Source organism: Stenotrophomonas maltophilia group sp. msm1 (assembly GCF_032025805.1).
Lineage (GTDB): Bacteria > Pseudomonadota > Gammaproteobacteria > Xanthomonadales > Xanthomonadaceae > Stenotrophomonas > Stenotrophomonas hibiscicola.
Window position 1 is genome coordinate 398,310 of sequence record NZ_JAVSKH010000002.1, and the last position, 113,949, is coordinate 512,258.

General features: G+C 67.3%; 98 protein-coding genes and 1 riboswitch (2 of these 99 running past the window's edge). Of the genes, 51 read left to right on the forward strand and 47 right to left on the reverse strand.

All coding sequences use genetic code 11. The features are described 5' to 3' along the window. Both leuS and ROV95_RS09455 read right to left on the reverse strand, forming a co-directional pair. Positions 1-644: the 5' end (the start) of a leucine--tRNA ligase gene (gene leuS, locus ROV95_RS09450; protein WP_026347280.1), read on the reverse strand. It extends 1,999 nt beyond the left edge of the window; only the first 644 of its 2,643 coding nucleotides appear in the window; its start codon is at positions 642-644; its stop codon lies off the left edge, out of view. Positions 645-749: 105 nt separating this feature from the next. Further along, on the reverse strand, positions 750-1,352 hold the full coding sequence (locus tag ROV95_RS09455; RefSeq protein ID WP_312544135.1) for a DUF998 domain-containing protein: 603 nt from the start codon (positions 1,350-1,352) through the stop codon (positions 750-752). Between the two features lie 124 nt (positions 1,353-1,476). Here ROV95_RS09455 and trxA point away from each other — a divergent pair, with 124 nt between their 5' ends. From trxA to ROV95_RS09475, 4 genes are all read left to right on the forward strand, one after another. Then, complete coding sequence (gene trxA / locus ROV95_RS09460) at positions 1,477-2,334, forward strand: thioredoxin (protein ID WP_019662117.1); 858 nt, start codon at positions 1,477-1,479, stop codon at positions 2,332-2,334. A 107-nt stretch (positions 2,335-2,441) separates the two neighbouring features. Next, entirely contained in the window at positions 2,442-4,142 is a 1,701-nt protein-coding gene (locus tag ROV95_RS09465) for a FecR domain-containing protein (protein ID WP_111104269.1), read from the forward strand. Then, positions 4,139-5,764, forward strand: coding sequence for a CHASE2 domain-containing protein (locus ROV95_RS09470; RefSeq protein ID WP_019662119.1), 1,626 nt, complete (start codon positions 4,139-4,141; stop codon positions 5,762-5,764). Before ROV95_RS09465 ends, ROV95_RS09470 begins: the two co-directional genes overlap by 4 nt. Before the next feature lie 83 nt (positions 5,765-5,847). After that, positions 5,848-6,300: a DUF4442 domain-containing protein gene (locus ROV95_RS09475; RefSeq protein ID WP_019662120.1), complete on the forward strand. Its 453-nt coding sequence runs from the start codon at positions 5,848-5,850 to the stop codon at positions 6,298-6,300. Positions 6,301-6,307: 7 nt separating this feature from the next. On the opposite strand, the gene ROV95_RS09480 is transcribed toward ROV95_RS09475, so the two are convergent. Next, entirely contained in the window at positions 6,308-7,624 is a 1,317-nt protein-coding gene (locus ROV95_RS09480; RefSeq protein WP_312544138.1) for a hypothetical protein, read from the reverse strand. Positions 7,625-7,700: 76 nt separating this feature from the next. On the opposite strand from ROV95_RS09480, the gene ROV95_RS09485 reads away from it, so the two are divergent. The 5 genes from ROV95_RS09485 to ROV95_RS09505 all read left to right on the forward strand — a co-directional run bounded on the left by ROV95_RS09485 (position 7,701) and on the right by ROV95_RS09505 (position 12,713). Continuing rightward, entirely contained in the window at positions 7,701-8,408 is a 708-nt protein-coding gene (locus ROV95_RS09485; protein WP_197651462.1) for a DUF502 domain-containing protein, read from the forward strand. Then, entirely contained in the window at positions 8,405-9,190 is a 786-nt protein-coding gene (locus ROV95_RS09490) for a queuosine precursor transporter (RefSeq protein WP_049437362.1), read from the forward strand. The genes ROV95_RS09485 and ROV95_RS09490 overlap by 4 nt, the downstream gene beginning before the upstream one ends. Positions 9,191-9,284: 94 nt before the next feature. Continuing rightward, a complete protein-coding gene (locus ROV95_RS09495) occupies positions 9,285-11,225 on the forward strand; it encodes a DUF885 family protein (RefSeq protein WP_312544139.1) in 1,941 nt (646 codons plus the stop codon). A gap of 16 nt (positions 11,226-11,241) precedes the next feature. After that, on the forward strand, positions 11,242-12,312 hold the full coding sequence (locus ROV95_RS09500; protein ID WP_312544140.1) for a serine hydrolase domain-containing protein: 1,071 nt from the start codon (positions 11,242-11,244) through the stop codon (positions 12,310-12,312). Further along, entirely contained in the window at positions 12,309-12,713 is a 405-nt protein-coding gene (locus ROV95_RS09505; protein ID WP_312544141.1) for a VOC family protein, read from the forward strand. Before ROV95_RS09500 ends, ROV95_RS09505 begins: the two co-directional genes overlap by 4 nt. Positions 12,714-13,016: 303 nt before the next feature. On the opposite strand, the gene ROV95_RS09510 is transcribed toward ROV95_RS09505, so the two are convergent. Both ROV95_RS09510 and ROV95_RS09515 read right to left on the reverse strand, forming a co-directional pair. Then, positions 13,017-13,841: an AraC family transcriptional regulator gene (locus tag ROV95_RS09510; protein ID WP_312544142.1), complete on the reverse strand. Its 825-nt coding sequence runs from the start codon at positions 13,839-13,841 to the stop codon at positions 13,017-13,019. Next, positions 13,838-14,542, reverse strand: coding sequence for a VIT family protein (locus ROV95_RS09515; RefSeq protein ID WP_134735874.1), 705 nt, complete (start codon positions 14,540-14,542; stop codon positions 13,838-13,840). Before ROV95_RS09515 ends, ROV95_RS09510 begins: the two co-directional genes overlap by 4 nt. Positions 14,543-14,694: 152 nt before the next feature. Between ROV95_RS09515 and ROV95_RS09520 the strand changes: the two genes are divergently transcribed. Beyond that, complete coding sequence (locus ROV95_RS09520) at positions 14,695-16,059, forward strand: glutamate--cysteine ligase (protein WP_019662096.1); 1,365 nt, start codon at positions 14,695-14,697, stop codon at positions 16,057-16,059. Between the two features lie 92 nt (positions 16,060-16,151). On the opposite strand, the gene ROV95_RS09525 is transcribed toward ROV95_RS09520, so the two are convergent. Next, complete coding sequence (locus tag ROV95_RS09525) at positions 16,152-17,210, reverse strand: NAD(P)-dependent alcohol dehydrogenase (protein ID WP_207049724.1); 1,059 nt, start codon at positions 17,208-17,210, stop codon at positions 16,152-16,154. 107 nt (positions 17,211-17,317) lie between these two features. Between ROV95_RS09525 and ROV95_RS09530 the strand changes: the two genes are divergently transcribed. After that, positions 17,318-18,202 (forward strand): LysR family transcriptional regulator, encoded by an 885-nt coding sequence (locus ROV95_RS09530; protein WP_164144669.1) that lies wholly within the window; start codon positions 17,318-17,320, stop codon positions 18,200-18,202. A 77-nt stretch (positions 18,203-18,279) separates the two neighbouring features. Here ROV95_RS09530 and ROV95_RS09535 read toward each other — a convergent pair whose 3' ends face one another. Next, positions 18,280-18,942 (reverse strand): TetR/AcrR family transcriptional regulator, encoded by a 663-nt coding sequence (locus ROV95_RS09535; protein WP_155030113.1) that lies wholly within the window; start codon positions 18,940-18,942, stop codon positions 18,280-18,282. Positions 18,943-19,018: 76 nt separating this feature from the next. Between ROV95_RS09535 and ROV95_RS09540 the strand changes: the two genes are divergently transcribed. Next, positions 19,019-19,714 carry a hypothetical protein gene (locus tag ROV95_RS09540; protein ID WP_021203939.1) on the forward strand — a complete coding sequence of 232 codons (696 nt, stop codon included), beginning with the start codon at positions 19,019-19,021 and terminating at the stop codon, positions 19,712-19,714. A 12-nt stretch (positions 19,715-19,726) separates the two neighbouring features. Here ROV95_RS09540 and ROV95_RS09545 read toward each other — a convergent pair whose 3' ends face one another. Continuing rightward, complete coding sequence (locus tag ROV95_RS09545) at positions 19,727-20,143, reverse strand: VOC family protein (protein ID WP_134735877.1); 417 nt, start codon at positions 20,141-20,143, stop codon at positions 19,727-19,729. A gap of 114 nt (positions 20,144-20,257) precedes the next feature. On the opposite strand from ROV95_RS09545, the gene ROV95_RS09550 reads away from it, so the two are divergent. Beyond that, the gene (locus ROV95_RS09550) at positions 20,258-20,935 is read left to right on the forward strand and encodes an SMI1/KNR4 family protein (protein WP_033835222.1); all 678 of its coding nucleotides are present in this window, start codon (positions 20,258-20,260) and stop codon (positions 20,933-20,935) included. Between the two features lie 50 nt (positions 20,936-20,985). Here the strand turns inward: ROV95_RS09550 and ROV95_RS09555 are convergent, their stop codons facing one another. After that, positions 20,986-22,089: an alkene reductase gene (locus ROV95_RS09555; RefSeq protein ID WP_312544150.1), complete on the reverse strand. Its 1,104-nt coding sequence runs from the start codon at positions 22,087-22,089 to the stop codon at positions 20,986-20,988. 130 nt (positions 22,090-22,219) lie between these two features. On the opposite strand from ROV95_RS09555, the gene ROV95_RS09560 reads away from it, so the two are divergent. Beyond that, complete coding sequence (locus ROV95_RS09560) at positions 22,220-23,125, forward strand: LysR family transcriptional regulator (protein ID WP_227844078.1); 906 nt, start codon at positions 22,220-22,222, stop codon at positions 23,123-23,125. 10 nt (positions 23,126-23,135) lie between these two features. Here ROV95_RS09560 and ROV95_RS09565 read toward each other — a convergent pair whose 3' ends face one another. Next, the gene (locus tag ROV95_RS09565) at positions 23,136-23,555 is read right to left on the reverse strand and encodes an Imm70 family immunity protein (protein WP_312544153.1); all 420 of its coding nucleotides are present in this window, start codon (positions 23,553-23,555) and stop codon (positions 23,136-23,138) included. A gap of 187 nt (positions 23,556-23,742) precedes the next feature. On the opposite strand from ROV95_RS09565, the gene frmR reads away from it, so the two are divergent. The 5 genes from frmR to ROV95_RS09590 all read left to right on the forward strand — a co-directional run bounded on the left by frmR (position 23,743) and on the right by ROV95_RS09590 (position 28,084). Beyond that, positions 23,743-24,018: a formaldehyde-responsive transcriptional repressor FrmR gene (gene frmR, locus ROV95_RS09570; RefSeq protein WP_005411009.1), complete on the forward strand. Its 276-nt coding sequence runs from the start codon at positions 23,743-23,745 to the stop codon at positions 24,016-24,018. A 59-nt stretch (positions 24,019-24,077) separates the two neighbouring features. Further along, the gene (locus ROV95_RS09575; RefSeq protein ID WP_134968875.1) at positions 24,078-25,187 is read left to right on the forward strand and encodes an S-(hydroxymethyl)glutathione dehydrogenase/class III alcohol dehydrogenase; all 1,110 of its coding nucleotides are present in this window, start codon (positions 24,078-24,080) and stop codon (positions 25,185-25,187) included. 8 nt (positions 25,188-25,195) lie between these two features. Then, on the forward strand, positions 25,196-25,555 hold the full coding sequence (locus ROV95_RS09580; protein WP_312544154.1) for a YqcC family protein: 360 nt from the start codon (positions 25,196-25,198) through the stop codon (positions 25,553-25,555). 63 nt (positions 25,556-25,618) lie between these two features. Beyond that, on the forward strand, positions 25,619-26,449 hold the full coding sequence (gene fghA, locus ROV95_RS09585; protein ID WP_312544156.1) for an S-formylglutathione hydrolase: 831 nt from the start codon (positions 25,619-25,621) through the stop codon (positions 26,447-26,449). A gap of 189 nt (positions 26,450-26,638) precedes the next feature. Further along, a complete protein-coding gene (locus tag ROV95_RS09590) occupies positions 26,639-28,084 on the forward strand; it encodes a GGDEF domain-containing protein (protein ID WP_312544157.1) in 1,446 nt (481 codons plus the stop codon). 54 nt (positions 28,085-28,138) lie between these two features. Here the strand turns inward: ROV95_RS09590 and ROV95_RS09595 are convergent, their stop codons facing one another. Beyond that, positions 28,139-28,609, reverse strand: a complete 471-nt coding sequence (locus ROV95_RS09595) for a hypothetical protein (protein WP_019336474.1) — start codon at positions 28,607-28,609, stop codon at positions 28,139-28,141. Between the two features lie 5 nt (positions 28,610-28,614). After that, positions 28,615-29,061 (reverse strand): universal stress protein, encoded by a 447-nt coding sequence (locus ROV95_RS09600; protein ID WP_134528342.1) that lies wholly within the window; start codon positions 29,059-29,061, stop codon positions 28,615-28,617. 141 nt (positions 29,062-29,202) lie between these two features. On the opposite strand from ROV95_RS09600, the gene ROV95_RS09605 reads away from it, so the two are divergent. From ROV95_RS09605 to ROV95_RS09620, 4 genes are all read left to right on the forward strand, one after another. After that, positions 29,203-30,120 (forward strand): LysR family transcriptional regulator, encoded by a 918-nt coding sequence (locus ROV95_RS09605; RefSeq protein ID WP_010480868.1) that lies wholly within the window; start codon positions 29,203-29,205, stop codon positions 30,118-30,120. 153 nt (positions 30,121-30,273) lie between these two features. Next, on the forward strand, positions 30,274-31,803 hold the full coding sequence (locus tag ROV95_RS09610; RefSeq protein WP_312544158.1) for an MFS transporter: 1,530 nt from the start codon (positions 30,274-30,276) through the stop codon (positions 31,801-31,803). A 20-nt stretch (positions 31,804-31,823) separates the two neighbouring features. Beyond that, complete coding sequence (locus tag ROV95_RS09615; protein WP_312544159.1) at positions 31,824-32,906, forward strand: HlyD family secretion protein; 1,083 nt, start codon at positions 31,824-31,826, stop codon at positions 32,904-32,906. Then, positions 32,903-34,318 carry an efflux transporter outer membrane subunit gene (locus tag ROV95_RS09620; protein WP_312544160.1) on the forward strand — a complete coding sequence of 472 codons (1,416 nt, stop codon included), beginning with the start codon at positions 32,903-32,905 and terminating at the stop codon, positions 34,316-34,318. The genes ROV95_RS09615 and ROV95_RS09620 overlap by 4 nt, the downstream gene beginning before the upstream one ends. A 51-nt stretch (positions 34,319-34,369) precedes the next feature. Here ROV95_RS09620 and ROV95_RS09625 read toward each other — a convergent pair whose 3' ends face one another. The 5 genes from ROV95_RS09625 to ROV95_RS09645 form a co-directional block, all read right to left on the reverse strand. After that, positions 34,370-34,708 carry a hypothetical protein gene (locus ROV95_RS09625; protein WP_005414449.1) on the reverse strand — a complete coding sequence of 113 codons (339 nt, stop codon included), beginning with the start codon at positions 34,706-34,708 and terminating at the stop codon, positions 34,370-34,372. Positions 34,709-34,785: 77 nt separating this feature from the next. Continuing rightward, positions 34,786-35,727, reverse strand: a complete 942-nt coding sequence (locus ROV95_RS09630) for a DegV family protein (RefSeq protein WP_021203930.1) — start codon at positions 35,725-35,727, stop codon at positions 34,786-34,788. 95 nt (positions 35,728-35,822) lie between these two features. Further along, the gene (locus ROV95_RS09635) at positions 35,823-36,455 is read right to left on the reverse strand and encodes a 2-hydroxychromene-2-carboxylate isomerase (protein WP_312544161.1); all 633 of its coding nucleotides are present in this window, start codon (positions 36,453-36,455) and stop codon (positions 35,823-35,825) included. Between the two features lie 25 nt (positions 36,456-36,480). Next, positions 36,481-37,743: an amidohydrolase family protein gene (locus tag ROV95_RS09640; protein WP_312544162.1), complete on the reverse strand. Its 1,263-nt coding sequence runs from the start codon at positions 37,741-37,743 to the stop codon at positions 36,481-36,483. After that, on the reverse strand, positions 37,743-39,152 hold the full coding sequence (locus ROV95_RS09645; protein WP_312544163.1) for an amidohydrolase: 1,410 nt from the start codon (positions 39,150-39,152) through the stop codon (positions 37,743-37,745). The genes ROV95_RS09640 and ROV95_RS09645 overlap by 1 nt, the downstream gene beginning before the upstream one ends. Before the next feature lie 158 nt (positions 39,153-39,310). Here ROV95_RS09645 and ROV95_RS09650 point away from each other — a divergent pair, with 158 nt between their 5' ends. Both ROV95_RS09650 and ROV95_RS09655 read left to right on the forward strand, forming a co-directional pair. Then, on the forward strand, positions 39,311-40,087 hold the full coding sequence (locus tag ROV95_RS09650; protein WP_058983588.1) for an AMP nucleosidase: 777 nt from the start codon (positions 39,311-39,313) through the stop codon (positions 40,085-40,087). Positions 40,088-40,130: 43 nt separating this feature from the next. Continuing rightward, a complete protein-coding gene (locus tag ROV95_RS09655) occupies positions 40,131-40,670 on the forward strand; it encodes a DUF924 family protein (RefSeq protein WP_049421811.1) in 540 nt (179 codons plus the stop codon). Positions 40,671-40,746: 76 nt separating this feature from the next. Here ROV95_RS09655 and grxD read toward each other — a convergent pair whose 3' ends face one another. Further along, complete coding sequence (grxD, locus tag ROV95_RS09660; RefSeq protein ID WP_312544165.1) at positions 40,747-41,673, reverse strand: Grx4 family monothiol glutaredoxin; 927 nt, start codon at positions 41,671-41,673, stop codon at positions 40,747-40,749. A gap of 59 nt (positions 41,674-41,732) precedes the next feature. On the opposite strand from grxD, the gene ROV95_RS09665 reads away from it, so the two are divergent. Next, a complete protein-coding gene (locus tag ROV95_RS09665) occupies positions 41,733-42,512 on the forward strand; it encodes a polysaccharide deacetylase family protein (RefSeq protein ID WP_111098054.1) in 780 nt (259 codons plus the stop codon). 75 nt (positions 42,513-42,587) lie between these two features. On the opposite strand, the gene ROV95_RS09670 is transcribed toward ROV95_RS09665, so the two are convergent. From ROV95_RS09670 to ROV95_RS09680, 3 genes are read right to left on the reverse strand one after another with little or no spacing between them, the layout of a single operon-like run. Next, positions 42,588-43,304 carry a class I SAM-dependent methyltransferase gene (locus ROV95_RS09670; RefSeq protein WP_111098055.1) on the reverse strand — a complete coding sequence of 239 codons (717 nt, stop codon included), beginning with the start codon at positions 43,302-43,304 and terminating at the stop codon, positions 42,588-42,590. A gap of 4 nt (positions 43,305-43,308) precedes the next feature. Next, positions 43,309-43,926 carry an SGNH/GDSL hydrolase family protein gene (locus tag ROV95_RS09675; RefSeq protein ID WP_019662073.1) on the reverse strand — a complete coding sequence of 206 codons (618 nt, stop codon included), beginning with the start codon at positions 43,924-43,926 and terminating at the stop codon, positions 43,309-43,311. 3 nt (positions 43,927-43,929) lie between these two features. Then, positions 43,930-45,204, reverse strand: coding sequence for a pyridoxal phosphate-dependent aminotransferase (locus ROV95_RS09680; protein ID WP_058983579.1), 1,275 nt, complete (start codon positions 45,202-45,204; stop codon positions 43,930-43,932). A 123-nt stretch (positions 45,205-45,327) separates the two neighbouring features. Between ROV95_RS09680 and rsgA the strand changes: the two genes are divergently transcribed. Both rsgA and ROV95_RS09690 read left to right on the forward strand, forming a co-directional pair. Beyond that, positions 45,328-46,428, forward strand: coding sequence for a ribosome small subunit-dependent GTPase A (gene rsgA / locus ROV95_RS09685; RefSeq protein ID WP_031270530.1), 1,101 nt, complete (start codon positions 45,328-45,330; stop codon positions 46,426-46,428). A gap of 120 nt (positions 46,429-46,548) precedes the next feature. Beyond that, entirely contained in the window at positions 46,549-47,802 is a 1,254-nt protein-coding gene (locus ROV95_RS09690; RefSeq protein WP_312544167.1) for a flavohemoglobin expression-modulating QEGLA motif protein, read from the forward strand. Between the two features lie 533 nt (positions 47,803-48,335). Here the strand turns inward: ROV95_RS09690 and ROV95_RS09695 are convergent. From ROV95_RS09695 to ROV95_RS09715, 5 genes are all read right to left on the reverse strand, one after another. Beyond that, positions 48,336-50,633 (reverse strand): TonB-dependent receptor, encoded by a 2,298-nt coding sequence (locus tag ROV95_RS09695; RefSeq protein ID WP_312544169.1) that lies wholly within the window; start codon positions 50,631-50,633, stop codon positions 48,336-48,338. A gap of 160 nt (positions 50,634-50,793) precedes the next feature. Continuing rightward, the gene (locus ROV95_RS09700; protein ID WP_251102331.1) at positions 50,794-51,318 is read right to left on the reverse strand and encodes a hypothetical protein; all 525 of its coding nucleotides are present in this window, start codon (positions 51,316-51,318) and stop codon (positions 50,794-50,796) included. Positions 51,319-51,525: 207 nt separating this feature from the next. Then, positions 51,526-52,266: an acetoacetyl-CoA reductase gene (gene phbB / locus ROV95_RS09705; protein WP_005414435.1), complete on the reverse strand. Its 741-nt coding sequence runs from the start codon at positions 52,264-52,266 to the stop codon at positions 51,526-51,528. Positions 52,267-52,290: 24 nt separating this feature from the next. Further along, positions 52,291-53,619 (reverse strand): CitMHS family transporter, encoded by a 1,329-nt coding sequence (locus ROV95_RS09710; protein ID WP_029550722.1) that lies wholly within the window; start codon positions 53,617-53,619, stop codon positions 52,291-52,293. Between the two features lie 74 nt (positions 53,620-53,693). After that, complete coding sequence (locus tag ROV95_RS09715) at positions 53,694-54,833, reverse strand: porin (RefSeq protein WP_312545106.1); 1,140 nt, start codon at positions 54,831-54,833, stop codon at positions 53,694-53,696. A 276-nt stretch (positions 54,834-55,109) separates the two neighbouring features. On the opposite strand from ROV95_RS09715, the gene ROV95_RS09720 reads away from it, so the two are divergent. From ROV95_RS09720 to ROV95_RS09740, 5 genes are all read left to right on the forward strand, one after another. Then, positions 55,110-55,799, forward strand: coding sequence for a response regulator transcription factor (locus tag ROV95_RS09720; RefSeq protein ID WP_019662067.1), 690 nt, complete (start codon positions 55,110-55,112; stop codon positions 55,797-55,799). Then, positions 55,792-57,183, forward strand: a complete 1,392-nt coding sequence (locus ROV95_RS09725; protein ID WP_031270791.1) for a sensor histidine kinase — start codon at positions 55,792-55,794, stop codon at positions 57,181-57,183. Before ROV95_RS09720 ends, ROV95_RS09725 begins: the two co-directional genes overlap by 8 nt. Beyond that, complete coding sequence (locus ROV95_RS09730; protein WP_111098060.1) at positions 57,180-58,235, forward strand: ABC transporter substrate-binding protein; 1,056 nt, start codon at positions 57,180-57,182, stop codon at positions 58,233-58,235. The genes ROV95_RS09725 and ROV95_RS09730 overlap by 4 nt, the downstream gene beginning before the upstream one ends. A gap of 81 nt (positions 58,236-58,316) precedes the next feature. Beyond that, on the forward strand, positions 58,317-59,000 hold the full coding sequence (locus ROV95_RS09735; RefSeq protein ID WP_312544172.1) for a hypothetical protein: 684 nt from the start codon (positions 58,317-58,319) through the stop codon (positions 58,998-59,000). Next, positions 58,969-59,619, forward strand: a complete 651-nt coding sequence (locus tag ROV95_RS09740) for a response regulator transcription factor (RefSeq protein WP_005414428.1) — start codon at positions 58,969-58,971, stop codon at positions 59,617-59,619. Before ROV95_RS09735 ends, ROV95_RS09740 begins: the two co-directional genes overlap by 32 nt. A 456-nt stretch (positions 59,620-60,075) precedes the next feature. Here the strand turns inward: ROV95_RS09740 and ROV95_RS09745 are convergent, their stop codons facing one another. Both ROV95_RS09745 and ROV95_RS09750 read right to left on the reverse strand, forming a co-directional pair. Continuing rightward, a complete protein-coding gene (locus ROV95_RS09745) occupies positions 60,076-62,718 on the reverse strand; it encodes a PAS-domain containing protein (protein ID WP_312544173.1) in 2,643 nt (880 codons plus the stop codon). Between the two features lie 66 nt (positions 62,719-62,784). Beyond that, complete coding sequence (locus ROV95_RS09750; protein ID WP_180877773.1) at positions 62,785-63,954, reverse strand: porin; 1,170 nt, start codon at positions 63,952-63,954, stop codon at positions 62,785-62,787. A 328-nt stretch (positions 63,955-64,282) separates the two neighbouring features. On the opposite strand from ROV95_RS09750, the gene ROV95_RS09755 reads away from it, so the two are divergent. Beyond that, positions 64,283-65,626: a dicarboxylate/amino acid:cation symporter gene (locus ROV95_RS09755; RefSeq protein WP_021204354.1), complete on the forward strand. Its 1,344-nt coding sequence runs from the start codon at positions 64,283-64,285 to the stop codon at positions 65,624-65,626. A 229-nt stretch (positions 65,627-65,855) separates the two neighbouring features. Next, on the forward strand, positions 65,856-68,147 hold the full coding sequence (locus ROV95_RS09760) for an NADP-dependent malic enzyme (RefSeq protein ID WP_058983560.1): 2,292 nt from the start codon (positions 65,856-65,858) through the stop codon (positions 68,145-68,147). Between the two features lie 424 nt (positions 68,148-68,571). Here the strand turns inward: ROV95_RS09760 and ROV95_RS09765 are convergent, their stop codons facing one another. Next, positions 68,572-69,315, reverse strand: a complete 744-nt coding sequence (locus ROV95_RS09765) for a basic secretory protein-like protein (RefSeq protein ID WP_058983558.1) — start codon at positions 69,313-69,315, stop codon at positions 68,572-68,574. Then, on the reverse strand, positions 69,312-72,656 hold the full coding sequence (locus ROV95_RS09770) for a GH92 family glycosyl hydrolase (protein WP_312544178.1): 3,345 nt from the start codon (positions 72,654-72,656) through the stop codon (positions 69,312-69,314). Before ROV95_RS09770 ends, ROV95_RS09765 begins: the two co-directional genes overlap by 4 nt. A gap of 418 nt (positions 72,657-73,074) precedes the next feature. Between ROV95_RS09770 and ROV95_RS09775 the strand changes: the two genes are divergently transcribed. The 4 genes from ROV95_RS09775 to ROV95_RS09790 all read left to right on the forward strand — a co-directional run bounded on the left by ROV95_RS09775 (position 73,075) and on the right by ROV95_RS09790 (position 76,367). After that, complete coding sequence (locus ROV95_RS09775; RefSeq protein WP_005410967.1) at positions 73,075-73,272, forward strand: zinc-finger domain-containing protein; 198 nt, start codon at positions 73,075-73,077, stop codon at positions 73,270-73,272. A gap of 15 nt (positions 73,273-73,287) precedes the next feature. Then, a complete protein-coding gene (locus tag ROV95_RS09780) occupies positions 73,288-74,403 on the forward strand; it encodes a glycosyltransferase (RefSeq protein WP_019662058.1) in 1,116 nt (371 codons plus the stop codon). After that, positions 74,384-75,715 carry an O-antigen ligase family protein gene (locus ROV95_RS09785; RefSeq protein WP_171952660.1) on the forward strand — a complete coding sequence of 444 codons (1,332 nt, stop codon included), beginning with the start codon at positions 74,384-74,386 and terminating at the stop codon, positions 75,713-75,715. Before ROV95_RS09780 ends, ROV95_RS09785 begins: the two co-directional genes overlap by 20 nt. Before the next feature lie 202 nt (positions 75,716-75,917). Then, positions 75,918-76,367 (forward strand): transposase, encoded by a 450-nt coding sequence (locus ROV95_RS09790; RefSeq protein ID WP_021204348.1) that lies wholly within the window; start codon positions 75,918-75,920, stop codon positions 76,365-76,367. A 108-nt stretch (positions 76,368-76,475) separates the two neighbouring features. On the opposite strand, the gene ROV95_RS09795 is transcribed toward ROV95_RS09790, so the two are convergent. After that, complete coding sequence (locus tag ROV95_RS09795; RefSeq protein ID WP_058983548.1) at positions 76,476-77,393, reverse strand: LpxL/LpxP family Kdo(2)-lipid IV(A) lauroyl/palmitoleoyl acyltransferase; 918 nt, start codon at positions 77,391-77,393, stop codon at positions 76,476-76,478. A gap of 60 nt (positions 77,394-77,453) precedes the next feature. Between ROV95_RS09795 and waaA the strand changes: the two genes are divergently transcribed. Further along, positions 77,454-78,752 carry a lipid IV(A) 3-deoxy-D-manno-octulosonic acid transferase gene (waaA, locus tag ROV95_RS09800; RefSeq protein ID WP_058983546.1) on the forward strand — a complete coding sequence of 433 codons (1,299 nt, stop codon included), beginning with the start codon at positions 77,454-77,456 and terminating at the stop codon, positions 78,750-78,752. A 225-nt stretch (positions 78,753-78,977) separates the two neighbouring features. Next, the gene (locus ROV95_RS09805) at positions 78,978-80,204 is read left to right on the forward strand and encodes a hypothetical protein (protein ID WP_058983544.1); all 1,227 of its coding nucleotides are present in this window, start codon (positions 78,978-78,980) and stop codon (positions 80,202-80,204) included. Between the two features lie 66 nt (positions 80,205-80,270). Here the strand turns inward: ROV95_RS09805 and ROV95_RS09810 are convergent, their stop codons facing one another. The 3 genes from ROV95_RS09810 to ROV95_RS09820 all read right to left on the reverse strand — a co-directional run bounded on the left by ROV95_RS09810 (position 80,271) and on the right by ROV95_RS09820 (position 83,109). Further along, positions 80,271-81,629 (reverse strand): TolC family outer membrane protein, encoded by a 1,359-nt coding sequence (locus ROV95_RS09810; RefSeq protein WP_005419128.1) that lies wholly within the window; start codon positions 81,627-81,629, stop codon positions 80,271-80,273. 16 nt (positions 81,630-81,645) lie between these two features. Further along, entirely contained in the window at positions 81,646-82,293 is a 648-nt protein-coding gene (locus ROV95_RS09815; RefSeq protein WP_019662052.1) for a protein-L-isoaspartate O-methyltransferase, read from the reverse strand. 135 nt (positions 82,294-82,428) lie between these two features. Beyond that, positions 82,429-83,109: a TetR/AcrR family transcriptional regulator gene (locus tag ROV95_RS09820; protein WP_019662051.1), complete on the reverse strand. Its 681-nt coding sequence runs from the start codon at positions 83,107-83,109 to the stop codon at positions 82,429-82,431. A 117-nt stretch (positions 83,110-83,226) separates the two neighbouring features. Here ROV95_RS09820 and ROV95_RS09825 point away from each other — a divergent pair, with 117 nt between their 5' ends. After that, the gene (locus tag ROV95_RS09825) at positions 83,227-84,357 is read left to right on the forward strand and encodes an efflux RND transporter periplasmic adaptor subunit (protein ID WP_312544181.1); all 1,131 of its coding nucleotides are present in this window, start codon (positions 83,227-83,229) and stop codon (positions 84,355-84,357) included. 4 nt (positions 84,358-84,361) lie between these two features. After that, on the forward strand, positions 84,362-87,523 hold the full coding sequence (locus ROV95_RS09830; protein WP_188250322.1) for an efflux RND transporter permease subunit: 3,162 nt from the start codon (positions 84,362-84,364) through the stop codon (positions 87,521-87,523). 127 nt (positions 87,524-87,650) lie between these two features. Here the strand turns inward: ROV95_RS09830 and ROV95_RS09835 are convergent, their stop codons facing one another. Then, positions 87,651-88,556 (reverse strand): LysR family transcriptional regulator, encoded by a 906-nt coding sequence (locus tag ROV95_RS09835; protein WP_134731357.1) that lies wholly within the window; start codon positions 88,554-88,556, stop codon positions 87,651-87,653. Between the two features lie 117 nt (positions 88,557-88,673). On the opposite strand from ROV95_RS09835, the gene ROV95_RS09840 reads away from it, so the two are divergent. After that, on the forward strand, positions 88,674-89,447 hold the full coding sequence (locus ROV95_RS09840; protein WP_019662047.1) for an SDR family oxidoreductase: 774 nt from the start codon (positions 88,674-88,676) through the stop codon (positions 89,445-89,447). A 107-nt stretch (positions 89,448-89,554) separates the two neighbouring features. Here ROV95_RS09840 and leuB read toward each other — a convergent pair whose 3' ends face one another. From leuB to ilvC, 9 genes are all read right to left on the reverse strand, one after another. Beyond that, positions 89,555-90,616, reverse strand: coding sequence for a 3-isopropylmalate dehydrogenase (leuB, locus tag ROV95_RS09845; RefSeq protein ID WP_021202145.1), 1,062 nt, complete (start codon positions 90,614-90,616; stop codon positions 89,555-89,557). Next, a complete protein-coding gene (leuD, locus tag ROV95_RS09850) occupies positions 90,606-91,184 on the reverse strand; it encodes a 3-isopropylmalate dehydratase small subunit (protein ID WP_058983536.1) in 579 nt (192 codons plus the stop codon). The genes leuB and leuD overlap by 11 nt, the downstream gene beginning before the upstream one ends. After that, entirely contained in the window at positions 91,184-92,602 is a 1,419-nt protein-coding gene (leuC, locus tag ROV95_RS09855) for a 3-isopropylmalate dehydratase large subunit (protein WP_312544185.1), read from the reverse strand. Before leuC ends, leuD begins: the two co-directional genes overlap by 1 nt. 60 nt (positions 92,603-92,662) lie before the next feature. Next, positions 92,663-93,442 (reverse strand): class I SAM-dependent methyltransferase, encoded by a 780-nt coding sequence (locus ROV95_RS09860; RefSeq protein ID WP_233653760.1) that lies wholly within the window; start codon positions 93,440-93,442, stop codon positions 92,663-92,665. A 10-nt stretch (positions 93,443-93,452) separates the two neighbouring features. Further along, positions 93,453-95,039 carry a 2-isopropylmalate synthase gene (locus tag ROV95_RS09865; RefSeq protein ID WP_305098810.1) on the reverse strand — a complete coding sequence of 529 codons (1,587 nt, stop codon included), beginning with the start codon at positions 95,037-95,039 and terminating at the stop codon, positions 93,453-93,455. After that, positions 95,036-96,127 carry a threonine dehydratase gene (locus ROV95_RS09870; RefSeq protein WP_021202140.1) on the reverse strand — a complete coding sequence of 364 codons (1,092 nt, stop codon included), beginning with the start codon at positions 96,125-96,127 and terminating at the stop codon, positions 95,036-95,038. Before ROV95_RS09870 ends, ROV95_RS09865 begins: the two co-directional genes overlap by 4 nt. 96 nt (positions 96,128-96,223) lie before the next feature. Then, positions 96,224-96,475 carry an ACT domain-containing protein gene (locus tag ROV95_RS09875; protein WP_005410947.1) on the reverse strand — a complete coding sequence of 84 codons (252 nt, stop codon included), beginning with the start codon at positions 96,473-96,475 and terminating at the stop codon, positions 96,224-96,226. Further along, a complete protein-coding gene (ilvG, locus tag ROV95_RS09880; protein WP_312544189.1) occupies positions 96,459-98,195 on the reverse strand; it encodes an acetolactate synthase 2 catalytic subunit in 1,737 nt (578 codons plus the stop codon). The genes ROV95_RS09875 and ilvG overlap by 17 nt, the downstream gene beginning before the upstream one ends. A 39-nt stretch (positions 98,196-98,234) precedes the next feature. Next, on the reverse strand, positions 98,235-99,209 hold the full coding sequence (gene ilvC, locus ROV95_RS09885) for a ketol-acid reductoisomerase (protein WP_164145202.1): 975 nt from the start codon (positions 99,207-99,209) through the stop codon (positions 98,235-98,237). Positions 99,210-99,869: 660 nt separating this feature from the next. On the opposite strand from ilvC, the gene ggt reads away from it, so the two are divergent. Continuing rightward, positions 99,870-101,588 carry a gamma-glutamyltransferase gene (gene ggt, locus ROV95_RS09890; protein ID WP_155030083.1) on the forward strand — a complete coding sequence of 573 codons (1,719 nt, stop codon included), beginning with the start codon at positions 99,870-99,872 and terminating at the stop codon, positions 101,586-101,588. Between the two features lie 646 nt (positions 101,589-102,234). Here ggt and ROV95_RS09895 read toward each other — a convergent pair. After that, positions 102,235-103,812, reverse strand: a complete 1,578-nt coding sequence (locus ROV95_RS09895) for a BCCT family transporter (RefSeq protein ID WP_155030082.1) — start codon at positions 103,810-103,812, stop codon at positions 102,235-102,237. A 246-nt stretch (positions 103,813-104,058) separates the two neighbouring features. After that, a riboswitch (TPP riboswitch) is annotated at positions 104,059-104,159 on the forward strand. 82 nt (positions 104,160-104,241) lie between these two features. Between ROV95_RS09895 and thiC the strand changes: the two genes are divergently transcribed. The 6 genes from thiC (at position 104,242) to ROV95_RS09925 (ending at position 112,058) form a co-directional block, all read left to right on the forward strand. Next, on the forward strand, positions 104,242-106,086 hold the full coding sequence (thiC, locus tag ROV95_RS09900; protein WP_312544194.1) for a phosphomethylpyrimidine synthase ThiC: 1,845 nt from the start codon (positions 104,242-104,244) through the stop codon (positions 106,084-106,086). 405 nt (positions 106,087-106,491) lie between these two features. Further along, positions 106,492-106,875, forward strand: coding sequence for a 30S ribosome-binding factor RbfA (rbfA, locus tag ROV95_RS09905; protein WP_312544196.1), 384 nt, complete (start codon positions 106,492-106,494; stop codon positions 106,873-106,875). Positions 106,876-106,983: 108 nt separating this feature from the next. Next, positions 106,984-107,892, forward strand: coding sequence for a tRNA pseudouridine(55) synthase TruB (gene truB / locus ROV95_RS09910; protein WP_251102655.1), 909 nt, complete (start codon positions 106,984-106,986; stop codon positions 107,890-107,892). Between the two features lie 174 nt (positions 107,893-108,066). After that, entirely contained in the window at positions 108,067-108,327 is a 261-nt protein-coding gene (rpsO, locus tag ROV95_RS09915; protein ID WP_005417886.1) for a 30S ribosomal protein S15, read from the forward strand. Positions 108,328-108,478: 151 nt separating this feature from the next. Next, complete coding sequence (pnp, locus tag ROV95_RS09920) at positions 108,479-110,587, forward strand: polyribonucleotide nucleotidyltransferase (RefSeq protein WP_005417884.1); 2,109 nt, start codon at positions 108,479-108,481, stop codon at positions 110,585-110,587. Between the two features lie 280 nt (positions 110,588-110,867). Continuing rightward, a complete protein-coding gene (locus tag ROV95_RS09925; RefSeq protein ID WP_262213239.1) occupies positions 110,868-112,058 on the forward strand; it encodes a glycoside hydrolase family 18 protein in 1,191 nt (396 codons plus the stop codon). A gap of 126 nt (positions 112,059-112,184) precedes the next feature. On the opposite strand, the gene ROV95_RS09930 is transcribed toward ROV95_RS09925, so the two are convergent. Together ROV95_RS09930 and ROV95_RS09935 are read right to left on the reverse strand one after the other, a co-directional pair. Beyond that, positions 112,185-113,744 (reverse strand): PepSY-associated TM helix domain-containing protein, encoded by a 1,560-nt coding sequence (locus ROV95_RS09930; RefSeq protein WP_171952892.1) that lies wholly within the window; start codon positions 113,742-113,744, stop codon positions 112,185-112,187. Between the two features lie 10 nt (positions 113,745-113,754). Next, on the reverse strand, positions 113,755-113,949 hold the 3' portion of the coding sequence (locus tag ROV95_RS09935; RefSeq protein ID WP_111097927.1) for a hypothetical protein. Its footprint extends 69 nt past the window's final position; the window shows 195 of its 264 coding nt (coding positions 70-264); its start codon lies beyond the right edge, outside the window; its stop codon occupies positions 113,755-113,757.

Sequence of the window (113,949 nt, forward strand, 5' to 3'; positions counted from 1 at the left end):
CCGTCCAGCTCGTCCAGGCCATCCAGCAGCTCCTGGGCATAGTCGGTGATGCGCAGGAACCACTGCGGGATCTCGCGCTTCTCGACCAGGGCACCCGAGCGCCAGCCGCGGCCGTCGATGACCTGCTCGTTGGCCAGCACGGTCTGGTCGACCGGGTCCCAGTTCACCACCGCATTGCGGCGATAGGCCAGGCCCTTGCGCATCAGGCGGGTGAACATGCGCTGCTCGTGGACGTAATAATCCGGGCGGCAGGTGGCGAACTCGCGCGACCAGTCGATGGCGTAGCCCAGCGACTTCAGCTGGCTGCGCATGTGGTCGATGTTCTTGTAGGTCCACGCCGCTGGCGCGGTCTTGTTCTTGATCGCGGCGTTTTCCGCCGGCAGGCCGAACGCGTCCCAGCCCATCGGCTGCAGCACGTTGTGGCCGGTCATGCGCTTGTAGCGGCTGATCACGTCGCCAATCGTGTAATTGCGCACGTGGCCCATGTGCAGCGCACCGGACGGGTACGGAAGCATCGACAGGCAGTAGTACTTCGGCTTGTCCGAAGTCTCGTCGACCTCGAAGGCACGGGTAGCGTCCCAGTATTGCTGGGCGGCGGATTCAACCTGCTGCGGGTCGTAGGCGTTGGTTTCAGCGCTGGTCATGGAACACGCGGATGCGGCGGCAAAGCGGTACAGCGTACCGCAGTGCGGCAAACGTCTCCAATCCTGCCCGCCGGAGGCAGGCGCCGCGACGCCCCGGGAGGCGTCTCAGCGTGGGCGCGACAGCGGCAGGGCCGCCCCCAGCCAGACTGCCCAGCACGCAAACGCCAGCCGTTGTGCCAGCGGCGCCGGCAGTACGCCCTGCGGGGCAAACGCGGCCAGCGCGGCCAGCATGCCGCAGCCCAGCGCCAGTACGCCCAGCGCGCGGCCATGCACCTGGCGCAGACCGGATACGGCCAGCAGCAGGGTTCCGGCGACAAAACCCAGCACCCAGATCATCCAGGCGCTGGCATGCAGTTGGCTGGCCGGCCCGTGCAGGTCATCCACATCCAGCGGCAGCAACCCCATCGCGGCGAAGGCCAACCCGGCCAGCAGCAGCATCTGGCTGCCCACCCGTGGCGCCCAGCCGGCGGTTGCCGGCAGCCCGCGGCGCAGGCACTCGGCCACGATCGCCGCCAGCAGGCCCGGCAGCACGAAGCCCAGCAGATTGAAGGCCAGCGCATGCGGCACCCCCTGCGCGCCCAGCAGTGCCACCGGATGACGGGCTTGTGCGTAGCCGTCCAGGCCGGCGCCGAAACCGATCACTGCCAGTACAAACAGCAGCGCGGCGACCAGGCCAGGCAGGCGCAGCAACGGGGACAGGGACGACATGCAGACTCCGGAAAGTACGGCGAGAGGAAGACTGCATTGTCAGGCATTTACCACAACCCGGGTTGAGACCGGCATCGATCGTCACCATAGAATCGGACTCCAGACGCCAAACGATGCCTCCCCCATGACCGAGACGACCTACGTATTCGACGCCACCACTGCGACCTTCGAGGCCGAAGTCCTGCAGAAGTCGCTGCAGACGCCGGTGCTGGTCGACTTCTGGGCCACCTGGTGCGGGCCGTGCAAGACCCTGGGCCCAATGCTGGAAAAACTGGCCGCCGAGTACAACGGCGCCTTCGAACTGGCCAAGGTCGATGTCGACAAGGAACAGCAGATCGCAGCGGCCTTCCAGATCCGCTCGGTGCCGACCGTGTTCCTGGTCAAGGGCGGCCAGCTGGTGGATGGCTTCCCGGGCGCGATTCCGGAAGGCCAGCTGCGTGAGTTCCTGGCCCAGCACGGCATCGTGCCGGCCGATGTCGGCGACGCCGCGCCCGAAGATGACGCCCCGCTGGACCCGCAGGCGCAGGTCGATGTGCTGCGTGCCCAGATCGCCGCCGAGCCGGACAAGGACGAGCTGAAGCTCGACCTGGCCCTGGCCCTGCTGCAGATCGGTGGCGTGGACGAAGCCGGCACCCTGATCGACGGCCTGCCCGCCAATCTGGCCACCGACGACCGCGCCGTGCGTGCCCGCGCCCGCCTGGCCTTCGCCGCCGCGCTGAAGGATGCCCCGGCCGCTGAAGTGCTGGACGCCCGCATCGCCGCCGATGGCAAGGACCTCAAGGCCCGCCATCTGCGCGGCGTGCAACTGTTGCTCGGGGGCCATGACGAAGCTGCGTTGGCCCAGTTCCTGGAAATGCTGCGGATCGACCGCACGTTCGAGGAAGGGCTGCCGCGCAAGGCCCTGATCGACGCCTTCAATGTGATCTCCGACGAGGACCTGGTCGGCCAGTACCGTCGCCGGATGGCCTCGCTGCTGTTCTGAACGGGAGCCGTCCTCGTTCAGAATCCCTGCACTGAACGCGGGCAATAATGCACTGGATGGCGGCCGTGCGGCCGCCACGATCCGTTCGGGGGGATGAGGTCGGGGCCATGGGGTCTTGCAGCTGCGCCCCCGCATTGCCGGGATTGCAAACTGTGACCTTCGTCCGCTCGCTGTCGTTCGCCATGCGCTTCCAGGGCGCGCTGCTCTGCGCTCTTCTCTTCCTGCCGGCCATTGCCGCGGCCCAGGACTGGAACTACCGGGTCCGTCCCGGCGATACCCTGTGGGACCTGGGTGGCCTGTATCTCAAGCCCTCGGTACGCTGGCAGCAGCTGCAACAGCACAACCGCATCGACAACCCCTACCAGCTGCCGCCGGGGCAGCTGCTGCGCTTCCCGATCAGCTGGCTGCGCATCGAACCAGCCCCCGCCCGCGTGCTGTCGGTAAGGGGCAAGGTCGAACTGTCCGGCGCCGATGGCAGCGCCACGCGCGCGCTACTGGCCGGGGAACAGCTTCGCATCGGTGACACGGTGCAGACCGAGGGCGACTCCAGCGTCACGCTTGAATTCGCCGACGCTTCCCGCCTGCAGCTGCGCGAGCATTCCCGGCTGCGCCTGGACCAGCTCAGCCGTTACGGCCACACCGGCATGGTCGATACCCGCGTGCGCCTCCAGCAGGGCCGCGCCAGCAACCGGGTGACGCCTGCCCGTGGCCCCGCCTCGCGCTACATCATCGATGCACCTACGGCGACCAGCAGCGTACGCGGTACCGTATTCCGGGTCAGCGCCGGTGACGCCGGCCATGTGGCTGCCACCGAAGTGCTGCAGGGCAAGGTGCAGGTCGGCAACATCCACGGCAAGCGCCTGGTCCAGCCTGGACAGGCCAGCCTCAGCAGCAGCGCCGATACGGCGCCGGATGCTGTCTCCGCCCTTCTTCCAGCACCGCAGCTGCGCAGCGACGGCATGCGCCTGGCGCCCTTGCCGGCCCTCCTCGCCTGGGACCCCGTCGACGGCGCCGCCCGCTACCGCGTTGAAGTGGTGCTGTCGGCAACGCCGGAAATCCTGCTGTTTGCCGCCACCACCACCGATACCCGGCTGGCGATCGGCGACCTGCCCCCCGGCCAGTTGCGCATCCTGTTGCGCGCCGTGGATGCGCAGGGTGTGGAAGGCCTCGACGCCAGCGCCGATTTCGAACTCGGCGACCAGCCCCCGCCGCCACTGACGGTGGCCCCGCTGCACGGGCAGACCATCAACAGCGACCGACCGCGCTTCCGTTGGAGCCAGGCGCCCGGTGCGCGCAGCAGCGTGCTGCAGATTGCCGCCGAGCCGAACTTCGAGCAACCGCTGCAGGAACAAAGCACCCCGGGCACCGACCTGCGCCTGGCGCAGCCGCTGCCGCCCGGCCAGTACTTCTGGCGGGTGGCCTCGCGCGATGGCAACGGCCACCAGGGCCGCTATGGCCAGGCCCTGCCCTTGCAACTGAGCAATGAACCGGTCGACCCGGCCCTGCAGCCGCCTGAGGCCACGCGTGGCGAACTGACCCTCCGCTGGCAGGCCGGCAGCGAAGGCCAGCGGTACCGGGTGCAGGTGGACCGTCGAGGCGACTTCCGGGCCCCCCTGGTCGACCAGACCGTAAGCGAGCCGCAGGTCAGCTTCAAGCAGCCGTGGAGCGGCACCCTGCATGTGCGCGTGCAGTACATCGACGACGACGGGCATGCGGGCGAGTACTCGCCGGCCCAGCAGATCAAGCTGCCTTGCCGTCTGTGCTACGGCGCTGGTGGCGGCGCCCTGCTGCTGTTGCTGTTGTTATGAGGCGCTCGCCGCTGCCGTGGTCGAAGCGGATTCTGCTGGCACTGCTGGCCGGCGTGCTGACGGTGATCGCCAGCCACGGCCAGTGGCTGTGGCGCCAGGACGAAGCCGCCTATGACGCCATGGTTGGAAATTGGGAGTACCGCCCCGACCCCAGCGTGCTGATCGTGGCCATCGACGAGGGCAGCCTGCAGCGCATCGGCCAATGGCCCTGGCCCCGTTCGGTCCATGCGCGCCTGCTGGACCGGCTGACCGACGCCGGTGCCGAGCGCATCGCACTGGACCTGATGCTGTCTGAGCCGGATCGACGCGACAGCCAGCAGGACGATGAACTGGCCACAGCGATCCGCCGCAGTGGCCGGGTGGTGCTGCCAGTGCTGGCGGCGCCGGCCGCCGGCGACCGCATGGCCGAGGAAATGCTGCCGATTCCGCAGATCGCGAGCAGTGCTGCGGCAATCGGCCATACCGATGTGGAAGTGGACGGCGATGGCGTCGCGCGCGGTGTGTATCTGCATGCGGGCATCGGCAAGGCCCATTGGCCGGCATTGGGCCTGGCGCTGGCCGACCTGCCGCCGGGCACGGTGCACGGCCTGCCCGATCCCGATCCGCAGATCGGTTCGCCCTATCAGTGGCGACGCGACGACTACGTGCGCGTGCGCTATGCGGGGCCGCCCGAGCGCCTGCCGCAGGTGTCCTATGCCGACGTACTTGATGGTCACGTGGACACGGCGATGCTGCATGGCCGCCGCATCGTGGTGGGCATGACGGCCAGCGGCATCGCACCGCGGCTGTTGACCCCGACCACCCGCGAGTACTGGATGAGCGGCAGCGAATACCAGGCCAACATCGCGTCGATGCTGCTGCAGCACAAGCAGATCGATCTGCTGCCACGCCTCTGGCAGCACGCCATCAGCGGCGTGCTGGCCGCGTTGTGCGTGCTCCTGCTCGGCCTGCGCCTGCCATGGCTTGCCGCACTGTGCTCGCTGCCGCTTCCACCGCTGCTGAGCTGGTTGCTGTTGCGTGCCGGTGACCTGTGGTGGGCACCGGCAAGCGCAATGCTGGGCATCCTGCTGGTGTTGCTGTCCTGGGCGATCTGGCGGATCTCGGCCTGGCACCGCCAGGCCAACCGTGATGCGCTGACCGGCCTCGGCAATCGCCTGCGTTTCGAGCAGTCACTGCAGCAGGAATGCGATGCCGCGCGCCGCAGTGGCAGGTCCTTGAGCCTGGCACTGATCGACGTCGACCATTTCAAGCGCCACAACGACCGCCACGGGCATCAGGTCGGCGACCGCGTGCTGCGCGATGTTGCACGGCTGATCGGTGCGCATGCACGGCGCCCACGCGACATGGCCGCGCGCTACGGTGGCGATGAGTTCGCACTGGTGCTTCCGGATACCCCGGCCGAAGGCGCACGCCAGGTCGTCGAGGACCTGATCGCCTGCGTGCGTGTACTGCCGGCCCCCGGTGATGGCAGCGACGGTGCCGTCACCCTCACCATCGGCGTGTTCACCCGCGTGCCTGACGGCACGCTGCAACCGCATCATTTCGTCGAAGGCGCCGACGCCGCGTTGTACCAGGCCAAGGCCAACGGCCGCGACGGGTATGTGATCGACGACAAGGCGTGACCCTCGCCGCCGCCGGGGTGCAACATACGCATGCGAATGGCTAGACTGGGCGCCTCGCCCTGCGTCCCCGCACCCGCACCCGCATGAACGCTCACCTGTTCCGCTTCGGTATCAATCTCTGGCCACCGTTCCTGTTCACCGGCATCCATGTCACCCGCATCACGCCGGACTACCGGCAGATAGATGTCGAGCTGCGCCTGCGGCCATGGAACCGCAACTACGTCGGCACGCACTTTGGCGGCAGCCTGTTCGCGATGACCGATCCATTCTGGATGCTGGGCCTGCTGCACATCCTCGGGCGCGACTACTACGTGTGGGACCGAGCAGGCGCCATCGACTTCCTCAAGCCCGGCCGCGGCACCGTACGCACGTCATTCCGCATCGACGACGCGCTGCTGGATGAACTGCGCACGGAAGCAGCCAGTGGTGAGAAGGTGCTGCGCTGGTTCAGCAACGACGTGGTCGATGAGAGCGGCGAAGTGGTCGCCCAGGTGCGCAAGCAGGTCTACCTGCGGTTGAAGCCACACGCACGCTGAGCGCGCCTCAATCGCGCGCCAAGGCAGCCGAAGCTGGCTCCGCCTGCAGCGGTACCGTCAGCCACGGGTTCTCATCAGCGCTGCGCGCTGGAGAGCGCCGCGGCACCTGCAGATGGTGGCCATCTGCGGACAGCTGCGGCGACCGCACCGGCGAGCGGAACTGCGCAGGCAACCGCTGCAGCGCCTCAGCCGGGTCTTGCGCCTGCTGCCGCAACCAGCGCTGGGCGCCAAGCAGGCGCAGCATCGCCGCCGCGTCCTGGGACCGTGACGAATACGCAGGATAGACGGGCGCGGCAATCTCGGTCAGCACGCACCCCATCACATTGGACAGGCAACCGAAATCCCGCTGCGGCGGCGCTTGTAACGGCAGCGGCCGATCGGCCTCCAGCGCGGCCGTGGCGGCTGCGCCACAGGCCCAGCCAAGATTGCCGGCCACGCGCGCCAACGTGCTGCTCCGATCCAGCACCAGGACGCCACCAAATTCCCGGGCCGAGGACTCGATCGCCGCCCGGCTCATCGCGTACTCGCCCTGCATCGCACGGCACAGGCTCTGTTCCTCGGCCCGCAACGGCTGCATGGCCTGTTCGCACTCGGCCGGCAGGGGGTGGTCGGCAGGCAGTTCAACCAGCATGTCGGCCAGCAGCTGGGCATTGGCCTGCACCAGGCTGGCACCGATGATGCTCTCGACCAGATAACTGCTGCCGGGCACCAGCCGCCGGCCCAGCTGCAGGCCACGGCAGGCACCACGCAGGGCACCGTCAATGTCACCCTGCACATAGGCCAGCGCGCGTGCACTGGTGGCGTCCATCACTACGCCATAGGCCGGCAACGGGACCAGAATGCCCTCGCCCTTCGGCGGGAACGGCGACGCGAAGTAGTCGGCGTCGGCCAGCTGATCCAGCCGCGCATGCAACTGCTGGTGCCCGGCGTGGGCCTCCACGAAGCGTTGCGGGTCCGCGCGGACCTGGGCGAGACAGCCGCTGGCGGCCGGCCCGCAACTGGCCCCGGGCCGCGAGTGCAGCTCGGCATGGTTGGCTACCAGGTGTGTCCGGCCGCTGCTTCCGCCATGTGCATCGGCTTCCCAGCGCCGTACATCCTCGGCCAGCGCCTGCTCGCGCTGCTGGGCATCCAGATCGTCGAACGGCAGCGTCCACAACAGTGCATATCCATTGCGGCCGCTCACCGGCAGGCGTGCTTCCAGTCGCTGCTGCGCCTGCAGGCGCGATTCGGGCACCGGCCACATGCGCGAGGCGCACCACACCACGATGGCCAGCACCAGCAGGCCTGCCAGGGTCCAGCCCAGTCCGCGCAGAATCTTCAACACAGCTTCCCTTCCATGTGCCGTTGCCGCAGTCGATTCCCCAGCGTAATCGACCGGCCGTGACCGCTACAATGCGCGCATGTCGCTCGAAGCCCCCGCCCTGGTCCCCCGCCCCTCCCTGCAGCGCCTGTTCCTGACCGGCCTGCTGACCCTGCTGCCGATCTGGCTGACCTGGGTCGTGGTCAAGTTCGTGTTCGTGCTGCTGTCGGGTATTTCCAGCCCGCTGGTGGTGCCGCTGTCCGAACAGATCGCAACCAGCTTCCCGCACTATCTGGGCTGGGTCCGCGCCGAGTGGATCCAGGACACCATCGCCCTGCTGGCGACCCTGCTGGTGATCCTGGCGGTGGGCGTGGCCAGCCGCCGCGTGCTTGGCCAGCGCCTGCTGCGCTGGGTCGGCGCGGTCATCAAGCGCATCCCCTTGGCCAGCATCATCTACGACAGTGCCAAGAAGCTGCTGGACATGCTGCAGACCGAGCCGGGCAGCACCCAGCGCGTGGTGCTGATCGACTTCCCGCACCGCGACATGAAATCGGTCGGCCTGGTCACCCGCGTGATCAAGGAACACGGCACCGACCGTGAGCTGGCCGCGGTGTACGTGCCCACCACGCCGAACCCGACCTCGGGCTACCTGGAAATCGTGCCGGTGGAACTGCTGACCCCGACCGACTGGACCGTCGACCAGGCCATGAGCTTCATCATTTCCGGCGGAGCCGTGGCGCCGTCCAGCGTGCCGTTCACCCGCGCCGGCGAACGCACCGGCGAACGCACCGGCGAACGCACCGAATGACCCCGGCGCCGATCGAGCGCCCGCTGCAGGACCGCGCGGTCCTGTTGTTCATCGTGCTGGCCGCGTTCTTCTGCGGCAATGCGGTGCTGGCCGAGCTGATCGGGGTGAAGATCTTCGCGCTGGAAGACACCCTCGGCATCGCTCCACTGAACTGGAACCTGTTCGGCCAGACCGGCTCGCTCAGCTTCACCGCCGGCACCCTGCTGTGGCCGGTGGTGTTCATCATGACCGACACCATCAACGAGTTCTTCGGCAAGCGCGGCGTGCGCTTCATCTCGTGGCTGGCGGTGGTGCTGATCGGCTACGGCTTCCTGTTCGCCTTCGCCGCCATTTCACTGGCGCCGGCCAGTTGGTGGGTCACGTCGATGGATGGCCACGGCGTGCCCGATTACCAGGCCGCGTTCGCAGCGGTGTTCGGCCAGGGCATGTGGACCATCGCCGGTTCGCTGGTGGCCTTCCTGCTGGGCCAGCTGATCGACGTGGCCGTGTTCCATCGCATCCGCCAGGCGACCGGTGAGCGCCACGTGTGGCTGCGTGCGACTGGATCGACCGCGATCTCGCAGGTGGTGGACAGCTTCGTGGTGATCTGGATCGCCTTCGTGCTGGGCCCGCAACACTGGCCGACCTCGCTGTTCCTGGCGGTCAGCAGCGTCAACTACATCTACAAGATGGGTTTTGCGATCGCACTGATTCCGTTGCTGTACCTGATGCGGCGTGCCATCACCCGCTATCTGGGGGCCGAGCGGGCCGCATCGTTGCGGGCTGCCGCTGCGGCTGACTGAAGCCCCAGCAGCGGAAAGCTGACTGCGCCCTCACGCTGGCCGTACGCGGCCGGATCGTGCAAGCTCCACGGTCTGTGTTCCACGGAAGCTCCTGATGCCGCATCCCACCCGCGTCCTGGCCGTCGCCATCGCCGCGTTGTTCCTGTTCAGCGCCGTGCCGTCGGCCGAAGCAGCGAAGAAGAAGGCCAGCCGCCCTGCCGCCGCGCAGACCCGCCAGGCTGCCAAGCCCAAGGCCAGGCCCGCCCGCGCCACCGCGCCGGCGCGTGGCAGCTCGGCGCGCCGCGCCGCGCCCCGCCCGGTCGCCCCGGCCCGGGCCGTACCCAAGCAGGTGCAGCTGGAGCGCCTGTACGATGAATACTGGGATGCCTCGATGCGGTTGAACCCGCTGCAGGCCACGTTCCAGGGGGAATCGCGCTACAACGACCAGCTGCCCAACATCCTGTCCGCCGCCTGGCGCCAGCAGTCGCACGACTTCACCACGCAGTGGCTGGGCAAGGTCGAAAAACTCGGCAGTGACGGCCTGCAGGGCCAGGACCTGCTCAGCTACGAGATCTTCGTGCGCGACGCGCGCGCCTCACTGGTCGCCGAACGCTACCCGAGCTGGATGATGCCGATCAGCCAGTACTACAACATCGGCAGCATCATGGCGATCCTCGGCTCCGGTGCGGGCGCGCAGCCATTCAACACCGTGCAGGACTACGACACCTGGTCACGCCGTTCGCTGGGCATTCCCGAGCTGTTCGACCAGGCCATCGACAACATGCGCCAGGGCATGAAGGCCGGCGTGGTGCAACCACGCGACCTGATGGAAAAAGTGCTGCCGCAGCTGGATGCGGTGATCAAGCCGACCGCCGAGGAGAGCATTTTCTGGTCGCCGATCCGCACCATGCCCAACACCATCGGGGCGGAGGACAAGGCGCGCATCAGCGCCGAGTACAAGCGCATGATCGAGCTGCGCATCATGCCGGCCTACCGCGCCCTGCGCGGCTTCATCGCCACCGAATACCTGCCGGCCACGCGCACCAGCAGCGGCCTGGGCGCGCTGCCCGATGGCCAGGCCTGGTACGCCAGCCTGATCGTGCAGACCACCGCCAGCGACCAGAACGCCGCGCAACTGCACGCGCTGGGCGAGCAACGCGTGCAGGAGCTGCAGGCGCAGATTGCCACCGTGATGAAGGATGCCAAGCTGCGCGGCACGCCGACCAAGCTGCTGCGCAGCATGCGCAACGACCGCCAGTTCCAGTACGGTGACGCCAACGCATTGATCAACCGCTACCGCCAGGTGCAGCAGCAGGTCAACGCACGCCTGCCGCAGGTGCTCGATACGCTGCCGAAGTCCGCACTGGACGTCCGTGCGGTGGAACCGGAGCGTGCGCTCACCGCCGCGGCAGCGGCCTATCAGCCGTCCGCAGCCGGACAACCGGCCGTGTTGTACGTGAACACCCGCGACCTGCCCAGCCGCAAGCGCTGGAACGTGCCGGTGCAGTACCTGCATGAAGCGATTCCCGGCCACCACGTGCAGCTGGGCCTGCAGCAGGAACTGGCCAAGCTGCCACGCTTCCGCCGCCTCGGTGGCGATCTCGCCTTCGTCGAAGGCTGGGGCCTGTATGCCGAAACGCTGGGTGAGAACCTGGGCATCTACACCGATCCCTACGACCGCATCGGCTACCTGTATTCGCGCCTGCTGCGCGCCGCCCGCGTAGTGGCCGACACCGGCGTGAACGCACAGGGTTGGAGCAAGCAGCAGGCCGTCACCTACCTGCAGAAGACCGTGGACATGAGCAGCGACGACGCCAACGCCGAAGTCGAGCGGATCATGGCCCAGCCCGGCCAGGCGCTGTCCAACGTGGCGGGCCTGACCACCATCGTCGCTCTGCGCGACAAGGCCAAGGAACGCCAGGGCGCCGCCTTTGACCTGCGCCGTTTCCACGCCGAACTGCTGAAGGACGGCTCCATGCCGCTGGACGTGCTGGGCCGCAAGATGGAACGCTGGATGGCGCAGCCCGCCAGCGCCACACCAGCCCCTTCACCCTGACCCCTCCGGAGCCGCCATGCGCCCTGCCGTCGCCCTGTTCGCCGTCGTGCTGGGCCTGCTGCCAGTGGCGGGCTCCGCCGCGCCGGTGCTGACCCCACCGGATGCGGGCATCGACGGCCTGATGCAGGCCTACGATGGCCGGGTGCCCGGCGCCGCCGTGCTGGTGCTGCATGACGGGCAGCCGGTGTTCCGCCGTGGCTACGGCCTGGCAGTGGTGGAGGACGGTACTGCGGTCACTGCCGCCAGCAACTTCCGGCTGGCCTCGGTCAGCAAGCAGTTCACCGCTGCGGCGGTGCTGCTGCTGGTGGAGGATGGACGGCTGCGGTTGAATCAGCCTGCACGACAGTGGCTGCCCGAACTGCCGCCGGCTGCAGCGGCCATCACGATCCGCCAACTGCTCTCGCACACCAGCGGCCTGCTCGATTACGAAGACCTGATGGACCCGGCTGACACGCGGCAGGTGCATGACGCCGACGTGCTGACCCTGCTGTCGCGCGAGGACCGCCTGAATTTCGCACCCGGCACGCAGTACCGCTACAGCAACAGCGGCTACGCGCTGCTGGCCCTGATCGTCGGCCGCGCGTCCGGCCAGGATTTCGCCGCCTTCCTGCAGCAGCGCATCTTCCGCCCACTGGGCATGGCGCATACCGTGGCCCACCAGGACGGCGTGGACACGGTCGCCGCGCGCGCCTATGGCTACAGCCGGATCGACGGCCGCTGGCAGCGCACCGACCAGAGCACCACCAGCGCCGTGCTCGGCGATGGCGGCATCTATTCCTCGCTGGACGATCTCGCCCGCTGGGACGCCGCGCTGCATGACGACCGGCTGCTGTCGAAGGCTTCGCGCCGCGCGATGTTCAGCCCGGCCACGGCCACATCGGAACCGGACGTGCCGCATTACGGTTTCGGCTGGCGCCTGAACGGCCCGGTGCAATGGCACAGCGGCGAGAGCATCGGCTTCCGCAACGTGATCGTGCGCCACCCGGAAAAGCACCTGACCGTGATCGTGCTGACCAACCGCAACGATCCCGAACCGTACCCGCTGGCGCAGAAGATCGCCCAGCGCTGGCTGGACACTCTGCAATGAACACCGGTTCCGACGCCCTGCTGGGCATCCACCACGCCGCACTGATCTGCAGCGACTACGCACGCTCGAAGGACTTCTACGTGCGCATCCTCGGCCTGCGCGTGCTGGCCGAGAACCACCGCGCCGCGCGCGACTCCTGGAAGCTGGACCTGGCCCTGCCCGACGGCGGCCAGCTGGAGCTGTTCTCCTTCCCCTCACCACCACCGCGCCCCAGCCGCCCCGAAGCCCAGGGCCTGCGCCACCTCGCGTTCCGGGTGGCTGCACTGGAACCCTTCATCCAGCGCCTGGCCGCGCATGGCGTCGCCTGCGAACCGATCCGCATGGACGAATACACCGGCCGCCGCTTCACCTTCTTCGCCGATCCGGATGGCCTGCCGCTGGAGCTGTACGAAGTCGGTTGAGCGTTTTTCAATCGTGATTCATCCATGCATGGCATGGATCTACGTGTCGACCAAGGTCGACGCCCACCAAGAGCAGGTCGTTCCATTCCGGCAGATCGCAGGAATCTGTCAGAGGTGGGGCGGTGTGGATGGGCAGGACCGTTGGCGCCATGGATGGCGCCATCGAGCCCCCATGGATGGGTTTACGGCGTGTCCTGCCCACCCACACCGCCCCGCCATCCCACGGATAGCCCGCTGTTGCTGTTGCTTTCGCTGTTGCCGTTGCCTCTGCAGGTGCAGGGCTGCAGGCCCTGCCGAACCCCCTCAAATGTCTGTGGGAGCCAGCCCGTACTGCTCGGCGAAGCGCTTGCTGAAACTCGCCGCAGACCGATAGCCCGCGCGTGCGGCCACGGTCTTCAACGGCAGGTCCGTGGTGTAGAGCAGCTGCATGCCATGCGCCAGCCGGGCCTCGGTGAGCAGCTGGCGCAGGCTGGTGTCCTCGGCCGCCAGGCGACGGCGCAGGGTCGCGCCGCTCAGCGCGAACAGCGCTTCCACATCACGCGATTGCCAGTCGCGGGCCGGTTCGGCGGCGATGCGGTCGCGGATCTGTTCGCCCAGGCTCGGCGCCTGCGGCAGCAGCAGGTTGCCGTGGCCCTGCCGGCACAGGGTCAGTACCAACGAGGCCAGGGCCAGCCGCGCTTCGCTGTAACGGCCGTCCTGCAGCGATTGCCGCCACTGGCGCAGCACCGCGCCATGATCGATCAACGGCAGTCGCGCCATCGCATGACCAACGGCGGGAAGCTCCCCGCTCCACAGCGTGCGTGCGGCCGCCAGCACTTCGGCACACAGCGGCACGATGGCGCTGAGGTAGCGGCCACTGCGTGGGTCGGGGGTGTTGACTACATCGATGCGGCATCGCTGGGTCAGCAGCAGGATGTCGCCGGGGATGAACTCCAGCGACTGGTGCGCGGTACGCACCTGCTTGCGGCCTTCCAGCAGGATCGCGAACTGGGGTTGCGGAATCTCCACCGAGCTGGCGCCATGTTCGCGCCGAGCGGTGATGCACGCATAACCTTCGGCGCGTGCGCAGCCGGCCAGACTGGCCATCTCGGCCAGCAGTGCGGTAACTGGCGGCAGCATGCCGGTCATGTCACCTGGGCGCCGAACAGGCGACCGACGCCTGCAGCGGCGGCCATTGCCAGTGCACCCCAGAACATCACACGCATTGCGCCGCGTACCGGCGGGGCGCCGCCGGCCTGGGCTGCCACCGCGCCGGTCAGGCACAGGCCGAGCAGGGTACTGGCCGTGGTCATCAGTGCGACCTTGTCGACCGGCGCCAGCAGGGCGGCCAGCACTGGCAGCGCCGCACCGCAGGCGAACGCACCGGCCGAGGCCAGCGCTGCCTGCAGCGGGCGGGCGCGCAGGGTATCGGTGATGCCCAGTTCGTCGCGCGCATGCGCGCCCAGCGCATCGTGGGCGGTGAGCTGTTCGGCTACCTGCCGGGCCAATGCAGGTTCCAAGCCACGGTGGCGGTAGATCGCGGCCAGCTCTTCCAGCTCGCTGTGCGGGTTGTCGCGCAGTTCGCGTTTCTCCATCGCCAGGTCGGCTGCTTCGGTGTCGGCCTGGGTCTGCACCGACACATACTCGCCGGCAGCCATGGACATCGCGCCGGCTACGGTGCCGGCCACGCCGGTGGCCAGAATGGTTGCAGCCGAGGCGCCGCTGGCCGCCACGCCAACCACCAGCCCGGCCACCGAGACGATGCCATCGTTGGCGCCCAGCACGGCGGCGCGCAGCCAGCCGACGCGTTCGGAGCGGTGCAGTTCGGGGTGTCGTGAATGGCGGCTCATGACGTTGAGTGTACGAGGGTCAAGAGGGCGTCGGTAGGATGCTGAAACCCGTCACCGTCGCATGACGCGACGGGGTGCCACGCTATAGTGCGCCCTTGCGATGGAAGGCCGCGAGCCCCACATCCCCCGCCACCGTCCAGCGAGCCTTTCCCTTGTCGAGCCCCAGCCACGTCGCCGATACCCCCATTACCGACCGCTCGCAGCTGGTGGAGGTGATCGCCTCCGGCGAGAAGCCCCGCGCGCAGTGGCGCATCGGCACCGAGCACGAGAAGTTCGGGTTCCGCCTGGATGACCTGCGCCCGCCGACCTTCGAGGGCGAGCGCGGCATCGAAGCGCTGCTCAACGGCCTGGTCCGCTTCGGCTGGGAGCCCGTGCAGGAGAACGGCAGCACGATTGCCCTGCTGCGCGATGGCGCCTCGGTGACGCTGGAACCGGCCGGCCAGCTGGAACTGTCCGGTGCGGCGCTGGAAACCATCCACCAGACCTGCGTGGAGACCGGCACCCACCTCAATGAAGTGGCGCAGGTGGCCGGCGAACTGCAGCTGGGTTTCCTCGGCATGGGCTTCCAGCCGAAGTGGAAGCGCGATGAAATGCCGTGGATGCCCAAGGGGCGCTACAAGATCATGCGCTCGTACATGCCCAAGGTCGGTTCGCTGGGCCTGGACATGATGACCCGCACCTGCACGGTGCAGGTGAACCTGGACTACGCCACCGAAGCGGACATGGTGAAGAAGTTCCGCGTGTCGCTGGCGCTGCAGCCGATCGCCACCGCGCTGTTCGCCGATTCGCCGTTCACCGAAGGCAAGCCGAACGGCTACCTGAGCTACCGCTCGCACATCTGGACCGACACCGACGCCGACCGCACCGGCATGCTCGACTTCGTGTTCGAGGATGGTTTTGGTTACGAGCGCTATGTCGACTACCTGCTCGACGTGCCGATGTATTTCTCCTACCGCGATGGCATCTACCACGACGCCAGCGGGCAGAGCTTCCGCGATTTCATGCAGGCCAGGCTGCCGGTGCTGCCGGGTGCGCTGCCGACGCTGCGCGACTGGTCGGACCACATGACCACCGCGTTCCCGGAAGTGCGCCTGAAGAAGTACCTGGAAATGCGTGGTGCCGATGGTGGCCCGTGGAGCCGCCTGTGTGCGCTGCCGGCATTCTGGGTGGGCCTGTTGTATGACGACACCGCATTGGATGCCGCCTGGGACCTGGTGCGTGACTTCACCCTGGCCGAGCGCCATGCGCTGCGTGACGGCGTGCCGAAGCATGCGATGAACCTGCCGTTCCGCAATGGCACCGTGCGTGACCTCGCCGGCGAGGCGGTCAAGATCTCGGTGGAAGGCCTCAAGCGTCGCGCCGCACGTAATGCCGATGGCCAGGACGAGAGCAAGTTCCTGGACGTGCTGCAGGAGATCGTCGAATCCGGCCTGACCCCGGCCGAGCGCAAGCTGGCGCTGTTCCATGGCCGCTGGCATGGTGACGTCGATCCGGTGTTCCGCGAGTTCGCGTACTGACCGTCATGCGGGGTTGCCGGCTAGCGGCCGGCACTACCCAAAAGAAAAACCCCGGCATTGCCGGGGTTTTTCATTTCCAGATCCGTCTTGGCTCAGGCCGCGTTCTTCAACGTCGCCATGTCGATCACGAAGCGGTAGCGCACATCGTTCTTTGCCATGCGCTCCCAGGCTTCGTTGACGTTCCTGATGTCGATCATCTCCACATCGCTGACGATGCCGTGCTCGGCACAGAAGTCCATCATTTCCTGGGTTTCGGCCATGCCGCCGATCGCCGAGCCGGTCAGGTGCTTGCGGCCGAAGATCACGCTGCCACCGGTCAACGGCGGGTCCAGTTCGGTCAGCACGCCGACCAGGCACATGGTGGCTTCGCGCTTGAGCAGGCCCATGTACGGATTGGTGTCATGGCTGACCGGGATGGTATTGAGCAGGAAGTCGAAGCTGCCGGCGTGCGCCTTCATCTGCGCCGCATCGCGCGAGACCAGCACCTCATCGGCGCCCAGGCGCTTGGCATCGGCGCCCTTTTCCGGGGTGGTGGTGATCATCACCACGTGCGCACCGAGCGCCTTGGCGAACTTCACACCCATGTGGCCGAGGCCGCCGAGGCCGATCACGCCGACCTTCTGGCCCGGGCCGACCTTCCAATGGCGCAGCGGCGACCACGTGGTGATGCCGGCGCACAGCAGCGGTGCGGCCGCCTTCAGGTCGAGGGTGTCGGAAACCTTCACCACGAAGCGCTGCTCGACCACCACGTGGTCGGAATAGCCGCCGTAGGTCGGTGCGCCGCTTTCGCGTTCACGGCCGTTGTAGGTCCAGGTCGCGCCCTCGGCGCAGTACTGCTCCAGGTCGTGCTGGCAGGCGTCGCAGTGGCGGCAGGAGTCGACCATGCAACCCACGCCGGCGTGGTCGCCGACCTTGAAGCGGGTGACGTTGCTGCCGACCTCGGTGACGCGGCCGATGATCTCGTGACCCGGCACCATCGGGTAGATCGAGCCACCCCAGTCGTCGCGGGCCTGGTGCAGGTCGGAGTGGCAGATGCCGCTGTAGAGGATCTCGATGCGTACATCGTCCGGGCCGACCGCGCGGCGTTCGAACTCGTACGGAATCAGCGGGTCGGTATGTGAATGGGCGGCGTAACCACGGGCGAGGGACATGGGGAATCCTTGGCAGGGTTTATCGAAAGGCGTTTTACAATACGCCCCGTTCCCAGCGGCAGGAATCGCGGATATCGGCATGATTCATCAAGTGGAACTGCACAATCATGGCCACTGACAACCTCACCCACCTGGCCGCGTTTGCCGCGGTCGCCCGCCACCGCAGCTTCCGCCGCGCCGGTGCCGAGCTGGCGCTGTCGACCTCGGCAGTGAGCTATGCGATCCGCGCGCTGGAAGAACGGTTGGGGGTGGGCCTGTTCCATCGCACCACCCGCAGCGTGGCCCTGACTGAGGCCGGGCAGCGCCTGCTGGAGCGCCTGCAGCCGGCGCTGGGCCAGGTGCATGACGCGCTGGAAGAGATGAACCAGTTCCGTGCCGCCCCGGCCGGCCTGCTGCGCATCAACGCCACCCGCGCGGCGGTACCGACCCAGTTGGGGCCGCGACTGGCGCGCTTCCTGCACGCTCACCCCGACGTGCGGGTGGAGCTGACCGAGAACGATGGCCTGGTCGACATCGTCGCCGAGGGCTACGACGCCGGCGTGCGCCTGCACGAGTTCGTGCCCGAGGACATGGTGGCGGTGCCGATGGGGCCACCGCTGCGCGGGCTGATTGTCGGCTCGCCGGACTACCTGCGGCGACACCCGGCACCACAGCATCCGCGGGACCTGGCGGCACACGAATGCATCCGCTTCCGCTTCGCCAGCGGGCATCTCTACAAGTGGCAGTTCGAGCGTAGCGGACAAGCGCTGGAGATCGATGTGCCGGGCCGGCTCACGTTGAGTGAGCAGGGCACCGTCGTGGGTGCAGTGCTTGATGGCATCGGCCTGGCCTACGTGCTGGAAGACACGGCGCGGCCGTATATCGAATCCGGCCAGATGGTGGCAGTGCTGGAAGAATGGAGCGAACCGTTCGCCGGCTTCGCGCTGTACTACCCGAAGCAGCGGCAGATGCCCGGTGCGCTGCGCGCGTTCGTGGATATGCTGCGCGAATGAGCTGCGATGGATGATGTGGTGCCGACCAACGGACGGCACCCACCACCCACTGTCGTCCATGCGCGGATGAGGCAACCCTACGGCACCCGCAACACCGGCGCCAACAACGCCATGCACTCACGCAGGTGCACCTCCACCGGCGCATCCTCGGCCACCACGCCGATCACGCGTTCGCGCAGCGGCTCGGCCACGGCCATTGCCAGGATCAGTCGCGCCATGCGTGCGGAATCCCCCTCACGCAGCAGCCCACGCTGCTGCTGCCGTTCCAGCCAGTCAGCCAGCAGCGCTCGGCCGCGTTCGATGCCATTGTCCAGATAGGCCTGCAGCAGCGCATCCTTGCCGGGGAAATCGGTAGCCAGCAGCCGGAACACCTGCACCGCCTGCGCCGACAGCGCCTGCGCGCAGACCGCCTGCAGGATGTCCTGCAACAGCGGCACGACCTCTTCGGCATTGCGCGCATCGCGCTGCAACTGTGGCGCGAAGCCGTCGGTCCATTCGCGCACCGCAAGCCCAACCAGTTCCTCGCGATTGCTGGCGTGGCGATACACCGTCTTCTTCGCCACCCCTGCGTGCGCCGCCACCGCTTCGATGGTGGTGGCCTCGTAACCCTGTGCCAGCAGCAGCTCCAGGGTGGCCTGCAGTACCGCGTGGCGGACTTCCGCCTCCGGGCGCGCAGGGCGGCCGCGGCGGCGGGTCGGCGTTGTGGACTCGGACAGGGTCGTGCTGTTCATTGTGCCCATCTTACCGCATCCGGCTAATTGAGAAACGCATAACGTTTCCGTACTGTCGGGTCTCCCAACACCGCAGGAGACCCCGATGGATACCGCTGTGAACGCACGCGCCTGGCTGGACCACCACGATCTGCTCGACCCGGCGCCGATGCACCTGGAGACCGGCATCCAGCGCCGCGAAGACGGCACCCTGCTGGTGGCGGTGCGTAGCGATCTGCACGGCTGCAAGGGCCGCATGCTGGACTGGTGGTTCACCTTCTTCGAGACCACCCAGCACATCCGCTGGTGGCATCCGGTCGATCATGTCGAGCATCGCGGCTGGGACGCGGCGTGGCAGCGCGGGCGCAGCTACCACGGTGCCAGCATCCATGCGGTGGAATCGCTGGCCGACATTCCGCCGGTGGCGGCACGCCTGAAGTTCCATGACCCGCGCACGCTGCTGGTGCCCCAGCGCCTGCAGGCGGCACAGGATGCAGGCGATGTATCGGCGGTGATTGCCGCGCGCATCGGCTTCGGCGACCACGTCCGCCTGGATGCAAACGGTGATCCCTGCGACGGGCAGATGCTGCACGTGGCGCGTGATACGCCGTTTGGCTGTGTGCTGCGCAGCCGCTTCGTGCTCGGCCTGGACAGCGCCGATCCGCACCGCGAGGCCGGCGATGCGGTCGGCCTGGGCCTGCTCAAGCACTGCTATACGGAGTTCAGTTTCCTCTCGCGCTTGCTGCCGTCGCTGTACTACGGCGAGCGTGCCAATGGCGAGGCAGTGCCATTGCCGTGGTGAGTGGTGCAACGGTCATTCGACCAGCGCGTCGTAGCCTTCAGCACTGAACTGGATCAGGCAGAAGCCGTGGCCGAACGGATCGGCCAGCACGGCGATGCGTCCCCAGCGACGCTCGCGCACGGACTGCTCGAGCGTCGCTCCGGCTGCGACTGCACGTACCAGCGCGGCGTCGATGTCATCCACTACCCAATCCAGGTGCAGCGGCGTCCAATGGCGCTCGTAGTCGCGCACGTCGCCGTCTTCGGTGGCGGCGCTGCCGGCGTCGTTGTGCAGCAGGTAGAGCGGCGTTGGCCCACCGAGCAGCTCCACGGCACCCGGGCCGAGACGGCGGCCGATGCGCAGGCCGAAGGCCCGGATGTAGAAGTCTTCGGCGGCGGCCAGGTCGGGGACGTCGAGGTTGACGATGAAGCTGTGGGCAGTGGCGTTCATGGCAGCGATGGGCGGCATCCGGTGGTCGCAGTCTAGTCCTGCCGCGTGCTGTGGCCGGTTCATCTCCTGCGCGGATTCGGGCAAGCTGGGCGGTCTCTATCGACAAGGACATCCATGAGCGCGTTATCCGGCATCGAACAGGCCACCGGCCAGTCCTTCCCGCCCCTGTTCAAGCAGTTGCATGCAGCGGGTCGGTTGAGTTGGGGTGCTCCCCATCCGGAATGGTCCGAGGTGGTATTCCCGACGCTGCAGGCGGATCCGCCGGTGCTGCTGTACGCCCAGGACTACGAGCCGTTGGAACACGACGAGCTGCTGGAGGCGTGGCAGGAGCTGACCGCCGAGGACCACTACAATCCCCTGCGCACAGACCTGCAACTGCTGCCTTTTGCGCGGACCGGCGCAGGTGACAGCTACTGCTTCTGGAGCAACGCGCCCGGCTTTGCCGAGCCCCCCGTCGTGCTGGTGTGGCATGACGATGATCGTGCCGATGTGCTGGCCGCCAACTACCAGGATTTCCTGTTCCGCAAGATGGTCGAAGCCGTTGCCGACTACCAAGCGCCGTATACGCTGCTGTCGCACGGCGAGCTGGCCGGCAATCTGCAGCGCTGGTTGCAGTCCCACCAATCCTTCCTTCGCGACGACCAGTACGCGGCGTTGCAGCAGCTGTTTGCCCGCGTTGACGATATTGAAGAAGGAAACATCAGCGAAGACGACGCACAGGCCATCGTCGTTGAAGTGATCGGCTGCGAGCGGTTGGACGAGTCGTTCGCGTATGTGCGCGAGGATGCCTGAGGACATGGGTCGGAGCCCCGCCGGCGGCGGGGATCCGACACCGTGCGGGATCAGCCTGCGGCCGGGTAATCGAGGTAGCCTGCCTCGCCGCCCCCGTAATAGGTGCTGCGGTCCGGCGTGGCCAGCGCGACGTTGCGCTGCAGGCGCTCGACCAGATCCGGGTTGGCGATGAACGGCTGGCCGAACGCGGCCAGGTCGATGGTGCCCGCTTCGACCAGCTGCAGGGCGCGTTCGCGGGTCATGCCACCTGCCAGGATGACGGTGCCGCCGTAGGCCTGCTTGAACTGCCGCAGGAACACCTCGCCCAGTACCGACTGGCCCGCCTGCAGGTTGTCGTTGAGATGCACATAGGCCAGGCCGCGCTTGCCCAGCTCCTCGGCCAGGTACAGGTAGGTGGCCTCGTTGTCGGGGTAGAACGGCATGTCGAAGGTGAGGTTGTTCGGCGCCAGGCGCACGCCGATCCGCTGCGCACCAATGCGCTGGGTCATCGCATCGACGGTCTCCAGGATCAAGCACGCACGATTGGGCAGCGAGCCGCCATAGCGGTCCTCGCGCTGGTTGATGAGCGGGTTGAGGAACTGTTCGAACAGGTAGCCGTTGGCGGCATGCAGTTCGATGCCATCGAAACCGGCGGCGATGGCGTTGTCGGCGCCGCGCGCGAAGTCGTCGACGATGCCGGGGATCTCTTCGGTGGCCAGCGCACGTGCCGGGGTGGGATCGGCGTGGCCGCGGCTGCCGTCGTCCAGATAGACGAACGAGGTGTTCTTCGGTGCGCTGGCGACCGGCCGGGTACCGGCGCTTACCGGTTGACCACCGTCGGGCTGCAGCGAGTAATGCGACATGCGGCCGACGTGCCAGAGCTGGGCGAAGATCGTGCCCTGTGCGGCATGCACCGCCTCGGTGACGAGCTTCCACCCGGCAACCTGCTCGGCCGACCAGATACCCGGCACGTCGATGTAACCCTGGCCCTGCGGCGAGACCGGGGTGCCCTCACTGATGATCAGGCCGGCGCTGGCGCGCTGCCGGTAGTACTGCGCGGTGAGTTCATTGGCCACCGCGCCGGGGTTGCGGGCGCGGGTCATCGGGGCCATCACGATGCGGTTGCGCAGGGCGATGCCTGCCAGATCGAAGGGGCGGAACAGGGCGGCGGTCATGTCGGTCATCTTGGTGCGGGGAGGAGGCGCCAGCGGCGCGATGCACACAGAATGGAGTTGACATGCAGGCGCATAAAGCGCTTCGATCTCCCTAGGTGCGGGACTATTTGTCCCCAATGGAGCGCGATAGATGCTGCCGCTGGAATCATTGAATGGCCTGGTCACGTTCGTTACCACGGCCCGCTCAGGCAGCTTCACCGAGGCTGCCGACGCGCTGGGCATCTCACGCTCGGCGGTGGGCAAGGCCATCGCCCGGCTGGAAGCGCGGCTGGGCGTGCGCCTGTTCCACCGCACCACCCGGCGCATCGCGCTGACCACCGACGGCGAAGCGTACTACGCATCGTGTGCGGCGGCGCTGGAAGAAATCTCCGCCGCCGAGGCCTGCCTGGGGTCGGCCGGCCTGCCCAGCGGACGGCTGCGCATCGACATGCCATCCTCGTTCGGGCGCCTGGTGGTGCTGCCGGTGCTGCTGCGCCTGTGCCGGCAATACCCGGACCTGCAACTGACGATGACCTTCACCGATCACTTCGTCGATCCGGTCGAAGAGGGCATCGACCTGCTGATCCGCTTCGGCGGATTGCACCAGGCCGAGCATCTGGTCGCGCGCCGGCTGGGTCGCCAACGACTGGTCACCTGCGCATCGCCGGAGTACCTGCAGGCGCATGGCGTGCCGGCCACCGTGGAGGATCTGGCGCAGCACCGCAGCGTCGTTGGTTTCCGCCACGGCCAGCCGGTGGCGTGGCGGATCGGCAGGGACGATGCCGAGGGAACGTTCATCCCGAATGCGACCTACCAGCTCAACGATGGTGACGCGGTGATCGATGCGGCCATCGCTGGGCTGGGCATCTGCCAGATGCCCGTTTCACTGGTACGCCGTCATCTGGAATCCGGGGCGCTGCAATCGGTGCTGGATGCGCACATGCAGCGGCATATCGACATCCATGCGCTGTGGCCACCGACCCGCCACCTGCGGCCCAAGGTGCGCTACGTGGTGGATGAGCTGGCGCGGTTGGCGGCTCAGGGCGTGTTTGATTGAGCGTAGGGCATCAGTAGTTGATGATCCGGGCGGACGTGTCTTCGCCTTCCTGAAGTGCTTCAAACACCTCGGCCAGAAGCGCGATCAGATCGTGCCCATGTGAGGTGACGAAGTAGGTCGCCAGGCTGTCGATGTCGCCAGCGATATCGCCTCCCCACGGTGGACGCTGGGTTCTATCCTCGAACGACCATATGACACGGGCTGGCGCAAGCTCGGCCAGCTCTCGGCGGACCCTATGTAGTTCGGCCAGCGCGGCGGCAGCATCTGATTGCTGCAGTCTGCCGGCGTATAGCTGATTCAAGAGGATTGGGAATCGACTTCCCCAGCCATTCGGCTCCAGGTTGCCGGATATGGTCGAGAAGAAGGCATGGAGAAACGCGCCACTGCCGATCTCATCGGTGATGCGCCCGAGTTGGATGCCAACACCCATTGTCTGGTTCCTGATTCTGCCGATCCTACAGCATGCCCCGATGCATTAACGGTAGAAGCGTAATTGCTGTAATTGATTGATATGAAAGGATTCAACGGCACTATTGCGGAGGCGGGAGATGCCATTTCCGTCACTTTGCCAATACGCATGTATACTATCCCCCAGTATAGTTCCGAGCTGGCCCGCCATGCCGCACTCCCCCGAAGAGAAGAAGAAGGTCCTGGCCCGCGTGCGCCGCATCCGCGGCCAGTGCGATGCGCTTGACCGCGCGCTGGAAGCCGGCGCCGACTGCGGGCCGGTGCTGCAGCAGATCGCCGCCATCCGTGGCGCGGTCAACGGCCTGATGTCCGAGGTGATGGAGGCCCATCTGCGCGAGGAATTCGGCCAGCCCGCCGCCTCCGACGAACAACGCGCCGAACGCGTGCGCGACATGAGCGCGTTGATCCGCTCGTACCTGAAGTAAACGACGGCGCAACATGGCGCCGCCCATCCTGTCATTGCCTGTCTCTGGAGAGTCCACCCATGAAATCCCGTGCCGCCGTCGCCTTTGGTCCCGGCCAGCCGCTGCAGATCGTCGAGATCGACGTCGCCCCGCCGAAGAAGGGCGAAGTGCTGGTGAAGATTACCCACACCGGTGTCTGCCACACCGATGCGTTCACCCTGTCCGGTGATGACCCGGAAGGCCTGTTCCCGGTGGTGCTGGGCCATGAAGGCGCCGGCATCGTGGTGGAAGTGGGCGAGGGCGTGACCAGCGTCAAGCCGGGCGACCATGTGATTCCGCTGTATACCGCCGAGTGTGGCGAATGCCTGTTCTGCAAGAGCGGCAAGACCAACCTGTGCGTGGCCGTGCGCGCCACCCAGGGCAAGGGCGTGATGCCCGACGGCACCAGCCGCTTCAGCTACAACGGCGAGCCGCTGTACCACTACATGGGCTGCTCGACCTTCAGCGAGTACACCGTTGTGGCCGAAGTCTCGCTGGCGAAGATCAACCCGGACGCCAACCCGGAACACGTCTGCCTGCTCGGCTGTGGCGTCACCACTGGCATCGGCGCGGTGCACAACACCGCCAAGGTGCAGGAAGGCGACAGCGTGGCGGTGTTCGGCCTGGGTGGCATCGGCCTGGCGGTGATCCAGGGTGCGCGCCAGGCCAAGGCCGGCCGCATCATCGCGGTGGACACCAATCCGTCCAAGTTCGAACTGGCGCGCGAATTCGGCGCCACCGACTGCATCAACCCGAAGGACTTCGACAAGCCGATCCAGCAGGTCATCGTGGAAATGACCACCTGGGGTGTGGACCACAGCTTCGAGTGCATCGGCAACGTCAACGTGATGCGCGCGGCGCTGGAATGCGCGCACCGTGGCTGGGGCCAGAGCGTGGTGATCGGCGTGGCCGGTGCCGGGCAGGAGATCTCCACCCGCCCGTTCCAGCTGGTAACCGGCCGCAAGTGGATGGGCACTGCCTTCGGTGGCGTGAAGGGCCGCAGCCAGCTGCCGGGCATGGTCGAGGACGCGATGAAGGGCGACATCGAACTGGCCCCGTTCGTCACTCACACCATGGACCTGGACAAGATCAACGACGCCTTCGACCTGATGCATGAAGGCAAGTCGATCCGTTCGGTGGTCCACTACTGAGGCGCGGCGTGGGCTGGTTCGATGCCTTGCGCAGGCCGCGTGCGGAAGATCCGCGCGCGGCGCTGGTCGACCCGATCGAGCAGGCGTTGCGTGCGCTGGGCTGGGTCGACGGCGAGGTGGGGCCACCGCGTGCGGTGACTTCGGCCTTCGGCAGCGACGATGGCATGCCGTTCGAGCAGTGGCTTGCGCAGGTATTTCTGCCGCGCCTCTACGAGGCCCGCGCCGACGGTCAGTGGCCACCGCGCAGCGACGTGGCGGTGGCGGCGTACCGCAATCTGGATGGCCAGCCTGGCGTCGAATCGTTGCTGCGCCTGCTGGCACAGCTGGATGAACTGATCAACCAAGGCATCCACGCCGGGCGTGGATAAGCCGACCAAGGTCGGCATCTACCAGAAGCACGCGTGCGCTGACGCGCCGCGCAGGAGAGCACCATGGAACGCATTGAACACCGCGCCTGTTTCGGCGGCTGGCAGGACGTCTACCGCCATCGTTCGACCACGCTGGGCTGCGACATGCAGTTCGCCGTGTACCTGCCGCCGCAGGCGGAAGTGCAGCCGCTCCCAGTGCTGTACTGGCTGAGCGGCCTGACCTGCACCGAGCAGAATTTCATCACCAAGGCCGGTGCGCAGCGCTATGCAGCCGAGCACGGCGTAATCATCGTCGCGCCAGATACCAGCCCGCGCGGCGATGATGTGGCCGATGCCGAAGGCTACGACCTCGGCAAGGGCGCAGGGTTCTACCTCAACGCCACCCGTGCACCGTGGGCGAAGCACTACCGCATGCACGACTACGTGGCGCAGGAGCTGCCGGCGCTGATCGAAGCGAATTTTCCGGTCACCGGCGCGCGTGCTGTCAGCGGCCATTCAATGGGCGGCCACGGTGCGCTGGTGATAGCGCTGCGCAACCCGGGGCGCTACCGCAGTGTGTCGGCGTTCTCGCCGATCGTCGCGCCCAGCCACGTACCGTGGGGGCAGAAGGCGTTCACGGCTTATCTGGGCGACAACCCGGCCGACTGGGCGCAGTGGGATACGTGCGCGCTGCTGGAGGCGGCCAGCGAGCACCTGCCATTGCTGGTCGACCAGGGCGAGGCGGACGAGTTCCTGCAGACCCAGCTGCAGCCGCAGCGCCTGCAGCAGGCCTGCGCGGCCGCCGGCCATCCGCTGACCCTGCGTCTGCAGCCGGGCTACGACCACAGCTACTACTTCATCGCCAGCTTCATCGGCGAGCACATCGCCCACCACGCCCGCGCCCTGCAGGGCTGAGCGCGTTCCGGTGGTGCCGGCCGCTGGCCGGCATCACCGGAACGCCGAGGATTCCCGGGATTGCCGGCCAGCGGCCGGCACTACCATGGCGGCGCACGCGGAGTGTCGTTTTGCCGCAGTGGATCACGCCGCTGTGGCGTGCTGGCGCGCTATCGTGCGCTCAGACGGCCTTGCGGATCGGGGGGATGCATGCCGGTAGTGCTGGCGCTGCTGTATGTGCTGTGCCATGGGCTGGTGCTGGCCCTGTGGCCCGGTCCCGCCGGGGCGGGCTCCTTCGTCTTTCTGACCGGCGCCCCGTTGCTGGCTGCGGTGGCCTGCCTGTGGCGGGCCCGCCGCGACCGCGCTGCACTGGGGTGGCGGGCCATGGCATTGGCGCTGCTGCTGTGGGCCGGCGGCATGGCGTTCAACATGATCGACGCGCTGGGCGCCGGGCGGGCCGATTTCACTCCCCACGCCAGCCTGCTGTTGTACGTACTGTACGGCGTGCCACTGGTGTTCATCCTGGCGCGCGCACGCCGCGAGCGGTCGGGCATCAGCCTGATCGATGCGGCAATGGCCGCGCTGCTGGGCGTGCTGTTCTTCGTGCATACCGAATCGTTTGCCGCCCGCATCGATGTCGATGCCCATGCGATGTCGAACATGCAGCGTATGTTCGACATCCAGAACCTGTGCATCGCTGGCTTTGCGGTGGTGCGCTGGCTGGCCGGTGACGTCCCCGAGCGGCGCGGTTTCTTCCGGGTGCTGGCGCTGTACGCACTGGCTTATCTGCTGGTGGCTTACTACATCAACCATTACACCTCGGAAGACGCATTCGGAGCCTTCAATGATCTGTTGATCGACCTGCCGTTCCTGCTGGCGGCGGTGCTGGCGTTGGACCGGGCGCCCGTCACGGGCGCAGTGCCGCATCCGCGGCTGTCGCGCACGGTGCAGTCTGCCGGGCCGATGATCCTGCCCTTGCTGCTGCTGGTGGTGGGTACTCTGGTGGTCGACCATGCCCGACCGCTGGCAGTGGCGGGTTTCGTGGTGGCCACGCTCGGCTTCGGCCTGCGCAGCGTCCTGCTGCAGACCGATCTTCTGGAACGCCAGGCAGCACTGGATCAACTGGCGCGGCAGGATGGCCTCACCGGCGTGGCCAATCGCCGCGAGTTCGACGCGCGGCTGACCTCCGAATGGAATCGCGCGCGGCGCAGCGGCACCGAGCTGGGCCTGCTGCTGGTGGATATCGACCACTTCAAGGCCTTCAACGACCAGCACGGCCATCCGGCCGGTGATCGTTGCCTGCAGGCGGTGGCCGGGGTGCTGAAGGCCATAGCCGGTCGCGGTGGTGACAGCGTTGCGCGTTATGGCGGTGAAGAATTCGCCGTCATCGTGCCTGGAAGCCCGTTGTCGGGGGTGCTGGCGCTGGCCGAACGGCTGCGCGAAGCGGTCGAAGCGCTGCCATTGCCGGAAGGCCCGGTCAGCATCAGCGTCGGCGTGGGTTACCTGCATCCGCCGGCGCTGGCCAGTGCCGATCAGTTGCTGGCAGACGCCGATGCCGGCCTGTATGCCGCCAAGCGGACTGGCCGCAACCAGGTGGTCCTGCATGCGCACGTGCTCGACGACGAAGGCAGTGCGCACGGCAGGATGGATTGCTGAGCGCGCCAGGTAGCCGCTCCCTGTGCGCGATTGCGCACGGTCGGCGCGGCCGGGTCATCGCTGCCGCAGCCAGCCGGTGGGATCGAGCAGCCTCAGCCCGACCGGTGACAACGAGCGCTGTCGCAACGGCAGTTTTGCCGCCTGCACGGCGATCGCACAGCGCGCCAGCTGCTGGCGCAACGGTGCCAGCGTGTCGTCTTCGCGTGGGCGCGCATGCCGCCATTGTGCGATGCGCAGCAGGCAGACCAGCAGGTCCAGTTCGCTGGCGGCAATGAACGGAGAGCCGGCGGGCAACAGGTCGATCGGTGCCGTCGGCGCGGCCAGCAGCGGCAGCAGGTTGATGAACGCGTCGCAGCCTTCAGGATCAAGGCCGAGGCCGCTCAGCTGTGCGAGTCCATCGGCTACGAGATCGGGGTCACGCAGCTGGCGTATCGCCGCCAGCAGCGCCTGCTCGCCACGGCCGAACTGGCGGCCGAAGGCACGGTAGCTGACCCGGGTGGGAAACAAGGGGGAACGGGAGGCCATGGCAGCTAGGGTTGTGGGGCGCGGGTTTCCACCAGCACGGGGCAGGGGGCGTGATCGATGGTCCATTGCCCGATCGAGGGTTCGAACAGGCGCTCCAGCCGGGACAGGTGGCGGTGGCCGATCACGATCAGGTCGCACTTCAGGCGCCTGGCCTGGTCGCTGATGACTTCGCCGGGGTCGCCGGAGGGGATCTGCGCGATGGCATCGACGCCGCGCTCGCGCAGCTCGGCCAGGGCTTCGGCCAGCACCGCCTCGGCGCGGGAGCGCTGGCGGGCGGCTTCCGGGTACTCGATACGGTCGGCTTCGCTGGCATCGGCCGCCAGCGCGAATTCGGGGTCGAGCACGCACAGCAGGTGCAGGCGGCTGCGGGGGCCGGCAATGGCCGCGGCCAGGTCCAGCACGCGCGCGTGCTGGGGGCCACCGTCCAGGGCGACCAGCAGGGTATTGAACATGGATGTCTCCTTGGCAGGCCGGGGATGGTCGCCGATGTCATCGCGCGCACCCATGCCGTGCGCGGCAGTCAATGAATGCGTAGAACGCAATCCATGGTGGTTGCAAGTGCCGTAGAGTCATCTGATTTACCGGAGACTGTCGTGCCCCTGCCGGACCTGAACCTGTTGCTGGCACTGGACGTGCTGATTGACGAATGCAGCGTGGCCGCCGCCGCGCGCCGGATGAACCTGAGCGCGCCGGCAATGAGCCGCACCCTGGGCCGGATCCGCACTGCGCTGGGCGACCCGGTGCTGGTGCGTGCAGGCCGCGGTCTGGCGCCCACGCCCCGCGCCCTGCAGCTGCGCGAGCAGGTCCGCGATGTGATCGAACAGGCCCACCGCGTCTTCAACGCCGGTCGCGAAGTAGACATGCGCGTGCTCGAGCGAACCTTCAGCGTGCGTGCCAATGATGTGTTCGTCGGTGGTTTCGGCGGACGCCTGCGCGAGCTGTTCCGCCAGCAGGCGCCGCGCGCAGTGCTGCGCTTCGTGCCCGAGGGCGATACCGACGACGATGCGATGGCACAGGGCCGGATCGACCTGTACATCAGCACGGCCGGCAAGCATGCGCCCGATACCAAGGTGCAGAACCTGTTCAGTACCTCGTTCATGGGCGCCGCGCGCGAAGACCATCCACTGTTCGACGAGGAGATCAGTGCCGAGCGCTTTGCCGCGTGCGACCACATCGCGGTGTCGCGCCGTGGCCTGCCACGTGGGCCGATCGATGATGACCTGGCCACGCTGGGCCTGCAGCGGCGGGTGGCGCTGATCAGCCCGACCTTCCACGGTGCGATCTTCGCGGCGGCCGAATCGGACCTGATCCTGCCGCAGATGCCGAGCGTGATGCTGGAGCGGATCGTCAACATGCGCCTGCCGTTGCGCCTGTTCCCGCTGCCGATTCCGGTGCGGACCGCGGCCATCGTGCAGGCCTGGCATCCGCGCCTGGACAACGACGCCGCGCACCAGTGGCTGCGGCGCTCGATCAAGACCATGTGCGAAAGCGCAGGGGAGGCCTCGCGCTGACATCTGCATGCGTGCGCCCGGCGCACGCCTGGGATGCCGGCGACGCCATTTTTCACAGGGTACCGGCTCCCTAGACTGCGCTCCCCGGAGTTTCACTGAGCGCATTCCAATGACCCCCAACATGCCGTGCACTGCACGGATCGGTGCCCGGCGATGAGTATGCCGGCTGCCGCTGTCCCGGCCGCCGCAGCGCCTCCTCCTGCCGCCGCCCCCGGGCTCGACCGCCGCGTCCTGGTCGGCCTGTGTGGCGTGCTGCTGGCGGTGCTGGTGTCGGGCTTCAACGAGAACATCACCAAGGTCGCATTGGCCGACATCCGTGGCGCGATGGGTTTCAGCGTCGATGACGGCAGCTGGATCGTCGCCCTCTACAGCGCGATGTCGGTCAGCGCGATGGCCTTCGCGCCGTGGTGTGCCGCCACCTTCTCGCTGCGTCGTTTCGCGCTGGCGATGATCGGTGGCTTCATGGTGCTGGGCGTGCTGTGCCCGCTCGCCCCGAACCTGCAGGTGTTCCTGCTGCTGCGTGCACTGCAGGGCCTGTGCGGTGGTGCACTGCCGCCGTTGCTGATGAGCGTGGCGCTGCGCTTCCTGCCCCCGGGCATCAAGCTGTACGGCCTGGCCGGCTACGCGCTGACGGCGACGTTCGGCCCGAGCATGGGCACGCCGCTGGCCGCGTTCTGGGTCGAGCAGGTGGGCTGGCACTGGGCGTTCTGGCAGATCGTGCCGTACTGCCTGGCCGCCATGGCGATGGTCAGCTGGGGTCTGCCACAGGACCCGCTGAGGCTGGAACGCTTCGCCCAGTTCGATACGGTCGGCCTGCTGCTCGGCCTGCCAGCGCTGGTGCTGCTGGTACTGGGCCTGGTGCAGGGCCCGCGCCTGAACTGGTTCGACTCGCCGATGATCACGCTGATGATCGGTGGCGGTGCCGGCCTGATGGTGCTGTTCATGATCAATGAATGGTTCCACCCCTTGCCGTTCTTCAAGCTGCAGCTGCTGGCCAACCGCAATCTCAGCTACTCGCTGGTGACGCTGGGCGGCGTGCTGTTCGTGCTGCTGGCGGTGATCTCCATCCCGTCCGGTTTCCTGGCCAGCGTGCAGGGCTACCGGCCGTTGCAGACCGCACCGATGCTGCTGTGGGTGGCGTTGCCGCAGGTGATCGCGCTGCCGCTGGTGGCGGCGCTGCTGAACATCCGCGCGGTGGACTGCCGCTGGGTGCAGGCCACAGGCCTGGCGATGCTGGCCCTGGCCTGCTGGCTGGGCTCGCACCTGGACGTGGCCTGGATCCGTGACAACTTCCTGTGGGTGCAGCTGCTGCAGGTGTTCGCACAACCCATGGCAGTGCTGCCGCTGCTGATGCTGGCCACCGGCGGCCTGGCGCCGCAGGACGGTCCGTTCGCCTCGGCCTGGTTCAACACGGTCAAGGGTTTCGCCGCGGTGCTTGCCAGCGGCGTACTGGATGCCGTCGCCCAGGGCCGCCGTCATTTCCATTCCACCGTGCTGGTCGACCGCCTGGGCGAGCAACCGTGGCTGGCCGATGGCCCGCAGCTCGGCGCGCGCCTGCATGCACAGGTGCAGGCGCTGACCTCGGCCGACCTGTACTGGGTGGTCGCACTGGTGGCGCTGGCCTTCATTCCCCTCATTGCCTGGATGCCCACCCGCATCCACCCGCCACGTGCCGTGGCCTGAACCTTTCGCAGGAACCCCTCATGACGATCAATCGAACCACTCTCCACACCGGCCTGGGCCTGGGCGTACTGGCCCTGGCCATCGGCGCCTGGCTGCTGCTGCGCGACTCTGGCCACCAGAGCACCAACAATGCGTACGTGGTGGCCGACTACACCCTGGTGGCTCCGAAAATTCCCGGCTTCGTCAGTGCCGTGGAGGTGGAGGACAACCAGTCGGTGAAGGCCGGCGACGTGCTTGCCCGCATCGACGACCGTGACTACCAGGTCGCCCTGCAGGCGGCCCGTGCCGACCTTGCCAATGCCCGCGCACAGCTCGCCAACGCACAGGCCGCACTGGCCCAGCAGGATTCGCTGATCGAGCAGGCCAGGGCCAGTGTCGATGTCAGCCGTTCCGAACTGACCCTGGCCAGTGCCGACCAGCAGCGCTACCGCGAACTGGCCCGTGACGGCGCCGGAACCGTGCAGAACGCGCAGCAGGCGCAGTCGAAGCAGGCCGTGGCCAGTGCCCACCTGCAGCAGGGCCAGGCGGCGCTGTCGAGCGCGCGCCAGCGCACCGACATCCTGACCGCCGGTGTGCAGGCTGCGCAGGCCGCGGTGCAACGCGCGGAAGCGGCGCAGGCCCGCGCCGAACTGGATCTGTCGCACACCGTGCTGCGTGCACCGATCGACGGCATGGTCGGTCGCCGCGCGGTGCGCGTAGGTGCCTACCTGACCCCGGGTACCCCGGTGGCCGCGGTGGTGCCGCTGAAGCATGCCTTCGTGGTCGCCAACTTCCAGGAAACACAGATGACCCGCATGCAGGCCGGCCAGCAGGTCGAACTGAAGGTGGACGTGTTCCCGGGCAAGCCGCTGCGCGGGCACATCGACAGCATCGCGCCGGCCACCGGCGTCACCTTCGCCGCTGTCGCACCGGAGAATGCCACCGGCAACTTCACCAAGGTGGTGCAGCGCATTCCGGTGAAGATCGTGCTGGAGCCGGGCCAGCCGCTGCTGGACCAGCTGCGTGCCGGCATGTCGGTGGAAGCCAGTGTCGACCTGGGCAGCCGCGCGCGCGCGCACAGCGTGAAGCACAGTCCGGGCCATGCGGCCGGGGAGGGCGCATGAGCGCAGTTGCCTTGTTCCGCAGCACCTTCGTTGCGGCCAGCCTGTGCACGGCCCTGGCTGCCTGCACGATGGGTCCGGACTTCGTACGTCCTCAGGCGGAATTGCCCAGTCACTGGCAGGGCGAGGCCGTCGCGGGCAACGCGATCGATCCGGACGCCGCCTGGTGGGCCGGCTTCGACGACCCGCTGCTGGGACAGCTGGCCAGCCAGGTGCTGGAGGCTAACCTGGACCTGCAGCTGGCGGCCAACCGCGTGCAGCAGAGCCGCGCCGCGCGTGGCATCAGCGCCGCCGACCGTCTGCCCAGCGTCAGCGCAACCGCCAGCGGCGCACGCGCACGCAACAGCGAGGTGGGCTTGAACGATCCGTTCGGCAACGGCGGTCGTGATGACTATGGGCTGTTCCAGGCCGGCATCGGCCTGAGCTGGGAACTGGATCTGTGGGGACGCGTGCGCCGCCAGGTGGAAGCCGCCGATGCACGCGTGCAGATGGCTGAGGAGGATGCACATGCAGTGCGCATCGCGCTGCTGGCGGAAACCGCGCGTGACTACCTGCAGCTGCGTGCAACGCGGCAGTTGCTCGCGATCACCGAGGACAACCTCAGCATCGCCCTCGACATCAAGCGCCTGACCGAGGCACGCCAGCAGCAGGGCGTGGCCAGCACGCTGCAGGTGTCCAGCGCGTCAGCGCAGGTAGCATCGCTGCAGGCACGCATCGCGCCGCTGCGGCATCGTGAATCGCAGCTGCGCAATGCACTGGCGTTCCTGCTGGCACAGCCTCCGCAGGCGCTGGATGCGCGGCTGCAGAATGCACGCCGTGACTGGCCCGCACTGCCGGCCGTGGCGGTGGGGCTGCCCAGCGAACTGGCCGAGCGTCGCCCGGACATCCGTCGTGCCGAAGCGGCGTTGCATGCCGCAACGGCCGGCATCGGCGTGGCCAAGGCCAGTTTCCTGCCGCGCATCACCTTGAATGGCGACGCTGGCTTCCAGGCCAAGCAGCTGGATGATCTGGATGGCTGGAACGCACACCGCTTCAGCATCGGGCCGTCGATCAGCCTGCCGATCTTCCAGGGCGGCCGGCTGAAGGCCAACCTCGCGTTGAGCAAGCTGCAGCAGCAACAGTCGTCGCTGCAGTTCCAGCGCACGGTGCTGCAGGCCTGGCATGAAGTGGACGACGCCATCGATGGCTACGCCGCCGAACAGCAGCGCACCGTGCAGCTGCACGTGGCGGTGGACGAAAGCGAGACCGCGCTCGGTGCGGCGCGCCGGCAGTACCAGGCCGGCGTGGTCGACATGCTGGACGTGCTGACCACCCAGCGCATCGCACTGGACAACCAGGCCGCACTGGCCAACAGCCAGGCTACGGCGGCAATCGCGCGGGTGGAGCTGTACCGCGCGCTGGGGGGTGGCTGGTAGGGCAATGGAAACGCCGGGCATGGCCCGGCGCTACCCATCGCGGCGGGCGCCTCAACGCACGTCGCGCAGTTCCCAGTGGCTGCCGGCCAGCAGGCGCAGGCGCTGCTTGAACACGTCGCTGTCGATGCGGGTGGTGGCGACCAGGTTGATGCGCAGGTCCTTCTGCTCGCCGGTCACGGTGGCGTCCGGATCGGTCACGCCCCACTGCGGTTCCACCGCGTCCGGGTCGGGCTGCTTGGCCTTCCAGCGCTCGAACAGCGTGCCGCTGCGCAGGGCATCCTGCAGCTCTTCGGCGAAACCGGCGGCGCCCTGCGAGTGGAAGGACAGGTCAGGGTCATTGCCACGGGCCTTGGACGGGTCGGGTAGGCTGATGTGGTACTGCGCAGGCATGAAGTTCTCCTTGAAGTGCGGCAAGACTGGCACAACCGCAGTGGAATCGATGTGCAGATTCCGGCCGTGGCCAGCGCTCATTCGAACCGATGCGGCCCATCGGCGAAGCCTACGGTGACCGCGCCCTTGCCGACGTTGACCATGCCGGTCAGGCTCATCACCGATTCGTACACGGTCACGCCATGGGTGGCGCAGACCTCTTTCAGCTGTGCGTAGCCGGGCAGCGTGCGCAGCTCGTCCAGTTCTCCGCCGTAGCTGACGCACACCGTCGGTGTCATCAGCCCGGCACGCACGCGCTGGCCGACCACCGCGAACAGCTTCTGCACGGCATTGTCGAAGCCCTTGATCTTGGCCACCGGCCCGGTCTCGCCGCGGTAGCCGTGCAGCACCGGCTTGATGTCCAGCGCGCTGCCCAGCGCCGCACTGAGCAGGCCGACACTGCGGTCGCCCTTGTGCCGTGCGCGCGCACGCATGTAGTACAGATCACGGGTGACCATATAGCCGTGCACGTTGCCGGACAGTTCCTCCAGCCGCTCGCGGATCTGCTGCACGCTGGCGTTGCTCTCGCGCAGGCGCACGGCTTCCACCGCCGTAACCGCCTGCGCGGCGAACAGGTTCTGGGTATCGAGCACGCGCAGCGCGAACGGTGAGTTGTAGCCTGCCGCCTGGCGCACCGGCTTGTAGTCGTTGAGGATGGCGAAGCTGGCCTGCAGCGCGTTGTCATGGATCGGGCTGCGGGTCTTGGTGATGGTCATGCAGAACACGTGGTCGTAATCGATCACCAGCTGCTGCAGGAACAGGTCGCGGATCTGGTTGACGCTGAAGGGAATGGTTTCCGCCTCGGCGCCGTGTTCGGCCACGTGCGCGTGCAGGAAGCTCAGCGTGGCCTGCTCATCGCGATGGTCGGCCAGCACGGCTTCGCCGATGCGGACGGTGATCGGCAGCAGCACGATGTTGTGCTCGGCAATGAAGTCCTGCGGCAGGTCGCAGGCCGAGTCGACGACGATTCCGATGCGCATCCGCGGCTCCCCCTCCAGGGCGGTTGTAGGTTCGGAAACGTGAAATCTATCTCAAATTCTGGCGTGGCGCGCGAGGGAAATGCGCCAGGCCCTGTTCAGCGACTGCGCCGCACGGCCACCGGAAGTTCGGCCAGGCGCTGCCACTCGGGCTGCTGCAGCAGGGCGGGATCGGCCAGCACGGCGGCCATCAACGGATGGGCGTCGTTGCCCCAGAACAGTTCGTCATCGATGGCCAGGGTTGGTACGCCGAACACGCCGGCAGCAATGGCGGCCTCGGTGTTCCTCCGCAGCTGCTCCTTGGCCGCGGGGGCCGCGATGGCGCTGGCGACATCCTCGATCCCCAGCCGCGCAGCCGGTTCGCGCAGGGCCTCGGCGCTATCGGCGGCATTGCCGTCGCGCCAGATCCAGTCAAACAGCACGTCCACCGCCTGCACGCTGCCACCGGCGGCCAGGCACAGCCGCAGGGCAGACAACGGGTTGAACGGGTGGCCCGGCGGGAACCGCAGCGGTGTTCCTTCGGCCTGCGCAGTCCACAGCAGCTGGCGGTACATGAAGCGGCGCTTGGCCGGAATCTCGGCCGGCCCGAGGTTGCCCAGGTGATGCAGCACGGCACCGAAGGCGATCGGCACGGTCTGGATCTGTGCGAACTGGGGTAGCTGCTTCAGCTTCTGCCAATGCAGGTAGGAATAGGGCGAGACGAAGTCGAAGTACCAGTGCAGGGTGGCCATGCAGGTTTCCTTGAATAACTGGAGGTCAGGGCTGCGCGTTGCGCTGCAGGTAGCGGTCGCGCAGTTCGGTCTGGCGCGAGCGCATCGGCATCGCCCGGCCGCCCAGCCAGACCTGTTCGGCATAGTGCGCCACGTCCAGCGGGTCGCCCTCCCACAGCACCAGGTCGGCACGCTTGCCCGGCTCGATGCTGCCGATCTGGTCGGCCACGCCGAACGCCTGCGCCGGCACCCGGGTCAGCCCGGCCAGACCGTCAGCCCAGGGCAGGCCGTTGGCCACTGCATTGCCAGCCAGTTGGCGCATCTTGCGCGCGTTGTGCGAAGCATCACCACGCTGCATGAACGACACGGCCACGCCCGCACGATGCAGGCGTGCCGCATTTTCCAGGGTTGCACCGATCTGATCGAAGCTGGCCGGCAGGTTGGACAGCACGTCGACAAACACCGGCACCTGGGCAGCGGCCAGCTCCGGCGCCACCTGCCACGCTTCGCTGGCACCGGCGATGGCGATCTTCACCTTCTCGCGGGCGGCCCAGCGCAGCAGCTGGCGGATGTCGGAGGCGCGATCGACCTCCACCACGATGCGGCCGTGCCCGGCCAGGTAGCGGCTGAGCGTGCGGCGCCCGGCCGGCGTCAGCAGCGCGTGCGGTGAGTCCGCGGCAACCTGGCCACGCGCCTCGTCCACCATCTGCTGCAGCAGCATCCATTGCGCTGCACGCGACTGCCCGGTCAGCTCCACTGCGGCCGACCCCAGGCGCAGGAACAGCGCGCGCGGCCCGAGGGGATCGGCGCTGCCGTCCAGCCGCATCACGCCACCCTGGCCTGCAACGAAGCCGCCGCCGGTGGCCGCCCCCAGGGCGGTGAAGCCGATGCCGTCCAGGCGTGCCACCGGGATCAGCACCGAGGCCGGGTTGTACGCCAGGGTGACATCGAACTCGGGGCGCAACGGTTGTTCGCCGATCTTCAACGTGCTGTCGACCGTGCTCGCTTCACCGGAGACCTCTTCGACGCCGATCTCGGTGATGCCCCCGAACAGCGCCGGTGTCAGCGGGCGGCCATCGGCCTCGACCACGCTGGCCCCGGCCGGGGCGGACAGTCCGCTGCCGACTGCGCGGATGATCCCGCCCTGCACCAGCACATCGGCGTGCTGCAGGCTGCCGCGCGTGCTGGCCGTATGCACGGTCGCGTTGCGCACCAGCAGGTCCTGCGCCTGCGCGGATGCGGAGAGGCAGGCCAGCACCATGACCGTAGCGCCGAGCCATGCCCGGCGACGCTTGTTCAACGCGCCCATCAGTGCACCTCCTGGCCAAGCTGGAAGTCGGAACGTGGCGTGGCCGCAGGTGCGCTGCGGTCGTACAGGCGGCGGCCGTCGATGAAGACCTGCTCGGCCAGCGCGTAGGAACTGAAGGGGTTGCCGTTCCAGACCACCACATCGGCCATTTTGCCCGCCTCCAGAGTGCCGGTCTGGCCTTCAATCCCCAGCGCCCTGGCGGCGTTGGCAGTCATCCAGGTGATGGCGTGCTCGGGGGTGATCTCCGGCATGTGGGCGCGGCGTGCGGCGGCGATCACCTTGGCTGCTTCCTGGTTCAGGCGCTGGATGCCTTCTGGTGAATCGGAATGGACGATGGCGCAGCTGTTCTTCGGCCGGTCGACCAGCGCGATGTTCTCGGGAATGCCGTCGAAGGCTTCCATCTTGAAGCCCCACCAATCGGCCCAGAGTGCACCGCAGACGCCGTCGGTGGCCAGCCGGTCGGCCAGCTTGTAGGCCTCCACGCCGTGGTGGAAAGCGGCCACCTTGAAGCCGAATTCCTTGGCCAGGTCGAGCATGGTGGCCATCTCGTCGGCGCGATAGCAGTGGATGTGCACGCGGATGTCGCCTTCGATCGCGCCGGCCAGCGTGTCCAGCTTGAGATCGCGCTTGCCGCCGGCATCACCGGCGCTGTCGCCCTTGTCGCTGCCGAACCAGCTCTTGCGCTTGGCCGGCTTGGGCTTGTTCCTGGCGATGTAGTCGGCGGCATCGATGAAGGCGGCACGATAGCCGGCCACGTTGCCCATGCGCGTGGCCGGGGTCACGCCCTTGCCCTCGCCATAGACCCGCTTGGGGTTCTCGCCGCACGCCATTTTCAGGCCCCAGGGCGCACCGGGAAACTTCATCGCCTGGTAGGTGATGGCGGGGACGTTCTTCAAGGTCACGCCGCGGCCACCGACCAGGTTGGCCGAGCCCGGCAGCACCTGCATGCTGGTCACGCCGCCGGCCAGCGCCGTGGCGAAGCCCGGGTCCTGCGGCCACACCGAATGTTCGGCCCAGACGTTGGCGGTGACCGGTGCGGTCATCTCGTTGCCGTCGCTGTGCGCACCGACACCCGGGCTGGGATACACGCCCAGGTGCGAATGCACGTCGATCAGGCCCGGAGTGACCCACTTGCCCTGTGCATCAATGCGGGTGACAGCGGCATCGGCCTGCAGCTGGCGGCCGACGGCAACGATGCGGCCGTCGCGCAGCAGCACGTCGGCGTTGTCCAGGCGCTGGCCGGTGCCGGTCAGCACGGTGGCGTTCTGGATCAGTACCGGCGCATCGGGATGGGCCTGGTAGGTGCTGGGGTAGGGATCGGTGACAAAGCGCGACGCCCCAACCGCAGGCGCCGTGCTCAATGAAAGCAGTGCCAGTGCCACTCCGGCGCGCAACAACGATGATGCCATGCAGTTCCCCTCGCAACGTGATCCAGTCGCCGACGCTAGCCGGGCGGTGGTGGGCTTGCCAAGTGACCTTCTTCACAGGTGCATCGGCAGTGCCTCGACGGGGCCGCCCGGCTGGCTGAAAATAGCCGGTTCCCACGTCGTGCACCGGACCACCGCCCATGAAGAGCAAGCAGGAAATCGTCGACAACTGGCTGCCCCGGTACACCGGCGTGCCCTTGGACCAGTTCGGACAGCACATCCTGCTGACCAATTTCGGCGGTTACCTGCACACCTTTTCCGAGTTGACCGGCGCGCCGGTCATCGGCCTGGACCGGCCGATGGCCAGTGCCACCATCGACGGCATCACCATGATCAACTTCGGCATGGGCAGCCCCAATGCCGCGATCATCATGGATCTGCTGTCGGCAGTGATGCCCAAGGCGGTGCTGTTTTTGGGCAAGTGCGGTGGCCTCAAGCGCAAGAACCAGCTGGGCGACCTGGTGCTGCCGATCGCAGCGATCCGTGGCGAGGGTACCTCGGGCGATTACCTGCCGCCGGAAGTCCCGGCGTTGCCGGCGTTCGCGCTGCAGCGTGCGGTGTCCACCATGATCCGCGACCGCGGCCACGACTACTGGACGGGCACTGTCTACACCACCAACCGCCGGGTGTGGGAACACGACGAAGGCTTCAAGGAGCGGCTGCGGGCGATGCGCTGCATGGCCATCGACATGGAAACGGCTACGGTATTCGCCGCCGGCTTTGCCAACCACATCCCCAGTGGCGCGCTGCTGCTGGTGTCGGACCAGCCGATGATCCCGGACGGGGTCAAGACCGAGGCCTCCGATGCCAAGGTCAGCTCCCAGTTCGTGGAAAACCATATCCAGATCGGTATCGAGGCGCTTAAGCTTATCCGGCGCAACGGCAAGTCGGTCCGCCACCTGCGCTTCGACGAATGATGATGAAGGCCGGACGCGGGGCGTCCGGGCCTGGGAGTAGGTAATGGACGTTGCCGCGCAAGTGGTGGAATTCTGGAAGGAGGCGGGCCCTGCGAAGTGGTTCGCCCGCGACGACGCGTTCGACGCGCAGTTCCGCCAGTTGTTTCTGGATGAGCATTTCGCCGCCGCCTCGCGCGCGCGCGAACATTGGCTGGGCAGTGCCGAAGGGGCGCTGGCCCTGATGCTGCTGCTCGACCAGTTCCCACGCAACTGCTTCCGCGGTACCGCCCATTCCTATGCCACCGATGGCCTGGCCCGGCACTACGCCATGCGCGCCATCGAGGAAGGCCTGGACCTGCAGCTGGTGCCGAAGCTGCGCGCCTTCATCTACCTGCCGTTCGAGCACTCCGAGGATCCGCTGGACCAGGACCGCTCGGTGGCGATGTTCGACGTGCTGGGTGACAAGGAATACCTGCAGTACGCCGAACTGCACCGCGACATCATCCGTCGCTTCGGGCGCTTTCCGCACCGCAATGCCGTGCTGGGCCGCATCCCCACCCCGGAAGAACTGGATTACCTGGCCGAAGGCGGGTTCGCCGGCTAAGAAAAGGGGACGGAGGGGATTAAGTCGTTTATGGCACAAACGACTTAATCCCCTCCGTCCCCTTTTTCAGTGCCGATCAGTACTTCGGCACGCCGTTGTCCACCTCTTCCGACCAGGCATTGATGCCGCCGGTGACGTTGAACACCTTGGTGAAGCCCAGCGCACGGAACTGTTCGGCGGCCTGCGCGCTGCGGCCACCGTGGTGGCACATGAAGGCCAGTGCGGTGTCCTTGGGCAGGGCTTCCAGCTCCGCACGGCCGTTGCCGTCGAAACTCTTGAACGGCACGCCCACCGCAGCGATCTCGCGCTCGTCGGCCGGGCGCACGTCCACCAGGGTGATGTTGCCGGCACGCACCAGGTCGTCGGCATCGCGCACGCTGATTTCCTGCACCGGCTTGGGCGCATTCGGGTTGTCGATGGCCAGGCCCTTGCCGCGGATGTCGTCCACCCAGTCGATGGTGATGCCGTTGGCGCGACGCGCGCTGGCCAGGTCGAACTGCACGCGCAGGCCGTTGGACTCGGCGGCGATGGCGCTTTCGTCGTGGGGGGCCAGCTGGAAGTTGGGCTGGAAGCGGGCGTCGATGGTCAGCTGCAGGGCCGCGCCCGGGGCATCGGCCAGCGCGCCCTTGAGCATTTCCACGGCCGCCGGTGTGACGGTGATGCTCGGCGGGGTACGGTCCGGTGCCGGCAGCCCCAGCACGCTGCTCAGCTCGCCGCTGGCGGCCATCTGCAGCACGATGTCGCTGCCGCCGACCAGTTCGCCGTCGATGTACAGCTGCGGAATGGTTGGCCAGTCGCCATAGGCCTTGATGCCTTCACGGATTTCCTGGTCGGCCAGCACGTTGACGTGGGCGAACTCGACGCCCAGGTCCTGCAGGGCGCCGACGGCCTTGGCCGAGAAACCACACTGCGGCATCGACGGCTGGCCCTTCATGAACAGCACGACGCGGTTGGCGTTGAGGATGGATTCGATGCGCGAACGCAGGGCGGGATCGAGGGACATGGACGTCGGGGTTCCGGGAATTCGAATCATCAATTCTACCCCTCATGGCATCATGGGGGATGAGCAACGCAGGAACATTGCATCGCATCCCGACCCGGCCCTGGCGCTGGCTGCCCTGGCTGGTGGCGTCGCAGCTGGCCGTGATCCTGGTCTGGTCGCTGGCGGGCTGGCGGTGGGGCCTGCCGCTGATGGTGACCAGCCACGCGCTCTTTCTGGTGCCGGTGTTCCTGCCCAACTGCCACTTCTACGCACCGGTGCTGAGCCGGGTACCGGAGGCCGGCAACAGCGTCTGGTTGACCATCGATGACGGTCCCGGCCCGGAGACCCGGGCCGTGCTCGATCTGCTGGATCGCCACCAGGCACGTGCCACGTTCTTCCTGGTCGGCGAGCGGGCGCTGGCGCAGCCGGAGCTGGTGCAGGAGATCCTGCGCCGGGGCCACGACCTGGGCAACCACAGCCACAGTCATCCACAGGCGCGCTTCTGGCGGCTGGGCCCGGCAGCGATGCGTGCCGAGATCGAGGGCTGCCAGCATGCGCTGCAGGCGGTGGGCGGTCGCCCGGTGCGCTGGTACCGCTCGGTGGTGGGCATGACCAATCCGTTCGTGGCGCCGGTGTTGAAGGCGCTGGGACTGGTGCGCGTGGGCTGGAGCGCCCGTGGCTACGACGGTGTCGGCTGCACGCCGGAGGGCGTGCTGTCGCGGCTGCTGCCGGACCTGCGCCCGGGCGCCATCGTGCTGCTGCATGAGGGGGCCGCCCACGGCCACAACCTGGCGATCATCGAACGCGTGCTGCAGGCGCTGGACGAGCGGGGGCTGAAGGCGCGGCTGCCTACCGGCTGATACGTATGCGGTAGCGCCGGGCCATGCCCGGCGGATGCCATAGGTGCCGCTGCGCTCGCCGGGCATGGCCCGGCGCTACAGGTTCCGGCGTGCCACCAGCAACCAGCTGTTGAACGGCGTGCGCCCATGCAGGGGACGCGGGGGGGTCACCTGTAATCCGGCTTCGACCAGCGTTGCCTGCAGCGCCTGCGGATCCGGGTAATGACGGGGGCGGGTGCCCATCCAGCCGATCAGCCAGGCCAGCCGGTCCGCCACCCGGGTAGTGCGGTCGCGGCCATCGCCGGTAGCGAGCGGCGTGCGCAGCAGCAGGCGGCCACCGCGGGCTACCCGTGCACTGGCCTCACGCAGCAGTGCCTGCTGTGGGCCCGCGTCCAGGTACTGCAGCACATCCAGCAGCAGCACATGCCCGGCCTGCGCCGGCAGCGGCGCCTGCACGTCCAGGCAGTCGAAGCGCACAGCGGGCAGGCCGGTGGCGGCACGCTGGGCGCGGGCGATCTTGCCGGCATCCACGTCCACGCCCAGGTAGGGCTGGGAGCCACCGCGCTGGCGCAGCACGTGGGCGAACAGGCCCAGCCCGCAGCCCAGGTCCAGCACCGGTTGCCCGTCGCCAGGCAGGTGCTGCAGCACGCCGTCATACAGCGGGTCGCTGCCCAGCTTGCTGCGGGTGTAGTAGTAGTCGCGGCGGCTGGCCCAGGCGTGCGCGGGGCGGAATGCCTCGGCGATCGCACGGGCCTGCGGTGCGGCCAGGGGAGTGCAGGGCAGGGGCGGGCCGTTCCGTGGCGTGCCGTCCATCGCCTCAGTCCGTTCCGCCGAGCAGGTGGGCGGCGACCGGCAGCGCGCGCGCGCTCCACAGCGCGTACATCCGTGCTGAAGGGTGCAGGCCGTCGTCGGCGATCATCGCCGGGTTGTCGCCCTGGTCACGGCTGATATCGGTGATGTCGACGAAGGCCACGCCCTGCTGGGTGCTGATCACTTCGGCAGCGGCATTGAACTCGTCGGTCTCGATCTCGATCGCGGCCAGGTCACGGCCGCTGCCGATACCAAACGGGGTTGCACCCCAGTCGGGGAAGGACAGCACCAGCACGCGCCCGGCATCACCGCCGGCGAAGCCGATCGCCCGCTCCAACAGGGCCCGGAACTGGCTGCGGTACTCGTCCAGAGGACGCCCGCGGTACTGGTTGTTGACGCCGATCAGCAGGCTGACGAAATCGAACGGCCCCTGCGGCGCGGCCGCATCGATGCCGGCATCGAGTTCGTCGGTGGTCCAGCCGGTGGTTGCAATGGTCTGCGGATCGGACAGCTCAATGCCCTGCGCACGCAGGGCGGCGGCAAGCTGGTGCGGCCAGCGGCCTTCGACGGCAACCGCTTCTCCGATGGTGTACGAGTCGCCCAGCGCCAGGTAGGACAACGCCACGGCTCAGGCCACCGAACGGCGCGGCTTCAGGGGCACGACCTTGGTGGCGTCCTCGGCACGGCGGGCCAGCACGCGGTCGATGCGTGCGAACACATCGCGCATGACCGAGGCTTCCGGCAGCAAGGTCACGCGGAAGTGATGGCGGTATGGCACGTTGAAGCTGGAGCCCGGTACGACCAGCACGCCTTCGTTGTTCATCAGGTCCAGGGCGAAGGTGTGGTCGTCGAAGCCCTTGGCGGCGGCACCGACCACGGCCGGGAACGCGTACAGCGCGCCGGCCGGGGCAACCAGCGACAGGTGTTCGCTGGCCTCGCAGGCCTCGATCACCGCGCGCCGGGTTTCATACAGACGGCCGCCGGGGGCGCACAGCTCGGAAATGGTGTCCGGGCCGTTCACTGCCGCGTCGATGGCGTACTGGCCCGGCACGTTGGCACACAGGCGCAGCGCGCTCAGCAGGTCCAGCGCGGCGCGGAAATCGCCCAGGCGTGCGTCGTCGCCACTGAGGTGCGCCCAGCCCACGCGCCAGCCGCAGGCGCGGTGCACCTTGCTCAGGCCGCTGAAGGTCAGGCACGGATGGTCGCCGGCCAGCGGCGCGACCGGCTGGAACACCGCGTCGTCGTACAGGATCTGGTCGTAGATCTCGTCGACCAGCAGCAACAGGTTGTGGCGGCGCGCGATCTCGACCACGCGCTCCAGCAGTTCGCGCGGGTAGCTGGCGCCGCTGGGGTTGTTCGGGTTGATCAGCACGATGGCGCGGGTGCGCGAGGACACCAGCGTCTCGATCTCGGTCGGGTCGGGCTGGAAGCCGTTTTCCGGCGCGCAGCGGTAGTACACCGGGCGGCCGTCGTTGAGGATGGCCGCGGCCGACCACAGCGGGTAGTCCGGCGAGGGCACCAGCACTTCATCGCCCGGGTTCAACAGCGCCCGCAGCGACAGATCGATCAGTTCGCTCACGCCGTTGCCGACGAACACCCGGTCCGGATGCGCATCGGGCGCACCGCGGCGCGCATAGGCGGCGGCAATGGCTTCGCGTGCGACCGGCAGGCCCTGCTGGTGGGTGTAAGGGTCGGTACGGCCCATGTCATCGGCAATCGCGCGCTGCAGGTGCTCGGGCGCACGGAAACCGAAGTTGCCCGGGTTGCCGATGTTGAGCTTGATCAGCTTGCGGCCCTGCGCCTCCAGTTCCCGGGCTCGCCGCGCCAGTTCTCCGCGGATTTCGTAGCGCACTTCGGAAAGGCGCTCGCGGATGGCCAGGGGCTTGGGCGAGGTGGTGGACATGGGAGCTGGGCCGTCAAAAGGCATGGGGCTTCCATCCTACCGGAATTGCTGCACTGCATGGCAAGGGCTCCGGGCCCGCCATTGCTGGGCTGGCAGGGCGTCGGCACAGGTAGAATGGCCGCGATGACCCAGACCCCCGATTTCATCGCCCTGCAGACCATTGGCTGGCCCTGGCCGGGCCCGGCGCAGCAGGCCGACTGGCAGGCCGCGATGGCCACGCATCCGCAGGCCCGCCCGGCGCGGGTGATCGAGCAGCACCGCACGCACTACGTGGTGGCCGATGGCCCGGATGCGTCGATCAAGGCCGAGTCGCTGCCGGAATGGCAGCGCCCGCGCTTCCCCAGCCATGAACGGCCGGCGGTGGGCGACTGGGTGCTGCTCGATGGCATCCGCATCGTCGCCCTGCTGCCACGGCGCACCGCGATCAAGCGTGGTGCCGCGGGTGAGCACTACCACCAGCAGGTGATCGCGGCCAACATCGATACGGTGTTCATCGTCTGTGGCCTGGACGCTGACTTCAATCCGCGCCGCATCGAGCGCTACCTGCTGCTGGTCGGCGGTGGCGGTGCCGAACCGGTGGTGGTGCTGACCAAGGCCGACCAGACCGAATACAGCGAGGACGCGCTGGCAGTGCTGGAAGAACTGGAGATGCAGGGCATCGCCTTGCATGCGATCAACGGCCTGGACGCCGACAGCGTGGCGGTGCTGCAACCGTGGCTGGGCCCCGGCCGCACGGTGGTGCTGGTCGGCTCCTCCGGTGCCGGCAAGTCCACGTTGACCAACACGTTGCTCGGCGAGCAGCGGATGAGGACCAACGCGGTGCGTGCCAACGATTCGCGCGGGCGCCACACCACCACGCACCGCGCGCTGATGCCGCTACCGACCGGTGCCTGCCTGATCGACACCCCCGGCATGCGCGAGCTGAAGCCGACCGGTGAAGAGACGCTGTCCGAAGGCGGCTTCGCCGATATCGAAGCGCTGGCCGCACAGTGCCGCTTCAACGACTGCAAGCACCAGCAGGAACCGGGTTGTGCTGTTCGCGCAGCGATCGACGCGGGCGAGATCGAAGAAAGCCGGCTGCTGAACTACTTCAAGCTGAAGGAAGAAGTGGCCGTGGCCGCAGCGAAGCTGGCCGTACGCCAGGCCGAGACCGCGCAGGAACGCGGCGGCAGGAAGGGCAAGGGCCAGCAGTTCCGGCCGGCGGGGAAGCCGCGTAGGCGCTGACAGTGCAGCCGAGCGTGGGCTCGGCTCTACAAGAGATGCATCCCGGGACACCCTGTAGCGCCCGAGCCAACGCGGCGGCGGCGCGCAGCGCCGGACATGGCAGGGCGCTATAGTCCGCCCATGGAACCGACCGCGACGCTGGACCGTGAGGTGGCCCACCATGCAGCGCTCGATGCGCGCCTGGTCGAGGCCGTGGGAGGCATCCGCCTGCTGGGCCTGACCAGCTGGCCGGCCACGGTGCAGGCCCCGTTCCTGGAAAGCGTGGCGCGCGGCCAGCCGGTGCTGCCGAAAGTGGATTACCCCCGGCTGGACTTCAGCGAGGAGCGCCGTGCGCTGGCCGCGATCGCCGGCAACTGCGATGACAGCCACCCGCTGGGCCACTATGTGCAGCAGTCGGCACAGAGCTGGGACCTGGCCGCGCAGCTGCTGGAAGGGTTGGGCACGGCGGCGGTCGATACCTGTTCGGTGCAGCTGTTCGGCGCACCCGAGCAGCCGCTGCCGGGCAATGGTCCGAGCACGCGCGACGCAGCGCGCCACTTCATCCAGATCGCTACCGAACTCGATCACGAACTGCTGGCGCCGGAAGAGCAGGTACCGGTCTCGGCCATTGCCCTGCAGCTGCAGCTGCAGAACGATCTGGATGCGTTCTTCGAATCGCGCATCATCCAGGTGCAGCTCGATCCAGAGCTGGTGTCCAAGGCCGCTGCCGGACCGACCCGCATCCGCCTGCGCACCAGTGCGCGCTTCAGTGCCTACGACCGCGCGCAGCTGTTCCACCACGAAGCGCTGGTGCATTCGCTCACCGCATTGAACGGTCGCGGCCAGCCGGTATTGCCCAGCCTGGCACTGTCCTCGCCACGGGTGACGGCGACCCAGGAAGGGTTGGCCACGTTCGCCGAGCAGATCACCGGCAGCATCGACATCGAGCGCCTGAAGCGCATCAGTCTGCGCACCGAAGCGATCGCGATGGCACGCGAAGGCGCCGACTTCATCGAAGTGTTCCGCTATTTCTGCGATGCCGGGCAGAACCCGGAGGAGAGTTTCGCCTCGGCACAGCGCGTGTTCCGTGGCGTGCCGCCCAATGGCGGCCTGGCGTTCACCAAGGACACGGTGTATCTGCGCGGGCTGGTGTCGGTGCATACCTTCTTCCGGCACATGCTGGCCGAGGACCGCCTGCAGGTCTGCCGCTGGTTGTTCGCCGGCAAGATGAGCCTGGCCGATGCGATCGCGTTCGCGCCGTTGTTCGAGGCTGGGGTGCTGAAGCCACCGCGCTGGCTGCCGCATTGGGTGAGCCGGGCGAACGGGCTGGCCGGGATGCTGGCGTTCTCGCTGTTCGCCAACCGGATACGGATGGACCAGCTGGCGCCGGAATGAAATGCGTTGGCGGATCCTCCAGCGCCTGCCTGCTATCGGTGGGGAGGAGGCGGGGCACCCTGGTCAGGACACGCAAAAGCCCATCCATGGTGCTCGATGGCGCCTTGCTCGTGTGCGCTGTCCTGCGCACACGGCAAGACCGGGGTTGGGCGTCCTGCCCAACCCGCCCGAGGCATGCCTCGGGCCCATGGCGCCAACGGTCCTGGCCATGGTGCCCCGCCTCCCCCAGATAGTTTTCTGCGGGTGCGGTAGCAGGTCCACCCGAGGGATTGCGCTTGAAAAGCAAAGAGCCGGGCATTGCCCTGCTCTTTGCTTTTGCTTTTGCTTTTGCTTTTGCTGTTGCTCTTGCTTTCCATTGCCTCCGCGCCGGCGCGGGGAACTGTCCAGCGGGGGGAGGCAGGCCCATGCAGGACCGTGAGGCGCATGGATGCGCCGATCGAGCCCCCATGGATGGGTTTACGGCGTGTCCTGCATGGGCCTGCCTACCCGCGCCATGCAGGAACAATCAACGCGCCGCAGCGCCCGCTTCTGACTTAGAACTCCGCCGCCACCGTCATGAACAGCTGCCGCGGCGCGCTCGCATGGATCGCATACCGCGTGCCCTTCGGATCGGTCGGCGCGAACGAACTCAGCTGGCCGGCATAGCGCTTGTTGGTCAGGTTGGTCGCGTTCAACGACACCCGCACGTTGCGCAGGCCAAGGCCCGGGCCGAAGTCGTAGCCCACACCGGCGTCGAAGGTGGTCACGCCCGGCACCGACTGGTCGTTGGTGTAGGTGTAGTAGCGCTTGCCGGTGTACTTGGCACGCAGGCTGGCGAAGAAGCCGTCGCGGTTCCAGCTGATCTCGCTGGAGGCCATGCGCTGCGGCGTATCCACCGTGATCTTGCCGGCCACCGGTACGATCGCGCCGCCCGAGGTGTAGTCATCCTCGTAGGTGGTCTTGTTCCAGGACAGCGCGTTGTACCACTGCAGGCCGTCGATCGGCTTGAGGATGAAGGTCAGTTCCGCGCCATGGCTCTTCACCGAACCGACGTTGATGAAGCGCGTCACGCACTCCGGACGCGTGCCGACTTCGATGCTCGAACACGGGTTCAGCGACAGCAGGCGGTTGTCGAACTTGACGTTGTATGCAGCGATCGAGGCCTGGTACTTCTCACCGAAAGTGCGGAAGCCGGCTTCCAGGCTCTTGGACTTCTCCGGCTCCAGCCCGGCGCTGGCTGCGAACGATTCCGGCGACACCTGCAACGGGCCACCGCTGCCGCCACCGACGAAGGCGGCGATGTTCTCTGCGTACGAAGCGAACAGCTCGTTGTTGGCGTTGAGCTTGAAGCCGAGGCCCACCTGCGGCAGCACCGACTTCTTGGCGGTCAGCGTGCCCGAGGCGATGCGGGTTTCAACGCCGGGCTGCGCGGTGGCGCGCATGCGGGTGTTGGGACTCTTGATGCCCACGTCTACGGTCAGCCGTTGGTCCAGGAAGCGCATGCGGTCCTGCACGTAGAACTGGCGCGTGCGGATGTCGAAGTCCTGGTTGAACAGCAGGCGGTCGGGGTTCTTCAGGTACAGGTCGTCCAGGAACGGGCCGCTGATGTAGTAGAAGTTGCGCGAGACGTTGTGGTCGTTCTGCTCGTACCACAGGCCGGCTTCCAGCTCGTGGATGCCCACCGTCCACGACAGCGCGGCGGTCAGGCCATCGCGGTTGATCGTGTAGTTGGTGCTGCGGATCGAGATCGGCAGCATCCTGTCGGTACCCGGGTAGGACGGCTGGCCCGGTGCCCACCAGTGGCCCTGGCCACGGTTGTCGTGGTGGTAGGCCAGCAGCTTCAGGCGGCCCTGCTCGCCCAGGCGCAGGTCGGCATCGACCGAGTACAGGTTGTCGTCGCGCAGCGCACGGCTCTGATAGTACGCATCGTCGATGCTGTTGACACCGCCGCTGAACTTGCAGCGCGCCTTGTTGTAGGTGCCAGGCGCGCAGTACGCGGCGGCGACGGCGCGATCCCAGTCCGGCGCGTAGATGTTCCAGTCATACCCCAGTCCGCGTGCCAGCATGTCCTTGGACAGGTAGGCATAGTTGGCCTGGCTGGCGCGCGAGGTCGCCACGAACGCACCGAAGCGGTGGTCGCCGACATTCCACACCGCCTTGGCATTGAACTGGCGGGTGGTCTGGTTCTGGTACGGCGCGGCCCACATGTCTTGGTCCTGGTGCACGCCGGACACATAGGCCGAGAAGCCGTTGAGGTCGCCGGTATCCACGCGCAGGTAGCCACGGCGCTGGTTGTCGTCGCCGACGGTGACGCTGGCGCGGCCACCGAATTCGGTGGACGGGTCCATCGAGAAGTACTGGATGGTGCCGCCCAGGTTGCTGGTCGAGGCCACGCCCAGCGAACCAATGCCCTGCGACAGTTCGGCACCGGCCAGATTCTCGGCGATGATCGCGCGGGCGATGCTCAGGCCGTTGTAGTTGCCGTAGCTGTTGTCGCCCAGCGGGATGCCGTCCAGCGTATAGCCGAGGCGGCTCTTGTCGAAGCCGCGCAGGCTGATGGTCTGCGATTCTTCGTTCGCGCCGAAGGCATCGTTGGACTGCACCGACACGCCCGGCAGGCGGTCGAGGATCTTCTGGCCACTGCTACCTGGAGGCAGCACCTGCTTGTCGACCGCGGTGATGCGCTGCACCTGGCGGGTCTCGCCCTGGCCGATCACGGAGACGGTATCCAGCGTCTGCGCGCTCAGTGCGGCATCGGTGCTGGCGCCGGTGTCGGCAGCGGTGGCGGCATGGGCGCTGGCGGCGGCGGAGAGCGCGATCGCCACGGCGATCGTCAGGTGTCGGGTCTGCATGGTGGTCCGTTGCATTGGGGGTGGTCACCGGCACGCGTGCGCGGTGCATGGCCACTATGCGAACGGAACATGAAACCTTCTTTACGAAAAACCAACGAACGATGCAGGGCAGTGGTGCGTGTCCTGCAACATGTTCGTCATGGTGGTAGGCCGGTGGGAATCAGAAGCGCTCCCCAGGCCAGCTCAATTTGAGCTGGTCCATGCAGTCACGGTCATGTTCGGAGAATGAGAACCCGATCTGGATGCCGTTCACTACTGTGCCGAACACCGTCGACTCGTCCAGGCTATGCCCTGACGGCACGGAAAGGACATTGAAGTCGGGGTAGCGACGACCCATCTGCTTTCGCGAGATGCAGGCGCCGCTCAGCCGCAGCGTAATGCCTTTGATGATTCGCCCCGACGCGTCGGTGTAGATCTGGCCAGAGGGCCCCTTGATCCTCCCAGCGACCGCGAATGGCGCCAGATCGATGGCGGCGCTGTCGCCCCGGCCCATTCTTGCTTCCGAACGCGAGCCGGCCGGAGCCAAGGGTGATAGCTGCGCGACAAGGTCAGAGCGTGACAGCTGCAAGGACCAGCGCTCCACGAGCCGCCAGGTTGCATCCGCCTCTTCCGCAGTGGCAGCAGGTGGGGTGGCCGCCAGTGGCGGGGTGGCGACCACGAGAAGCGCAATCAGCAATGCACGCATGTCAACCTCCTTGATCCGCGATTCCGGCCGTTCACCCATCGGGCTCAGCGAGCGTTGGCAGGTATAGCACCGGTTCTGCCGATGTATCGGGCAATGCGTCCCGAAAATGCGGAAACAAAAAGGGGCCGGATCCCCCTCGCAAGCGAAGGTTCACCGGCCCCGCGCACTCCGTGGGGGAGGCGTTCCACGCCTTGCGTGGAGACGGGCTCAACCCATGTACAACCCACCATTGACCGCGTAATCGGCGCCGGTCACGTACGAAGCTTCATCCGACGCCAACCACGCACACAGGCCAGCTACTTCCTCCGGCCGACCCAAGCGGCGCACCGGCACCGACGCGGCCAGCCGGTCCAGTACATCCGGCGGGAAGCTGCTGATCGCCTGGCTGGCGATGTAGCCGGGCGACAAGGTGTTCACGGTTACCCCGCGCGAGGCCACTTCGGCGGCCAACGCCCGGCTGAAACCGTGCATGGCGGCCTTGGCGGTGGCGTAGTTCACCTGGCCGATCTGCCCCTTGTGCGCGCTCACCGAACCGATGTTGATGATGCGGCCCCAGCCGCGCGTGGCCATGCCATCGACCACCTGCTTGGTCAGGTTGAACAGCGCGTTGAGGTTGGAAGCGATCACCGCGTTCCAGTCCTCCACGGTCATCTGCCGGAACAGCAGGTCACGGCTGCCGCCGGAGTTGTTCACCAGCACGTCGACCTCGCCCACTTCGGCGCGCACCTTGGCAAACGCGGCACTGGTCGAGGCCCAGTCGGTCGCGTTGCCTTCGGAGGCGATGAAGTCGAAGCCCTGTTCGCGCTGCTCGCGCAGCCAGTTGGCCTTGCGCGGCGAGTTCGGCGCGCAGCCGGCAACCACGGTGTGGCCGCTGCGGGCCAGGCTCTGGCAGATGGCAGTGCCGACACTGCCCATTCCACTGGTGACGTAAGCGATTCGAAGCGTCATTGCAGAAGGCTCCTTGGCAAAGGGTCAGGCGGCAAGGGGATACAGGCCGAACAGCAGGCTGCCGATCATCAGCAGCATCGAGATGGCGATGGCCCACTTCAGGGTGAACTTCTGGTGGTCGGCGAATTCGACCTTGGCCAGGCCCACCAGCAGGTAGGTGGACGGCACCAGCGGGCTGAGCAGGTGCACCGGCTGGCCGGCCAGCGAGGCGCGCGCCATTTCCACCGGGGTGATGCCGTAATTGCCGGCGGCCTCGGACAGGATTGGCAGCACGCCGAAGTAGAACGCGTCGTTGGACATGAAGAAGGTGAACGGCATCGACGCCACCGCCGTGATCACCGCCAGGTACGGGCCCCACGATTCCGGAATCACGGCCAGGAAGCTGTGCGACATCGCCTCCACCATGCCGGTGTTGTTGAGGATGCCGGTGAAAATGCCTGCGGCGAAGATCAGTGACACCACCGACAGCACGTTGCCGGCGTGGTTGACCACGCGGCGGCGCTGCTCGGCCAGGTTCGGATAGTTGATCACCAGGGCGATGGCGAAGCCGACCATGAACAGCACCGGCATCGGCAGCACGCCAATGATCAGCGCGGTCATCAGCGCCACGGTCAGTGCCAGGTTCACCCACAGCAGCTTCGGCCGCTTGATGTCTTCGGCATCTTCCACGGTCGGCAGCGCGTTGCTGTCGTCGGACACGCTGTTGTCCATCCAGCTGCCGCCCTTGGGCAGGGTCACAACACCCAGGCGACGGCGTTCCTTCAGGCCCAGGTACCAGGCCAGCAGCAGCACGCCGGCACAGGCGATCACCATCGACGGGATCAGCGGCACGAACACGTCGGCCGGGTCCACGTGCAGCGCGGTGGCCGCGCGTGCGGTCGGGCCGCCCCACGGGGTCAGGTTCATCACGCCGCCGGCAAGGATGGTCACGCAGGTCATGTTCAGCGCGTTCATGCCCAACCGCTGGTACAGCGGCAGCATCGCCGAGACGGTGATCATGTAGGTGGTCGAGCCATCGCCATCGAGCGAGATCAGCATCGCCAGCACCGCGGTGCCGAGCACGATCTTCATCGGATCGCCCTTGACGAAGCGCAGGATCACCCGCACCAGCGGATCGAACAGGCCCGCATCGATCATCACCCCGAAGTAGAGGATGGCGAACATCAGCATCACGCCGGTCGGCGCGATCTTCTTGATGCCCTCCAGCATCATCTCGTCGATGCCGGCACCGAAGCCACCGATCAGCGCGAACAGGATGGGGATGGTAATCAGGGCGACGAGCGGCGACAGGCGCTTGCTCATGATCAAGTACATGAACGTAATGACCATGCCAAAGCCGAGGATGCTCAGCATCATCTGCGGACTCCTTGCGAAAACAGGACGTGGGGAGTGGAAGGGGCCCGGGCGGAATGCCCGGAATGTCGGGCCTAGAAGTCGTACTGCAGGCGGCCGGTGACCGCGCGCGTGCGGTCCACCGTCACCCCGGCCAAGCGGTCGCGGTTGCGGCTTTCGATCACGTTGAGCATGAAGCGCAGGTTGTCGTGCAGGTACCAGTTGCCACCCAGCGTCCACGCCTCGGTGCTGCCGCGGCGCAGGTCCGGCGCACCATCGAGATGCTGCGCGCCCCACATCTGGTCGTAGCGCAGCGCCACTTCGAACGCGCCGGCCTTGTGGCGGATGTCCTTCACCCGCGCGAAGCGGCCGGTCTTGCGGTCGTAGGCGCGGCTTTCGCCGGTGACGAACCAGCTGACCATGCCGTAGGCGGCCATCACGTCGCCACGCTGCGCACCGTCATCGAAGGTGGCGCCACTGAACTCGCCCTGCCACGACAGCGGGCCGCGCACCTGGGCGTACTCCAGCGACCACTTGTTGACATCGGTATCGCGGCCGGCGGAGAAGTCCACCAGGGTCAGGCGGCTGTTGTCGGACAGGTGGCCGGCCGGGCGCGGACGGATCTTCAGGCCCGGAACGCCGTTCGCGCCCGGGTTGTCATAGGCCTCGCGGGCCAGCGACAGGCCCAGGTGCAGCACGTCGCCATCGGCGGGCGAGGGCGCCCAGGTGACACGGCCACCGGCAGCACGCCCCTTCACCTGCCAGGCGTCGATGCTCTCCAGGCTGTAGATGCTGGCGGCCCAGGTGAAGTCACCCGGATTGGCCTGCCACGACGCGCCCAGTCGGTACAGCGGCGCCAGCGTGGTGCCGGCATTGCCGCGCTCCAGGAAGCTGCCGTAGTTGGAGCTGGTGCGGTCATCCAGCGAGAAGTACTGCTTGAACTGGCCGACGGTCAGCTTGCCGGCCTTGCCGAAGCTGCGCGCCAGGTACACGTCCTTGGCCTCGACGCGGTCGCCGGAGAAATCGGCTTCCAGCTTGTAGTCGACCACGAAGAACTTGCCGGACACGTCAACCCACGCACGGCGGATTTCGGTGTCGTCCTTGTTCGGGGTGCCGCGTTTGTCGTTGTCGAAGGTGGCGAAGTCCAGGTGCAGGCGGCCACCGAGAGTGGCCGTGACCGGGCGGTCGTCTTCGGCAGCGAAGGCCGGCGCCGACAGGGCAGCCAGCGCCATCATGGCGGCAGGACGCCGCCAGGCAAACGTGAATTCCACAAACCCTCCCAGGTGCGCGCCAGGCGCGCGGCAATCGTGGGCACCGGACGGTGCGCGGCCGCAGTCTGGGTCGGGCAAGCTGTCATCGTCCTGTCAACGATTTGTGCGGTGCAGCGTAAAAGACCGCCGGGCACGACCCTGTGCTACCCATGCGGTGTATCCCGGTAGCGCCGGTCCATGACCGGCGGGCGGACCCGGCGGCATGCGGTAGCATTTGGTTCCGCTCCTACACGTGTGCCCATGCGCCTGCTGCTGGTCGAAGACAACCCGGATCTGGCCGATGCGATCATCCGTCGCATGCGTCGCAGTGGTCATGCCGTGGACTGGCAGGCCGACGGCCTGGCCGCTGCCAGCGTGCTGCGCTACCAGAGCTTCGACCTGGTGGTGCTGGATATCGGCCTGCCCAAGCTGGACGGCCTGCGCGTGCTGGCCGGCATGCGCGAGCGCGGTGACAGCACGCCGGTGCTGATGCTGACCGCGCGCGATGGCATCGAGGATCGCGTGCAGGCGCTGGATGTGGGCGCCGACGACTACCTGGGCAAGCCCTTTGACTTCCGCGAGTTCGAAGCACGCTGCCGCGTACTGCTGCGGCGCGCGCGTGGGCAGGCCAGCGAAGTGGTGCAGATTGGCGGCTTCCAGTTCGACAACGCTGCGCACCGGGTCAGCCTCGACGGGGAGCCGATCGAACTGCCCAATCGCGAGTACCGCCTGCTGGAGATCCTGGTCGGCCGTCTTGGCCAGGTGGTCGGCAAGGACGAGATCGGCAACGGCCTGTTTGGTTTCGATGACGAAGCGGGCCCGAACGCCATCGAGTTGTATGTTGGCCGCCTGCGGAAAAAGCTGGCCGGCGCACCGCTGCGCATCACCACGGTGCGCGGTGTCGGCTACCTGCTGGAAGCCAGCGATGGCAGCGCCGACGCCGATGGCTGACGCACGCGCTGCGAACGCCGCACCGGGTTCGCTGCGGCGCACGCTGCTGCTCTATCTCGGCGCGCTGCTGGCGGTATTCGCGGTGGCGCTGCTGTTCGCCGCGCGCGACTATGGCCAGCGTGCGGCAAACCGTTCCTACGATCACCTGCTGGTGTCTTCGGCGCTGTCCATCGCCGATTCGGTGGCGCTGGTCGACGGCCAGTGGCAGGTCGATCTTCCCTATGCGGCGCTGGACCTCCTGGCGATGGCCCCGGAAGACCGCGTGTTCTATCGGGTGGCCGACAGCCGCGGCAACCTGATCACAGGTTATGGCGATCTGCCGTCGCCGCCGCGCCGTCCGGGCACGCAGCCGCAACTGTTTGATGCGGCGTACAGCGGCGAGACCGTGCGCTTCGTGGTGGTCGGCCGCAGTTTCGCCGCGGCCTCGGCGCAGGGCGAGGTGCAGGTGCAGGTGGGCCAGACCCGGCGTGCGCGCGAAGCCGTCGCGCAGGACATGGTCAATCGCGCACTGCTGGCGATCGGCGTGCTGTCCGGCCTGCTGCTGGCGCTGGTGGCGTTTGGCGTGCACCGCGCGTTCCGCCCACTGGTGCGGGTGGAACGCGAGCTGTCGCGCCGCGAACCGTCCGACCTGAAGCCCCTCGACGCGCGCGTGCCCCGCGAGATGGACCAGATGGTGGCGGCGTTGAACCGCTTCATGGAACGCCTGTCCAGCAGCAACGAGACACTGCGCGCATTCATGGCCGAGGCCGCGCACCAGATGCGCACGCCGTTGGCTGCCCTGCGCGCGCAGGCACAGCTTGCGCTGGACGACGACGACCCCGAAGACATGCGGCGCAGCCTGCAGGCGATCGAGCGCAATGCCACCCACATGAGCCGGTTGCTGAACCAGCTGCTCAGCGATGCCAGCGTGATCCATCGTTCGCATCTGCAGCGCTTTGCAGCGGTGGACCTGGCCGAGACCGTGCACCAGGCCCTGCATGAAGCGCTGCCGCAGGCCGGTCCGGCGCCGCGCGTGCAGTTGGCGATGACCGCCGAACCGGCACTGGTGCACGGCGATGCGCTGCTGCTGCGCGAGGCGATCAAGAACCTGGTCGACAACGCACTGAAGTACGGCGGTGACGGCGACCTGCAGATTGCCCTTACCGTGGAAGGCGAGCAGGCCGTGCTGACCATCGCCGACCACGGCGCAGGCATCGCCCCGGCCGATGCCGAGCGCGTATTCGAGCGTTTCGCACGTGGCGAAGGCGCGCCCTCAGGTGGTGCCGGGCTGGGCCTGGCCATCGTCAAGCGCGTGGTCGACAGCCATGGCGGCCGCATTGACCTGAGCAACCGCCCGCAGGGCGGGCTGGTCGCCACCATCCGCCTGCCACGGAGCAGTCCATGATCCGCCTGTTCGCTGCTGCCGTTGCCTTGCTGCTGGCCCTGCCGGTACTGGCCGCGCCCGGCGACGTACGCCGTTTCCCGGCCCAGGCAAAGGCCACTGCGCAGCTGCGCATTCACGGCACCACCGACATCGAAGTGTTCGCGGTGGTGATCGCCGATTACCAGCGCCTGCATCCCGGCACCGAGGTGGTGTACGAGGACATCATCACCCAGGACCTGTACGCGCGTTACCTGCACGACCGCGCCGGACCGGCATCGCCGGACCTGCTGATCTCCAGCGGCATGGATCTGCAGACCAAGCTGGTCAACGATGGCCACGCGCTGCCACACCGTTCGGCGCAGACCGCCGCACTGCCGGCCTGGGCACAGTGGCGCAACGAGGCGTTCGGTATCAGCTACGAGCCGGTGGTGATGGTCTACAACACCCGCATGCTGCCGGCCGCGAAGGTGCCGCACACGCGTCGGCAGCTGCTGGACCGGCTGCGCGCCGAGGGAGCACCGCTGCGCGGCAGGGTCGGCACCTATGACATCGAGCGCAGCAGCGTCGGCTACCTGCTGTCTACCCAAGATGCGCAGCGTGGCAGCATCGCCGGTGCGTTGCTGGGCGCGCTGGGTGACAACGACGTGGTGCGCGAGGAGCGCACCGGCGTGCTGCTGGACAAGGTGGCCAGCGGACAGCTGTCGCTGGTCTACAACGTGCTCGGCTCCTACGCGCAGGCGCGCGTCGACGCGGGTGCCCCGCTCGGCATTGTGGAGCCCGAGGACTACACGCTGGTGGTGCTGCGTACCGCAGTGATCCCGCGTACCGGCCCACACCCGGAAGAAGCCCGGCGCTTCCTCGACTACCTGCTGTCGCCACGCGGCCAGCAGGTGCTGTCGCGCGAGGCACGGCTGATGCCGATCGTGACCGGCAACGCGCGCGGCGATGATGCGCCGGGCCGCAGCCGCCGCCCGATCCAGCTCGGCCCGGGCCTGCTGGTGTACCTGGACGCGCTCAAGCGTCGCCAGTTCCTCGATGCCTGGCGCAGCAGCGTGGAGCCGGCAGGGCGCTGACCTATCGCTTCATGAACGGAGCTGTTGGCCGATATCCATGATCCTTCCCTTTGAAACGGAACGAGGATGGATGCAAGCAGGTTGGCCACGATCGCCATCGAGTCCGGCAGAAAGTTCGATGTCCTTCTGCGCTGGGCAGCGCTTCATCGTTGGCGGCGTCTGTGCATTGTTTTCGCGTTCGCATCGCTGCTGGTATCCGGCTACTGCGTGATTCTTCTGGTGTCATTCCACCAATCGACTCAGGAAGGGGCTGAAGGGGTAGAGCGGTATGAGCGAGCCTTGCAGGAGGATCTTGTAAAGGCGGGTATGGAATCTGCAGAACAGTGTTCCATCGCACGTCAGTCAGGATCGACAGATGCTGAAATTCACTGCCCAGCTGCAGACCGTCTGTACGCGGAGGCGCGTCTGGGGATACTCGAAGAACGTCGCCAGGAAGTACTGGCTGCGAAGGCTTACTCGGCAATGGTGCTGGACTATCTGCAGCAGTTGCGGAGGATCGAGATGGCGTGGGACAGGGATCACATTTCAGGGGTTCATGGGAAGTGGATGAAAGCCTTGGTAAGTCCTCTCGGTGTGGCTCTGGCAATGGCAGTGCAGCTGCTGCTCTATGTCGCTGTGGTTGTCCGCATTGAGCAGTTGGCGCATGCCGCGAGCATGGCCATCTCTCGTCCTCCGGAACGTGATCAGCCGGTGGAGGACGACTTGGTGGTGGGAGACGTGCCAAACTTGCCTCATGAGCGAATACACCATCCTGATCGCCGATGACCACCCGCTGCTGCGTTCGGCGGTGGTGCAGTCGTTGCGGCAGAGCCTGCCGCTGGCGCAGGTGCGCGAAGTCGCCAGCGCCGAGGCATTGGCCGAAGCGCTGGATGCCCACCCGGATGTGGACCTGGTGCTGCTGGACCTGACCATGCCCGGCGCGCACGGTTTCTCCGCGCTGCTGCACGTGCGCGGCTCGCATCCGGACATTCCGGTGGTGATCCTCTCCTCCAACGACCATCCGCGGGTGATCCGCCGTGCCCAGCAGTTCGGCGCCGCCGGTTTCATCCCGAAGTCGGCCCCGGCTGAGACCATCGGCGAGGCCGTGCAGGCGGTGCTCGACGGCGGCCTGTGGTTCCCGGCGATGGCCGCCGAACGTTCCGAGGCAGACGCGTTGCTGGCCAGCCGCCTGGCCCAGCTGACCCCGCAGCAGTTCCGCGTGCTGCTGTGCCTGGCCGATGGCCTGCTCAACAAGCAGATCGCCTACACGCTGGGGTTGGCCGAGAACACGGTGAAGGTACATGTCACTGCGATCCTGAAGAAGCTCGAATGCCACAGCCGCACACAGGCAGCGGTACTGGTGAAGGCGCTGGAGCCTGAGGGCGACGCCGGCATCGGGTTGTAGTTTCCGGCCAACGGCGCAGCCCCTCGTGGGTGGGTTTGGGTTGGTCGCTGAAAGCAGAAGCTGCGACCGGCCTCTGACAGATTTCGGTGGCCTGCCACCCACGGAGAAGAAAAAAGATCAAAAGCAAAAGCAGGCTGTCAGGCCGCCTTTTGTAGAGCCGAGCCCACGCTCGGCTTCGCGGACCGGCCGGAAAGCAGCCGAGCATGGGCTCGGCTCTACACGAGCAAGCGCAGCGCGCGACCCGCTTTTGATCTTTTTTCTTCTCCGAGGGTGGACGCGCACGGAACGTGTCCGTGGCCGGGTAGATGGGCTGCACAGGGGCGTGAGCCGCATGGATGCGGCGACCGAGCTTACAGGGACGTACTTGCAGCGCCCCCTGTGCAGCCCATCTACCCGGCCCCACCGATGAACTGCTTTGCGCGACCACCCACGAGGGGCTGCGCCGTTGGCTGGAAACTACCCGCGATGCCGGATCAGCAACTGACTCATCAGCGCCCGCAGCGCCGGCGGCTTCACCGGCTTGGCCATCATTCCCCAACCGCGTTCGGCAGCCATCTCACGCAATCCCGCATCGCGCTCGGCGGTGACCAGCACCACCGGCGGACGGGCCTGCCACAGCTCTGCCAATGTCTCGTACAGCACCGGGCCATGGTGGTCACCCATGCGCACATCCAGCAGCACCAGCTCTGGCACCGCGCCTGTTGCCGCCAGCTGCAGCGCCGCCTGCGGGCCGTCGGCCAGCGCCACCTCGCAGCCCCAGCGCTCCAGCAGCGCGCGGCTGGCGGCGCAGACGTGCGGATCGTCGTCGATCACCCACACCCGGCGACCGCGAAGCGGGTTGTCCGCGGCCGGTTCCTGCATCAGCACCGGCACAGGAGCAGTAGCGGGAATCGCGCTGGCTTCGCCGAACGGCACGCCCACCGCGAACGCGCTGCCCTGGCCCAGCTGCGAGCGCAGGCGGATCGGGTGGCCGAGCAGCCGACCGATGCGGTCGACGATCGCCAGGCCAAGGCCGGCGCCGCGCTGCTGGCCGTCGTGCAGGCGGCGGAACTCCTCGAAGATCTCGCCCTGCAGCGCATCGGGAATGCCGGGGCCCTTGTCGTGAACTTCGATCCACAGCAGGCCTTCGCGGCGACGGCAGCCGAGCAGCACGCGGCCACGTTCGCTGTAGCGCAGTGCGTTGGACAGGAAGTTCTGCAGGATGCGGCGCAGCAGCGCTTCATCGCTGACCACCACCGCAGCGGTATCGACCCAGTCGACCACCAGCCCACGTGACTGCGCGGCGATGCCGAACTCGCGTGCCAGCGTCTGCAGCAAAGGCCCGAGCCGGAACGCCTGTACGCGCGTGGGCAGGCTGCCCGATTCCAGGCGCGCGATATCCAGCAGGCTGTTGAGGATCGCATCCTGCGCGGCCAATGCAGCATCGATGTGGTCGCTGGTCTGTTGCTGCGCCGGGTCACTCAGCTTGCCGCGCAGCACCGAGACGAACATGCGCGCCGCGTTGAGGGGCTGCAGCAGGTCGTGCACGGCCGAGGCAACGAAACGGGTCTTGTAGCGGTTGGCCTGCTCGGCTTCGCGGCGTGCTTCGTCCAGGTCGCGGGTGCGTTCGGCGATGCGGTGTTCCAGCGCATCGGCCAGGGAGCGCAGTTCGCGCGCGGCGTTCTTGTAGCTGGTGATGTCGGCATAGCTGGTGACGAAGCCGCCGTCAGGCAGCGGATTGCCACGGATCTCCAGCACCGTGCCGTCGTCCTTCTCGCTCTCGCGCATGTGCGGGCGGCCGCTGCGCAGGTGGTTCAGGCGACGCTCGATTGCTTCATCGACGGGGCCCGGACCGAGCAGGCCACGGCGTGCGTTGAAGCGGAACAACTCCTCGATCGGCCGGCCCACGCGGACCAGGTCTGCCGGGAACCGGAACAGTTCCAGATAGCGCGAATTCCACGCGACCAGGCGCAGTTCGCGGTCGATCACCACCACGCCCTGCGGCAGGTGTTCGAGGCTGCGGCTGAGTCCGCTGTCGGCGTCGGTGGCCGCCTGCAGCAGGCCATCCTGTGCGGTGCGCAGTTCCTGTGCGTGCTGCTTGAGCAGGGTTTCCAGTTCGCGGCGGCTGCGCAGGCGATGCTTGGCCAGGCGTCGGCGCTGCTGCACGAACAGCACCAGGAAGCCCAGCGCCAGCCACGCAGCACCGCCGGTGAGTGCGGCCGCGCGACCGGCGGCGGTGGCGGCGCTGGCGTCGTGCAGCAGATGCAGGTTCCAGCCTTCGGCGGGCAGCGGCAGGCTTTGCCACAGCATCGGCTGCGGCAGTACGGGATCGAGCAGGCGCACCATGCGGCCACCATCGGCAAGCACGTCTTCAGTACGCGCGCGCAATGGCTGCAACGCGCGGTCGGCGTATTGGCGGGCGTCCAGCATTTCGCGGCGCTCATCGGCGCCCAGCGGGCGCAGCAGGCGGTAGCGCCAGCTGTCACGGTTGGCCAGGAACACCACGTCATGGTCGTCGCTGGCCAGCACCACGTCCGGGCTGCTCAACCATTCCTGTTCCAGCGCCGACAGCTCGACCTTGATCACCACCACGCCGAGCCGCTTGCCACCTTCCTCGATGGCCTGCGACAGGTAGTAGCCGGGTACGCCGGTGGTCATGCCGATGCCGTAGAAGCGGCCGCGGCCCTGCGCCAGTGCCTGCCGGTAGTAGGGGCGGTAGCTGTAGTTCTCGCCGACGTTGCTGGTCGGCTGGTCCCAGTTGCTGGCCGCCACTGCCACGCCGTCGTGGCCGACCAGGGTCAGGGTCGAGGCACGGGTGACTTCATTGGCGCGTTGCAGCTTGAGGTTCAGCCGCTGCTGTTCGGTGGGCGAGGGCGGCACACGCAGGGCGTGCAGCAGATCCGGATCCAGCGCCAGTACCTGCGGCAACGTGCCGAAGCGGTCGATGCGCTGCTGCAGGCCCTGGCCGTACAGCTGCAGCTGGCGTTGCACCTGGCTGCTTTCCTCGCCGAGGGCGCGCCGCCAGGCGTAGTGGCCGGCGGCGACCGCACACAGCACGGTGCCACCGACCATCACCAGGAGGGTCAGCAACAGCATCCGGTGGCGGCTGAGCCGGTACATGGCGGCAGTCTACGCAGGGCCGGCGGGCGTGACGTGCACGCCCGCCGGGGTCTGACGTGGAAGGGGTCAGAAGTGCATCTGCGCGCGCAGTTCGAAGATCTCCGGCGTGCTGTGCACACCGCGACGGCTGGCGTCGACCTTCACATAGTTGGCCTGGAACTTGAAGTGGCTGGTCAGGTACCAGTTCGCGCCCAGGGTCAGGTCGTGCTGGCGGCCACCAAGGATGCTGCCATCGTCGAGGTCCAAGCGGCTGTAACGGGCCACCAGTTCCACCGCGCCGTAGTCGTGCGCCGGCTTGATGTTGGCCACGGCACCTGCGTTGTACGGGCGCGACTCGCCGGTCAGCACCCAGCTGGCCATCGCGTACTGGCCGCTGCCGGTGTAGTCGGGCTTGCCGTCATGGCGGGTGACCGTGGCGCGCAGGGCTTCGGCCTGTAGCGAGAACGGGCCGCGGATCCAGATGCCTTCCAGGCCGGTGCGGCGGATCTGGTCGGCGGTGACCAGCGCGCCGGAATCGACATAGCGGATGTCGGTCAGGCCGGCTTCCGGGCGTGCACGCAGGCGCGCGCTGGCCTCGTGGTGCACGTCACGGCCATCGCTGTAGCCGCGCGGATTCTCCTGCGAATAGGCCAGGCCCAGGTGAATCACGTCACCCGGCGCCTTCACCGGGGTCCACACCGCACGCACGGCCTGGGTGGTGCCGGGGTTGTCACCCTGCAGGTCCTTGCCGCCATAGGCGCCGGCCTGCAGCAGGTACTGCGGGCGCTCCAGCACCCATTCCACGCCGGTGCGGCGGCCGGCGTAGAAGGCCTGCACGGGCAGCGCGGTTTCCAGGAAGCTGCCGGCGCGCGAAGAGGTGTTCGCGTCCAGGCCGACCGGGGTCTTCATGTAGCCGAAGCGGAAGCGGCCGATGTCGCGGCCGAAGAAGGCCTTGCTTTCAAAGCGCACGAACACGTCCAGCCAGGTATCGGACTGGAAGTCGTAGTAGACCATCGCGTCGTAAACGCCCTTCTTCTTCAGCGTCGCACCGAACTCCTTGCGACGCACCGCGTCGTCATCCTCCAGGCCACTGCCCGAGGAGAAATCGTTGTAGTCGTAGGCGATGTTGGCGGTAGCGGCCAGTTCGGTGCCGTCGCCGAAGGCGTACCTGGTCGGCCAGTTGTCGAAATCGGCGGCCGAGGCGAAGGCGGGAAGGGCGGCCAGCGACAGGGCCAGCAAGGTGGGATTCGGGCGCATGTTGGGTGCGGCTCTCTCGGATTGCGTGTGGACAGGACAACAACGGCCGCAGGGGCCGAAACTTTCGCAAGGACGCGCCCGGCCGTTCAGCCCGGGCCACCGGCCTTCCCGTGTCTGGGCGGTGTGGCGCCAGTGTAGGCACCTGCGCCACCTGAACCGGGGGGCTAGTACCAATAGGTTATCTGCGCCGACGTGCCCAGCGCGTACAAAGGCGTCCATTGGTCGCACCTCCTGCGCGTGCAGCACAGGGCGATCAGTTTCCACGGTAGCGGTTCCCGTGCAGTCCCGGGGCCGTACGTGCCTGAAAACGCCCCTTCCGGAGTCCGCCATGCACATCCCGACCGCAGCCCCGGCGCCTGCAAAGCCGTTGCCGATCTATCGCCAGCTGTACTTCCAGGTGATCGTGGCGATCGTCCTCGGCGCCATCCTCGGCCACTACGAACCGTTGGTGGGCGAAAAGATGAAGCCGCTGGGCGATGCCTTCATCAACCTGGTGAAGATGATCATCGCACCGGTGATCTTCCTGACCATCGTCACCGGCATCGCCGGCATGACCCACCTGCGCACGGTGGGCCGGGTGTTTGCCAAGGCGATGGCGTACTTCCTGTTCTTCTCCACGCTGGCGCTGATCGTCGGCATGATCGTGGCGCACGTGGTGCAGCCCGGCGCCGGCATGAACATCAACCCGGCCGAGCTGGACCAGACCGCGGTGCACAGCTACGTCGAAAAGTCGCATGACCTGACCCTGGTCGGCTTCCTGATGGACATCATCCCGAAGACGCTGGTGAGCGCCTTCGTCGATGGCAACATCCTGCAGGTGTTGTTCATCGCGGTGCTGTTCGGCATCGCGCTGGCCTCGGTGGGCGAGAAAGGCAGGCCGATCGTGAACTTCCTGGAGGCGCTGGTCGCCCCGGTGTTCAAGCTGGTGCACATCCTGATGAAGGCCGCCCCGATCGGTGCCTTCGGCGCGATCGCCTTCACCATCGGCAAGTATGGCGTCGGCTCACTGATCAACCTGGCCTGGCTGGTGGGCTCGTTCTACCTCACCGCCTTCCTGTTCGTGGCGGTGATCCTGGGCCTGGTCTGCCGACTGTGTGGCTTCTCGGTGTTCAAGCTGGCGCGCTACCTGAAGGCCGAGCTGCTGCTGGTGCTGGGCACCTCTTCGTCGGAGTCGGCGCTGCCGTCGCTGATGGAGAAGATGGAACGCGCCGGCTGCAGCAAGTCGGTGGTGGGCCTGGTGGTCCCGACCGGCTACTCGTTCAACCTGGACGGCACCAACATCTACATGACCCTGGCGGCACTGTTCATCGCCCAGGCCACCAACACCGAACTGACCCTGGGCCACCAGATCGCCCTGCTGCTGGTCGCGATGCTCAGCTCCAAGGGCGCGGCCGGTGTCACCGGCGCCGGTTTCATCACCCTGGCCGCCACCCTGGCCGTGGTGCCGGAGGTGCCGGTGGCCGGCATGGCGCTGATCCTGGGCGTGGACCGCTTCATGAGCGAATGCCGCTCGCTGACCAATTTCATCGGCAATGCGGTGGCCACCGTGGTGGTCTCGCGCTGGGAAGGCGCGCTGGACCGCAACCGCCTGCAGCTGGCGCTGGACGGCCGCGAGAGCGAACTGCCGCCGCCGGTCGATGCGCTGCCCGAGGCGCTGCCGGCCAAGGGCTGATCCAGGTGTGTGGTACCGCGGGGCCGGCCACGACAGTGGTACGGCCCCGCGGCGTTTCAAGGCGTCCCATGACTGTCATGGGCAACGCCGATGCTGGTCTGGGGCCCCGCCGCATACGGCACGGAATTGTGCGGTCGCAGCATGGCTGCGACAGGGTAGCGACAGGTCCAGACGCTCCAACGGGGGTATGATCCCCTGTCCCTTCTGCCCATTCATGTAACCCACATCGATGTCCAACGAAGATTTCAAACAGGCCGCCCTCGATTACCACCGGATGTCCCCCCCGGGAAAGATCAAGGTTTCCGCTACCAAGCCCATGCTGACGCAGCGCGACCTGTCGCTGGCGTATTCGCCGGGCGTGGCGTATGCCTGTGAAGCGATCAAGGCCGACCCGCAGCAGGCCAGCGAGCTGACCGCCCGCGGCAACCTGGTGGCGGTGATCTCCAACGGCACCGCGGTGCTGGGCCTGGGCAACATCGGCGCGCTGGCCGGCAAGCCGGTGATGGAAGGCAAGGGCGTGCTGTTCCAGAAGTTCGCCGGCATCGATGTATTCGACATCGAAGTGGATGAAACCGACCCGGACAAGCTGGTCGACATCATCGCCTCGCTGGAGCCGACCTTCGGCGGCATCAACCTGGAAGACATCAAGGCGCCGGAGTGCTTCGTGGTCGAGCGCAAGCTGCGCGAGCGCATGAAGATCCCGGTGTTCCATGACGACCAGCACGGCACGGCGATCATCGTCGGCGCAGCGGTGCTCAACGCCATGGCGATCACCGGCAAGAAGATCGAGGACGTGAAGCTGGCGACCACGGGCATGGGCGCCGCCGGCATTTCCTGCGTGAACATGCTGGTGCAGCTGGGCCTGAAGCCGGAAAACATCCTGGCCTTCGACCGCGAGGGTGTGATCCACACCGGCCGTACCGACCTGGACCCGGAAAAGCAGCGCTATGCGCGCGATACCGACAAGCGCACCCTGGCCGAGATCGTCGACGGCGCGGACATCTTCCTGGGGCTGTCGGCACCGGGCATCCTGACCGCCGAGATGGTCAAGACCATGGCCCCGGATCCGGTGATCTTCGCGCTGGCCAACCCGACTCCGGAAATCATGCCGGAGGTGGCGCGCGCCGCCCGTCCGGACGCGATCATCGGCACCGGCCGCTCGGACTACCCGAACCAGGTCAACAACGTGCTGTGCTTCCCGTACCTGTTCCGTGGTGCGTTGGACGTGGGCGCGACTGCGATCAACGAGGAAATGAAGATCGCCTGCGTGCGTGCCATCGCCGCGCTGGCGCGCCGCGCGGCCACCGACATGGGCTCGGCCTATGGCGGCGAGACCCCGAGCTTCGGCCGTGAATACCTGATCCCGCGTCCGTTTGACCGCCGCCTGCTGGTGGAGCTGTCGGCCGCCGTGGCCCAGGCCGCGATGGACTCGGGCGTGGCTTCGCGCCCGATCGAGGACATGGGCGCCTACCGCGACAAGCTGGCCCAGTTCGTCTACCGCACCAGCCTGATGATGAAGCCGGTGTACGACCGCGCGCGCAGCGACAAGCAGCGCGTGGTGTACGCCGAGGGCGAAGAGGAAGTGGTGCTGCAGGCGGTGCAGAACGTGGTCGATGATGGCCTGGCGCATCCGATCCTGATCGGCCGCCCGGAAGTGATCGAGTCGCGCATCGAGCGCCTCGGCCTGCGCCTGAAGATCGGCGAGAACGTTGAAGTCACCAACATCAACGACGACCCGCGCTTCAACGAATACTGGCAGTACTACCACGGCCTGACCGGCCGCCGTGGCGTGACCGTGGCTGCGGCGAAGAACCTGATGCGTTCGCGCCCGACCCTGATTGCAGCGGTGATGGTGGCCCGTGGCGAAGCCGATGCGATGCTGACCGGCATCGTCGGCCGCTTCCACAAGAAGCTGGGCTACGTGCGCAGCGTGCTGCCGCTGGAGCCGAAGGTCACCTCGACCTCGGCAATGACCGGCGTGATCAACCAGCAGGGCGTGTTCTTCTTCGTCGACACCCACGTGCAGGAAGACCCGACCGCCGAGCAGCTGTGCGAAGCAACCCTGCAGGCGGCCTACCGCATGAAGCTGTTCGGCATCGAGCCGAAGGTGGCGCTGCTGTCGCACTCCAACTTCGGCAGCCACGATTCGAAGGATGCGCTGAAGATGCGCCAGGTGCGCGAGCTGCTGCTCAAGCGCAACCCGCGCCTGAACGTGGATGGCGAAATGCAGGGCGACACCGCATGGGATGAAGCGCTGCGCCAGAAGCTGCTGCCGGGCTCGACCCTGCAGGGCCGCGCCAATCTGTTCGTGCTGCCGAACCTGGAAGCGGCCAACATCGCCTACAACCTGGTGCGTGTGTTCACCGACGGCGTGGCGATCGGTCCGATCCTGATGGGCGTGAACAAGCCGGTGCACATCCTGACCACCAGCGCGACCTCGCGTCGGATCCTGAACATGACCGCGATTGCGGCGGTCGATGCGCAGATCAGGAAGCAGCTGGAAGCGGAAAAGAAGGCATAAGCCTTCGTTCCGGTTCGATCGCAGAAACGCGCCCTACGGGGCGCGTTTCTGTTTGCGCAAAGCGGACACGGGTAGTGCCGGCCGCTGGCCGGCAACCGCAATGATGTCCAGGCACGCGACGGCAGCCGGCCAGCGGCCGGCTCTACCCCGGTCTGTGCCACACGCGCTACGCCGCCCGGTCATTTCCCTGCAACGCCGCTGCGGCCCAATACGCCCACGCGGCCCGGCCGTGGGAAGGGACCGGACCGGCCTTCCCACCCTGGGCCCGACCAACTTTCCACGGGCGAGGGTGTCATGCGCAATCGAGTGACGCGGCGGTACTTCCAGCAGTTGTTCGCGCTGTACGCCGGCTTCGTGCAGTCGCGCTGAGGCCGCGATGCGGTAGCGCCGGGCAATGCCCGGCGAACGTAAAGTGCGTTGGGGCTCAGCGCCGCTTGCCGCGCCGCGCTGGTGCCGGCGGCGGTGCATCCGAACGCGGCTTGGCATACTGCGTCCACAGCGCAGGCAGTGCCTTGCCGGTGTGCTTCTGCCACAGCGCCGGTGCATAGCGGCCGTCGCGCAGGGCCTTGTCCAGTGCCAGCACCAGGCCCGGATGTTCGGCGTCGGCCCATTTCAGAAACGCACCGGTGACCCGGTAGCCGCTGTCGAAGTTCTGCCCCTTCTCGACCTTGCCCGGCAGTGCCCAGCCCGCAGCGGCATTGTCCATGCCGTAGCGGTCGCGTGCGTAGTCGGCGATGCCCTCCACCAGCCAACCCGGCACCCGTGCGTCGCCATAGCCCGGATAGCCCTGCACGATGTGCATGGCCTCATGGGTGACCAGGTCGATGTCGTTGGGGTGCTGCGCAAGCCAACCCGGGTTGATGGTGATCGTTGCGGCCTGGTCCTTGTCACCGACGAAGGCGATGCCGGTGTAGGCCGGATCGATCACGATGCGCACCATCGCCGGCGCGGCCGGGTGGAAGTCCGCACGTTCGCGCAGGTAGGCGAAGAAGAACGTATCGATCACCCGCTTGCGCTGCGGCGCGGCCAGGGCGCCACGGGCGTCCTGGTAGTTCAGCGTCACGCCGTCGCGGGTCAGCTGCGTATCGAACGCCTGGGTCTGGCCGAAACTGGAGAAGGACAGGGCAACAAGGGCCAAGGGCAGAAAACGGAAGCGCATGCCGCTCATTGTACGGTGCCGGCCGCCAGCAGTTCGATCTCCGCCAGCGGCAGTCGTCCCGGTGCCGCCAGGCGCAGGCGGTATTCGCTGTAGCGACCGGGTTTTGCAATGCGGAATGGACGGGTCTGGCGGGCGGATTCGAAGTCTTCGCCGCTGCGCTGGTCGAGCACGGCCCAGCTGCCGCTGCCGTTGCGCGCCTCCAGTGTCCACTCTCCGCCCTGGATACGGCTGTCACCGCTGGTCAGCGTGTACATCGTCGGGGTGCCCTCAGCCAGGCCGGCCAGCGCGATGGTTGCACCGCCGCCCAGGCCCACCGTCGTGCCGGCATCGTCATCGACCAGCGCGGGCAGGGCGCGGCCATCGGCCAACGTCGCCTTCGCGCCGCTGCCGAGCAGGTCGTGCAGCAGCTGCGGGCGCTGGCCGCGTGCGGTCAACGAGCGCGGCACATCATCCACGCCACTGCCCCAGCGCGAGGGACGGGGGCCCATCACGAAGTCGAGGGTCGCGCCCTTGGCGATCAGCTCGTGCGGCACCCAGGTCTTCGTCCATGGCTTGCCGTTGATCGTCAGCGACTGCACGTAGACGTTCTCACGCGAGTTGTTGGCCGCGTTCACGGTCAGCACGGCACCACCCTGCAGTTCCACGCGCGCATGTTCGAAGGCCGGCGAGCCGATCACGTACTCCGGTGCGCCGATGCGCAGCGGGTACAGGCCCAGCGACGCCAGCACGTACCAGGCCGAGGTCTCGCCGTTGTCCTCGTCACCGGGATAGCCCTGGCCGATCTCACTGCCCACATACAGCCGCGACAGGATCTCGCGCACATGCTGCTGGGTCTTCCACGGCTGCCCGGCGTACAGGTACATCCACGGGATGTGGTGCGCCGGCTGGTTGCTGTGCGCGTACATGCCCATGCGCACGTCGCGCGCTTCGGTCATCTCGTGGATGGTGCCGCCATAGGAGCCGGCCAGTGCCGGGTCGGCGGTTTCCGGCGTGGCGAAGAAGGCATCCAGCTTCGCCGCCAGCTTGTCGCGGCCACCGTGCAGCGCGGCCAGGCCTTCGCCATCGTGGGCGGCGGTGAAGGCGAAGGTCCAGCCATTGGATTCGGTGTAGTCGTGGCCCCATACGCGCGGGTCGTAATCCTTGGCGTCCACGCGCCAGCGGCCATCGGCCTTGCGGCCCTGGAAGAAGCCGGCGGCCGGGTCGAACATGGTCGCGTAGCTGGCGGCGCGATAGCGGAAGTACTCGGCCTCGGTGCTGTAGCGCTCGCGTGCAGCCGGCGTGGTGGCGCGCTTGGCCAGTGCATCGGCCATGTTGGCGATGCCGAAGTCATTGAGCGCGCCTTCCATCGTCCATGACATGCCTTCGTGCACGTCCGCGCTGGCGTAGCCACGGAAGGTCGAACGGTCCATGCCCTTGCGGCCGACATGACGGTCGGGCGGGACCACGGTCGCATTCTTCAGCGCGGCGGCGTAGGCCTCGGCCGGATCGAAGCCGCCGATGCCCTTCAGCCAGGCATCGGCGAAGGCCACGTCCGAGCTGGTGCCGACCATCAGGTCGGCGTAGCCCGGCGACGACCAGCGCGCGATCCAGCCACCGGCGCGGTACTGCTCGATGAAGCCTTGCACCAGCTGGCCGGCATCGTCGGGCGTAAACAGCGCATAGGCCGGCCAGGTGGTGCGGAAGGTATCCCAGAAGCCGTTGTTGACGAAGACCTTGCCGTCGCGCACGGCCGCATAGCTGCGGGTCGCGCTGCCATCGGTGTTGTCATCGCTGGCGCTGGCCTGGTTGGCGTAGCGCCAGTCGGGTAGGGCCGCGCTGCCCACGTTTTCATGGCCGGAGTTGGGGTACAGGTACAGCCGGTACAGGCTGGAGTACAGCGTGGTCTTCTGGTCGTCGCTGGCGTTGCCGATGTCGAAACGGGCCAGGCGCGCGTCCCATGCATCCTGCGCACGGCTGGCCACGCTCTCCAGCGTATCGGCAGCGCTGATTTCCAGTGCCAGGTTGTGCCGCGCCTGCTCGACCGAGATCAGCGAGGTGGCGATGCGCATCGTCACCCGCCGGTCACTGCCGGCGTCGAACTTGATGTAGCCGGTCGGGCGGCCGGTGTCGAGGCGGCCGCTGCTGCGCCACGGCTTGTCGAAGCTGGCCACCACGTACATGCGGCTGGCACCGTTGGACAGGCCGCTGCGCGTATCGGTGTAGCCGGACAGCGTCTGCGTGGCGGCGTCCAGGGTCAGGCCACCGCACGCATCGACATTGTCGAACAGCAGGTTGGCGTCGCCGCCCTCGGGGAACTCGAAGCGGAACAGCGCGGCATGGTCGGTCGGTGCGATGGCAGCAGCGATGTCATTGTCGAAGCGCACGTCGTAGCGGTAGGGGCGCGCGCTTTCATGACGGCGGTCGAACGACAGCGCGCGCTTGCGGCGGTCGGCGTCCGGCACGCCACGGCTGGCCGAGGGCATCACCTGGAAGGTCTGGCGGTCGCCCATCCACGGGCTGGGCTGGTGGCTCAGTGCCAGCGCCTGCAGCTGCGGGCGGTTCTGCGCATCGTTCTGTTCGTTCCAGCGGTACAGCCAGTTCAGTGCGCCGGCGTCGGTCACCGGGGTCCAGAAGTTGAACCCGTGCGGCACCGCCGTGGCCGGGAGGTTGTTGCCGCGCGAGAACGTTCCGTTGGCCTGGGTGCCGCGTGTGGTCAGCACCCAGTCCGAGACGCGCTGCGGCTGCTGGCGCGGTTGGGCATCCAAGCGCACGTCATCAATCCAGCCAGAGACCGGCGCGCCCTCGGCACTGGCTACCTCCAGCTCGATCGCCACCACGCGGCGGCCCTTCAGCGTGGGCACGTCGCCCAGCCGCACTGCCTTGCGGGCCCATTGTTGCGGGTACAGCGTCTTCGATTCGCCCTGCGCGCGTGCGCCGATCGCCACGCCATGCTGGTCGCGTGCCGCACCGGCCGAAACGCGGCTGCCATCGTCCAGCAGCAGGTCCAGCGATACATAGGTCGAGGCGACGGTGTCCTTGCCGACGATTTCCGGCAGCACCAGCCACGACAGCGTGGTATCGGCCTCGATGGGCAGGTCGGCCTTGAACAGTTCGCGCCGCGCGCTGCCGCCTTCGCTGCTGTAGCGCAGCGCATGCAGGCCGCTGTAGCCGGCGTTGCGCTTGGCGGCGTAGGGCGCGGCTGGTCCATTGCCGATCGTGACCTGTAGCGCACCGGTGGCCTGCGCCGGTACAGGTTCGCCCGGTTCGAACGAGGTCTGCAGCCCCTGCGCCCGCGCCGGCATCGCAGTGGTCGCACAGGCCAGGGCCAGGGCGAGCGGAAGCAGGGCGCGGCGCGGATCGGACAGGGTCATGCAAGGGTCTCCCGGAAGGGCTGGCGGCGGGCGAACCCGCATCGGCGGACACCACGGACAGCATCGCTCCGCCCGCCAGGCTGGCAGTGGAAGAGGCGATGCCGGTCCGGTGGGGGCGGGCCATGCGATCGGGTTGGATTGGGTGGGTCGGGGTGCGACCTGGCCCGATCCTGCAACAGCCGCCGCGCGCTGGCAAGTGCCATTTAGTTCGATCCAAATGCGGGAAATATCGCTGGAGTCGTTTCTGGCGAGCGAACCTGCCCGAACGACCGCGAAATCCCCGGAGTCGCCGCCGCCCGGCGTGCGGTGGGGAGATGCGAGGCATCGGCGGCGGCGTGCAAAGGCGCGTTGCGGGGCAATGTCGTTGCGGCCCAGATGCTAGAATCACGGGCCTCGCAACCCGTTCACCGAATCCGCCATGAGCCATACCGCCACCGCGCCCGCCAACGCCGAGAAGCGCTACACCGTGCACCGCAGCGATCTGCCGTTGAGCTGCCCGACCCCGGAAATGGCGCTGTGGAACTCGCATCCGCGCGTGTACCTGCCGATCGAAGACGAGCCCAACGGCGAAGCGCAGTGCCCGTACTGCGGTTCCGTGTTCGTGCTGGCCGACTAAACGGCGGCCCCTTCGATGCGCCGATTGACCGTGGTGCAGTTGCTGCCGGCGCTGCACTCCGGTGGTGTCGAGCGCTCGACCCTGGAAATCGCTGCGGCCCTGGTTGCCGCCGGCCATCGCGCGCTGGTGGTGTCTGCTGGTGGCCGCCTGGTGCAGCCGCTGCTGGACAGTGGTGCCGAGCACCTCACCCTGGATATCGGCCGCAAGTCGCTGCTGACCCTGCGCCATCTGCCGACCCTGCGCCGCCTGTTCGCTGAAGTCGGCGCGGACATCGTGCACGCCCGTTCGCGGCTGCCGGCATGGCTGGGCCTGTACGCGATCCGTGCCATGCCCGCCGCCCAGCGCCCGCACTGGGTAACCACCGTGCACGGGTTGAATTCGCCCAGTCGCTACAGCGCGGTGATGACCAGCGGTGAACGCGTGATCTGCGTGTCCAACACCGTGCGCGACTACGTGCAGCGGCACTATCCGACGGTACCCGAAGCGAAGCTGCAGGTGATTCCGCGCGGCGTCGATGTCACACAGTTTCCGCGCGTGGCCCGCGCCGACCGCCGGCCACGACTGGCGCTGGCAGCCGACTACCCGTGGCTGGCGCAGGTTGGGGGCCCGCTGCTGCTGCTGCCGGGGCGGGGCACCCGGCTGAAGGGACATGCCCATGCGCTGCAATTGCTCGCCGATGTACGTGCAGCTGGTGTGCCGGCACAGCTGTGGATGCTGGGCACCGATGAACCGGGCCGCGAAGCCTACGTGGCCGACCTGCGCCGGCAGGCCACTGCCTTGGGCGTGACCGACGCCGTGCAGATCAGCACGCCGACCGCGCGCATCGCCCAGGCCTATGCGGCCAGCGATCTGGTGCTGCAGCTGTCGGACAAACCGGAAGCGTTTGGCCGCACCGTGGTCGAGGCGCTGTCGGTCGGCCGTCCGGTGCTGGGCTGGGATCATGGTGGCGTCGGCGAACTGCTTCGGCAGCTGCAGCCCGCTGGCGCGGTGCCGCTGGGCGATGCACGCGCGTTGGGTGAACGTGCGCTGGCCCTGCTGGCGCAGCCGCCGTTCTTGCCGACCCGCATCCCGTTTACGCTGCAGGCCATGCAGCGCGATACCCTCCGCCTCTATGCCGACCTCGCTGGCTGACTCCGCCGTCACCGTGCGCGACGACCGCGCCGGGCGCTGGGCGCCGTGGTGGGTGCTGACGTACGTAGCGCTGTGGCCATTGCCGGGCATCGCGGAGACCGTGCTGGGCCTTGGCGCGGTCTACGCCGCCGCGCGCATGGTCATGCGCCGCCTGCAGCGCCGCCCGCATCTGTTGAGCACGGCAGCGTGGGCGCTGACCTCCATCCTGTTTCTCGGCTATTGGCTGCCGCAGGCGTTCTCGGCGTTTGATGCAATCGATCCGGCAGCGTCGTGGACGAAGGCGGCTGCCGGCCTGCGCTACCTGCCCTTCATGTGGCTGGTGGCGATCGCGGTGGCCACGCCGGAACGCAGGCGGCTGACCTTCGGCGGCCTGGCGCTGATCACCGGCGCATGGACGCTGGATGCGCTGGTGCAGGCGCTGGCCGGAACCAGCCCGTGGTTCTGGTCGCTTGAGCAGCTGAAGCTTGCGGTGAGTGGTCACGCGTTGTGCCCGGCCACTGAGGCGGCCGTGGTCGATCGCCTCAGTGGCGCACTCGGGCCGTGCAACCTGAAGTTCGGCCAGGTCCTGGCCAGTCTCTCACCGTTCCTGTTGTTGCCGCTGGCGCGTCGCTTTGGCAATCCGGGTTGGGTACTGGCCGCGGCGGCGCTGGGCTGCGTGCTGCTGCTGGCCGGCTCGCGCGCATCGTGGATCACCTTCGCGCTGGTGCTGGCCTACAGCGGCGTGCGCCAGTTCGGTGTGAAGCGGATGCTGCTGCTGGCGCTGCTCGGCGTGCTGGGCGCCGGCGTGCTCACCGCGGGCGTGCCGCAGCTGCGCGAACGCCTTGCGCGTACCGCGATGGCGTGGGATGGAAGCGAACGCGGTGTCGACGAGGCACTGTCGGGGCGCGCGCGTATCTGGGAAGCCGCCGTCTGCATGATCGAAGAACACCCGTTCAACGGCGTCGGCGCACGCGGTTTCCGCGATGCCTATCCCGCCTGCGTGGCCGAAGAGGGGCTGGCGGTATGGGGGGATGCTCCCGCCCTGCACGCGCATCAGATCGTACTGGAAATCCTGGCAGAAACCGGGGTGATCGGCCTGCTGCTGTGGCTGGCAGCCGTGGCCCAGGCCTGGCGGGCCTGGCGCTATGCACCGACGGCCGCGCGTGACCGGGCCCGCCCTGCGATGCTGGCGCTGGCGGTCACCGTGTTCCCGCTCAACACGCATCTGGCGTTCTATTCCGCGTTCTGGGGCGGCCTGACCGTGCTGCTCGCTGCCTTGTTCGCCGGCAGCCTGCTGGCGCGGGAATCGGACGACGCGCCGCCGCTGCTGTGATCGACCATCCACGCATGGCGTGGCCCTACTGCACGTACCGAACGAATGTCGCCGCGGTGGATCCACGCCATGGCGTGCATGGGACGATCATTGGGCGCATGTCGCCATAGTAGATCCACGCCATGCGTGGATGGGGCTTTCCCGACGCAAATGCGCGCCAACCTCCACTACCCGTGCCTCCCTGTGTATCGCACGCTGGGCCATGGCCAGCCCCAGACTCCGCTACGGTCGGTATTCCCGAACCGGCAACGTGTACTCATTGACCACGGCAACCCTTGGCCGTGAACCGTTGTTCGCCGATGCGGCGAACATGGCGATCCTGATCGACACCCTGCGCTTCGTCGAGCGTAGGGGCTTCAGCCACAGTCTCGCCTGGGTGGTGATGCCTGACCATCTGCACTGGTTGATGGAACTGCGCAGTGGAACCCTGGCCGAGTGCATGGCCCTGCTCAAATCACGCAGCAGCCGACTGCTGAACCGGCGATTGGAGCGACGAGGGGCGCTGTGGCAGCACGGTTACCACGATCATGCCGTACGCAGCGATGAATCCCTTCATGAGAAGGCGATGTACATCCTGGCCAATCCGGTCCGTGCGGGCCTGGCCGGCACGTTGGGTGAGTACCCGCACGCATGGTGCCGTTGGCCGTTGTAGGTGCCGGCACCCGGATGTAGAGCATCCACGCATGGCGTGGATCTACTTCAGAATGCTCCGCGTCATCAAATTCACGCCATGCGTGGACGAAACCCTCCCGCCCCACCGTTATTTGTAGAAATCACTCCGGCCGCCGGGCTGGCGCTTGAAGCGGCGGTGGATCCACAGGTACTGGTCGGGAGCCTCGCGCACCATCGCTTCGATGGCCTGGTTGACCCGCGTGGTATCGGCTTCCACATCCTCGCTGGGAAAGTTCTCCAGCGGCGCGCCGATCTTCAGGAAGTACTTTCCGCCCTCGCGGCGGTGGAAGTACGGAATCACCGCGCAGCCGGTCATGCGCGCCAGCTGGTGGGTGGCCGTAATAGTGGACGCGGTATGGCCGAAGAACGGGACGAACACGGTGTCCTTGCCACGCATGTCCTGGTCCGGCGCATACCAGAGAAAGCCGCCCTTCTTCAGGTGGCGCACGGTCGCGCGGATGTCCTCGTTGGCGAACATCGCCTTGGCATAGCGCAGGCGGCCGAACTTCACCGCCCACTCGTACACCGGGTTCTTGTGCTTGCGGTACATGCCTGAAAGATCGACGTAGTCGCACAGCAGGCGGCCGCACATCTCCAGGGTCATGAAATGGCCGGACACCAGCAGTACGCCGCGGCCTTCGGCCTGCATCCGCCGCAGATGTTCCAGGCCTTCGATCTGCACCTGTGGGCGGATGCGGTCGATGCTGCCCCACCACGCGCGGATGCACTCGAACACGCCCACACCCAGTGCGTCGAAGCTGTCGCGCACCAGGCGCTGGCGCCAGGCTTCGTCCTTTTCCGGGAAACACAGCCGCAGGTTGACTTCGGCGGCGCGACGGCGGCTGCCGAGCAGGCGCCAGCTGATCCAGCCCACGCCACGACCGAGCGCACGCTGCAGCATCCACGGCAGGCGGGCGATGGCGAAGGCGCCGAGCATGGCGGCGAACATCGGCCAGTTGCGGGGATCGCGCAGCGACGGACGGACGGCGGTGGTGGCATCGGACATGGCGCCATTCTACCAACCCGGCAGCGTGTCTTTCCCGGGGGGCTCCCGTATCCTTGCCGCATGCGCAAAGACCCTGCCGAATGGATCCTGCGCGGCCTGTACTCGGCCGTGCTCTACATCCTGCTGCCGATCACCGTGTACCACCTGGTCTGGCGCGGTTTCCGGGTCCGTGAATACTTCCGGCGCTGGGACGAGCGCTATGCCTCGTATCCGCAGCCGACCGGCCAGCCGCGGGTCTGGCTGCATGCGGTCTCGGTGGGCGAAGTCAATGCCGCCGCGCCGCTGGTGAATGCCCTGCGCCAACAGCGTCCGGACATCCGCTGGGTCATCACCACCATCACGCCGACCGGTTCGGAGCGCGTGCGTGCGCTGTGGGGGGACGCGCTGGACCACGTCTATCTGCCGTACGACGTGCCGGGCAGCGTCAACCGCTTCCTCGGCCACTTCCAGCCCAGCCTGGCGCTGATCCTGGAAACCGAGCTGTGGCCGAACATGCTGTTCGGCTGCCGCGACCGCCATATCCCGGTCTATATCCTCAACGCCCGCCTGTCTGCGCGTTCGCTGCGCGGTTACCGGGTGCTGGCGGCGCTGATCCGCCGTGCGCTGCGCACGGTCACCTGCGTGGCCGCGCAGTCGCAGGACGACGCCGCGCGCTTCGTGCAGCTGGGGGCGGCGCGGGAACAGGTGCAGGCCCTGGGCAACCTCAAGTTCGATATCGCCACGCCGGATGTGCAGGGCTTCGTCGAGCAGTTCCACGCCTGCGTGCCCGCCGGGCGCCCGGTGTGGATCGCGGCCAGTACCCATGATGGCGAGGAGCAGGCGGTGATCGACCTGCATCGGCGCCTGCGCCAGCAGCACCCCGACCTGTTGTTGCTGTGGGCGCCGCGGCACCCCGAGCGCTTCCCGAAGGTGGAGGCGCTGGCGCGCGAGCAGGGCTGGAGCGTGGCGACCCGTCGTGCGAAGCAATGGCCCGAGGCCGGCACGGATGTATTCGTCATCGACACCCTGGGCGAGCTGATGCCGTTCTATGCCTGCGCGCAGGTTGCCTTCGTCGGCGGCAGCCTGCAGCCGATCGGTGGCCACAACCTGCTGGAACCGGCGGCAATGGGTACTGCGGCTGTGACCGGCCCCCACCTGCACAACTTCGCCGAGATCTCCCGCCGCATGCGTGAGGCCGGTGCCTTGCTGATCGGCGATGACGTGCAAGCGGTGGGTGACCTGCTGCAGCACCTGCTCCAGGACCCGCAGGCGCGCGAGGACATGGCGCGGGCAGGCTGCACGTTGATCAGCAATGGCCGTGGCGCTTTGCAGCGCACGCTGGCCCTGGTCGCGCCACATCTGCCGCCACCGCGCGGCTGAGTCCACCGGCCGCACAGGCCTGCGCCCAGTCCGTCGACTGACGTGATCGACTGCATCAATTCTGCTTAGCGGGCGGAGTTCTGTCGCGACAGAACCGGGTGCGCGTCGCTGGGCGTGTCTGCGGTCACATCGCGGCGTGCACGGCAAGGATTCTGATACCGCCCTTCGGCGCAGGCTGCCAGCCTGCTGTCGACCGCGCTTGGACGGATATCAAGGGAGCTTGCGATGGATGGGGGCAGCAGGCCGGAGGGCATCGGTGATGCCCGGCCCGGCATGGAGCATCTTGCAGTGGTGGCGCTGACGCTGCTGCTGGGGGGCAATGTGGTCGCGCTGATCGGCCAGCACACGGCGGCCGAGGCTGGGCCGGCCATCGTGCTGAGCCTGTTGCTGGCCGCACTGGGTACGATGCCACTGCTGTATTGCCTGCACGCCCTCAACCAGCAGCTGCCGGCTGTCGATGGCCTGCAGGGAGTGTTGCGTGCGTGCTGGGGCCGGGCATCCGCCGGTGTGCTCGGCGGCGCGCTGTTGTTGGAACTGGTGGCGACCATGGGTGGCGTGGCGCAATCGCTGGCCCGTCATCTGCGTGCACTGCTGGCCTATTGTGGCGTCGAGGCCGACTACGCGGTGCCGGGTCCGCTGATGGCCAGCCTGGCGGTGCTTCTGATTGGTGTGGTCGGGTTGCTGCCGTGGCGACGAATGGTTCTGGTGGCGTGTGCGCTGTTGACGATGAAGATCGGGACCGGCCTGCTGCTGGTGGCGCTGGCAGCCCGTTACATGCACTACGCGCACTGGATTCCCTGGCTGCCGGAGGCGACGGCTCCCTATCGCTTTGGGCTTGGTGGTGTATTGGCGGCGAGCGTGCCGCTGCTGGGTGCGTTCGCCAGCGTGGGCCTGGCGGTTGGATTTCCCGGCTTGGGCGGGCAGGTGAAGGCGCGCCAGTCGCGGCTGCTGGCGGGCATGCTGCTGCTGGCCATGCTGTTGCTGATCGTGGTCGCTGCATTGCAGGCCGGGCTGGTCGAGTTCCCTGCATTGGACAGCACGCGACCGCTGGCGGTAGCCCTGCAACCGCACCCGCAGCTGCAGTGGCTGATGCCGTTGCTGCCGCTGGCCGGCGCGGCCGGATTGGCCGCGCTGCTGCTGGTGCTGCTGCGGGTGGGCCTGTGCTTGGCGATGCAGCTGTGGCCGGCACGGCATGACGAAGCAATCGGCATGCATGTGCGGGCGGTGCCGGTCGCGTTGATTCTGTCAGCGGCGGTGCTGGCTTTCGGCGTGCCCGCGGGCATCCTGCCGGTGCTGCCCGGCCCGGTCGTGCTGGTGGTGATGGCCGCCCTGTGCCTGGCCGTACTGCGCGGGCAGTCACCGTTGGCACGTGGCCTTGCGCTGCTGGCGCCTGTGGCCGCCGGACTGTGCATGCTGGCTGCCATCGGGTGGCTGCGGGCGTGGCCCGGCTGATGGCCGTGCATCGCGCACAAAAAAGCCACCCTCGCGGGTGGCTTTTCGTTGCCGGCAGGCGACGGCTCAGTGCGTCGTCGTTGCCGGATTGCCCGCGTCCTGGGTCAGCAGGCGGTTCACGTCCTGCAGCTCGGCCACGTCCAGTGCGCCCAGCGACTGGCTCAGCAGCAGGCGGTTCTGCAGGAAGGTGTAACGGGCCTGGGCGTAGTCCAGCTGCGCCGAGAACAGGATGCGCTGGTTCTGGATTACATCCAGCACGGTACGGGTGCCGACCTCCAGGCCGACCTGCGAAGCGTCGTACGCGCTCTGCGCCGAGACCACCGCCAAGCGGCGGGCTTCCACTTCGCTGATGCCCTGCACCAGGGTCTGGTAGGCATTGCGGGTATTGCGGTCCAGGGCACGCTTCTGCTGCTCGTAGCCGTCCTGGGCGATGTCACGCTGGGCCAGCGCCTGGCGCACGCCCGACTGGGTGGCACCACCGGAGAAGATCGGCACGCTCAGGGTCAGGCCGATGCTGTTGGTGCGTGCGTCCGGCGACAACGAGCCGGCGCCGGTGCTGTCGCCCCAGGTCGCGCTCTTGCCCCAGCTGCCGCCCAGCGACAGGGTCGGGTAATGGCCACCGCGGGCAGCCTGCACGCCAGCTTCGGCCGCACTGACCTTCAGCTCCTGCGCCTTCAGCGCCGGATTCTGGGTGGTGGCCTGCTGCACCAGCTCATCGATGTTGCCGCGGTTGGCCGGCACTTCCGGGCGGAAGTCCGCCGGCAGGCCACGCAGGTTGGTCACCGGCTGGCCGGTCAGTTCGGTCAGGGCCTGGTAGTTATCGGCCAGGGTGTTCTGCGCAATGATGGTGTTGGCACGCGCCTGGTCGTACTGGGCGCGTGCTTCGTGCACGTCGGTGATCGGCGCCAGGCCCACTTCCAGGCGCTTGTCGGCGAAGTCGAACTGCTTCTTCGCGGCCGCTTCGTTGGTCTGCGCGGCGTTCAGCGATTCGATCGCCACCAGCACGTTGAAGTAGGCCGCCGAGGTGCGCACGATCAGGTTGTCGTTGGCCGATTCGAGGGTGAAGTCCGCCGCCTTGCTCAGCTCACGCTGCGAGCGCAGGTTGTTGATCTGGGTCCAGTTGAACAGCGTCTGGCTGCCGTCGATCGTGTAGGTGCGGCGCTTGTTGGTGAACGAGCCGGAGTTGGCGTCGGCGTTCGGCTCGCTGCGCGTGCGGTTCAGCGCGGCCTGGCCGTTGATCTGCGGCAGCAGGGCGGCACGCGCCTGCACGGCGCCTTCCTTGTCGTACAGCCGGGTCGATTCGGCGGCCGACAGCTGCGGATCGCCGTTGCGGGCCATTTCGTAGACCTGCAGCAGGTCGGCGGCATGGGCGGACAACGGCAGCAGGGCAGTGGCCAGCGCAACAGCGAGGGATCGGCGGATCATTGCGGCTTCCTTGGACTCAGAGGTGGAACTGGGGGGCCGGGGCGGCACCACGCAGGTAATCGATATCGGTCTCGAACAGGGACTCGGAGCTGCCGTCGGCCTTGACCAGCAGGGCCTCCATCGCCGGCGAGCGGCCGTGGATCACGAACAGGCGGCCACCCGGACGCAGCCACGAGGCGAACTGTGACGGCACCACGTCGACCGCACCAGTGACACAGATCACGTCAAAGCGGCGTTCGGTCTGCCAGGACAGGGCATCGGCCACTTCCACGCGGACGTTGCTGCCCAGGCCGGAAGCGTCCAGGCGGGCACGCGCGGCGGCGGCCAGCTCCGGGTCGATTTCCAGGCTCAGCACATCGCGCGCCAGCGCGCCGATGCAGGCGGCCAGGAAGCCGCTGCCGGTGCCGATTTCCAGCACTTCGTCACCCGGCTGCAGGTCCAGCGCCTGCAGGGTACGGCCCTCGATGACCGGCTTCATCATCTTCTGGCCGTGGCCGATCGGCAGTTCGACATCGGCGTAGGCCAGTGCCCGGTGTGCATCGGCGACAAAAGCCTCGCGCGGCAGGCGGGCCAGGACGTCGAGCACCTTGATGTCCAGCACGTCCCAGGGACGGATCTGCTGTTCCACCATCAGTTCGCGGGCGTGGGCGTAATCAATCGTCATGAGGTTCAAATCCAGCGCAGTGGGCCGGCCATTTTACCGGTGCCGGAGGCCGGCGGCGCGCCCAGAGCATCAGCTGCCGGGGGCCGGGGTCGCAGTGCCGGAAGTCATCGCGACCTCCGGTTCGTTCAGTTTTGGTTATTCAGCTGTTCCGGCCCCTCGCGGCGCGTAGGCGCGCAGGAAGAAGTCGATGCTGGCGGTCACGTGGGCAAGAGGGTCGCATTCCACCGGTGACAGTGGCATGCCGCACATCATATGCATGTGCACTTCGCCCTTGACCAGGGTCAGGAACTGCTCGCCAGCCAGCGAATAGTCGGTGATTTCCAGCTCGCCGCGCTCGGCGCGTGCCCGCAGGAAGTCAGCCAGGGCCTCGCAGGTACGTTCCGGTCCTGCCTTCCAGAACAGCTCGCGCAGGCGTTCGTCGGTCTCCGGCGCCATCATCATGCGCTGGATCGAGATCGCCGCGTCGGAGGTGATCAGTTCGAAGAAGGCCAGACCGATGCCGATCAGCTGGTCGCGCAGCGGGCCGTCCGTGTCGGCCACGAACAGGGCATCGGGCAGCATTTCAATGCACTTTGACTGCACGGCCTCGGAGAACAGGGTCTCCTTGTCGCCGAAGTGGCTGTACACGGTCAGCTTCGAGACGCCGGCCTGGGCGGCGATGGTGTCCATGCTCACGCCGGTATACCCCTGTTCGATGAACAGTACCTTGGCTGCTTCAAGGATCGCCGCGCGCTTGCCCAGATCCTTGGGGCGCCCGGGTCCGGCGGCCTTGGCAGCAGGCTTGGCCGACGGCTTGCGGGAAGTGGAAGAACTCATCGCAACAATACTAGACCAAGCGGTTCGATATTTATACTATACCGGCCGGTTTATTAAATTGGGCCGGCAGTCGCGGCTCCCCCTTGTTGCAACCCTGTGTTTTCAGGACGTTGACCGATGAAGATCGTGCGCTGGATGGGCGGTATGGTGTGGGTGGCTGCGCTGGCAGCCTGTTCGGGACAGGAACAGGCGCCGCAGGCGGCCGTGCCGGTACTGGTGGTTCACCCCGGCGAACAGGCCGGACAGGCGCCGGCGGCATTCCCGGGCACGGTGCGTGCCCGCCAGGAAAGCCCGCTGTCGTTCCGCGTCGGAGGCAACCTGGTCAAGCGCCACGTCGATGCCGGCCAGCGGGTGAAGAAGGGCGACGTGCTGGCCGAACTGGACGTGGCTGACTTCGCGCTGCAGGCCCGTGCCTCACAGGCGCAGCTGGCTGCGGCCGAGGCCGACCTGGTGCGTGCCCGCGATGACCTCAAGCGCTACCAGGTGCTGGCCGACCAGCAACTGGTCAGCCGCTCGCAGCTGGACCAGCAGTCCGCGGCGTTCAAGGCCGCGCAGGGCCAGGCCAATGCGGCCCGCGCCAACCTCGATGTGCTGCGCAACCAGGCTGACTACGCGCAGCTGCGCGCGCCGGCCGATGGCGTGATCGCCAGCCGCGAGGCCGAAGCCGGGCAGGTGGTGTCCGCCGGCCAGACCATCTTCAACCTGGCCGCCGATGGCGGCCGCGAAGTGCTGATCGACCTGCCTGAAGCCACCATCCGCGACTACGCGGTCGGCCAGCCGGTCGAGGTGGAACTGTGGAACCGCCCGGGCCAGCGCCTGCCCGGTACGATCCGCGAGATCGCCGCCGCCGCCGATCCGCAGGCACGCACCTATGCCACCCGCGTCAGCCTGGCCGCCGATGCGCTGGCCGATGTCGAACTGGGCCAGAGCGCGCGCGTCTACAGCAGCGCCGGTCGCCACGGTACCCTGCAGCTGCCGCTGGGCGCGCTGCAGCGCGGTGCCAATGGTGCTGCCAGCGTGTGGGTGGTCGATCCGGCCAACAGCACGCTGAAGGCCGCCTCGGTCACCACCGGTGCGTTTGGGAGCGAGACGGTGCCGGTGCTGTCCGGCGTGAACTCGGGTGACTGGGTGGTTGCCGCCGGTGGCCACCTGCTGCGAGCGGGCCAGCCGGTGATCGCCGTGGACCGGCAGAACCGCCCGGTGCTGAAGCCGGCCGCGCCGGCCGCTGCCGCCAAGGCCAGGGAGTAAGCCGGTGCGCCGCTTCAATCTTTCCGAGTGGGCGCTGGCCAACCGCCCGCTGGTGCTGTTCGCGATGCTGGCCTTCGCGCTGATCGGCGCGTGGTCGTACAAGCACCTGGGCCAGTCCGAGGATCCACCATTCACCTTCAAGGCGATGGTGGTGCGCACGCTGTGGCCGGGCGCCACCGCCGAGCAGGTCTCGCGCCAGGTGACCGAGCCGATCGAGAAGGCGCTGATGAACACCGGCGAGTACGAGTTCATCCGCTCCTATTCGCGCCCCGGCGAATCGCAGGTCATCTTCATGGCCCGCGACAGCCTGCGTTCCAGGCAGATCCCGGACCTGTGGTACCAGGTGCGCAAGCGCGTGGGCGACATCCGTGCGACGCTGCCGCGCGAGATCGTCGGCCCGTTCTTCAACGATGAGTTCGGCGACACCTACGGCAACATCTATGCGTTGACCGGCAAGGGCTTCGACTACGCGGTGATGCGCGACTACGCCGACCGCATCCAGCTGGAACTGCAGCGCGTGCCCGATGTCGGCAAGATCGACCTGGTCGGCCTGCAGGACGAGAAGGTCTGGATCGAGCTGTCCAACACCCGCCTGGCCACGCTGGGTGTGTCGATGCAGCAGGTACAGCAGGCGCTGGCCGACCAGAATGCGGTCACCGGCACCAGCTTCTTCGAGACCGCCACCGATCGCGTGCAGCTGCGCGTGACCGGCCAGTTCAACGACATCGAAGCAATCCGCCAGTTCCCGATCCGTGCTGGCGACCGCACCGTGCACCTGGGTGACATCGCCGAGGTCAAGCGCGGCTTCGCCGATCCGGCGTCGCCGAAGATGCGCTTCATGGGCGAAGAGGCGATCGGCCTGGCGGTGGCGATGAAGGATGGCGGTGACATCCTCAAGCTCGGTGCCAACCTTGATGCCGAGTTCCAACGGCTGCAGAAGACCCTGCCGGCCGGCATGCAGCTGCGCAAGGTGTCCGACCAGCCGCAATCGGTGGAAGAGTCGGTCGGCGAGTTCGTGCAGGTGCTGACCGAGGCGGTGGTGATCGTGCTGCTGGTCAGCTTCTTCTCGCTGGGCCTGCGCACCGGCCTGGTGGTGGGCGTCACCATTCCGCTGGTGCTGGCGATGACCTTCTTCGTCATGCACTACTTCGACATCGGCCTGCACAAGATCTCGCTGGGCGCGCTGGTGCTGGCGCTGGGCCTGCTGGTGGACGATGCGATCATCGCGGTGGAGATGATGGCCACCAAGATGGAGCAGGGCTACGACCGCCTGCGCGCGGCCAGTTTCGCCTGGGAATCGACTGCGTTCCCGATGCTGACCGGTACGTTGATCACCGCAGCCGGCTTCCTGCCGATCGCCACGGCGGCATCGAGCACCGGTGAATATACGCGTTCGCTGTTCCAGGTGGTGACCATCGCGCTGGTGGTGTCGTGGATCGCGGCCGTACTGTTCATTCCCTACCTGGGTGACAAGATGCTGCCGGACCTGTTCAATCCGCAGCCGCCCAAGCCGGGCAGCCTGTCCGCGCGCTGGCATGCCAAGCGCCAGCAGTGGGCCGACCGCTACCCGGCGCTGGCCAACCTGATTGCGCCGCCGCAGCATGGGCACGACCATGATCCGTACCAGCGCCCGTTCTATCGCAGCTTCCGCCGCTTCCTCGATACCTGCCTGCGCCATCGCTGGTGGGTGATCGCCGCGACCATCGCCCTGTTCGTGTTCTCGCTGATGATGTTCCGCTTCGTGCCCCAGCAGTTCTTCCCGGACTCGACCCGGCCGGAGCTGATGGTGGACATCGAGCTGGCCGAGGGCGCCTCGCTGCGCTCGACCCAGGCCCAGGCCGAGAAGCTGGAAAAGCTGCTGTCCCACCGCGAGGGCATTGCCAACTACGTGTCCTATGTGGGCACCGGTTCGCCGCGCTTCTATCTGCCGCTGGACCAGCAGCTGCCGGCGACCAACTTCGCCCAGTTCGTGGTGTTGGCCAAGGACATCAAGGCGCGCGAGAGCACCCGCGACTGGCTGCTGCACGAGGTGATCCCGAAGTTCCCGGACGTGCAGATGCGCGTGACCCGCCTGGAGAACGGACCGCCGGTCGGCTATCCGGTGCAGATGCGCATCTCCGGCGAGCACATCGAGAAGGTGCAGGCGATCGCGCGCCAGGTCGAGGCCAAGGTGCGGGAGAACCCGCACGTGATGAACGTCAACCTGGACTGGAGCGAACCGAGCAAGGTGGTGCGCCTGGTGGTCGACCAGGAGCGCGCCCGTGCGCTGGGCGTTAGCAGCGCCCAGGTCAGCCAGTTCCTGTCCAGTTCGTTGGCCGGGCAGTCGGTGAGCGTGTATCGCGAAGGCAATCGCCAGATCGAGATGCTGCTGCGCGGGCCGGCCGATGAGCGCAACCAGCTGGAGCTGCTGTCCAGCCTGTCGATGCCCACCGCCAACGGTGGCAGCATCACGCTGTCGCAGGTGGCGACGATGGAGTACGGCTTCGAGGACGGCATCATCTGGCACCGCAACCGGTTGCCGACGGTGACCGTGCGCGCCGACATCAGTGATGGCATGCAGGCGCTGGACGTGGTTCATCAGATCCTGCCCACACTGGATGGCATCCGTGCCGAGCTGCCCAGTGGTTACCTGCTGGAAACCGGCGGTACCGTGGAGGATTCGGCACGTGGCCAGAACTCGATCAAGGCCGGCATGCCGCTGTTCCTGGTGGTGGTGGCCACGCTGCTGATGCTGCAGCTGCGCAGCTTCTCGCGTGCAGCGATGGTGCTGGTGACCGCGCCGCTGGGCATCATCGGCGCGACCCTGTTCCTGCTGCTGTTCCGGGCGCCGTTCGGCTTCGTCGCGCTGCTGGGCACGATCGCGCTGGCCGGCATGATCATGCGCAACTCGGTGATCCTGATCGACCAGATCCAGCAGGACATCGATGCCGGGCATGACCGCTGGCATTCGATCATCGATGCCACGGTGCGCCGTTTCCGCCCGATCGTGCTGACCGCGCTGGCGGCGGTGCTGGCGATGATTCCGCTGTCGCGCAGCGCGTTCTACGGCTCGATGGCGATCTCGATCATGGGCGGCCTGATCGTCGGTACGGTGCTGACGCTGGTGTTCCTGCCGGCGCTGTATGCGGCGTGGTTCCGGGTGAAGCCGGACGAATCCGGGGCGTAACGCCGACCGGGGTCGGATCCCTTTTCCTCCGGGAAAAGGGTCTGGCCCCACCCATGCCGGTTGGTCCCTTCCCAGGTGGGGGCCAACCTTGGTTGGCACGGATGCCCCATCCACGCATGGCGTGGATCTACTGCAGCTGCAGGCCGGCCCTCAAGACCGGCAGCAGCCATTCGATGAACACCTGAACACGCTGCGCGCGGTGTTGCCGATGCGGTTGCAACAGCGTCACCGGCAAGGGCTGCGCCACGTGCTGTGGCATCACCTCCACCAACGCGCCGGATTGCAGTTCGGCCTGCACGTCGTAGCGCGGAATCTGCAGCAACCCCAACCCCGCCACACAGCATGCAATCGATGCCTCGGCGCTGTTCACACGCACCCAGCCGGGCATCGGCAGCGTGCGCAGTTGGCCGCCGTCCTGCCACTCCCACGATTCCACCCGTGCCGTGGTCGGCGACGCGTAGTTCACCGCGCGGTGCTGCGGCAGGTCGGCAGGATGCTGCGGCACGCCGTGTTCGCGCAGGTAAGCGGGCGCGGCGACGTTGACGAAGTCGAGCTGGCCCAGCGTGCGCGCCACCAGGCTGGAATCGCCCAGTTGACCGACCCGCAGCACCGCATCGCAACCGTCCTCGATCAGGTTTACCGCGCGGTCGGTCATGCCCAGGTCCACTTCCACCTGCGGATACTGCGCGAAGAATTCGGGCAGCGCCGGTGCGATGATGCGGCGGCCGATGCGGCTGGGCACGTCGATCTTCAGCAGACCGACCGGTTGCGCATCGTCTTGACGGAACAGCGATTCGGCGTCCTCGACCTCGGCGATCAGGCGCAGGCAGCGGGCATGGAACACGTCGCCATCATGGGTGGTGGACACCCGGCGGGTCGAGCGCTGCAGCAGGCGGGTGCCAAGCCGCTGTTCGAGCTCGGCCACCGCCGCCGAAACGGTCGAGCGGGGCAGGCCGAGCTGGTCGGCGGCGCGGGTGAAGCTGGCGCACTCCACGACCCGGGTGAAGATGCGGAAGCGATCGATCCGGTCCATTGTTCGCTGGCTCTGGAAAGTTAAGTCAATGTGGCGGGCTTTATCCGCTTTTTCTGCACGATATCGTCGTCAGGGCAGGGTTGCCACCCCGGGTAGCCCCCTCCCGAGACCGAAGCCATGACCGAGCATTCCCTCAAGGGCAAGACCGTGCTGATCGCCGGTGGCGCCAAGAACCTCGGCGGCCTGATCGCCCGCGACTTCGCCGCACAGGGCGCCAAAGCCATCGTCATCCACTACAACAGTGCCGCTACCCAGGCCGATGCAGAAGCGACTGTAGCCGCAGTGCAGGCCGCCGGCAGCAAGGCGGTGGCCCTGCAGGGCGACCTGACCTCGGCGGCAGCGATGGAGCGCTTGTTCGCCGATGCCGTGGCCGCAGTCGGCCGTCCCGACATCGCCATCAATACGGTCGGCAAGGTATTGAAGAAACCGCTGCTGGACATCAGCGAAGCGGAGTACGACGAGATGAGCGCGGTCAACGCCAAGGCGGCGTTCTTCTTCCTCAAGGAAGCCGGCCGCCACGTCAACGACGGTGGTCGCATCTGCACCCTGGTCACCTCATTGCTGGGTGCCTACACGCCGTTCTATTCCAGCTACGCCGGTACCAAGGCGCCAGTCGAGCACTTCACCCGTGCGGCGTCGAAGGAGTTCGGTGAGCGCGGCATCTCGGTGACTGCGATCGGGCCCGGCCCGATGGACACGCCGTTCTTCTACCCGGCCGAGAGTGCCGATGCGCAGGCGTACCACAAGACCGCGGCCGCGCTCTCGGCGTTCACCCGCACCGGGCTGACCGACATCGCCGATATCGTGCCGTGGATCCGCTTCCTGGTCACTGATGGCTGGTGGATGACGGGGCAGACCATCCTGGTCAATGGTGGGTACACCACCAAATAATGCAGCCACGCCTGGCGTGGCTGCCTGCTACCTGTAGAGTCGAGCCATGCTCGACTGCTGTTGCATGAGCCGAGCATGGCTCGGCTCTACAGGTGTTGCCCGATGGGTCAGCGCAGCTTGGCGAGCACGGCGTCGGTGGCAGCGGCGGTACTCACCGCCTGGCCCTTGGCGGCCAGATCGGCGGTGAACACGCCATCGTCCAGCACGGCGTGCACTGCAGCTTCCACCGCCGCAGCCTCGGCTTCCAGCCCCAGCGAATGGCGCAGCAGCATCGCGGCGCTGAAGATCGTCGCGTACGGATTGGCGATGCCCTTGCCGGCGATGTCCGGGGCCGAACCGTGGATCGGTTCGTAGATGCCGACCGCACCCGGCTCACCCAGCGAGGCCGACGGCAGTAGGCCGAGCGAGCCGGCCAGCATCGAGGCTTCGTCGGTGAGGATGTCGCCGAACATGTTCTCGGTGACGATCACGTCGTACTCGCGCGGCTTGGCCAGCAGGTGCATGGCCATCGAATCGACCAGCTGGTGCTCCAGCGCCACCTCCGGGAACTCCTCGCGGCCGATGCGAGCGGCCACGTCACGCCACAGGCGCGAGGTCTCCAGCACGTTGGCCTTGTCCACCGAGGTGACCTTGCCGCGACGCTGCTGCGCCAGGCGGAAGGCACTGCGCAGCACGCGTTCGATCTCGGCCACGGTGTAGCGGCACAGGTCGCTGGCGCTGTCGGCGTCGCGGGTCTTGTCGCCGAAGTAGATGCCACCGGTCAGCTCGCGCACCACCACGAAGTCCACGCCCTGCAGCAGCTCGGCCTTGATCGGCGAGGCGTGCAGCGCGGCTTCATGGGTACGCACCGGGCGCAGGTTGGCATACAGGCCCAGTGCCTTGCGGATTGCCAGCAGGCCCTGTTCCGGACGCACCTTGGCGTTCGGGTCGGACCACTTCGGGCCGCCGACCGCGCCCAGCAGCACCGCGTTGGCGGCCTGGCAGGCTTCCAGGGTCGACGCCGGCAGCGGTTCACCGTGGCGGTCGATGGCAACGCCACCGATGTCGTGCTCGCTGAAGGTGAAGGTGTGGTTGAAGCGCTCGGCGACGGCCTTCAGGACGGCCACTGCCGCGGCGGCCACTTCCGGGCCGATGCCATCACCGGGCAGGACAACAATTTCAGCGTGCATGCTCACTCTCGTAACGTTCGATTTCAGGGACACGGCCCAACAGATACCCCAACTGGTCGACGCCTTCCAGCAGGCAGGTCTGCGAGAAGCCATCCAGCGGGAAGGAATAGACGCGGCCATCGGGCGTGCGCAGTTCGCGCGCAGCCACGTCGATGGTCAGCTCATCGTCCGGGCGCTGCATCAGCGCCTGCACGTCGGCCTCGTCCAGCACGATCGGCAGCAGGCCGTTCTTCAGCGCGTTGCCGCGGAAGATATCGGCGATCTCGCTGCTGACGATGGCACGCAGGCCCAGGTCGGTCAGCGCCCACGGCGCATGTTCGCGCGAAGAACCGCAGCCGAAGTTGCGGCCCGCCAGCAGGATGCTGCGGCCGGCGTTGTGCGGCTGGTTGAAGGCGAAGTCGGCCACCGGCGAACCATCAGCCTGCCAGCGCCAGTCATTGAACGCGTTGCGGCCCAGGCCGGCACGCTCGGTGGTGGACAGGAACCGTGCCGGGATGATCTGGTCGGTGTCAATGTTGGTCTGGCGCAGCACCACGCTGGCCGAGGTCAGGGTACGGAAACCGGCCATCACGCCACCTCCTGTGCGAACAGTTCGCGGGTATCGGCCACGTGCCCGTTGACCGCGGCCCACGCCGCGCTCATCGGCGAAGCCAGCAGGGTGCGCGAACCGGGGCCTTGGCGGCCCTCGAAATTGCGGTTGCTGGTGCTCACGGCCAGCTGGCCGGGCGCGACCAGATCGCCGTTCATGGCGATGCACATCGAACAGCCCGGCTCGCGCCACTCGGCTCCGGCAGCGCGCACGATCTCGTGGATGCCCTCGGCCTCGGCCTCGCGCTTGACGATCTCCGAACCTGGCACCACCAGCATGCGCACCCGCTCAGCGACACGGCGGCCGCGCAGCACCTGCGCGACCTCGCGCATGTCACTCAGGCGGCCGTTGGTGCACGAACCGACGAACACCACGTCCACCGGCGTGCCGGCCAGTGCCTTGCCGGCCTGGAAGTGCATGTAGTCCAGGCCTTTCTGTGCGGCGGCATCGTTGGCGGCGGGAATCGGCGCATCCACCGCGATGGCGGTGCCCGGATGCGTGCCCCAGGTCAGGGTCGGGCGGATGTCGGTGGCGTCGATGTGCACTTCGCTGTCGAAGCGTGCACCCTCATCACTGCGCAGCTGCTGCCAGCGCGCCACCGCGGCCTCGAAGTCGGCGCCCTTGGGGCCGCGCGGCGTGTTGGCGACGAAGTCGAAGGTGACCTGGTCCGGCGCCACCATGCCGGCGCGTGCACCGGCCTCGATCGACATGTTGCACAGGGTCATGCGCTGTTCCATGTCCATCGCTTCGATGGTGCTGCCACGGAACTCGATCACATGGCCGGTGCCGCCGTTGACGCCGATCACGCCGATGATGTGCAGCACCACGTCCTTGGCGCCGACGCCGGGCGCCAGCGGGCCATCGACGGTGATCGCAAAGGTCTTCGCCTTGCGCTGAAGCAGGCACTGCGTGGCCAGCACATGGCCGACTTCGCTGGTGCCGATGCCGAACGCCAGCGAACCGAAGGCCCCGTGGGTGGATGTGTGGCTGTCACCGCAGACGATGGTCATGCCCGGCTGGGTGAAGCCCTGTTCCGGCGCGATCACGTGGACGATGCCGCGATTGTCCGAGGCCATGTCGAACAGCTCGATGCCGTGCTCGGCGCAGTTGCGTGCCAGCGTGGCGACCTGTGCCTCGGAGGCGGCGCTGGCATAGGGTAGCGTGCCGTCCGCGGCGGCCGGCAGGGTCGGCGTGGAGTGGTCCATCGTCGCCTTGGTGCGGTCCGGGCGGCGCGGCGACAGGCCGCGCTCGCGCAGCTCGGTGAACGCCTGCGGCGAGGTCACCTCGTGGATCAGGTGCAGGTCGATGTACAGCACGGCGGGCGCGCTGTCGGATTCGGGAACCACCACGTGGGCGTCCCACAGTTTGTCGTACAGGGTGCGGGGAGCGGAAGTCATGCGTATGCCTGGCAGAAGTACGAAATAGCGAACATCAGTAAAGAAGGCGGAACGGTCAAGTCAGCGACGGCGGGCGAGCACGCGCAGCCGCACATAGTCCGCCAGCGGCTGGCCGGCGGCGTTGCGCGGCAGCTCGGCCAGCAGCGCGCTCGCGGCCTCGCGCACCGTAGCGCGTGCCTCGGCTGGCAGGTCGTCCAGCAGCGGCGCGGCGAACACGCGCAGCCAGCCGGCCACGCCGGTCGGCAATGCCGTTGGGCGCGGCGTGCACTCGATCAGTTGCACCTGGAAGCCATGCTGGCGCAGGCGGTCGGCGTAGGTATCGGCCGTCGGGAAATACCACTGGAAGGTGCTGGCGCCATGGCCGTGGGCCACGCGCGAGGCCTGTACCGCCGCGATGATCGTGGCCACGTTGCCATGGCCACCGAATTCGGCGACAAAGCGGCCGCCGGGGCGCAGGGCGCGGCGCACGCCTTCCAGCACGCGGTCGGGAGTGCCCATCCAATGCAGTGCCGCGTTGCTGAACACTGCATCGAACTCGCTGTCGAACGACAGTGCGTGGCCGTCCATCACCTGGGCATCGACACCGCGCGCGCGGGCGGCGATCACCAGTTCCGGCGAGGCATCCACGCCGTGGATGCGCGCACCGCTCAGCGCCAGTTCGGTGCTGAGCACACCATCGCCACAGCCCAGGTCGAGGATGCGTTCACCCGCGCGCGGGTCGAGCAGGCGCGAGACCGCGCCGCCGAGCAGAGGCACGAAGCCGGCATCGATCGCATAGTCCTGGGCATTCCACTGCTGGCCAGCGGCGCTGGCCGGGGTGGGGGTGTCGAAGGCGCTCATGGCGGGTTCCTCAGGCGGTGGCGGGGGTGGGAACGTCGGTGCTGCTGTGGGCGGCGGCCTGGCGCTGGCGCAGCAGACGATTGGCAACATCCAGCCAGGCCAGCGCGGAGGCTTCGATGATGTCCTTGCTGGTGCCGGTGCCGTCGTACTCCACGCCCTCGTGGCGCACGCTCAGGTTGGCTTCGCCACGCGCATCCGCGCCGATGCCGACGCTGTGCACGTGGTAGCTGTCCAGCATCAGCTGCACGCCGGTGGCGGCCGACAGCGCGCCGAACAGCGCATCGACCGGGCCGTCGCCCTGTGCGGTTTCGGCCACGCGGTTGCCGTCCGGGTCGGACAGTTCGACCAGCGCGTTGGCGCGGCTGCCCACATCGCTGATGGTCATCGAGGCCAAGCGGTAGCCCTGTGCATTGGAGCCGCCCTGCATCAGCGTCTGCAGGTCGGCATCGGTGACCACGCGCTGCTGCTCGCACAGGCCCTTGAACTGCTCGAATACCAGCTTCAGTTCGTCTTCGTCCAGCCAGAAACCCAGCGCGCGCAGGCGCGCTTCAACAGCGGCGCGACCGCTGTGGCGGCCCAGCACCATCTGCGAATCCTCCCAGCCCACGTCTTCCGGACGCATGATTTCGTAGGTGCCGCGATGGCGCAGCATGCCGTGCTGGTGGATGCCCGATTCGTGGGCGAACGCGTTGGCGCCGACGATGGCCTTGTTGCGCTGTACCGGCATGCCGACCAGGCGCTGCAGCAACTGCGAGGTGCCGACGATGCGCGGGGTGTTGATCGAACTGTCCTGCTCGTAGAAGGCCTGGCGCACCTTCAGCACCATCGCGATCTCTTCCAGCGAGCAGTTGCCGGCGCGCTCGCCGATGCCGTTGACGGTGCACTCGACCTGGCGCGCGCCACCTTCGATGGCGGCCAGCGAGTTGGCCACGGCCAGGCCCAGGTCGTTGTGGCAGTGCGCGCTGAAGATCACATTGGCGGCGTTCGGAACGTCGGCCACGCCGGCGATGACCTGCTGGAACATCGCGCGGATTTCTTCCGGCGTGGTGAAGCCGACGGTGTCGGGCAGGTTGATGGTGGTGGCGCCGGCGGCAATGGCCACGCGCGAGACTTCGATCAGGTAGTCCAGCTCGGTGCGGGTGGCATCCTCGGCCGAGAATTCGACATCGTCGATGTACGAGCGTGCCAGCGATACATGCTTGCGTACCGATTCCAGTACCTGCTCGCGGGTCATCCGCAGCTTGTGTTCGCGGTGCAGCGGGCTGGTCGACAGGAACACGTGCAGGCGCGGGTTGGCCGCGGCTTCCAGTGCACGTGCCGAGGTCTCGATATCGGCCTGCAGGCAGCGCGACAGCACCGCCAGGCTCAGGCTCGGTCGGCGCAGTTCGCGGCCGATCAGTGCCATCGCCTCGCGGTCGGACTGCGAGCTGGCCGGGAAGCCGGTTTCGATGATGTCCACACCCAGTTCGTCCAGCGCACGCGCCATCACCAGCTTCTGCGGCGGGCTCATGCTGCAGCCGGGGGACTGCTCGCCGTCACGCAGGGTGGTGTCGAAGATGCGGATGCGCGGGGTGGTAATTCGTTCGATGGTGGTCACAGGGAAATCTCCTCGACAGCGGGCGTTGCGGCTTGCAGGTGGGAAGGGGAAGAGGTGGGGGAGGACGGCGCGCTGGCCCTGGCGGGCGAGCGGGGTGTTTCGCTGCGCCGTCGCCGCGGTTTGCGCGGCGGGCGCGGCCGGATGTCGGTGAGCAGGCCGGCCAGCACGCCGGCATCGATGTTGCCGCCGGACACCACCGCGCACTTGCGGCGGCCGGCGACGCGGCGGCCGGCAGCCAGCGCCAGCGCGCCGGCGCCCTCGGCGATGATGTGTTCTTCCAGCGCCAGCCGCACCAGGGTTTCGCGCAGCTCGGCTTCGCGCACGATCACCACGTCGTCCAGCAGCGAGGTGCACAGGCGGCGGGTCAGGAAGCCGGGGATCTTCACTCGCACGCCATCGGCCAGCGAGGCGACGGGGGCGATCTCTCGGACATCGCCACGGATCGCGCGCGCCATCGAATCAACGCCTTCTACCTGTGCACCAACCACGCGCACGCCCTGTGATTTCAGCGCCAGGGCTACGCCGGAGGCCAGTCCACCGCCGCCGATCGGCACGATCACCACGTCAGGGGCATGCGCGGCCAGTTCGATGCCGACCGTGCCCTGGCCGGCGATCACGTCGGCATCATCGAACGCGGACAGGAAGCGGTAGCCGTGGCGCCGCGCCAGTTCGACCGCGAAGGCGTAGGCCTCGTCGTAGCTGTTGCCGTGCTGGCGCACGGTGGCGCCCCAATGGGCGACGCCGGCGATCTTGGTCGCCGGCGCGCCATGCGGCATCACCGTGATCGCCGGCACGTCCAACCGATAGGCCGCCCACGCAACGCCCTGGGCGTGGTTGCCGGCCGAAGCGCAGATCACCGGGCGGGTGTCGCCGCGCTCGCGACCGGCCAGCAGCGCGTTCAACGCGCCGCGCACCTTGTAGGAACCGGTGCGCTGCAGGTTCTCCAGCTTCAGCCAGGTACCGAAGCGCTCGGCATGGTGCAGCGGGGTGGGCGGCAGGAAGCGGCGCAGGCGGGCCTGCGCTGCCAGAACGTCGGCAACGCTTACGTCGCCGACATCGCTTTCCTGGCTGGCATCAGCGGCCGGCATGGGCCACCAGCGCGGTGCCGAAGACCGCCGCATGCGGGCACGGGCGGCGAAGAAGACGCCTCCGTACCGGCACCGTGGTCGCTACGGTACGGGTGTTCATGGCGATACTCCTTCCACGGCGGTGACCTGTACGGACACGCAGTCGTAGATCTTCTCGATCTGCCGGCACAGCGTTTCCGCCGGGCGCTGGCCATCCACGACCAGCTGCAGGTGCCAGCGGCCATCGTCGGCAGCTACCGGCGCGCCGCTGATCGCACGCGGCGCGAAGCCGCGACGTTCGGCCATGCCGATCACGCGCAGCAGCGCGCCTTCGGCCGGGTGCAGCACCAGGTCAAGCCGGTATTGCATTGGGGGTCTCCTGGCGGGCATGGGCGGGGTTGCTTTCCAGCATCGTGCTGTTGGCGGTGTTCGGCGGCACCAGCGGCCACACGTTGGCGCGTGCATCGATGGCCACGTGCAGCAGGGCCGGGCCCGGCTCGGCCAGCAGCGCGGCCAGGCCGCCTTCCACGTCGTCGCGGTTGTCGATGCGGGTGGCGGCGATGCCGAACACCTGCGCCAGTGCCACGAAGTCCGGGTTGTCGGACAGGTCGATCTCGCTGTAACGCTCGGCGAAAAACAGCTCCTGCCACTGCCGCACCATGCCCAGCGAACTGTTGTCCAGCAGCACGATCTTCACCGGCAGGCGGCAGCGGGCGATGGTCGCCAGCTCCTGCACGTTCATCATGAAGCTGCCATCGCCGGACACCAGCACCACGGTGCGGTCGGGGCAGGCAAACTGCGCACCCATCGCCGCCGGCAGGCCGAAGCCCATGGTGCCCAGCGCGCCGCTGGTCAGGTGGTTGCGCGGGTGGTTGAAGCGGCAGTGCTGGGCCACCCACATCTGGTGCTGGCCGACATCGCAGGCGATCACCGCATCGGCCGGGGCCAGCTCGCTCAGGCGCTTCAGCAACGCCGGTGCGTAGATGTGCTGGCCCGGTGCGTCGTAGCGTGCGGCGAAGCGATCGCGATGCTGCGCACAGCGCTTGCGCCACGCCTCCTGGTGGGCCTTGGGGGAGGGGAAGGCCGCACGCAGGGCGCGGATGGCGTGACCGACGTTGCCAGGCACGGCGACATCGGCGCTGCGCAGCTTGGAGATCTCGTAGGCGTCCGCATCGATGTGGACCACACGGGCGAACGGGGCGAACTCGGCCAGCTTGCCGGTGGCACGGTCGTCGAAACGCGCCCCCAGCACCAGCAGCAGGTCGCTTTCCTGCACCGCCATGTTGGCCGCGCGAGTGCCGTGCATGCCCAGCATGCCCAGCGACTGCGGATGGCTGGCCGGCAGGGCACCCAGGCCGCGCAGGGTCATCACGGTGGGGATGGCACTGGCCTCGACGAAGTCGCGCAGGTCCTGCACGGCATCGCCCAGCGCGATGCCGCCACCGGCGTAGACCACCGGCTTCTCGGCTGCGGCCAGCGCGGCGATGGCCTCGGCGATGGCGGCCTCGGCCGGCGCCGGCGGCGGTTCGACGCTGCTGGGCACATGCGCCGGCAGATGGCTGGCATCGGCCAACTGCACATCCTTGGGCAGGTCGATCAGCACCGGGCCGGGGCGACCCTCACGGGCAATGCGGAACGCATCGGCCACCACGCGCGGCAGGTCATCGACGCTGCGCACCAGCCAGCTGTGCTTGACGATCGGCATCGTCAGGCCGAACACATCCAGTTCCTGGAAGGCGTCGGTGCCCAGCAGCGGCGTGCCGACCTGGCCGGTGATGCAGACCATCGGTACCGAATCGAGCATCGCATCGGCAATGCCGGTGACCAGGTTCGAGGCGCCCGGGCCGGATGTGGCCACGCAGACGCCGACCTGGTTGCTGGCGCGGGCGAAGCCGTTGGCGGCCAGCGCCGCGCCCTGCTCATGGCGTACCAGGATGTGCTTCAGCGACGAATCCACCAGCGCGTCGTAGAACGGCATGATGGTGCCACCTGGATAGCCGAACAGCGTGCGGACGCCTTCGGCCTCCAGCGCCTGGGTCAGCCAGCGCGCGCCGTTGGGCGGCACGCTGCGATGTGTCGAAGAGTTCATGGGGGAACCTTGCAAAGCGGGTGGGGGAGGGCCGCGCGTTTACGCGGCCTGTCCTTGCAACCAGACCATCTTGGCGCGCAGTTCCTTGCCCACCTTCTCGATCGGGTGCTCCAGGTCGGCCTGCTTGAACCTGTTGTAGTTCGGCAGGCCCGCTTCGTACTCGGCCACCCAGTTCTTGGTGAAGGTGCCGTCCTGGATGTCCTTCAGTACTTCCTTCATGCGTTCCTTGGTGCCGGCATCGATCACACGCGGGCCGCTGACGTAGTCGCCGTACTGCGCGGTCTCGGAGATGAATTCCAGCATGCGCGAGATGCCACCTTCGTAGAACAGGTCCACGATCAGCTTCAGTTCGTGCAGCACTTCGTAATAGGCGATTTCCGGCTGGTAACCGGCTTCCACCAGGGTCTCGAAGCCCGCCTGCACCAGCGCCGAAGCGCCACCGCACAGCACCGCCTGCTCGCCGAACAGATCAGTTTCGGTCTCTTCCTTGAAGGTGGTCTGGATCAGGTTGGCGCGGGCGCCACCCAGGCCGGCTGCATAGGCGAGTGCGTACTCGGCGGCCTTGCCGCTTTTGTCCTGGTAGACCGCCCAGATGCACGGCACGCCGCGGCCGATTTCATATTCACGACGGACCAGCGCGCCCGGGCCCTTCGGTGCGACCAGCACCACGTCGAGGTCGTCGCGCGGCTTGATCATGTCGAAATGAACGTTCAGGCCGTGCGCGAACAACAGCACCGCACCCTGCTTCATGTTCGGTGCCAGCACGTCGTCGTACAGCTTCTTCTGCACCATGTCCGGGGTCAGCACGGCGACCAGGTCGGCGTCCTTCACTGCATCGGCAGGCGCCTTGACGGCGAAGCCATCGGCCTGCGCCTTCACCTCGGTCGGGCCGCCCGGACGCAGGCCTACCACCACGTCGAAGCCGGATTCGCGCAGGTTCAGTGCGTGGGCGCGGCCCTGGCTGCCGTAGCCGATGACGGCGATCTTGGTCTGGGGCAGGTCGTTGGTGCTCATGGGGGAGGTTCCTTGCGGTGGGAAGAAAAAAGAACGGCCGGTCGTCGAAGGTGACGTGCCGGCCGGTCAGGGGAAAGCGGTGGAGGAGGCGCTGCGCATCGCACAGCCACAGCCACCACGAGGCGTGGTGGTGGTCTGGGGCCGGGCGTTGCACTGAGCGTTGGTCATGGTGGTTGCGTCTGAAACCAGGTCCTGAAATGAAAAAACCCGCACCGGGGCGGGTGCGGGTTTTGATGAGTTCCGGTGTGTTTGTTGCTTACACGCTGGCTCGTCCCGCACCTGGTGGCTGGGTAATAAGTACGAGCACAAGAATCGAACGCAGCGAGGCGGCGCCGGTGTCGGCGGCTTCAATGTGGGATCGCAGTGGCGTGTTGTGATGCAACATGTGATCGAGAGAAACACAGCCGTTTTGGCGGTGTCAACCCTCGCGACGGTTTTTTTATCGCTTTCCAGTGAATCCAGCGCAATCGCTTGCGGCACAAGGATGGTTGCTGCTGAAAGTGTTTCGGTGAACCCGAATTCACTCCTTTCTGGGCGGTTTTTGCGCGGAATCCGTTGGATTCTTCCACCCCAGGATCAACGTCCATGACGTCTGTCCGATACCGCGTGAAGGCCGCAGCGGCGAAGATCGGGGAACCACCCGTCCATCGGAACCCGACCGTGTCCCGACGCCTTGCCCGTTCCCTGATCGCCGCCGCCGTGCTGGCTGCCGTGCCCGCGCTGTCCTTTGCCGCCGACCGCATTACCGGCCACACCTTCGCCACCCGTTCGGAGGTGATCGCCCCCCATGCGATGGCCGCCACCTCGCAGCCGCTGGCCACCCAGATCGCGCTGGACGTGATGAAGGGCGGTGGCTCGGCGGTGGATGCCGCCATCGCGGCCAACGCAGCGCTGGGCCTGATGGAGCCCACCGGCAACGGCATCGGCGGCGACCTGTTCGCCATCGTCTGGGACCCGAAGACGCAGAAGCTCTATGGCTACAACGGCTCGGGGCGCTCGCCGAAATCGCTCACCCTGGCCGAGTTCCAGCGCCGTGGCCTGAAGGACATCCCGGCCACCGGCCCGCTGCCGGTGTCGGTACCTGGCGCGGTCGACGGCTGGTTCGCACTGCACGACCGCTTCGGTCGCAAGCCGATGGCCGACAACCTGGCGCCGGCCATCCGCTACGCCCGCGAGGGCCACCCGGTGGCCGAAGTGATCGCCTACTACTGGGACCGCTCGGTACCCAAGCTGTCGCAGTACCCGGGCTTCAAGGAGCAGTTCACGATCAACGGCCACGCCCCGCGCAAGGGCGAGATGTGGAAGAACCCGAATCTGGCCAGCACGCTGCAGAAGATCGCCGATGGCGGCCGCGACGCCTTCTACAAGGGTGACATCGCCCGCACCATCGGCGCCTATTTCAAGGCCAACGGTGGCTATCTGAGCTATCAGGACTTGGCCGAGCACCACGGTGAATGGGTCGAGCCGGTCAGCAGCAACTACCGTGGCTACGACGTGTGGGAACTGCCGCCGAACAGCCAGGGCATTGCCGCGCTGCAGATCCTCAACGTGCTGGAAGGCTACGATTTCTCGAAGATCCCGTTTGGTTCACCGGAGCATGTGCACCTGTTCGTTGAAGCGAAGAAGCTGGCCTTCGCCGACCGTGCACGCTTCTACGCCGACATGGCGTTCCAGCCGGCGCCGGTGCAGAAGCTGATCTCCAAGGAGTACGCCGCGCAGCGTCGTGCGCTGATCTCGATGGACAAGGCGTTGAAGGAAGTGCAGCCGGGCACACCGAAGCAGCTGGAGGAGGGCGACACGATCTACATGACCGTGGCCGACGCCGACGGCATGATGGTCTCGCTGATCCAGTCCAACTACCGCGGCATGGGCAGCGGCATGGCGCCGCCGGGGCTGGGCTTCATCCTGCAGGATCGTGGCGAGATGTTCGTGCTGCAGAAGAACCATCCCAACGGCTACGCGCCGGGCAAGCGCCCCTTCCAGACCATCATTCCGGCGTTCATCACCAAGGGCGGCAAGCCGTATGCCAGCTTCGGCGTGATGGGCGGCGCGATGCAGCCGCAGGGCCACGCGCAGATCGTGATGAACCTGGTGGACTTCGGCATGAACCTGCAGGAAGCCGGTGATGCGCCGCGCATCCAGCACGAAGGCTCGACTGAACCGACGGGTCAGGCCACGGCGATGACCGACGGTGGTGAAGTGAATCTGGAAACCGGCTTCCCGTACGAGACGGTGCGCGCGCTGATGCGCAAGGGGCATCGCATCGTGTTCGCCGATGGCCCGTATGGCGGGTACCAAGCGATCATGCGTGATCCCGAGACCGGGGTTTACTACGGTGCTTCGGAGAGCCGCAAGGATGGGCAGGCGGCGGGGTATTGAGGTTTTCCGGCCACCGGGCTGAGCCCCCTCTGCGGTGGTGAGGGTTTCAGTGATGCTTGGTTTGGCCGGGCGGGTGGATTGTCTGGGGGCCGCTGCTAGTACGTCCATGTAAGCTCGGTCGCCGCTTGCTCGTGTGCACTGTCCTGCGCACACGGCAAGACCGGGGTTGGGCATCCGGCCCAACCCGCCCGAGGCATGCCTCGGGCCCATGCGGCTCACGCCCCCAGCCAACCCACCCGCCCGGCCACGGACAGTTTCCTGCGGCCGCCACCGCAGGAAGAGAAAGAAGAAGATCAAGAGCAAAGGCAACAGCAACAGCAACAGCAACAGCCGCGCGCTGTGGGTTGGGGTCGGACCCGTTTTCCGAAGGAAAACGGATCCGACCCCTTCTTGTTTTCCGATACACCTGATCCACGCATGGCGTGGATCTACTGCCGTCACCGGGAAATTGTCGGAGGCGGGGAGGGGCCGATGGCGGGACCGTCCACGGCATGGATGCCGTGGCCGAGCCTACAGGGACCGTACTTGCGGCGTGTCCCGCCATCGGCCCCCTCACCGCCAGACCAGCAGAAATCCAGAGCCGCTTTTGAAGTTGTTGTTGCCGTTGCTTGAAAAAAGCGGTGCAGCCGCAGGCTGCAAAACCCCCTCAATCCTGATCGTGCGCGCGCGCTGCCTCCGCCTGGGTTTCCTCCTGCGCCGCCATCTCGCGTGCAATCCACGCATCGATCATGTGCCGCTGGCGCTGCGCCTGCCGCCGCTCCCGGGTGTATTCCTGGTCCAGCACCCGGTACAGGGACACCATCACAAGAAGCATCAGCAGCGCGAACGGCAGCGCAGCGATGGTGATCATGCCCTGCAGCGCCTCCAGTCCCCCTGCCAACAGCAAGGAACCCGCCACGAGCGCAATGCCGACACCCCACGCCACTTTGTGCTTGCGCAATGGCTCGCCCGCGTCGTCCGTGGACATGCTGGCCAGCACAAGTACCGCAGAATCAGCCGAGGTCACGAAGAAGATCATCAGTAGCACCAGCGCAATGCACGACAGCAGCAACGGCAGCGGCATGCTGTCGAACATGGTGAACAGCACCGTTTCATAGCCGTTGCCCAGTGCCTGCAGCAGGTCGGCCTGGCCGAAGATCTGCATCCAGATCGCGGTGCCACCGAACACCGAGAACCAGAAGAAGCCCAGCAGCGTCGGTGCCAGCACCACGCCGATCACGAACTCGCGCACGCTGCGCCCGCGCGAGATGCGCGCGATGAACGAACCCACGAACGGTGCCCAGGAGATCCACCAGGCCCAGTAGAAGATCGTCCAGTCCGCGACCCAGGTGCTGGACGAGAACGGTGACATGCGCAGGCTCATCGTCACCAGCTGATTGAGATAGGAGCCCAACGTCGTCGTGAAGGTGTTGAAGATCGCGCCAGTCGGGCCGAGTACCAGCACCAGCGCGAGCAGCAGTGCAGCCAATGCAAGGTTGAAGTTGGACAGCCATTTCATGCCGCGGCCGACGCCGCTGAGCGTGGACGCCATGTACAGCACGAAAGCCACTGCGATGATGGTCAGCTGCAGCGGCACGCCCGCCTGCACGCCGAACACGCGTTCCACGCCGGCCGCGATCTGTATCGTGCCGAAGCCCAGTGCTGTAGCCACGCCAACCGCGGTGGCGACGACCGCGGAGATGTTGACCATATGCCCGATCCAGCCACGATGGTGACGGCCGATGATCGGTTGCAACATATCGCTGATCTGGCCACGGCCGTTGCGGTTGAACTGGAACCAGGCCATTGCCAGGCCGATCAGCGCATAGATGGCCCAGGGGTGCAGGCCCCAATGGAAGAACACGTAGCGCATGGCAGCACGCGCGGCGTCCATGCTTTCAGGTGCCAGCCCTTCCGGTGGCTTGCTGAAGTGCGAAATGGGCTCGGCGGCGCCCCAGAACACCAGACCGATGCCCATGCCAGCGGCGAACAGCATCGACATCCAGCTGGCCCGCGAGAACTCCGGTTCGGCGTCCTCTCCGCCGATGCGCAGGTTGCCGAAGCGGCCGAAGGCCAGGTACATCAGGAATACCAGGGCCAGGAACACGACCAGCAGGTAGAGCCAGCCGATGCCGCGGATGAGTTCGCCGAGGATGCTCTGCACCACGGTATTGAAGGGACCGGGTGCAACACCGGCGAGCAGCACCAGCAGCAGAACCAGTGCAATGGAAACGCGAAACACCATGAAGGGGCTTCTCCGATCAAGGGATTGAGGGGAGCGAGCAGAGCTTGCTGCGAGGGGCCGGCGACATGCAGCACAGACCGGGCAGGGGGCCGCGAAGGCGGCGAGGAAACACCGGCCGCAGCGGCAGGATGCGCGTGCACGTTACTGAATGCGATGTCACGGTTCTGTTAATACAGAGACAGCGGATCCACACCGTGCGTGGATGGAACAGCCATGGGCTGCAGCACGTTCTATGCTCTAATGCACACCAAGAAGCGGGGGTACCGGGCCATGTGGCCACGGTTGAGACAGTCCCTTGGAACCTGATCCGGCTCATACCGGCGTAGGGAAGCTTTGCAGTGCAGCCATGCCCGGATTCCGCCCAAGGACCGTCCGGGAGCGGCAGCAGTGCGCCGCCGCTTCGTCCCTGACCTTCCTGGACGATGCCCGATGAACGCACAGCTCTCCGCCCTGCAGCAACAGGCCCAGCAACTCTCCGAATCCGTGACCCGGCCCATTCCCGGATCGCGCAAGATACACGTGGCCGGCTCGCGCCCGGATCTGCTGGTGCCGATGCGCGAGATCGCGCTGACCCGCACGCCGACCCTGTTCGGCGGCGAAGAGAACGCACCGGTCACGGTCTACGACACGTCCGGTCCGTACACCGATCCGGAGGTGCGCATCGATCTGTCGGCCGGTTTGCCGGAACTGCGCCGCAGCTGGGTGGAAGAGCGCGGTGATACCGAACAGCTCGAAGGACTGAGTTCTTCGTTCGGCCGCGACCGCGAGCATGACCCGAAACTCGATGCCGTGCGGTTCCCTGCGCGCAGCCTGCCACGCCGTGCGCGAGCCGGCGCGAACGTCACCCAGATGCACTATGCGCGGCGCGGCATCATCACGCCGGAAATGGAGTTCGTCGCCATCCGCGAGAACCAGCGGCTCGACGCGGTCCGCGATGCCGGCCTGCTGCAGCAGCACCCGGGCGAGTCGTTCGGTGCTTCAATCCAGAAGGTGATCACACCCGAATTCGTGCGCGACGAGATCGCACGCGGCCGCGCGGTACTGCCCAACAACATCAACCACCCGGAAAGCGAGCCGATGATCATCGGCCGCAACTTCCTGACCAAGATCAACGCCAACATCGGCAACAGCGCAGTGTCCTCGGGCATTGCCGAGGAAGTGGAGAAACTGGTGTGGGCGATCCGCTGGGGCGGTGACACGGTGATGGACCTGTCCACCGGCAAGCACATCCATGAGACCCGCGAGTGGATCATCCGCAACTCGCCGGTGGCGATCGGTACCGTGCCGATCTACCAGGCGCTGGAGAAGGTCGACGGCCGTGCCGAAGCACTTACCTGGGAAATCTTCCGTGACACGCTGATCGAGCAGGCCGAGCAGGGCGTGGACTACTTCACCATCCACGCTGGCGTGCTGCTGCGCTACGTGCCACTCACCGCCAGGCGCGTGACCGGCATTGTCAGCCGTGGTGGCTCGATCATGGCCAAGTGGTGCCTGGCGCACCACAAGGAGAATTTCCTCTACACGCATTTCGAAGACATCTGCGAGATCATGAAGGCCTATGACGTGACCTTCTCGCTGGGTGACGGCCTGCGCCCGGGCTGCATCGCCGATGCCAACGACGCCGCGCAGTTCGGTGAGCTGGAAACGCTGGGTGAGCTGACGAAGATCGCCTGGAAGCATGATGTGCAGACCATGATCGAAGGCCCCGGCCATGTGCCGATGCAGCTGATCAAGGAAAACATGGACAAGCAGCTGCGCGAGTGTGGCGAGGCGCCGTTCTATACGCTGGGCCCGCTGACCACCGACATCGCGCCGGGCTACGACCACATCACCAGCGCGATCGGTGCGGCGATGATCGGCTGGTTCGGCACGGCGATGCTCTGCTACGTGACGCCGAAGGAGCACCTTGGCCTGCCCAACCGCCAGGATGTGCGCGACGGCATCATGGCCTATCGCATTGCCGCGCACGCAGCCGACCTGGCCAAGGGGCATCCGGGCGCGCAGGTGCGCGACAACGCGCTGAGCAAGGCGCGTTTCGAGTTCCGCTGGGAAGACCAGTTCCATCTTGGCCTGGATCCGGAGAAGGCCAAGGAATTCCATGACGAGACGCTGCCGAAGGATGCGCACAAGCTGGCCCACTTCTGCTCGATGTGCGGCCCGCACTTCTGTTCGATGAAGATCACCCAGGATGTGCGTGACTACGCCGAAGCCGGCATGAAGGAGAAGTCGGCGGAGTTCCGCGCGGCCGGTGCCGAGGTCTATCGCCAGGGGTGACGCGGAAGCGGGGGTGGGGGGGCCGGGGCCCCCCCCCCCCCCCCGCCCCCGCCCCCCCCCGCCCCCCCCCCCCCCCCCCCCGCCCCCCCGGGAGGGCCCCCCCCCCCCCCCCCCCCCCCGGGGGGCCCCCCGCCGCCCCCCCCCCGCCCCCCCCCCCCGCCCGCCCCCCCCCCCCCCCCCCCCCCCCCCCCCTCCCCACCCCCGCCCGCCCCCCCCCCCCCCGGGCCGCCCCCTACCGTGATGTAGAACCCGACCAACGGTCGGGTACCATGGTAGATGTAGCGCCCGACCGTTGGCCGGGCGACAATCGAATCAAAGATGGCGCCCGACCGTTGGCCGGGCGACAATCGAATCAAAGGTAGCGCCCGACCGTTGGTCGGGCGACAACTGAACCAAGAGCTCCTCGTGCCCAAGACTTTCCATCGAACCGACCGTGTCTCTGCCCAGCTGCGCCGCGAACTCGGCACCCTGGTGCACAACGCCGTGCGCGAGCACGGGTTGCCCTCGGTGAGCGTGTCCGACGTGGAAATCACCCGCGATATGGCTCATGCCAAGGTCTTCGTCACCGCGCTGATGCCGGAGCGTTCAGCGGAAGCGGTGGCCGGCCTGAAGGAACTGGGCTACCGCCTGCGCATGGACCTGGCCCGGGCGATGAAGCTGCGCCATGTGCCGGAGCTGCATTTCCACTACGACGACTCGGTCGATCGTGGCGAGCATATCGACAACCTCCTGCGCGACCTGCCCGATACGCTGGCCGCGGAGAAGCGTCGCGAGGGCGACGAAGAATAAGCCAGCGCCGGGCCCATGCCCGGCGTCTTTTCATTCTGACCGTGCGAGGCCGGACGCTGGCCGCGCTTCGCGCTCGCCGGGCATGGCCCGGCGCTACCCGTATCTGTCATGACCCGAATTCAGTTCCGCCGCCTGGATGGCATCCTGCTGCTCGACAAGTCGACCGGCATGAGCTCCAACGCCGCCCTGCAGGTGGCCCGTCGCCTGTTCCGTGCCGAGAAGGGCGGCCACACCGGCAGCCTCGACCCGCTGGCCACCGGTCTGCTGCCGCTGTGCTTCGGCGAGGCGACCAAGATCGCTGGGCTGCTGCTGGGGTCGGCCAAGGCCTACGATGCCGAGATCGTGCTCGGCCAGACGACCGATACCGACGATTCCGAGGGCCAGGTGCTGCTGCAGCGCCCGGTACCGGCGATCGGTGCCGAGGCCCTGCAGGCCGCGTTGGCGCCGCTGACCGGCAACATCCGCCAGCGTGCCCCGGTCTATTCGGCACTGAAGCAGGGTGGTGAGCCGCTGTATGTGAAGGCCCGCCGTGGTGACGTCATCGAGGCGCCGGAACGCGAGGTGCAGGTGCACGCCATCGACGTGCTGGAGCAGCAGCCTGAGCGCTTGCGGCTGCGCGTGACCTGCGGTTCGGGCACCTACATCCGCAGCCTGGCCCGCGACCTGGGCGAGGCGCTGGGATGTGGCGCACACATCAGTGCGCTGCGCCGGCTCTGGGTGGAGCCGTTCCGCGAACCGGCGATGGTCACCCTGGACCAGCTGCGGGCGATGGCCGAGGCCGGCGACGAGGCGGCCATGGATGCGCTGCTGCTGCCGCTGGCGGCCGGCCTGGCTGAATACCCGCGGGTCGATCTCGATGCCGACCAGACCCATCGCTTCTGCGTCGGCCAGCGCCAGCGCGACCCGTCCTGGCCCCACGGCCTGGTGGCGGTGTTCGGTCCGGGCGATGCTGTCCAGGGGCTGGGCCAGGTCGATGACAGTGGTCTGCTGGCTCCGCAGCGTCGTTTCAACCTCTGACCGGGGCCAGGGCGGTTCAGCCCCGGTCCTTGTCCCGGAAGCCCCTGGCCGTTACAATTTCGCGGCCGTTTTCCGGCAGCCTGCCTCGTGCAGGTTTCATCCTCGTAGTCCACGGCGAGCCTGGCGGTGCGCGAAGCGCGTTCCTGCCGGCCACGCATCACAGAGAAAAAAGAAATGTCGATCGACACCCAGAAGGTCATTGAAGACAACAAGCGCAGCGCCGCTGACACCGGCTCCCCGGAAGTCCAGGTGGCCCTGCTGACCGCCCGCATCGAACTGCTGACCGGCCACTTCAAGACCCACAAGAAGGACCACCACAGCCGCCGCGGCCTGCTGCAGATGGTCAACCGCCGTCGCAGCCTGCTCGACTACCTGAAGAAGAAGGACGTCGAGCGTTACAAGGCCCTGATCGAGAAGCTTGGCCTGCGTCGCTAAGCAACGAATTCCCCGCGGCGCAGCGATGCGCCGCGGTTTTGTTTTGTAGTACCGCAATCCCCGATTCAGGCCGGAACGATCCGGTCACCCGCTGGCGGCAAGGGTCGCCGACGGTCCAAATTCGCAGACAGCATCCCCAAGGACACCCTCCGTGGCAAAAATCACCAAAACCTTCCAGTACGGCAAGCACACCGTCACGCTTGAGACCGGCGAAGTCGCCCGCCAGGCCAGCGGTGCCGTCATCGTCAAGATGGACGACACCGTACTGCTGGTCACCGCCGTCGCCGCCAAGAGCGCGCGCGAAGGCCAGGACTTCTTCCCGCTGACCGTCGATTATCAGGAAAAGTTCTACGCCGGCGGCCGTATCCCGGGTGGTTTCTTCAAGCGTGAAGGCCGTGCGACCGAGAAGGAAACGCTGATCTCGCGCCTGATCGACCGTCCGATCCGCCCGCTGTTCCCGGAGGACTACAAGAACGAAGTGCAGATCATCGCCACGGTGATGTCGCTGAACCCGGACGTGGACGGTGACATCCCGGCCCTGATCGGTGCCTCGGCTGCCCTGGCCCTGGCCGGTACCCCGTTCATGGGTCCGATCGGCGCTGCCAAGGTCGGTTACAAGAACGGCGAGTACATCCTGAACCCGACCGTCAGCGAACTGGCTGACTCGCAGCTGGAACTGGTCGTCGCCGGTACCTCCAACGCCGTGCTGATGGTCGAATCCGAAGCCGCGCTGCTGTCCGAAGAAGTGATGCTGGGCGCCGTGACCTTCGGTCACCGCGAAATGCAGAAGGTCATCAACGCGATCAACGAGCTGACCGTCGAAGCCGGCACCAAGCCGTCGACCTGGGAAGCCCCGGCCAAGAACGACGCGCTGATCTCCGCCCTGAAGGAAGCCATCGGCCCGCGCCTGGGCGAAGCCTTCCAGGTGCGTGACAAGCTGCAGCGCCGCGACGCCATCTCGGCGATCAAGAAGGACGTATTCGAAGCCCTGGCGGGCCGCGTGGCCGCCGAAGGCTGGAACCCGGCCGAGCTGTCGAAGGAATTCGGCGAGCTGGAATACCGCACCATGCGTGACTCGGTGCTGGACACCAAGGTCCGCATCGACGGCCGTGCGCTGGACACCGTCCGCCCGATCACCGTGAAGACCGGCGTGCTGCCGCGTACCCACGGTTCCTCGCTGTTCACCCGCGGCGAAACCCAGGCCATCGTGACCATCACCCTGGGCACCGCCCGTGATGGCCAGGTCATCGACGCCGTTGCCGGTGAGTACAAGGAAAACTTCCTGTTCCACTACAACTTCCCTCCGTTCTCGGTGGGCGAGTGCGGCCGCATGATGGGCCCGAAGCGCCGCGAAATCGGCCACGGTCGTCTGGCCAAGCGCGGCGTGCTGGCTGTCATGCCGTCGCTGGAAGCCTTCCCGTACACCATCCGCGTCGTTTCGGAAATCACCGAGTCGAACGGTTCCTCGTCGATGGCCTCGGTCTGCGGCTCGTCGCTGGCCCTGATGGACGCCGGCGTGCCGGTGAAGGCCCCGGTGGCCGGTATCGCCATGGGTCTGGTCAAGGAAGGCGATCGTTTCGTGGTCCTGTCCGACATCCTGGGTGACGAAGATCACCTGGGCGACATGGACTTCAAGGTGGCCGGTACCGCTGAGGGCATCTCCGCCCTGCAGATGGACATCAAGATCGAAGGCATCACCGAAGAAATCATGAAGCAGGCCCTGCAGCAGGCCAAGGCTGGCCGCCTGCACATCCTGGGCGAGATGGCCCACGGCCTGACCGCTCCGCGTGAAGAGCTGTCGGACTACGCGCCGCGCCTGCTGACCATCAAGATCCACCCGGACAAGATCCGCGAAGTGATCGGCAAGGGCGGCTCGACCATCCAGGCCATCACCAAGGAAACCGGCACCCAGATCGACATCCAGGACGACGGCACCATCGTCATCGCGTCGGTCAACGCCATCGCTGCCCAGGCTGCCAAGGCCCGCATCGAGCAGATCACCTCGGACGTCGAGCCGGGCCGCATCTACGAAGGCAAGGTCGCCAAGATCATGGACTTCGGTGCGTTCGTCACCATCCTGCCGGGCAAGGATGGCCTGGTCCACGTCTCGCAGATCTCCAGCGAGCGCGTCGAGAAGGTCGGCGACAAGCTGAAGGAAGGCGATGTGGTCAAGGTCAAGGTGCTGGAAGTCGACAAGCAGGGCCGTATCCGCCTGTCGATGAAGGCCGTCGAAGAAGGCGAAGGCGCCAGCGCCGAATAATCGGTACTGCTGATCGTGCGGTGGGTGAGGACCGTTGGTCCTCACGCTTTCGCAAATGAAAAAGCGGGCTTCGGCCCGCTTTTTCTTTGCCTCGATGTTGCGAAGAGAAGCTCATCCAGGTCGCTGCATGTCCTGCTGCAGTGCATGAGGGCCGCCACGCGGCCATCGTTCTGTCTCGGTTGCACGGATCGCGCCTGTCCATGGGACGACATGCCGCGACACCCGTACCGCAGCCCCATCGGTTTGCTAACGTGGCGGCGCCTTCGAACCGGGAGTTTCCATGTTCCGCCAGACCGTGGCCGTCCTTGCCGTGCTGATTGCCGGCGCCCTGCCCATTGCCGCGCGCGCCGCGCCTGCACAGCCGCCGATCTTCGGCGCCTACTACCCGGGCGGCTCGGCCGAACGCTATCCGGTCTCGAGCATTCCAGCCGAGCGCCTGACGCATCTGTTCTATGCGTTCTCCACCATCGAGGACGGGCGCTGCACGATCGGTGCGGAAGCGCCGAAGAATTTCGCCGCACTGGCCGAACTCAAGAAGGCGCATCCGCACCTGCGCACGCTGATTTCGATCGGTGGCTGGGGTGCCGGTGGGTTCTCCGATGCAGCGCTGACCGAGGCCAGCCGCAAGCGCTTGGTCGATTCGTGCATGGCGCTGTTCTTCGATCGCCATGCCGGCAGCTTCGACGGCGTGGACATCGATTGGGAGTTCCCGGTCAGTGGCGGACCGAAGGAGCTGGCGCATCGCCCGCAGGATCGCGTCAATCTGACCCGGCTTGCCCAGGCCTTCCGCGCGGCACTCGATGCGCGCGGCCGCAGGACGGGGCAGTCGATGCTGCTGACTGCCGCGCTGGCCGCCGGTCGCCTGCAGACCGATGGCCCCTACGATCCAGCAGCGAGCTATGACCTGCCGGCGCTGGCCAAGGTGTTCGATTTCATCAACCTCATGAGCTACGACATGGGCACCGGCTTCTCCTCGGTGTCGACCTTCAATGCGCCTCTGCATGAAGTGCCGGCCGATCCGCTGGCGCCGGAGCTGCGGCGCTGGAACAACGTGGCCGGCGCGGTGCAGTTCTACCGCGAGCACGGCGTGCCGGCCGGGAAGCTGGTGCTGGGCGTACCGTTCTACGGGCGCGGCTTCAAGGTCACCGGCGACGCCCCGGATGGGCTGTACCAGGCCTACAGTGCGCCGGCTGATGCCGGCGACTGGCGGGTGATCAAGGCGCGCTATCTCGACCAGCCGGGTTGGACGAAACACTGGCAGCCGCAGGCGCAGAGCCCGTGGCTGTACAACGCCGCGCAGAAGATCTTCATCAGCTATGAAGACCCGCGCTCGATCGGGCTGCGTGCGCAGTTCGCCCGTGAGCAGGGCCTGGCCGGGGTGTTCATGTGGGAACTGACCGGCGATGACGAACAGGCCAGCCTGCTCAATGCCATGCTGGGCCCCTGGCAGAAGGCGCGCATCGGCGATTGAGTGTCGGGTGGCGCGTCGTGCTGGGCCCATGCCGCAACGTCACCGATCTGATACACACACTGCGGTGTACGTCGTTGCCCATGCCAAGCCGACTTCCAGTAGCACCGGGCCATGCCCGGCGAAGGCTCAATCGGCCCAGACGCTGTTGGGATCGCCGTTGCGGGCGCGGCGTTGGCTGGCCACGGCCAGACGCGCGAAGCCGAAGGCCATCGCCAGCGCGATGGCATCGACCCAGAACAGCGGCCAGTGCCCCCCTGCGGCGGCGCGCCACAGCCAGTCACCATTGAGTGCGCCGTGCAGCACCGGCACCAGCGCGGTACTGACCGCCGCCGCCCACAGCAGTTCGCGTGCCGCCTGCGCCGGGCGGCGCAGCGCGGCCCATAGCGCGCAGGCCGCCCAACTGCCGAAGCAGGCCCAGCGGATGCCGTGGTCGACCGCCGACGGTGCCAGCCGCTCCAGCACCAGTGCGGTGCCGAACGCGATCGAGATCGCCACGCACAGGCCGATGCACACGCCGACCGTGGCCCGCGCCATGTTCACACCGGCACGTGGCTGTTGCGGCTGGCGACGCTTGCGCCGCGACTCGATCCACAGCAGGTTGCCGGAGTAGAACAGGAACGCACCGCCGAGTCCGAGCAGGAAGTACAGCCAGACCACCACGCCATTGCCGAATTCGCCGAAGTGCAACGCGTAGGCGGCGCTGAGCGTGGCGTGGTTGGCGTCGCGCTGGCCCGGCAGCTGCGACGCGAGCAGATTGCCGGTGGCGACGTCCAATGCCACGGCACCAAGCGGGCCGAGGGTGCCACTGGCCTCGCCGGTGATCTCGATCGTCGCGTTGGCATCGCCGCCATTGGCCAGCTTCAGATAGGCCGGTTCGAAGTTGGCCACGCCCTGTGCGCGGGCCACTTCAAGTGCGCGCGCATGCAGCACGCGCAGGCTGCCCGGCGGTGCCGGGATGCCACTGGCATTTCGCACCGGCGCGGTGTCCATCGCAGTCGGTACTGCCTGCAGCGCTTTGCCGTCGTAGATCAGCGGGTTGAGCAGGGCCATCTGCACGAACACCAGGCAGAGCAGGGCGCCGGTGACCGCGAACATCAGGTGGAAGGGCAGGCTGAGCACACCGACCACGTTGTGCGCGTCCTGCCACAGCTGCTTCAGGTTGCGCCCCGGACGCAGCGCGAACAGGTCGCCGAGCAGCTTCGGCAGATGGATCACCAGGCCGCTGAGCAGTGCCATCCCGTACAGCAGGCTGACAATGCCCATCACGTAGATCCCGGCCACGGGCAGGCCGAGGCTGTAATGGAGCTCGTTGACCAGTTCGGCCAGTCCGGTCTGCGGTGGTGTGGGGCTGCCGGCGATCTGGCCGGGCCAGGCATAGCGCCAGCTGCCGTCATCGGCCTGCCAGTAGGCCAGAGGCTGCGGGTGTTCGGTGCCGGGGAAGGTCATGCCGACGTGGCGGCGCGCTTCCGGATGCGCCGCCAGCACGTCCTCCAGCAGGTACTGGGCGTCATCCAGGCTGGCCGGGAGTGCCGTGGCGGCGCCCGGTGTCTGCCACCGCGGCAGGTCATGGTGGAACAGGGTCAGCGAGCCTGCGTAGAAAGCCACGAACAGGCCGAAGCCGGCCACCAGGCCGACCCAGGTGTGCAGGGTGGTGAACGTGCGCAGGGTCTGCGAACTGAACTTCATGGCGTGGATCTCATTGCACCGCGCCGGTCAGGCGCAGCAGCCCGAGCACGACGAAGCCGGTGGCGGCGCTGCCGCCCAGCACCAGCCAGGCGCGCAGCGCGCTGCGGAAGCTGAACGCCCACAGGGCGGCCAGCATCCACAGCGGGATGAAGGCGATCAGGGTAGGTACCAGCGCTCGCTGCCAAGGGCCCGGCGGAAGCCAGGC

Excerpts from the sequence above, each read along its gene's own strand:
- ROV95_RS09530 (WP_164144669.1), top strand. The coding sequence starts at position 17,318 with ATGGCCACTGACAACCTCACCCACCTGGCCGCGTTTGCCGCGGTCGCC.
- ROV95_RS09805 (WP_058983544.1), top strand. The coding sequence starts at position 78,978 with ATGGATGGGGGCAGCAGGCCGGAGGGCATCGGTGATGCCCGGCCCGGC.
- ROV95_RS09720 (WP_019662067.1), top strand. The coding sequence starts at position 55,110 with ATGCGCCTGCTGCTGGTCGAAGACAACCCGGATCTGGCCGATGCGATC.
- ROV95_RS09535 (WP_155030113.1), bottom strand. The coding sequence starts at position 18,942 with ATGGGCACAATGAACAGCACGACCCTGTCCGAGTCCACAACGCCGACC.
- ROV95_RS09625 (WP_005414449.1), bottom strand. The coding sequence starts at position 34,708 with ATGCCTGCGCAGTACCACATCAGCCTACCCGACCCGTCCAAGGCCCGT.
- ROV95_RS09750 (WP_180877773.1), bottom strand. The coding sequence starts at position 63,954 with ATGCGCCCGAATCCCACCTTGCTGGCCCTGTCGCTGGCCGCCCTTCCC.
- frmR (WP_005411009.1), top strand. The coding sequence starts at position 23,743 with ATGCCGCACTCCCCCGAAGAGAAGAAGAAGGTCCTGGCCCGCGTGCGC.
- ilvC (WP_164145202.1), bottom strand. The coding sequence starts at position 99,209 with ATGAGCACCAACGACCTGCCCCAGACCAAGATCGCCGTCATCGGCTAC.
- ROV95_RS09550 (WP_033835222.1), top strand. The coding sequence starts at position 20,258 with ATGAGCGCGTTATCCGGCATCGAACAGGCCACCGGCCAGTCCTTCCCG.
- ROV95_RS09555 (WP_312544150.1), bottom strand. The coding sequence starts at position 22,089 with ATGACCGCCGCCCTGTTCCGCCCCTTCGATCTGGCAGGCATCGCCCTG.
- ROV95_RS09925 (WP_262213239.1), top strand. The coding sequence starts at position 110,868 with ATGTTCCGCCAGACCGTGGCCGTCCTTGCCGTGCTGATTGCCGGCGCC.
- ROV95_RS09650 (WP_058983588.1), top strand. The coding sequence starts at position 39,311 with ATGAAGAGCAAGCAGGAAATCGTCGACAACTGGCTGCCCCGGTACACC.
- ROV95_RS09490 (WP_049437362.1), top strand. The coding sequence starts at position 8,405 with ATGACCCCGGCGCCGATCGAGCGCCCGCTGCAGGACCGCGCGGTCCTG.
- rpsO (WP_005417886.1), top strand. The coding sequence starts at position 108,067 with ATGTCGATCGACACCCAGAAGGTCATTGAAGACAACAAGCGCAGCGCC.
- ROV95_RS09810 (WP_005419128.1), bottom strand. The coding sequence starts at position 81,629 with ATGATCCGCCGATCCCTCGCTGTTGCGCTGGCCACTGCCCTGCTGCCG.
- ROV95_RS09560 (WP_227844078.1), top strand. The coding sequence starts at position 22,220 with ATGCTGCCGCTGGAATCATTGAATGGCCTGGTCACGTTCGTTACCACG.
- ROV95_RS09700 (WP_251102331.1), bottom strand. The coding sequence starts at position 51,318 with ATGCGTGCATTGCTGATTGCGCTTCTCGTGGTCGCCACCCCGCCACTG.
- ROV95_RS09655 (WP_049421811.1), top strand. The coding sequence starts at position 40,131 with ATGGACGTTGCCGCGCAAGTGGTGGAATTCTGGAAGGAGGCGGGCCCT.
- leuC (WP_312544185.1), bottom strand. The coding sequence starts at position 92,602 with ATGACTTCCGCTCCCCGCACCCTGTACGACAAACTGTGGGACGCCCAC.
- ROV95_RS09455 (WP_312544135.1), bottom strand. The coding sequence starts at position 1,352 with ATGTCGTCCCTGTCCCCGTTGCTGCGCCTGCCTGGCCTGGTCGCCGCG.
- ROV95_RS09770 (WP_312544178.1), bottom strand. The coding sequence starts at position 72,656 with ATGACCCTGTCCGATCCGCGCCGCGCCCTGCTTCCGCTCGCCCTGGCC.
- ROV95_RS09745 (WP_312544173.1), bottom strand. The coding sequence starts at position 62,718 with ATGTACCGGCTCAGCCGCCACCGGATGCTGTTGCTGACCCTCCTGGTG.
- ROV95_RS09780 (WP_019662058.1), top strand. The coding sequence starts at position 73,288 with ATGCGCCGATTGACCGTGGTGCAGTTGCTGCCGGCGCTGCACTCCGGT.
- ROV95_RS09765 (WP_058983558.1), bottom strand. The coding sequence starts at position 69,315 with ATGAGCGGCATGCGCTTCCGTTTTCTGCCCTTGGCCCTTGTTGCCCTG.
- ROV95_RS09710 (WP_029550722.1), bottom strand. The coding sequence starts at position 53,619 with ATGCTGAGCATCCTCGGCTTTGGCATGGTCATTACGTTCATGTACTTG.
- ROV95_RS09840 (WP_019662047.1), top strand. The coding sequence starts at position 88,674 with ATGACCGAGCATTCCCTCAAGGGCAAGACCGTGCTGATCGCCGGTGGC.
- ROV95_RS09505 (WP_312544141.1), top strand. The coding sequence starts at position 12,309 with ATGAACACCGGTTCCGACGCCCTGCTGGGCATCCACCACGCCGCACTG.
- ROV95_RS09645 (WP_312544163.1), bottom strand. The coding sequence starts at position 39,152 with ATGGCATCATCGTTGTTGCGCGCCGGAGTGGCACTGGCACTGCTTTCA.
- ROV95_RS09715 (WP_312545106.1), bottom strand. The coding sequence starts at position 54,833 with ATGATGGCGCTGGCTGCCCTGTCGGCGCCGGCCTTCGCTGCCGAAGAC.
- ROV95_RS09610 (WP_312544158.1), top strand. The coding sequence starts at position 30,274 with ATGAGTATGCCGGCTGCCGCTGTCCCGGCCGCCGCAGCGCCTCCTCCT.
- ROV95_RS09575 (WP_134968875.1), top strand. The coding sequence starts at position 24,078 with ATGAAATCCCGTGCCGCCGTCGCCTTTGGTCCCGGCCAGCCGCTGCAG.
- ROV95_RS09485 (WP_197651462.1), top strand. The coding sequence starts at position 7,701 with ATGTCGCTCGAAGCCCCCGCCCTGGTCCCCCGCCCCTCCCTGCAGCGC.
- ROV95_RS09695 (WP_312544169.1), bottom strand. The coding sequence starts at position 50,633 with ATGCAGACCCGACACCTGACGATCGCCGTGGCGATCGCGCTCTCCGCC.
- ROV95_RS09665 (WP_111098054.1), top strand. The coding sequence starts at position 41,733 with ATGAGCAACGCAGGAACATTGCATCGCATCCCGACCCGGCCCTGGCGC.
- ROV95_RS09615 (WP_312544159.1), top strand. The coding sequence starts at position 31,824 with ATGACGATCAATCGAACCACTCTCCACACCGGCCTGGGCCTGGGCGTA.
- ROV95_RS09635 (WP_312544161.1), bottom strand. The coding sequence starts at position 36,455 with ATGGCCACCCTGCACTGGTACTTCGACTTCGTCTCGCCCTATTCCTAC.
- ROV95_RS09930 (WP_171952892.1), bottom strand. The coding sequence starts at position 113,744 with ATGAAGTTCAGTTCGCAGACCCTGCGCACGTTCACCACCCTGCACACC.
- ROV95_RS09525 (WP_207049724.1), bottom strand. The coding sequence starts at position 17,210 with ATGTCCCTCGCCCGTGGTTACGCCGCCCATTCACATACCGACCCGCTG.
- ROV95_RS09680 (WP_058983579.1), bottom strand. The coding sequence starts at position 45,204 with ATGTCCACCACCTCGCCCAAGCCCCTGGCCATCCGCGAGCGCCTTTCC.
- ROV95_RS09825 (WP_312544181.1), top strand. The coding sequence starts at position 83,227 with ATGAAGATCGTGCGCTGGATGGGCGGTATGGTGTGGGTGGCTGCGCTG.
- ROV95_RS09545 (WP_134735877.1), bottom strand. The coding sequence starts at position 20,143 with ATGAACGCCACTGCCCACAGCTTCATCGTCAACCTCGACGTCCCCGAC.
- ilvG (WP_312544189.1), bottom strand. The coding sequence starts at position 98,195 with ATGAACTCTTCGACACATCGCAGCGTGCCGCCCAACGGCGCGCGCTGG.
- ROV95_RS09510 (WP_312544142.1), bottom strand. The coding sequence starts at position 13,841 with ATGACCGGCATGCTGCCGCCAGTTACCGCACTGCTGGCCGAGATGGCC.
- ROV95_RS09620 (WP_312544160.1), top strand. The coding sequence starts at position 32,903 with ATGAGCGCAGTTGCCTTGTTCCGCAGCACCTTCGTTGCGGCCAGCCTG.
- ROV95_RS09870 (WP_021202140.1), bottom strand. The coding sequence starts at position 96,127 with ATGCCGGCCGCTGATGCCAGCCAGGAAAGCGATGTCGGCGACGTAAGC.
- ROV95_RS09860 (WP_233653760.1), bottom strand. The coding sequence starts at position 93,442 with ATGAGCGCCTTCGACACCCCCACCCCGGCCAGCGCCGCTGGCCAGCAG.
- ROV95_RS09565 (WP_312544153.1), bottom strand. The coding sequence starts at position 23,555 with ATGGGTGTTGGCATCCAACTCGGGCGCATCACCGATGAGATCGGCAGT.
- ROV95_RS09600 (WP_134528342.1), bottom strand. The coding sequence starts at position 29,061 with ATGTTCAATACCCTGCTGGTCGCCCTGGACGGTGGCCCCCAGCACGCG.
- ROV95_RS09640 (WP_312544162.1), bottom strand. The coding sequence starts at position 37,743 with ATGGGCGCGTTGAACAAGCGTCGCCGGGCATGGCTCGGCGCTACGGTC.
- ROV95_RS09895 (WP_155030082.1), bottom strand. The coding sequence starts at position 103,812 with ATGGTGTTTCGCGTTTCCATTGCACTGGTTCTGCTGCTGGTGCTGCTC.
- ROV95_RS09670 (WP_111098055.1), bottom strand. The coding sequence starts at position 43,304 with ATGGACGGCACGCCACGGAACGGCCCGCCCCTGCCCTGCACTCCCCTG.
- ROV95_RS09590 (WP_312544157.1), top strand. The coding sequence starts at position 26,639 with ATGCCGGTAGTGCTGGCGCTGCTGTATGTGCTGTGCCATGGGCTGGTG.
- trxA (WP_019662117.1), top strand. The coding sequence starts at position 1,477 with ATGACCGAGACGACCTACGTATTCGACGCCACCACTGCGACCTTCGAG.
- grxD (WP_312544165.1), bottom strand. The coding sequence starts at position 41,673 with ATGTCCCTCGATCCCGCCCTGCGTTCGCGCATCGAATCCATCCTCAAC.
- ROV95_RS09755 (WP_021204354.1), top strand. The coding sequence starts at position 64,283 with ATGCACATCCCGACCGCAGCCCCGGCGCCTGCAAAGCCGTTGCCGATC.
- ROV95_RS09820 (WP_019662051.1), bottom strand. The coding sequence starts at position 83,109 with ATGAGTTCTTCCACTTCCCGCAAGCCGTCGGCCAAGCCTGCTGCCAAG.
- ROV95_RS09690 (WP_312544167.1), top strand. The coding sequence starts at position 46,549 with ATGGAACCGACCGCGACGCTGGACCGTGAGGTGGCCCACCATGCAGCG.
- fghA (WP_312544156.1), top strand. The coding sequence starts at position 25,619 with ATGGAACGCATTGAACACCGCGCCTGTTTCGGCGGCTGGCAGGACGTC.
- ROV95_RS09495 (WP_312544139.1), top strand. The coding sequence starts at position 9,285 with ATGCCGCATCCCACCCGCGTCCTGGCCGTCGCCATCGCCGCGTTGTTC.
- thiC (WP_312544194.1), top strand. The coding sequence starts at position 104,242 with ATGAACGCACAGCTCTCCGCCCTGCAGCAACAGGCCCAGCAACTCTCC.
- ROV95_RS09795 (WP_058983548.1), bottom strand. The coding sequence starts at position 77,393 with ATGTCCGATGCCACCACCGCCGTCCGTCCGTCGCTGCGCGATCCCCGC.
- ROV95_RS09875 (WP_005410947.1), bottom strand. The coding sequence starts at position 96,475 with ATGCAATACCGGCTTGACCTGGTGCTGCACCCGGCCGAAGGCGCGCTG.
- ROV95_RS09730 (WP_111098060.1), top strand. The coding sequence starts at position 57,180 with ATGATCCGCCTGTTCGCTGCTGCCGTTGCCTTGCTGCTGGCCCTGCCG.
- ROV95_RS09785 (WP_171952660.1), top strand. The coding sequence starts at position 74,384 with ATGCCGACCTCGCTGGCTGACTCCGCCGTCACCGTGCGCGACGACCGC.
- waaA (WP_058983546.1), top strand. The coding sequence starts at position 77,454 with ATGCGCAAAGACCCTGCCGAATGGATCCTGCGCGGCCTGTACTCGGCC.
- ROV95_RS09740 (WP_005414428.1), top strand. The coding sequence starts at position 58,969 with ATGAGCGAATACACCATCCTGATCGCCGATGACCACCCGCTGCTGCGT.
- ROV95_RS09500 (WP_312544140.1), top strand. The coding sequence starts at position 11,242 with ATGCGCCCTGCCGTCGCCCTGTTCGCCGTCGTGCTGGGCCTGCTGCCA.
- leuB (WP_021202145.1), bottom strand. The coding sequence starts at position 90,616 with ATGCACGCTGAAATTGTTGTCCTGCCCGGTGATGGCATCGGCCCGGAA.
- ROV95_RS09835 (WP_134731357.1), bottom strand. The coding sequence starts at position 88,556 with ATGGACCGGATCGATCGCTTCCGCATCTTCACCCGGGTCGTGGAGTGC.
- ROV95_RS09595 (WP_019336474.1), bottom strand. The coding sequence starts at position 28,609 with ATGGCCTCCCGTTCCCCCTTGTTTCCCACCCGGGTCAGCTACCGTGCC.
- phbB (WP_005414435.1), bottom strand. The coding sequence starts at position 52,266 with ATGACGCTTCGAATCGCTTACGTCACCAGTGGAATGGGCAGTGTCGGC.
- ROV95_RS09775 (WP_005410967.1), top strand. The coding sequence starts at position 73,075 with ATGAGCCATACCGCCACCGCGCCCGCCAACGCCGAGAAGCGCTACACC.
- ROV95_RS09475 (WP_019662120.1), top strand. The coding sequence starts at position 5,848 with ATGAACGCTCACCTGTTCCGCTTCGGTATCAATCTCTGGCCACCGTTC.
- ROV95_RS09760 (WP_058983560.1), top strand. The coding sequence starts at position 65,856 with ATGTCCAACGAAGATTTCAAACAGGCCGCCCTCGATTACCACCGGATG.
- ROV95_RS09815 (WP_019662052.1), bottom strand. The coding sequence starts at position 82,293 with ATGACGATTGATTACGCCCACGCCCGCGAACTGATGGTGGAACAGCAG.
- ROV95_RS09630 (WP_021203930.1), bottom strand. The coding sequence starts at position 35,727 with ATGCGCATCGGAATCGTCGTCGACTCGGCCTGCGACCTGCCGCAGGAC.
- ROV95_RS09465 (WP_111104269.1), top strand. The coding sequence starts at position 2,442 with ATGGGGTCTTGCAGCTGCGCCCCCGCATTGCCGGGATTGCAAACTGTG.
- truB (WP_251102655.1), top strand. The coding sequence starts at position 106,984 with ATGACCCGAATTCAGTTCCGCCGCCTGGATGGCATCCTGCTGCTCGAC.
- ROV95_RS09515 (WP_134735874.1), bottom strand. The coding sequence starts at position 14,542 with ATGAGCCGCCATTCACGACACCCCGAACTGCACCGCTCCGAACGCGTC.
- ROV95_RS09540 (WP_021203939.1), top strand. The coding sequence starts at position 19,019 with ATGGATACCGCTGTGAACGCACGCGCCTGGCTGGACCACCACGATCTG.
- rsgA (WP_031270530.1), top strand. The coding sequence starts at position 45,328 with ATGACCCAGACCCCCGATTTCATCGCCCTGCAGACCATTGGCTGGCCC.
- leuD (WP_058983536.1), bottom strand. The coding sequence starts at position 91,184 with ATGGCCGGTTTCCGTACCCTGACCTCGGCCAGCGTGGTGCTGCGCCAG.
- ROV95_RS09790 (WP_021204348.1), top strand. The coding sequence starts at position 75,918 with ATGGCCAGCCCCAGACTCCGCTACGGTCGGTATTCCCGAACCGGCAAC.
- ROV95_RS09725 (WP_031270791.1), top strand. The coding sequence starts at position 55,792 with ATGGCTGACGCACGCGCTGCGAACGCCGCACCGGGTTCGCTGCGGCGC.
- ROV95_RS09470 (WP_019662119.1), top strand. The coding sequence starts at position 4,139 with ATGAGGCGCTCGCCGCTGCCGTGGTCGAAGCGGATTCTGCTGGCACTG.